Genomic DNA, 115,343 nt, shown 5'->3' with positions numbered 1-115,343 from the left:
GCTTTCTGTATTTTGCTTTTTTCTATTTTTCTGCCAGAAAGCTCTCTGCAACGAGCAGATCCTCCGGTGTTGTGATTTTTATATTTTCATAGCCGCCTTTTACCATCACTGATGCGATTCCCATCTCCTGCTCCACAACCATGGCATCGTCGGTGATTCCTTCTGTGGAATGCTGCATCAGTTTTTCGAATGCCGGAAACAGAAGCTCTGCTGCAAAGGCCTGCGGGGTCTGTGCCTGCCATACGAGATCTCTTCGCGGGCTTTCCCTGATTTTTCCGTTTTCATCGGTAAGCTTGATGGTATCCTTGACCGGCATGCCAAGGACACAGGCTTTTTCTTCTTTTACACATGCGCAGAGACGTTCCAGCATTTCCTGGTTTAAAAACGGGCGGGCGCCATCGTGAATCAGAACGTAATCGGTCTTCTGATCCTGTTCGCTTTCCAGGCTTTTCAGCGTCTGCAATGCTTTCCAGACAGATTCATACCGTTCCCTTCCGCCTGCGCATACGGAAACAGTTTTCTTAATTCCATATTTTTCGATAATCTCTTTCTGACAGTATTCTATTTTATCCGCACCTGTCACAAGAATGATCTGGTCAATCTCCGGCGAATGTTCAAAAACCTCCAGCGCGTAAACCACGACTGGTTTTCCTCCGATTTCCAGAAACTGTTTTGCTACGCTTCCGCCCATCCGGGTTCCCTTTCCGGCTGCCAGGACAACCGCAGTGTATTTTTCTTTCTTCTCGCTCATCTTTTCCTCCGTTTTCTACAAATGCAAAAACTCCGCAGCAGATCTCTCTTCTCCGTTCTGCTGCGGAAGTTTCTTTTTCTTATCGTTCTCCAAGCTTCAGGTTCGGTACGGCATTCAGGTCCCAGCCGTGGCGGGTTCCCTTCTGGTACTCGTAGTAAGCTGCCACACCGATCATGGCCGCATTGTCGGTACAGAAGATCGGGGACGGACGGTAAAAGCGGATGCCCTCTTTTTCACATGCTGCTTCCATCGCCGCGCGGAGTGCCCCGTTCGATGCAACGCCGCCGGCGATCGCCAGACGGTCCATATGGTAATCTTTGGCCGCACGGATGGCATTATCCACCAGAACGTCCACAACGGCCTGCTGGAAGGACGCAGCGATGTCTGCTTCGACAATTGGTTCGCCTGTCATCCGGCATTTGTTCAGATGGTTTAAAACGGCAGATTTTACGCCGCTGAAGCTGAAGTCATACGGCGCATCCTCCATGTGGGCACGCGGGAAGTCGATGGCGTGCGGGTTTCCTTCTTTTGCCAGCTTGTCGATCTTCGGTCCGCCCGGATAGCCGAGTCCGATGGCACGGGCTACCTTGTCGAAGGCTTCTCCGGCTGCGTCGTCTCTCGTTCTTCCGAGGATTTCGAAAGAACCGTAATCTTTTACAATGACAAGATGGGTATGGCCTCCGGAGATGATTTCACACAGGAACGGCGGCTCCAGATCCGGGTGTTCGATATAGTTCGCCGAGACGTGGCCTTCAATATGGTGAACGCCGACCAGCGGTTTCTTTTTTGCATAGGCGATCGCTTTTGCCTCTGCCACGCCGACGAGAAGTGCGCCGACAAGACCAGGGCCGTACGTAACACCGATCGCATCGATATCATCCAGAGTGACATCGGCTTCTTTTAAGGCCGCTTCTACAACCTGGTTGATTTTTTCGATATGTTTTCTGGATGCAATTTCCGGCACAACACCGCCATACAGGGTATGGATGGCGATCTGGGATGAAATAATGTTAGACAGCACACATCTTCCGTTTTTCACGACGGAGGCTGCGGTTTCATCGCAGGAGCTCTCAATTGCAAGAATCAGGGTATCTTTTTCACTCATTTTTCGTTTCCTCTTCAAATAACAGTTCTACTGATCTTCCGTCTTTTCCAAGCTCTGCGGCCGGGAAAATCTTCTGTACCTCATCCATGTACCGCTGCGGGCCGACGAGCGACGGGGAAAAGTGGGTCAGCCACATTTCGGCAGCCTCGGCATCTTTTGCCAGTTTTGCCGCCTCGTAGAAGGTCATATGCTTAAATTCTTTTGCTTTTGCCTGTTTTTCCGGCTCGCCGTACATTCCCTCGCAGATGAAAAGGTCGGAGCCTTTCGCATGTTCGGAGATCGACGGAATCGGGCGGGTATCGGTGCAGTAGGTCACCTTCAGTCCTTTTCTGGCAGGGCCGAGGACCATGTCCGGCGTATACGTCTTTCCATCCAGGGTGACAGTCTCGCCTTTCTGCAGCGGATTCCAGCATTTAATCGGAATTTCCTGTGCTTTAGCGCGCTCCACATCGAATTTTCCCTTGCGGGAGATCTCCAGCGAATAGCCGTAGCAGGTGATATTGTGCTGCACGCGGAAGGCTGTGATTTTGTAGCCGTTCATCTCGATCACTTCCTCCGGCGCTGTCACCTCGTGAAATACAATCGGGAACGGCAGCTCCGGGCAGATGACACGCAGTGAATTGACGACGCGCTCCAGGCCTTTTGGGCCGATCATGGTCAGCGGTTCTCTCCGGTCAGTGTTTCCCATCGTCAGGAGAAGTCCTGGAAGGCCGCTGATGTGGTCTGCGTGGTAATGGGTGAAGCAGATGGCATCAATCGGCTTAAAGGTCCAGCCTTTTTCCTTGATGGCAACCTGGGTTCCCTCGCCGCAGTCGATCAGAAGGCTGCTTCCGTTGTATCGGGTCATCAGGGCGGTCAGGCGTCTGCCTGGCAGAGGCATCATACCGCCTGTTCCCAGTAAACATACATCTAACACGTTTTTCCTCCATATTCTATCCGGCTTTTTCGAAAGCCGGTCAGGTATTTTACGTTGAAAAAGCGTGTCCAAAACGGTTTGTTTCAGACACGCTCTCATCTTAACACAGTTTTTTCAAACACGCAATGACGCGGGTTTTATTTATTTGCTGTCATGACAGCTTCCTTCATCATGCGGACATACGTATAGATGTGCTGCTCCGCATGAGTGCCGTACTTCGCAATCATTTTGACGATAGCGCTTCCGACGATGACACCGTCCGCAATTTTTGCAATGTTGGCCGCCTGATCGGTCGTGTTGATGCCGAAGCCTACGGCTACCGGAATATCGGTTACTTTGCGGATTGCGGCGATCATGGAATCGAGGTCTGTCTTGATCTCGCTTCTGACACCGGTAACGCCCAGAGACGATACGAGGTAGATAAAACCTTCGGCGTCTGCGGCAATTTTCTGGATGCGCTGCTCAGACGTCGGCGCAATCAGGGAAATGACATCTACCTGATGGCTGCGCGCAATATCGTTTAATTCGCCTTTTTCCTCATACGGCATATCCGGGATGATGATGCCATTGATGCCGACTTCCTCGCATTTTGTAAAGAACGGCTCGTATCCGTAATGGAACACCGGGTTTAAGTAGGTCATAAACACCAGCGGAATGTCTGTTTTTTTGCGCACGGAGGCTACCATATCGAAAATTTTATCGGTGGTAGTTCCGGCTTTTAAGGAACGGAGGTCTGCCTCCTGGATGACAACGCCCTCGGCAATCGGATCCGAGAACGGGATTCCGATCTCGATCAGGTCTGCGCCTGCTTTTTCGAGCTCCAGAATATAATTCTCTGTTTTTTCAATGTTCGGGTCTCCGGCTGTCAGAAACGGAATGAATGCTTTGCTGTTTGAAAATGCTTCTGTTACTTTACTCATGAAGATCCCTCCCTCTGTATCTTGCAATGGCTGCTACGTCTTTGTCTCCGCGTCCGGACAGGCAGATGATGATGGAGTCTTCCGGATCAAATTCTTTTGCGATCTTCATCGCATGGGCTACTGCATGGGCACTCTCGATCGCACAGATGATACCCTCGGTTCTTGCGAGGTATTCAAAAGCTTCTACTGCCTCATCGTCCGTTACCGGAACGTATTCGGCGCGGCCGATGTCATGCAGATATGCATGCTCCGGTCCAATGCCCGGGTAGTCAAGGCCTGCGGAAATCGAGTAAACCGGTGCGATCTGACCGTATTTATCCTGGCAGAAGTAGGATTTCATACCGTGGAAGACGCCGAGTGTTCCGGTTGCAATGGTTGCTGCAGTCTCTGCGGTGTTGACGCCGCGTCCTGCTGCCTCGCATCCAATCAGGCGGACATTTTTGTCATTGATGAAGTTATAGAACATACCCATCGCATTGCTTCCGCCGCCGACGCATGCCATGACGGCTTTCGGGAGTTTTCCTTCTTTTTCGAGGATCTGCTCTCTTGCCTCTTTGCTGATGACAGCCTGGAAATCGCGGACGATGGTCGGGAACGGATGCGGGCCCATAACGGAACCGAGAACGTAGTGGGTGTCATCGACACGTGATACCCACTCGCGCATCGCCTCATTGACGGCATCTTTTAAGGTCATAGTTCCGGTAGTAACGGCATTTACTTTTGCACCGAGAAGCTCCATCCGGTATACATTGAGGGCCTGACGGTCGGTGTCTTCTTTTCCCATGAAGATCTCACACTCAAGTCCCATCAGCGCTGCTGCCGTTGCGGTTGCCACACCGTGCTGGCCGGCTCCGGTCTCTGCGATGACACGGGTTTTTCCCATTCTTTTTGCGAGGAGGCACTGTCCGAGCACGTTGTTGATTTTGTGGGCTCCGGTGTGGTTCAGATCCTCTCGTTTGAGGTAAATTTTTGCTCCGCCGAGATCCTTTGTCATTTTCTCTGCGTAGTAGAGAAGGGACGGGCGGCCCGCGTAATTTTTCAGCAGGTCATCGAGCTCCTGGCAGAACTCCGGATCGTTTTTATAATAATTGTACTGTTTTTCCAAATTGATAATTTCATTCATCAGAGTTTCCGGTATGTACTGGCCTCCGTGAATACCAAATCTTCCGTCAGACATGTCTTATCCTCCTTATGCATTCTGTGATTTTTTCCGGGTCCTTTACGCCGTCTGTCTCGACACCGCTGCTGATGTCGACGGCGAAGGGATGTGTCTGTAAAATCGCCTGTTCCACATTTTCGGCGTTCAGGCCTCCCGCAAGGAAATACGGGCGGTCCATGTTTCTGATCAGTGACCAGTCGAACGATTCGCCGGTACCGCCTTTTCCGTGGTCGAGAAGGATGTAATCGGCGCTGCTTTTTTTCGCCTTTTCGACGTCCTCCCTGGTTTTGATGGAAAATGCCTTGATCAGTTCCCCGCCGGTGCGGAACCGGAGCGAATGGATATATTCTTCACTCTCATTTCCGTGGAGCTGTGCCAGATCGATGACGCCCTCTTCGAGGTATCCTGCGACAATCGCCGGAAGCTCGTTCACAAAGACGCCGACCGCCTGGATTTCGGGATCCAGATAGCACCGCAGCGTCACGGCATGTTCTTTTGTAATCTGTCTGCGGCTTTTTGCAAAGACAAAGCCGACATATTCGGGCTTCAGCTCATTCACCGCATCGATGTCTTCCAGCCGTGTGAGCCCGCAGATTTTGATTCTGGTCTGTTCTTCCATAACGTTTGACTCCCCGTGCGCTCTGTTTTGTTTCGCGCACTTACGTTACCACTTTAACACATTGAAGAGAGTTTTTCAAGCTCTGCTTTTTTGTTGCTGCTCCGCATCAGCGTTTCGCCGATCAGAACGGCATCGGTTTTATTCTGATACAGTCTTCCGACATCCTCCGGCGTTTTGATGCCGCTCTCGGATACGAAAACAATGTTTTCCGGGACAAGCTCCCGCAGCCGCTCACTGTTGTGGATATCGACCGTGAAATCTTTTAAGTTGCGGTTGTTGACGCCGATGATCCTTGCTCCGGCGCGCATGGCCTGTGCAACCTCCGCCTCATCGTGGGCTTCCACAAGAGCGGAAAGGCCGAGGGAATGCGCTGTTTCCAGATATTCTTTTAAGGTTTCCTCCGGCAGCAGCGCACAGATCAGAAGGACAGCGGTGGCTCCGAGCACCTTTGCCTCGTAGATCATATAGGGATCCACGGTAAAATCTTTCCGCAGAACCGGGATGGATACGGTTTCTGCAATTTTTTTTAAGTAACGCTTGTCGCCTTTGAAGTATTCCGGCTCAGTCAGGCAGGAAATGGCGGAGGCACCGGCCGCTTCATATTCCTTTGCGATCTCCAGATAGGGGAAATCTTCTGCGATGATGCCCTTCGACGGGGAGGCTTTTTTTACCTCGCAGATAAAGGACATGCCCGGCTTTTTCAGCGTCTGTTCAAACGGGAATCCGGTGTCCGGGTTCATCGCCGTTGCTTTTTCTTTCATTTCTGCAAGAGAACACTTCTCTTTTTCTGCAGCGACACGTTTTCTTGTGGCTTCTGCAATCGTTTCCAGTATCATATGTTTATTCCTCTTCTGCCAATTTATTGGCGAGTGACACAAACTCTTCGAGTTTTTTCTGTGCTTTTCCGCTGTCGATCAGCTCCTCTGCCAGTTTTACAGCGTCCTGCATCGGGATTTCTTTTGCTACATGAAGGGCTGCGGCGGCATTCAGGACAACAGCGTCTCTTGCCGGGCCTTTCTTTCCTGCAAGAATTTCTTTCGTAATTTCAGCATTCTCCTGCGGGGTTCCGCCGACCAGCTCTTCTTTGGTACAGCGGGTCATGCCGAACTCTTCCGGTGTGATGACGTATTCCTCAAACGTTCCGTCCTTGATCTCGCAGACGCTTGTCGGTGCGCTTAAGGAAATTTCATCGAGGCAGTCCTGGCCGTAGACAACCATGCCGCGTTTGACACCAAGATTGGAGAGAACTTCTGCCATCGGGCGGACAAGTGCTTCCTCGTAGACACCCATCACCTGCATCGTGGCTGCTGCCGGGTTGGTCAGCGGTCCGAGGATGTTGAAAATGGTCCGGATGCCGAGCATCTTGCGGACCGGTGCCACGTATTTCATGGACATGTGGTATTTCTGTGCGAACAGGAAACAGATTCCAAGTTTTTCCAGAACTTCTTTGTTTTTCTCCGGCTCCAGGTCGATTTTGACGCCGAGCGCTTCGAGACAGTCGGCTGCGCCGGATTTGCTCGATGCGGCGCGGTTTCCGTGTTTCGCAACTGCGACGCCGCCTGCAGAGATCACAAGGGATGCTGTTGTGGAGATGTTGAAGGAATTGGATTTATCTCCGCCGGTTCCGACGATTTCCAGAACATCCTTGTCATGTTCCATGTGAACACCGTGCTTTCTCATGCCGTTGGCACATGCGGTGATCTCTTCGATTGTCTCGCCTTTCATCGTCATGGCAGTTAAAAATGCGCTGATCTGGATCGGATCGGCTTTTCCTCCCATGATTTCATCCATGGCGCCCTCTGCCATCTCGTAGGTTAAGTTCTCTTTATTTACCAGTTTTACAATCGCTTCCCGAATCATATTCTGTTTCTCTCTTTCTTTGCTGTCCTGTGATCTATCTTGTAATTTTTAAGAAGTTTTCTACCATCTGTCTGCCCTGCGGGGTCAGAATGGATTCCGGATGAAACTGGACTCCGTAGATCTTTTTCTCACTGTCCTCGACTGCCATGACCTCGCCGTCTGCAGTTCTTGCCGTTACCTTTAAGGTTTCCGGCAGTGTCGCTTCATCAGCTGCGAGGGAATGGTATCTTGCAACCGGAACGGTTTCCGGCAGCCCCTGGAATAATTCCGAGGTAAGATCCAGCGTTGTCTCGGACTGTTTGCCGTGCATCAGCTGTTTCGCATAGGTGACGGTCGCGCCGTACGCGGCACAGATTGCCTGATGGCCGAGGCAGACACCGAGGATCGGGATCTCGCCGCCTAATTTTTCTACAATCTCCATGCATCGGCCTGCCTGCTCCGGACGGCCCGGTCCGGGAGATAAAATGATGGATGCCGGTGCCAGTGCGCAGATTTCGTCGATCGTCATCTCATCGTTCCGGATGACCTTCATGTCCGGATTGATCGAACCGGCGAGCTGATACAGGTTATAGGAAAAACTGTCATAATTATCTACCAGCAGTATCATAAGTTGCTTCCTCCTTCTGCCTCTGCAAGTGCGACCATCACGGCCTTTGCTTTGTTGATGCATTCCTGATGCTCTTTTTCCGGTACGCTGTCGGCTACAATGCCGGCACCGGAGCGGACGAACACTTTTCCGTTTTTCTTAAACGCAAGCCGGATTGCAATGCAGGTGTCCATATTTCCGGTGAAATCCAGATAGCCGATCGCACCGCCGTAAATGCCGCGCTTGTTGTTTTCCAGCTCGTTGATGATCTGGCAGGCACGGAGCTTTGGTGCACCGGAGAGGGTTCCGGCCGGGAGAACGGAATCGATGGCATCGACTGCGGTCTTGTCTTTCCGAAGCTGTCCTTTTACAGTGGAACCGATGTGCATGACGTGGGAGTAACGCTCGATTGACATGTATTTTTCTACTTCCACGGTTCCGAAATCACAGATCTTTCCGAGATCGTTTCTTCCCAGATCAACCAGCATGTTGTGCTCGGCACGCTCTTTTTCATCGGCGAGGAGTTCTTTTTCCAGCCGCTGGTCTTCTTCATAGCTCTTTCCTCTCGGCCGCGTTCCGGCAAGCGGGAAGGTCCGGACCTCTCCGTCCTCGACTTTTACGAGAGTTTCCGGGGATGCACCGGCGATCTCGACATCATCACTCGAGAAGTAGAACATGTACGGCGACGGATTCGTCGTGCGGAGAACGCGGTACGTATCGAGGAGGCTTCCCTCAAAATCAGCTTCGAGCCGGTTGGAGAGAACGAGCTGGAAGAGGTCTCCCTCGTGGATATAATGTTTGACCTGCTCGACTTTCTCACAGTACGCTTTCTCATCGAAGAGCGGGCGGAACTCGGATTTCAGGTGGCCGGCTTTCGTCTCGGCCGGTTTTCCAAAGCGGATCAGCTCTTCCATTTTTTCGAGTTCCTGTACGGCTTTTACGTAATTTTCTTCGAGATTTTCGGTTTCGATATTAATCATCAGTACGATTTTCTGACGGTAATTATCATAGGCGATGACCTTATCGAACAGCATCAGGTCGACATCTTTGAAACGTTCCTGATCTTCTGCGTCCAGCTTTAAGGTCGGCTCGCTGTACTTGATGTAATCGTAAGAGAAGTATCCGACGAGGCCGCCGGTGAAGGTCGGCAGTGTCGCGATCTTCGGACTTTTATTTTTCTCAATCAGGGTTTTGATGACGGCTCCCGGATGGGCTGTCTTTGCAGTCAGCCGGATCTGTCCGGTCGGAAGCTGTTCTTCGTGGCTTTCCGGAATATCTTCTACTTTTTTCATCTCTGCCGCATCGGCGGTGATTGTCAGGTTTCCGTTGACACAGGTGAGTTCCAGCGACGGATCGTAGCCGAGAAAAGTGTATCTTCCCCACTGTTTTTTATCCTCCACGCTTTCGAGCATGTAGCAGTGGCTGCTGACGCCCTGCAGGACTTTCAGTGTTTCTACTGGTGTACGGATATCCGAATAAATTTCTCTGCTTACCGGGATTTTCCGAAAAGCTCCCGATGCGGCTGCTTTTGAAATTTCTTCTAACGTCATCTGTTTCATCTTGTTATCTCCTCTCCTTGTGTCTGCAAAGGCTGTCATCAACACTGGTCCTCAGAACCAATTTCTGATATACAAAAAACCGCCCCCGGCAAAGAATCACTTTGTTCTTTGCCAAGGGCGGGTATATTTTTATACTCGTGGTGCCACCTTGTTTTGCGATTGCTCACACGCTCTGCAGAATACGATCATATTCCTGGCAACTAACGTATGCCTGCACGTTACAGAATACTCAGACGGTTTCCCGCTTTTCCCTGTACCCTCCGTGGTCCATTTGCTGATCCGCTTTCTGTCCGGCTTCCACCTGCCCGGGCTCTCTGTGAGTGCGCTTCCAACGTTATCTCCACTTCATCGGTTTCGAAGTATTTACTTTTTTCTTATGCGCTGTATTATAGTCCCATTCTTTTTTGCTGTCAAGTAATTTTTTTGTTCTTTTTGTTCAAAGTCCGGTATTTTTATGATATTCCCGTGTCCACGCCGTAAGAGCTTCGTCCAGATCGTGCGGGAGCTCGACCTGCATTGCCTCGGTGATCTGGCGGTCCATCTCCCGTTTCGTCTCGGCATCCACTTTCCGCTCGGTGCACATCTGCTCATAGGCGTCCTGTCCTTTGCTCATGTAGACCGCAAACAGCCAGCTCTTTAACGATGCTTTCGTGTGCAGCTCTTCATTTGCTTTCTGAAAGCACGTAAGTGCTTCATTCATCTGGAACAGACTTGCGTAGGCACAGCCCATGTTGTTGTAAATACTTCCGGTGAACTGGCTTCCCATGTTGGTTTCGTTTTCCTCGGTATCTTTCAGCGTTTCCTGGTAAACCTGGATCGCATTGATATATTTTTCGTGGTCGACAAGGTAGTCTCCCTTGATTTTTTTCCGCACAATCTCCGGCTGCTCCTCGAACCGTTTCAGGCGCTCATTCATCTCACGGAACTGATCGTGGGAAAGATAATTGATCTCCTTGAAGATCGGCAGGATAAACTCACCGATGTTCTTTTTCTCCTCCAGAAGGACGTAGAGACGCTGGTACAGTCTTCTTAAGTGGAGTTCTTCTTTCATCCACACCAGCAGCTGCTCGTTAATGATGGTCTCGTCCAGCAGATAGATGTTGTGGTACAGATAATAGCACAGTTCCTCGATGGAATATATATTTGTGCTGATGTTGGAAATATAATACGGATTTTTCGCCCGTTTGACCTGACATAAAATATAACCGCTCATCGTTTACACCTCCCCCATCGTCTCGTGCCAGATTTTGTGGCTTGCCGGGAACATATCGCCAAACCCTAAATCCTCTGCGGTGATCTGACACGTAACCGGAGAATCATACTCCAGACGCAGACGGATCCGTGTTGTCTTCGGCGGCCGTTTGGGCAGCCCGTCCAGCTTCATGGTATAGCGGTTTCGTTTTCCGCTTTCCATGGAGCTTACAACAAATTCCAGCTCCTCTGTTCCGTCGAGGATCAGCTCACATTCTTTTTCTGCTTCATACCAGTTCACACCGGCTGCAATCAGCGCATAGTATGTCGGAGAACCATTGATCATCATCTCCATGCCGATGTTGTAGCGCACGAGGTCATTTCCGAGGAAGAGATAGCCCTTTAAGCGGCGCTCCTCCACTTTTTCGCGCGCGGAAAAGCAGGCGCCCTGTGCAAACAGGTTCGTTCCGCCGAAGATTCTTCTCTGGTTTTTCTTTAACTGACGCAGAGAGTTGTCGGCCCAGGCAAGGTCGAACTCCTCGCTCACCAGAAATACGCTGGAATAAATTTCATTCCCCATCGCTTCTCCCATCAGATGGCAGAAATCGCGGTCGCGCTCCATCGGCTCGATCGAAAGTGCGGCTTTTGGCCCCCGTTTTACGGTCACAGTTGCCGGCTTCGTTTTACGGCTGATGGAAAGTTCAGAAAACGATGCTTCCTCATCTTTCAGGAAAAACAGACCGACTTTACGGCTCCAGAGCTCCGGCTTCTGGTTCAGCACATGGCAGTAAAAGCTCTCGTCATGCTCCTGCAGGTAGGCTCTGCCGCGCGGAAGTCCGATTATCTTGTATGCTTCACGCACATTTTCCACAAATGGACGGGTCAGATGGCCCGTGGTGATCATCATCGCCTGGATCTGCTGGTCCGGGCGCTCGATGCCGATCATCTTCAGTGCTTCGCGAAGGAACGTGCCAAGGACTTCTCCCGGCGTGTAATCCCGGTTTTCGATCTGGCAGATGCGGGATCCCATGCAGATCTCGTACAGATTGTCCAGCCAGATGCCGTTTTCCGCGTGAGCAGATTTTTCTGCATCCGGTCCTGTTTTCCACGTTTCCTCATTCCGTTTTTTGGCAATGGCGGTCGGAAATTCCACCGCCTCTTCTCCTTCTTTTACCGGGATGGAGACGGCCGTATGGGTTCCCCTGTCATAGCAGCAGAACTGGGAATATTTCTCTCCAAAATCAAATCCTAAAATTAAATTTTTCTGTTCCATGTCGTATCCTCCTGCTGCTTCTTTTCATCCACAAGTGCAAAACAGTTCCGAACCAGAGCCTCCTGCTGCAGATACTTTTGGAATGCTTCTTCTGCTTTTTCCGAATCTCCTGCCGCGCGCGCTGCTTTCATCTGATTCAGAAGCTGGTACCGCGTCTTTCCTGTTTTTGGTTCGCCGGTCATGGAGACGGTTTTCACCTCTGTTTTTCCCTCGCCCTGACGGTTCGTAAAGGTCAGGTAATACTCCATTTTCTCGCCGTAGAACAGCAGAAACTCTTTCACAAAAATGCCCTGATACATATTGCGCATCGGTTCGCTCTTCCATGTTTCTTCGGCGTTTGTCCGGTAATGAATCGTCACCTTTGCCTCCGCTCTCTGGCGCTCCTCGATGAACATGCGGTCGCCGATCTGGAAGCCTTCGGTCAGGTGCTCCGGCAGATCCTTGTAGAAGGCAAAGCGGAGTCCCTGTTTCGTAAACGCCAGAAGCAGGGTATGCGCCTCTTTTTCTTCCTCCTCAGAAAGCTGCGGCTTCGTGGAAAGATGTTTCAGCATCGCAAAACGGCAGATCTCGTCCAGCTCCCAGCCCTGTTTCCAGGCGCGGTCCAAGTAGTCAAACATCTGATCCGAAAGCGGTTTTCCGTCCATAAAATAGCCGATCGCAAGATACGTCAGGTATGCCAGAATGACATGCTCTTTTCCGCTCTGGCGGATGTAGCTCTCCAGCATTTCCTGCTCCCACTTCGGGTGGCTGCGCACAAAGACGGACCAGGTCAGAATGCGCTCCTCCAGCTTGTCGCTCTCCATCTGAAAGCCGCGGATTTTATCCCATAAACTGCACATATCCTCAATAGAACCGGTGAAATAATCTCTCAGATAGCACAATACAATTTCATCGTAAATGCCCTGTTTTACCACGTAGGATGCCAGATAGAGAAGCTCCTCGTCCTCTGTAAACTCTTTTTCCAGAATCATCGCATGCGCCAGACGGAAGAGACACGACACCGGGATCTTTTCGTAGCCGTACCGATCCGTCAGGGCAAAGGCGCGGCTGTAACAGCCGTAGCGTACCAGAAGCTCGATCGTAGAAATACGGTCCACCTTTGCGTAAGCGCTGTCCTCCAGCTCTGCAACAGCTGCCTCGGTCTCACGCTCATCCGGATGGGCAAGATAGTATTCCAGCAGTTTCTGACGCACTGTTTTCCGGTAAGCACTGGAAAATGCGCTCGTGCGCGCTGCCTGCTGATACCAGGCAAGATTTTCTGCGGTAAGCTGCATCTCCTCTTCCTGCTCCCCGCACAGGTGCAGCAGCAGACCCGGATTTTCAATGGCAAAACCGCCGCAGGCACGGGCAAGCTCTTCATCCGTAAACAATGGCTCTATGCGGCAGGTTTCTGTCACCGCATATCTTCTGCGCTGCTCATCTTCGAGAAGAATCCGCGCTTTTTTGCCATACAGACGGATATAAGCACCCCGTTCCGTCATCGGATAGGACGTTTCGCCCGCCATCGCCGGATGGCAGACGATCACACGCGTGATTTTCGGATTTTCACACGTTACATGATGGGTAAACAGCACATTTGCGATCGCTTTTGCGCTGTCGGGATCTTCCGGTTTTTTCAGAAAAGTCCGGTACAGTGCGGCGTATTCGCGGTTCATGCGGCCTTTCTGGATCTGTCTTGCCGTGAAAACCTCCATCGCCGGGCGGTAGCTCTGGAATGTATGGCGGTCTTTTTCGCGGTTTTTGATCACGTTGGCGTAGATCAGCGCTTTCTTCTGGCCTGCCAGTGTGTTGCTGTAGGAGAAATACATCCGGATGACCTGCGGAAGGACCTCGTCGAACGACGCATCCATCGTTTCGATATAGTACTCGTACAGGCGCGTGATGCGGATGTTCCGCTCCACGGCTTTTGCATACCACGGGAAATATTCCTTCCGCACCGGGCGGCCCTTCATCACCAGTTTGCAGATGGCTTCGAGCACTTCATCGGATGGAAAACGCTCATAGCCCGCAGTCAGAATCTGATAGACATTCTCATCGAACGTTTTCATCGTCTCTGTAAGATAAGCGGCCCGTTTTAACAGTTCCCCGCTTAAAATGCCTTCTTTCTGCGCAAATTTCAGCACCTGAACGGTGAACGGCGAAATCCGGCGGAGCTGTCCCTCCTGGCGGAGATAGAGCTGTGCCGCATCCAGATACAGAAGCGGGCTCTTGCACCCGCACTCATAGCAAAGTTCCATCGCGTAGAGCTGACGGGTCAGCGACTGCTGCCAGGAATCGTCGGCATCAATGGCAAGCTTTAACAGAAAATAGCTTGCACTCTCCTGCCGCATCAGTGTTCCAAGGCGTGATACCAGCTCGGTATGGCCCACTTCCATTTTCAGCTTCCATGCCAGATACAGATACGCTCCTTTTTTCTCCGCGGTGTCCAGCAGTTCCTGATGCTCTTTTACGTAAGAAAGCGTTTCTCTTGCTTTTCCGGTTTCCTCATGGCTCTCGTACAGCCATGCTTTTCCCAGCGTCACCCACGCCATGTCTCCGCCGGCTTTTTCGAACTGCTCGATGGCCTCCCAGGTGTCCTGATACCAGGTACGGTAGTCGCGTTTATGGACTGCCAGATCGAGATAGCCGCGCGCGATGGCAGTTATCTGACGGTCGCGCTCCGTATTTTTCCTGCTGGTCACATGTTTTTCGCTGTTTGTCACTTCCAGTTCAAAGCGAAGCTCCTGTTTTCCCTGACGCACCGTAATTCTGCCGTAATGGCGGCCGTTTCCGATTTTCTCCTGATGGATAATGTATTCCACACCGTAGACGCTTCCGATGAAATCTTCTGAAGTGACGACTTTCTTTTCCACTTCCAGAAAGTCTCCCTGCACCTCGATTTCCATGCGGACGTAGCCCCAGGTATTTTTATACAGATACAGTGTTTCCTTGCGCGGCTGGTCCACGGTAAGCACAGTTTTCTCCGGCTGTTCCGCCGAAAGCATCACCGGCTCTTTCTGACCGAGGGCAACCAGAAATTCCTCCAGGTGCTGAAATGTCACCGGCTTGTGGGACAGTCCCTGATAAAGTGCCATCTGCTCCGGTGCCTCTTTCTGAAGAAGACGTGCAAACTCTTTTTTTACAAAGAAGCGGTACGCTGCGCCGAAATCATGGCTTGCCAGATGCACAAAATCTGCCAGGGAATGAATCTCCTGTCCGGAAATGTTCATTGTCTTTCCTGCAATCGAGACGTGTACCCGCACGCAGCGTTCCTCCAGATTGCTGCTGACGGTGATGTTTCCACAGATTTCATCGCCTGCTTTTAATCCGCTGGTATCCACGCCGTACTCAATCGTACTCGCCGTTCCCTGGAACTGATTTTTCGCCAGAACGATTCTCTGATGATCTGTGGTCACAATTCCTTTTACTCTTCTCCCGTCTTCCGCTCCGATATTCAGCTCTCCGCGGAAATTCTGCCCCTCGTCCAGCGTCAGGGCCACCTCCGTCTCGGACAGCAGCAGATGGGGAACCTCATATTCAAATCTGCCGTTCAGCAGTTGTTCCAATCTTCTTCTCAATGTTTTTCACCTTATTTTATCTAAATCGTTTTCGTTCTTTTCCACAACGTCTGATTATACCCCAAGACGCACGGGATTGCAACGGAAAGGGGACGCTCCTTTTAATAGTCGAACAGCGAAAACTGGTTGCTTTCGGGCAGATCTCCGAAGACACCGAGGTCCGCCATAAAGTCGATAATCGTCTTGCTGACCTTGGTGCGGTCGCGGAAATCATCTTTCGAGAGGAATTTTCCGTTTCGTGCCGCAAGGACAACGGCGTCGGCCGCCTTGTCGCCCAGACCCTCGATCGAGTCGAGCGCCGGCATCAGATGTTTGTCATCGTAGACCTGGAAGCGGTGCGCCTGTGCCTTATAGAGGTCCACCGGCACGAAATCGAAGCCGCGGGCGTACATTTCCTGGACAATCTTCATATCCTTGACGGTTGCCTGCTCCTTCTGAGTCAGCGTGTCTTTCCGTTTTTCGTAATCTTTCATATAATATTCCAGCCGGTCGCGTCCCATGCACATGAGCTCGTAGGAAAATGCGGACGCACGAATGGAGAAGTACGCCGCATAGTACGCCAGCGGATAGAAAATTTTATAGTAAGCGATGCGGTACGCCATCATGACGTACGCCGCCGCGTGGGCTTTCGGGAACATGTACTTGATCTTTTTACATGACCAGATGTACCAGTCCGGCACGTCATGTGCCTTCATCTCCTCTTCCCACTCCGGTTTTAGCCCTTTCCTTTTCGCACACTCTCCATGATCGTAAAGGAAAGCTCACTTTCGAGTCCCTTGTCGATCAGGTAGATCATGATATCGTCCCGGGTACAGATGGCGGTGGAAATCGTCGCCTTGCCCTCCTCGATCAGGGTCTGCGCATTGCCGAGCCATACGTCGGTTCCGTGCGACAGACCTGAGATACGGATCAGGTCGGAGAACGACTGCGGCTTCGTGTCCAGAAGCATCTGGATAACGAAATCGGTACCGAACTCCGGCACGCCAAGACATCCAAGCGGACAGCCGCCGATGTCCTCCGGCTTGATGCCGAGCGCCTCGGTGCTCTTGAACAGCGACATGACCTCCGGGTTATCGAGCGGAATCGTCTGCGCATCAAGGTGCGTGATATCCTCGAGCATACGGATCATGGTCGGATCATCGTGTCCGAGAATATCGAGCTTTAAGAGGTTGGCATCAATGGAGTGGTAATCGAAATGAGTCGTAATAATGTCGGTTGTCATATCGTTCGCCGGATGCTGCACCGGGGTGAAGGAGTTGATATCCTCACCGAACGGCAGAACGATGATACCGCCCGGGTGCTGGCCGGTGGTACGGCGGATGCCGGTGCATCCTTCCACGATACGGTCGATCTCGCAGTTCCGTTTGTGCTGGCCGCGCTCTTCGTAATAGTTCTTCACGTAACCGAACGCTGTTTTATCCGCCAGCGTACCGATGGTTCCCGCACGGAACGTCTGACCGGCGCCGAAAATAACCTCTGTGTATTTGTGCGCCTTACTCTGGTAATCACCGGAGAAGTTCAGGTCGATATCCGGCTCTTTGTTTCCCTTGAATCCAAGGAACGTCTCGAACGGAATGTCAAATCCGGCTTTTTTCAGCGGCTTGCCGCAGTTCGGGCAGACGGCGTCCGGCATATCGCATCCGGCACGGCCGACGTACTCTTTGACGCGCGGCGAATCGAACTCGCTGTAATGGCACGACTCGCAGTAGTAATGCGGGCTCAACGGGTTTACCTCCGTGATTCCCGCCATCGTCGCAACGAACGAGGAACCGACGGAACCACGCGATCCTACGAGGTAGCCGTCCTCGTTCGACTTCCACACCAGTTTCTGTGCGATGATGTACATAACGGCATATCCGTTGGAAATAATGGAGTTCAGCTCCCGCTCGAGGCGCGCGGAAACGATCTCCGGAAGCTCCTCGCCGTAGATTTCATGCGCGCGGTCGTAACAGATTCTCCGCAGTGTCTTGTCGGAATCCTCGATGACCGGCGGGAATTTTCCGGCACGGATCGGGGAGATTTTCTCGACAAGGTCGGAGATTTTGCGCGGATTGGTGATGACGACCTCCTCCGCTTTCTCACTTCCGAGATACGAAAACTCTTCAAGCATCTCCTCGGTGGTGCGCAGGAACAGCGGTGCCTGCTCATCAGCGTCGTCAAAACCTTTTCCGGTCATGATGATGCGGCGGTAGATCTCGTCCTGCGGATCCATGAAGTGGACGTCGCACGTTGCCACAACAGGCTTATGGAACTGCTCGCCAAGTTTGACGATGCGCCTGTTGATCTCCTTTAAATCCTCCTCGCTCTCTACGGCAGAAACGTCCTCTTTTTTGATCATGAACGCGTTGTTGCCGATCGGCTGGATTTCCAGATAATCGTAGAAGTCCACGAGACGCGCAATCGCCGCATCCGGTTCACCGCGCAGGATTGCCTGGTAGAGTTCGCCCGCCTCGCAGGCAGATCCGATCATCAGACCGTCCTGGTATTTCAGGTAGACGCTCTTTGGCAGCTTCGGCCGGCGGTTGTAGTATTTCAGGTGGGATTCCGACACGAGGCGGTACAGATTGACACGTCCCGTCTCGTTCTTTGCCAGAATGATCGCATGGTACGATGGAAGCTTGCGCACAGCCTCCTCCGATACTTTTCCCTGCGCATTCAGGTCATCCAGAGTCAGAATATTGCGCTCCTCCAGCATTTTTACGAATTTCACGAAAATTTCCGCCGTACAGCCGGCATCGTCCACCGCACGGTGATGGTTTTCCAACGATACGCCGACCGCCTTCGCAACGGTATCCAGTTTGAAACGGTTCAGGCCCGGCAGCAGGAAACGCGCCATGGCGACGGTGTCCGCCGTTGTAAATTCCCGCTCGATCCCCTGCAGGACACAATTGTGCTCGATAAAGCTCATATCGAACGAAGCATTGTGGGCAACCATAACGGCTCCCTCACTGAACTCCAGGAATTTCGGCAGCACCGTTTCGATGTCCGGCGCGTCAAGAACCATGTTGTCGTTGATGCCGGTCAGGTTCTCAATCCGGAACGGGATCGGGACTTTCGGGTTAACGAAGGTGGAAAACTTATCGACAATCGCTCCGTTTTCCACACGGACGGCACCGATCTCAATGATTTTGTTGACAACCGGGGAAAATCCCGTCGTCTCGATATCGAAAACAACGTAGCTTCCGTGGATGTCCTGTCCTTTGCTGTTGACAACGATATCTTTCAAGTCGTCGACGAGATAAGCCTCCATGCCGTAGATGACCTTGAACGGAGCCGAAACTTTTTTCAGCTCATCTTTTGTCGCATCCGGGTGCTCTGCCTGGTATTTTTTCCGGTAAGCGCCGTCGATCGCCTCGATCGCATGGTTTGCCTCCGGGAAGGACTGCACCACGCCGTGATCGGTGATCGCGATCGCCGGATGGCCCCACTCATAGGCACGCTGTACCAGACGGGCAGCATCGGTGACACCGTCCATATCGCTCATCTTTGTATGGCAGTGCAGCTCCACACGCTTCACCGGACTCGTATCCTGACGGCCGGTACGGAAATCGGTGATCTTCTTGATGCCCCAGACAGACATAACCGTCAGATCGTGGTCAAATGCATCAACCGTCGTTTTTCCTTTTACTTTAATGAACGCGCCTTTTTTGATCGCATCCTTTAATTCCGGCACTTCCGCGTTCTGGACGAAAATCTTGACGCCGATGGTATCCGTAAAGTCGGTGATCGTGAACATGAAAATCGTACGCTCATTCCGGATCTCGCGCATATCCACACTCTGGACTCTTCCTCGGATGACAACATCACCGATCTCATCGCCGATTTTCAGAATCTCCACGCTCTCATCCTCGAAATCTCTTCCGTACAGCACATCCGGATTGGAGGATTTGCGCGGCTGATTGTCCGCATTCCGGCCGAAACTGCCCTTGCCTTTTTTGAAGGAACCGCGTCCGCCGCCGAAAAAACCTTTTCCCCTTCCGCCGTCTGCTGCTTTTTCTTTTTTCGCCTCGCCGTCCTTGGCTGCTGCGGATGCTTTTGGCTGTTCGCCTGCTGCTTCCGCCTGCTCTTCCATCCGGTTCTGCTCTTTTTCGCCGAGCATCTCACCGTAATGGGTATGCGCCAGAACGTGGCGCACTTCCTCCCGGATGCGGAGCTCGGAATTTCTCATGGCGCGGCTCTCGCCCTCCGGCTTTCTCATCTCGGTTTCCACGATCAGGTCGAAGCCGCACCGCTCACAGAAGATTTTCTCGAGAATGTGGACCAGCTCCTCCTCGCGCTCCTTTGCCACAACGGAATCCACGAGCACCAGGTGCATTTTGTTCGTCTCCGGGAAGGTAATCTCGGCAGTCGAAAACAGATGATTCAGAAAGACACTGTGGTTTTTCAGCTCGAGCAGGATACTCGGACGGTACACCTCCAGAAAGTTTTCCGGCGTATACTGGCGCGACAGATAGAACCGCTCAATAATCTTCACGCGCAGCGGCACGTTGGAAAAGAGCTGCTCCTCGATCTGGCGCTCCAGCTGATAAATATATTTTTTGTGAATCCACTGATGGCTGACCACATAGATCCGCAGCAGATCTTTTTTCTTATTGATCGATACCCGCGAAACCTCCACGGTATCGAGAAGCTCTGCCATGCCCCCTTCGATTCTCAAATCCGGAAATACTTCCTGAAACTGTTTTTCCATTCCTATTCCTGCTTTCTTTTCTACTTGCCCCAGTGATCCAGCTCGTCCTTTAAGACGGACAGCAGCTCGCTCTCCGGTACTTTTTTCACGATTTCACCTTTTTTAATTAAAATGCCGACGCCTTTTCCGCCTGCAACACCAAGATCCGCCTCTTTTGCCTCGCCCGGTCCGTTGACCACGCAGCCCATGACGGCAACCTTGATATCAAGATCGTAGCTCTGCACCAGTGTTTCCACCTGGTTTGCCAGTCCGATCAGGTCAATCTGGGTCCGTCCGCAGGTCGGACACGATACGACCTCAATGCCGCCTTTTCGAAGTCCCAGGGTCTTTAAGATCCGTTTTGCGGATTTGATTTCCTCGAGCGGATCGCCGGTCAGGGAAACGCGGATCGTATCTCCGATGCCCTGATATAAAATAATACCGAGCCCCACTGCCGATTTGATGTTGCCGGAATACAGCGTTCCTGCCTCCGTAATGCCGACATGAAGCGGATGATCCGTCTGGTTCGTGATCAGCTCATGCGCTTTTGCACACATCATCACATCAGACGATTTGATACTGATGACGAGATTGTCATAGCCCATCTCCTCGATGATCCGCACTTTGTCGAGCGCGCTCTCCACCAGGCCCTCTGCCGTTACGCCGTTGTATTTTTCCACCAGCTCTTTTTCGAGTGAACCGCTGTTGACGCCGACGCGGATCGGAATCTGGCGTTCTTTTGCTGCATCTACAACCGCCTGGATCCGGTCGCGGCTGCCGATGTTGCCCGGGTTGATGCGGATTTTATCGGCTCCGTTTTCGATCGCGGCGATCGCCAATCGATAGTCAAAATGAATATCTGCTACAAGCGGAATCGAGATCTGTTTTTTGATCTCGGACAGCGCCTTGGCTGCCTCCATGGTCGGGACGGCGCATCGGATAATGTCACATCCGGCTTCCGTGAGCGCCTGGATCTGCTTTACGGTTGCCTCCACATCTTCTGTTTTGGTATTCGTCATGGACTGGATCAGAATCGGATTTCCGCCTCCGATGACCCGGTCGCCGATTTTCACAACTCGTGTATTTGCTCTGCTCATTTTCTTTCCTCCATTTATTTTCTCCGTGATGGCATAAAAATCTTATTTTATTATAAGACAATTTTTTCTCCGGCACAACCGTCTTTTCTCTTGCAATTTTTTTCCAAATTTTCTATAATGCTAGGAGTGATTTTTTTTATTCAACTGGAAAGGAAGACATACAAACGATGAAAAAGATGATCCTCGTAACCTCGCCGCCGGCGTGCGGAAAGACATACATTTCAAAACAGCTCGCCAAGGAGCTGAAACACGTTGTTTATCTCGACAAGGATACGGTCATTCCGCTGTCGAACCGCGTTTTCAAAGCGGGCGGACAGGAAATCAACCGCAGTTCTGATTTCTTCGAGGAGAATATCCGCGATTATGAATATGAAGTAACGGTCAATTTCGGACTGGAAGCACTCGAGTATGACGATATTGTGCTGATCAACGCACCATTCACACGCGAAGTGCATGATGAGAAGTTCCTGAAAGACTTCTCCAAAAAGCTCGCTGACCATGGGGCAAAGCTTGTTGTGATCTGGGTTGTCACAAAACCGGAGATCTGCCACCAGCGCATGATCGACCGCAACTCCGTGCGCGATACGTGGAAGCTGGAGCACTGGGATGAATATGTGAAAACGATCGACTACTCCATCCCGGAAGCACTGAAGAAAATGAGCAACTGCCTCGATCTGATGCTGTTCTACAATTCTTCGGATGAAGAATATCAGAAATCCATGGAGATGGTTATCTCCCGTCTCGAAGACGAATAACGACTAAACGAAAAAAGAGAATTTTGCCGGACCTCATTTTTACAGTCTGCAAAATTCTCTTTTTATTTATAGAAACTATTTTCACATCCGATACAAAAGATAATCCGCCGCTGCCGCCCACAGCACCCAGGAAACGCAGAGAACTGCGAACACACTCTTATATCCGAGCACGGCAAAGTGGACGCGCCATTTTTCCTTCTGCGTGAATTTCTCCGGGTTTTTGCCTTTTACCATCAGCATTCCGGCGATCACGAACATGCCGAGGGCCGCGATCAGCAGCAGGCCGTCTTTCGCCGCCTCAAGGGCAGCGCGGAACGTGAATCCCCCAAAGAGGAATCCTCCCAGCAGCAGCACAGCTGCCGCAGCGCCGCCAGAGAGCAGGCCGATTGTAAATGCTTTGCCGAGATCACGGCAGATGTTCTTTATCTTTTCCATGTTTTATAATTCCTTATTTTCTTCTAATGCATCACAGAAATGACATGCCACAAAGTGATTGTTGCCCACGTCTTTTAATTCCGGCATCTGCTGTCGGCAGATGTCTTTTGCGTACTTGCATCTTCCCTGGAATTTGCAGCCCGGCTTCGTGTTGATCGGGCTCGGCACCTCGCCTTCGAGGCGGATTTTTTTGCGGTCGCGCTCTGCCTCTACTTTCGGGTCCGGAATCGGAATCGCGGAGAGCAGTGCCTGTGTGTACGGGTGGCGCGGGTTGGCGTACAGCTCCTCGGATGTCGTCAGCTCGACGAGCGTTCCCAGATACAGAACCGCCACACGGTCGGAAATATGTTTGACCATCGACAGATCATGCGCAACGAAAAGATAGGTCAGACCCATCTTCTTCTGTAAGTCCACAAGCAGGTTGACGATCTGCGCCTGAATCGAAACGTCGAGTGCGGAGATCGGCTCATCGAGAACGATGAACTCCGGCTGCACGGCAAGCGCACGCGCGATACCGATTCGCTGGCGCTGTCCGCCGGAAAACTCGTGCACGAAACGGTTCGCATGCTCGCGGTTCAGTCCGACCAGCTCCAGATATTTGTAGATCATCTCCTGGCGCTCTTTCTTATTCTTTGCCAGATGGTGAATGTCGATGCCCTCGCCGATGATGTCGGCAACGGTCATACGTGGGTCGAGCGATCCATACGGATCCTGGAAGACCATCTGCACCTGTTTTTTGAAGGCAAACCGCTCTTTTCCGTTTAATGCATGGACATCGGTTCCCTTGTAGAGCACCTGTCCGTCGGTCTTGTCATACAGGCCGATGCAGGTACGGCCGCACGTCGTCTTTCCACATCCGGACTCGCCAACCATTCCAAGTGTCTCACCTTTGTAGATATCGAAGGAGACATCATCCACGGCCTTTAAGGTCGCATGGTTTCCGACCTGAAAATATTTTTTCAGATGGGAAACGGAAAAAAGCACTTCTTTTTCGTTATTTTCCATTACAGTTCTCCTCCTTCCAGATTTGGCATTTCTACTTTTGGTGCCATCGGGTGATGGAGCCAGCAGGCAGCCTTATGCTCGCCGCCGAATTCCGTTACCTCCGGCATCTCTTCCTTACAGATCGGCATACAGTAGCTGCACCGCGTGCAGAACGGACATCCGACCGGCGGGTTTAAAAGATCCGGCGGAGTTCCCGGAATTGTCGCGAGTTCCTGCTTGTTTTTCAGATCCAGACGCGGTACGGAACGGATCAGCGCCCAGGTATACGGGTGACGCGGACGATAGAAAATGTCCTCACACGTTCCGCTCTCCACGATGATGCCGGAATACATGACAGCAATCTTCTGTGCGATATTTGCCACAACACCGAGATCATGTGTGATCATGATGACGGATGTCTGATTTTTCTTCTGCAGATTCTTGATAATATCGAGAATCTGTCCCTGAATTGTCACATCGAGCGCGGTCGTCGGCTCGTCACAGATCAGAATTTTCGGATCACAGGCAAATGCAATCGCGATCATAACACGCTGACGCATACCGCCGGAAAATTCGTGCGGATACTGTCTGACACGTTTTTCCGGCTCCGGGATGCCGACCATGCGCAGCATCTCGACAGCCTCCTTTGCCGCTTCCTGTTTTGTCATGTTTTTGTGGCCCATCAGATTTTCCATAATCTGTTTTCCGACACGCATCGTCGGATTTAAGGAAGCCAGCGCATCCTGGAAAATGATTGCACACTCGCCGCCTTTGTAATGCTGCCACTGTTTTTTGTTGTATTTCAGAATATTCTCTCCATGATAGAGAATTTCACTGTTCTCTTTAATCTCACCCTGCGGGGCCTTGATGAGGCCCATGATGGATTTCGCCGTTACAGATTTTCCGCAGCCGGATTCTCCCACAATTGCGAGCGCCTGACCTTTCTCGAGAGAAAACTGTACACCGCGGACTGCCTTTACTTCACCGGCATAGGTGTGATAAGAGACTCTTAAGTTTTTTACTTCCAGAATCGGATTGTTTTGTTCGTTCATATCGTTATCTCCCACTTATTACTGGCGAAGTCTCGGATCAAGGGCATCGCGAAGGCCGTCTCCCAGAAGGTTGAATGCCATAACGATGATACAGAGCACGAGACATGGGAACAGAAGCTGTGACGGATAGAAATCCATGTTCTGCTGTCCCATTGAAATCAGGACACCAAGGCTGATCGATGGTGCCTTGAGGCCGATGCCGAGGAAGCTAAGACCTGCCTCCGTAAAAATAAACATCGGGATTGCCGTCGCCGTATCCAGAATCAGGATACCCAGCATATTCGGTACATAGTGTTTTAAGATGATGCGGAGCGGTTTTGCACCGAGCACCTCCGCCGCGTAAACGTATTCCGTCTCACGGAGCTGTTTGATCATACCGCGCACCTGACGTGCCGTGTTACACCATGCGGTGACACTAAGCGCGACCAGAAGTGCAAACAGGTTATTTCCAAGAATCATCATGATCAGAATCGTAAGAAGCAGAGACGGAATCGAGTTGATAACCTCGATGATCCGCATCAGAACCTCATCGACCCAGCCGCCGAAATGTGCCATCAGCGCGCCATATACCGTTCCGATGATGAGTTTGATTGCCGTTGCAACGATCGCGATGATCAGTGATGCCCGCGCGCCGACCCAGACTCTTGAGAAGAGGTCACGTCCCAGGTTGTCGGTTCCAAACCAGTATTTTGACGATACGCCCTGGTTTTTCTCGGCGATATTCATGGATACATAATCATATCCTTTGATATGCGGTCCGATGATGACCATGACAAGCAGAATGCCGAGCACAACAAGAGATCCCATTGCGATCGGATTTTTGCGGAGCCGTCTCCAGGCGTCCTGCCAGTAGGAAATGGTCGGGCGGTCAATCCGGTTCGCATCTTCCTCGGTGTATCCTATTACTTTAAATTTTTCCGGTGTTAATGCTGCCATAATATCCTCCTTATCTGCTCTTTCCTGTCAGACTGATTCTCGGGTCAACGACCACGTACAGCAGGTCCGTGATAAAGAGAACACCGATGTAAAGTGCTGCGATAATAACCGTCTCTCCCATGATAATGGAAAGATCCTGGTTATTGACCGCCGTCACATAATACTGTCCGATTCCCGGGATGGAAAAGATGCTCTCGATGAAGAAGGAGCCTGTGATACACATGGCAACCGACATCGGAAGCTGTGTGATAACCGGGATAAACGAGTTCCGAAGGATATGGCGGCGGATAATCTGTCCGCGGCTTAAGCCCTTCGATTCAGCAGTCAGCACGTAATCCTGATTGATCACATCGAGCATCGAGGTTTTCAGCAGACGCGCATACGTTGCGATATAAGAAAAGCATCCTGTCAGGGTCGGAAGAATCGTGTATTCCCATCCTCCGAACCACAGATCCTTTCCCGCAGGCCAGCCGATCGTCGGCAGAACCTTCAGGTTGCCTGCGAAAATTTTCTGAAGCATCAGACCAAAGATCAGGTTCGGAATGGAAATCAAGAGGACCGACAGGGCGATCACCATATAGTCCCAGAAGCTTCCCCTCCTCATTGCCGCAAGAATTCCAAGCAGCAGACCGATCGTGATACCGACCAGCACCTGCTGGATACCAAGGCGGGCGGATACCGGAAGACGGTCATGAATCAGCTTCTGTACCGTCTGTCCCGCATAGACAACAGATTCTCCGAACTCTCCCTTGCAGATTCCCTTCATTGTGATCACATAGCGCTCCATCATCGGCTTGTCGAGGCCGTAGCGCTTATAGAGGTTTTCCTTTACGGTCGGCGAGAGCTTGCTCGCACGCTCCGTCAGCGGATCTCCCGGAACCGCTTCCAGAAGGAAAAACGTGGCCGTTGCAATCAGAAACAGTGTGATCAGCATTTCTGCAAAACGGCGCAGTAAATATTTTGGCATAAAAATCCTCTCCCTGTCCGGTCTTTTCCGACCGGAATTTTATTATGATAGCGAAAGAAGAGCCTATTGTTTCATAAGCCCTTCTTCCCTCATTTCTTCTGTTTTGCTGCTTTTTTTATTTCTCTACAGTTGCTCTGTAAAGCTCCTGGCTTGCGCCGAAGGAGGATGTGTAGAAATCTTTTACCCAGTTCTGATAATAGTAATGTTTATCAGAGTAGTACAGCGGTGCAACACCACAATCCTGTGCAACCAGCAGATCTTCCAGCTTCTGGTAAATCTCAAGGCGTTTTGCGTTGTCGTTCTCTCCGGTCAGAGAATCGATCAGGCTGTCGTACTCGCTGTTGCTATAGAGGCCGTAGGAATCATAAACGCCTGTCTTCATGACGTTCAGGAAATCCAGCGGATCGTTGTAATCGCTGAACCATCCGCCTACAAAGATATCGTAGTTCTTGTTATCGCGCTCGTTTGCAAACATCTGGTAATCGCCAACGGTGTTCAGCTCTACCTTTACGCCCAGATTCTGAGAAATGGACTGCTGCAGGTACTCTCTCTCGAGCTGATTCTCGGTAGCAGAACCCTGGGACAGCAATGTAATGGTGATGTCTTCCGGTTTGTCGGTGATACCAAGCTCATCAAGGCCTTTCTGGAACAGTGCTTTTAACTTGTCTGCATCTCCTGCATACTGCTCATATTCCTCTTTCATGGTCTCCGACGCCTGCTTGCGGTAGGAAGTTCCGTCGAGCGTGATCGCCGGGGAAACGAAGCCGTAAGCTGCGGTGTATCTTCCGTAAACAGCTGATACCATCTCCTCACGGTTGATGGAGTAGGAAATTGCCTTGCGGATGTTTACGTTTTTCATCAGACCGGATTTTCCGCCCTCAGACTGCTCGTAGCACAGAACCATAGTTCCCGGGTACTCGGTGGTCATGGTCTGCATATTGCCTGCTTCTACTTCTTTGTCATATTTTGCAATGTAATCGCCTGCTGCATCGAAAACGTCCAGCTGTCCGTTATCGAACATGGTTGCTGCTGTTGCGTTCTCTGCTACACAGTACCAGTTTACCTGATTCAGTTTTACGTTGTCCTTATCCCAGTACTGGTCATTTTTCACCCATGTCATGGAGTTATCTTCTACCAGGTTGGTCATGGCAAACGGTCCGTTGTAGACACATTTTGTCCAGTCTTTTCCCCACTGGTCTCCGGCTGCCTCTGCGACATCCTGACGGGTCGGGTAAAGCGGAGTTGCTACCAGCTTGGACTGGAAGGTCGGATCCGCTACCTTTAAGGTAACCTCGAAGGTGTAATCGTCCACTGCCTTGATTCCGATCTCATCGGCAGAGCCCTGTCCGTTATAATACTCCTCTGCTCCTACTACGTTGAACAGGTAGAAAGAATAGGAATAGCCGTATTCCGGATTTAACAGACGTTTCCAGCCGTACTCATAATCTGCTGCGGTAACCGGCTGTCCGTCGGACCATTTGGCATCCTTTCTCAGATGGAAAGTGTAAACCAGTCCGTCATCGGATACGTCCATGGATTCTGCACCGGCATACTCGAAACGGTCTCCGTTTCATCTGCTACGTCACGCATCAGTCCTTCGTAGCACTCTCCCATCATCCAGCGCCATCCCATATCCTGCACATCGAAATTGTTTCCAAAGGCTACTGCACGAAGATTGATCTGTCCGTCCACTTCGCCTGCAGTCTCCGGTGCTGCTGAATCTGCTGCTCCAGTACTGGTTGATGCCGCCGTGGCATTGTCAGCAGTTGCTACCTGTGTCCCTCCGCTGCTTCCGCATCCGGCCAGAAGACCGGCTGCCATGCATCCTGCCAGAAGCAGAGAAACGACTTTGTTTCTTTTTCTCATTGATGTTCCTCCTTTTTTCCGCAGACCTTCCCCGGCAGATCCGGCTGTGTCTGCACACGGGCTATTGTATTTCATATAATTATCCTGAATTTTTTCTCTTGTTCGGACAATAACACAAAATAATACCTTGTTTTTTCACTTTTTTCATGCGATTTTAGCCCAACTTTTATCAGAATATCGGGAAATATCTGTTTTGTCAATCCTTTTCCCGTAAATTTTGCGTTTTCTGTTTTTTGTGTCACGGTTACGCAAAAAAGAAAGAGACCGCCGTTACATACAGCAGTCTCTTTTCCTTTTTCCCTTGCTTTTCTCTTTTATTCCGCTTTTGCATCCATTTGCCGCAGGCTGTGGATCAGCTCCTCACAGATCTCCAGCTCGCTCTTTCCGTCCGTCTCGATGATAATGTCGGCTGCGGCCTCGTATTTTTCACGGCGCTTGCTCATCAGATCTGCGATAAACGGAACGGTTTTGTTGTTCTCAATCAGCGGTCTGTCGTGGCTGTCTTTGACACGGTCTAAAATCGTCTCCGGCTTTGCAGTCAGAAGAACAACGCGGCCGTTCTTTTTCATCTCTACAACGTTGCACTCACGCATCGGAGTTCCGCCGCCGCACGAAATGACAACGTTTGTTCTCGACTGCATTTCGATCAGAAGATTCGTCTCGCAGTCACGGAAATACTGTTCGCCGTAAGTCTCGAAAATATCGGAGATGCTCATACCGGCACGCTCTGCGATGATCTGATCCATCTCGATGATATCCATGGCAAACACGGTTTTGAGATAATCGGAAATGGTGCTCTTTCCGGCTCCCATGAAGCCAATCAGTACAATATTATAATTGAACAGCTTTCTTGCCTGAATCTTTTTACTGTTTCTTGTGATGCTCTCGAAAACATCCGCCACTTCGTTTTTATGGCGTTTTTCCTGCATCCGGCGTTCCAGCCATTCCTTCTGTTTTGCTTCCTGCTCCGGCTGGAGAATCGGCACGTTATTTGCTTCTTTATATACCATAATGTCCTCGACAATACGGTTTCTCATCAGCAGTGCATCCAGAATAATCTCATCGCACTGTCCAAGGCTCTCTCGTAATACTTCCAACTGATTCATGATATTTATCCTTTCCAGACTTGTGTGTACTTGTTCGCACAGCCCTCTTCCGGTATTTTTGTCGTATTTTTTGACATTTTCTGTTATTATAGCAGTTGTCCTCCGGAATCACAACAAAAATTTGCACAAAAGTGCGAAAAGCCCATGGAATCTTTTCAGAAATCCATGGGTTTTGGTATATTTTTATTTAAGATCGTCTTTCGAATCCGCATGATACCTGTTCTCCCAGGCATCTTCTGTGGATAATTTCTCATCAGAGTTCAGAAAATTCAGCTCTGCCCCCCCCGATTTCAGATTCTTTTTCAGCTTTTCAATCTGAATCGAAGTCTGTTTTTCTTCGGATATGGTGTTCAGCTCCTCGCAGATGGCATCTTTGATATCGAGCAGACACTCGAGCATCAGCGGGCTGAAGGTACCGCACTCGCCGTTCAGGATCATCTCGATGGCTTTCTCGTGCGTGTATGCCGGTTTGTAGACACGCTCGCTTGTCAGCGCATCGTAAACATCGGCAATCGATACAACCTGGGCTGCAATCGGGATCTCCTCACCTTTTAAGCCGTCCGGGTAACCCTTTCCGTCGTACCGCTCATGATGCCAGCGACAGATCTGGTACGCAATCTGTACCAGCTTCTCGTCCTGATACAGTTCCAGGCTCTTCAGCATGGACGCTCCGATCAGGGTATGTTTCTTCATCTCCTCGAACTCTTCTTTCGTCAGCCTTCCCGGCTTATTTAAAATGTTCTCGTCAATGCCCATCTTTCCGATATCGTGCAGCGCGGATGCCGTTGTGATCATCAGCTGATCGGACCAGCTTAAGTGGTAGCGGTCTGTCTTCTGTACCAGACGCTCGAGGAGCATACTGGTCAGAACGTTGATGTGGTGGACATGAAGTCCGCTCTCGCCATTCCGGAATTCCATGATATGGCTCAGGATACTGATCATCATCTGATTGTTTTTCTCTTTTTCGTAAATCTGCTCGGTGACGAGCGTCACGAGACGGCGCTGTTTTGCATATAATTTGATCGTGTTGAAGACACGCTGGTAAACAACTTTTGCATCAAACGGACGACTGATATAATCGGATACGCCCTGCTCATACGCACGGCGCACAAATGCGGTGGAATCCTCGCTCGATATCATGATGACCGGAACCTCTTCGATCCAGTGGTTGCGGTTCATGTAGTCAAGCACTCCGAAACCGTCCATGCCCGGCATGACGATATCCAGAAGGATCAGCGCAAGGCCTGTTCCGTATTCTTCCAGCAGACGCAGGCACTCTTCGCCGGTGGAAGCCTCGATGATATCGTATTCATCCTGCAGAATCTCCGAGAGGATGATACGGTTCATCTCGGAATCATCCACGATCAGGATGCGCTGTTTTTCTCTGCGGTTTTCCTGACGGACAACATCGTCCTGACAACCCAGGATCTGGTCTTTCTCGGTGACAACCATGTTTTTCCGTTGTTTCGCAAGATACATCAGCTGGTCGGCACGCATCGCAGCTTCGCCGATCGTCTCATCTCTTGTCAGAACACCTCCTACGCTGACGGAAAGACGCATCTTCGAGTAGCCCGGCACCTGTGCCTCATGGATCTGTGACTGAATCTGTTTTAATTTCTGTACAAAGTTTTCCTCATCCATCTCCGGCAGAACCAGCAGAAATTCGTCTCCTCCTAAGCGGATCAGACGGTCGGTACGTCGGGTGCAGCGGTTGACGGTCTTTACAATGGTGTCAAGCGCCATATCTCCGGCATTGTGGCCGTATGTATCGTTGTATAATTTGAAATCATCGAGATCGATCATGGCTACGCCGCAGCAAAAGCTGGCGTCCCGGATCTGGTCTTCGAAGTAGCGGCGGTTGAATACTCCGGTCAGCGCGTCACGATACAGCTCTTCGCTGTAGCTGTTCAGCTTGCTTACCAGATTCTGGCGTCCTTCGGAGTCCATCAGTGTTTCATCGTCGAGACGGTTGATCATCTCGATCACGCATGGTTCTCCTTCGATCTCCACGTATCTTGCAATGACCTGATACACATTCGACGCAATGCATTCCAGTTTTGATTTCTGCGATTTCTCCCGCAGGGCTTTTTCGGAAATACAGTTAAGGCACGGCATCGCTTTGTTCCATACTGTGTAGCATTCACACAGCTTGCCATTCTCTTCATCGATAATAAAATCTCCGATCTCATCCGGACGGAGAACCCGCACATACATGAAAACATTCTTCAGATGTTCCACCAGACGGTCTGCCTGTTCCTGTGTCATCTGAACATCCTTAGAAGGCTCTTTCTTATTTATTTTTTCACATTCCGGCAATTCGGTCTGATTCATCTGTTTCCCTCTCTTCTCCCCGGTACACACAAAACTTCATTACCCCTTTGTGTGCTTCCGCGTTTTGCTACATTTTCCCATTTTAATTACAGTTATACATAATAGTGTAACGATTGTTTCCCGTTTCGTCAAGAAAAAAGTGTACAAAAACCGTCCTGTAATGGAAATTTATTCAAAAAAACCGACCGGTTTTACGCGGTCGGTTTTTTCTTCTTATCATAGAAGACACGGCTGTATAACTGCGGATAGATGTTGCTGCAGGAGAGCGCCGGTCCTTCAATATAGCGGTAATGATCGAAATCGTAAACACCGTAATCCGGCTCGGAGTTATCCAGCCAGAAAGCATTGATGCCGTAATCGTAGTAGTTCTTCTTGCATACGTCCCAGACATATTTTCTTGTCTCCGGATTGAACACGTCGATCTCAACGCAGTCACCCTGGAAATCGTATGTCTGCTTTTTCGCGCAGACTGTCCCTGTATGTTTTTCATTTTATTAGATTTTTTTGTCTGTTTCTTGAAGTTTTTATCCGATTTCTAACACTATTTTGATCTTTTTACCAAATTTGCGGAATGGGCTTTATTTTTAACTGCACAAATTCCATTTCTTATGATAGAATATTTACGAAAAAATAAAGTATCTGATTCACTATACTTTGATTCACAATAAAATGAGGGAGTAATCCATGATTCAAACGAAAGATTCGAACTTAACCTTCCGCCCGCTGACCATCGACGACGCAGAGCAGTACAATGCACTTCTGCGCTACGCCTTTCAGGTTACAGAGCAGGAGCTTTCCGAAAGCGGATGGAAAGACGATGAAATCAAGCAGTCCAAATTCCCGGTTCTCGTCCGTGCCGATGTGCTCGGCTGTTTCTGCGAGGAGGATCTGGTATCACAGTTCGCGGTTTATCCGCTGGACATGAATATCTACGGTGTCCGCTATCCCGTCGGTTTTGTCACCAGCGTCTGCACCTACCCGGAATACACCGGCCAGGGCATCATGAAAAAGCTGATGATCCGGAGTCTCACGCGCATGCGGGAAAACCACCGTTCCTTTGCGCTTCTCTATCCCTACTCTATTCCGCTCTACCGGAATCTCGGATGGGAAATCATTTCCAATAAGATGACGTACACCATCAAGGACACGCAGGTGCCGCGGAAACTCAAAGCCCCTGGCTATGTGCGCCGCGTGGCATGGGATGACAAGGATTTCAAGGAACTACATACCAAATTTGCTTCGAAGACGCACGGCTGCCTCTACCGCAACAATCTGGCGTGGGAAGAATATTTCCGCTGGGATGAGGATGATACCGTCGTTGCGATCTACTATTCCGCTGATGATGTGCCGTACGGCTACATGGTCTATCTGATCAGCTCCGATATCATGCATATCAAAGAGATGATCTATCTGAACCGCGAAGCGCAGCTGGGACTCTGGGAGTATATTCATGCGCACGATTCCATGATCGATGAGGTCAAAGGAAATAACTACTACAGTGAACCCATCGCGTTCGAGCTTGAGGACAGCGATATCAAAGAAACGATTCGCCCGTACTCGATGGGGCGTATCATCGATGTCGTGCAGTTTATGGAACATTACGCCTGCGACCCGGACGAGCCGGATGTGTGTATCCGTTTTGAGATCGAGGATGAGCTGCTTCCGTGGAACAATGACAGCTTCACATTCTTCTTTGAAAAAGGACACTGTGTGCCGACCGACCGCGAGCCGGACCATGTGATGAAAATGACGATCGCATCGCTCACGACACTGCTGCTCGGCTACAAGACGGCTTCCAAGCTGTATGAGATGGCGCGCATCGAAACGACGCCGCAGACTGTGGAATGCCTGGATGACCTGCTCTTCCACCATATTCCATATGTTTCGGACTATATTTAATTTATTTTACGCATTGCAAAAGAGGGACTCCCGTGAAAGGAATCCCTCTTTTTCTATGTAACATTTTTTAGTTTTCTTCCAGTTTGATTTTCTCCTGCAGCACAACGCAGCCTGCCATATCGCCGATGACGTTGACGCATGTGGCACCCATGTCACACAGTGTGTTGATGCTGATGTAAACGCCCATGACGCCGGCCGGAAGACCTGCCATCGTGGCGAGTGCTGCGAATGATGCGATCGCGCCGCCCGGGATACCCGGTGTTCCGACAGAAAGCAGGACGTTGGCAAGCAGAATGATCACCATCATCGAAATGCTGACGTTGATGCCGCAGGCATTTGCGAAGAACATGATCATAAACGACATCAGGATCGATACCGCATCCATATTGACGGTGGCACCGAGCGGGATTGCGATACTGCTGATCTGGTTCGAAACGCCGAGTTCTTTCTCGACACAGCGCTTGCTGATTGGGATCGTCGCGGAACTGGAACATGTTCCGAATGCATTCAGGGCTGCCGGCATGATCGCCTTAAAGAACTTGACCGGACTCGTCTTTCCGATGAGTTTTACAGCGCCGCCGTAGACGACGATCGCAAATCCATAGAATGCCACATACAGAATGATGAGCTGGGTTGCCAAGGAAACGATGGTTTTGGTTCCGTTTGCCTCGACAACCGGCACGATCGTACAGAAGACACCGATCGGGGTGAAGTACATAACGGTGCTGATGACTTTTAAACAGACCTCATTCAGGGAGTCGATCACGTTTAAGAGCGGCTGTCCCTTCTCTCCGACCGCAATCAGCGTAAAGCCGACAACGACAGCGAACACGAGTACCTGGAGCATGTTGCCCTCCGCAAACGCCTTCACCGGGTTGGACGGGATCAGGTTTTTGATCGTGTCGAGGATGCTGGTCATCTCGGTCGCCTGGATATCGGAAGTTGCCATCTCAAAATGGACTCCCTTTCCGAGGCGGATCAGTCTTGGAATGATAATGCCGACTGCACTTGCAATCGCGGTGGTGCACAGGAAGAAAATCATCGAGTAGCCGGTGATCTTACCTGTCGTTTTTGCATTTCCGATGCTGCAGATACCCATGACAATTGAGCAGAATACCATCGGGAAAATCATCATATTCAAGGCGTTCATGTAGATGCCGCCGATGACGCCGGTTACGGTCAGAATCGGCGTAAAGCGGTCCGCCAGAAGAAGTCCGGTTAAGATACCGAGAATCAGTCCGGTAAAGATCGCACCTGTAATATGCTTCTGATACCATGCATAAAACTTTTTCATATGTTCTCTCTTCTCTCCTTTTTCACAGAGTAAGAGGCAGGTGTCCCTGTATCTTCTACCTGCCTCTTCGCATACAGCCATCTTATCACACAACCGCGGATAATTCCACTTAAAAATGGATTTATCCGCGGTTTTTCTGGCTTTTGGTCTTTTTTTTCTTTTTTATACGGCTGCTGCCCGGCTGTGGACTTTCTTCCGCACAATCAGATAGCAGATCACCTGCATGATAATCGTGATGATCCACGATCCCGGATACGAAATGAACAGCACATACAGCGAGCGGTGCTGCGGGAAAATGCCGAAGATCCACACGATTCGCGTTCCGACCGTTCCGATGACGGACAGAATCATCGGCACCGCCGAGCATCCCATACCGCGCAGGGCTCCCGGGAAGAGGTCCATGATGCCGCAGAGGAAATACGGAACCGTCGTGATCGACAGAATTTCCATACCGCAGCGGATAACCTCCGGGTCCCCGGTGTAAATCTGCAGGATTTCCGTACCGAACAGATACGCGCCGCCACCCATCACCAGTGCCATGCCGCTGGAGAGAATCAGGCAGTCGATCAGCACCTTATCCATTCGTTTGTATTTTCCGACACCGTAGTTCTGGCTTGTGAAGCTCATGCACGCCTGGGTGACGGAGTTGACTGAGGTGTATAAAAATCCCAGCACATTGTTGGCCGCCGTGTAGCCTGCCATTGCAATCGAACCGAAGGAATTGACGGATGACTGCAGCAGCACGTTCGAGAAGTTGATGACGGTACTCTGAATACCCGCCGGGATGCCGACCTGGAAAATCGGGATGATGTAATCCTTTTTCAGGCACAGCTTCGAAAACCGGAGCTGATAACTTCCCTCGCTCTTATAGAGGCACCGCAGAACCAGCACGCAGGAGATCGCCTGCGAAACCACCGTTGCAATCGCCACACCTGCCACGTCGAGACTGAACACGATCACGAGGAACATATTCAGACCAGCGTTGATCACACCCGATACAATCAGGAAATACAGCGGCCGCTTCGTGTCGCCGACGGCACGCAGAATCGCCGCACCGTAGTTGTACAGCATGAAAAACGGCATTCCCATAAAGTAAATTCTCATATACAATGCCGACTGATCAATGACATCCGCCGGTGTATCCATCAGCTCCAGCGCGCCTTTTGCAAAAAATACGCCCACAAACGCCATCACAACGCCGCTGATCAGCGCCAGCATGATCGATGTATGTACCGTTTCCGACATCTCCCGGTCGCGCCCCGCTGCATAATACCGCGCCGCAAGCACATTCGCACCGAGCGAGATTCCCATAAACAGGTTGATGAACACGTTGATGAGTGCCGTTGTCGATCCGACAGCCGCAAGCGCCTGGCTTCCGCTGAACCGTCCGACGACGATGATATCCACCGCGTTGAACATCAGCTGCAGAATGCCGGACACCATCAGCGGCAGCGAAAAGGAAATCAGCTTGTCCATAATCGTGCCGTTGCACATGTCGATTTCATATTTGTTCTTTTTCAAAAATACTCCTCCTTCTTTTGTAGCAGATATGCAGTCTTACACCGCAGACATATACAGAAATGATACCACTTTTTTCCGGTTCTGCACAGAGACTTTCCATAATTTATTGACTTCTGTAAAGTCCACAGGTAAAATAAATACAATTACAGTTTTTCTGTATATAAATCAAGGACAGGAGAGAACCTATGAAAAAAATATGGATTACAGGTGCCGAAGGCCACATCGGTACTGCCCTTCTGGAACTGCTGGAGGGTGTGGAATATCAGCTTCTTCCAACGGATATTCACGAGGTTGATATTACCAAAATCGATGAAGTCACACAGTTCGTTTATGTCAACCGTCCCGACGTTATCATCAACTGCGCCGGTATGACCGACGTTGCCGAGTGTGAAAAAAACATCGACGAAGCCTATCGTGTCAATGCCATCGGTGTGCGCAACGTAGCGCTTGCCGCCAATGATATCGACGCAAAGGTTATTCAGATCTCAACGGATGACGTCTTCGACAAGGAATCCCGCATCCCGTACAACGAGTTTGATACCGTACATCCGCGTACGATCTACGGAAAATCAAAAGAGGCCGGAGAGAAAATCCTGACACAGCTTTTGAACCGCTTTGTCATCATCCGAAGCTCCTGGATTTACGGGATCGGCCGCGATTTTGTGGACGAAGTACTCCGTAATGCGGCAAAGGGCGGCACGATGGAGGTTCCAAACAACCAGTATGCGGCTCCGACCAGTGCTTTTGAGCTTGCGCGCGTGATCTGCCACTTTATCGACAACGAGGAGTATGGTCTGTACCACGTTGTCTGCCCCGGAAGCTGCAGCCGCTATGAGTTTGCAAGAACCATCCTCGAGTATACCGGAAAAACCGGTGACCTTGATCTCTACCCGGTTGTCGCACGCGATGATGTCCGCCCGACCTATTCTGTTCTGGACAACATGATGCTCCGCCTGACCGGTATTCCTGAGCCGCCCGACTGGAAAACGGCACTGAAAGAATATCTCGAAGAAACCGGAGGAATCGAATAATGGTCCGAAACAGAAAAGAAACAACGGAAAAGTCAAAAAAGAAGCCCGGGCTTTCCACCCAGATTTTTATTGCCCTGCTGGCCGGTGCGCTGCTCGGCGTGGTGATTCACTATTGGATCCCGTCCAGCTATATCAAGGACACCGTCATCGTAGAAGGTGTGCTGTATGTCATCGGACAGGGCTTTATCCGCCTGATGCAGATGCTTGTCGTACCGCTTGTCTTCTGCTCCCTCGTCTGCGGAAGTATGTCCATCGGAGACAGCAAAACCCTCGGAAAGGTCGGCGTAAAAACGATCGGCTTTTACCTTGTTACCACAGCACTTGCCGTCTGCATCGCACTTGGAACCGCCTTGCTCATTCACCCGGGGCTCGGACTTAACATGAGTGCGGTTCAGAAAGCCGACCTGTCCTCGACAGCAGCAGATTCCAGCGTCAGCCTGGTGGATACACTGCTCAACATCATCCCGAAGAACCCGATTGGTTCCATGGCAAACGGCGATATGCTTCCCATCATCGTATTCGCCCTGTTTGTCGGCGTAATGCTGGCAAAGCTCGGAAACCGCGCTTCGGTCGTTTCCAACTTTATCAGCCAGTTTAACGATGTCATGATGGAAATGACCATGACGGTCATGAAGGTGGCTCCGGTCGGCGTTTTCTGTCTGATTGCACGTACCTTTGCAACGGTCGGCTTTTCTGCGTTCGCACCGATGCTGAAATACATGGGAAATGTAACACTGGCGCTGGCACTGCAGTGCTTCGTCATTTATCAGGTTCTTCTGTTCGTATTCACACGGCTGAATCCGATTAAATTCGTGAAAAAATTCCTTCCGGTTATGGGATTTGCATTTTCCACCGCAACCTCCAACGCGACAATCCCGATGTCGATTGATACACTGAACAAAAAGATGGGTGTCTCGAAGCAGATTTCTTCGTTCACCATTCCGCTCGGCGCAACCATCAACATGGATGGTACCTCCATTATGCAGGGTGTCGCTGTCATCTTCATCGCAGAGGCGTACGGTATTCATCTGACCCCGGCAAACCTCGCAACGGTTGTTGTTACCGCAACACTGGCTTCCATCGGTACCGCCGGTATCCCAAGTGTCGGCCTTGTTACCCTGGCTATGGTACTGAATTCCGTCGGACTGCCAACGGAGGGTATCGCTCTTATCATGGGTATCGACCGTATTCTCGATATGCTGCGTACCGCCGTCAACATCACAGGCGATGCTGTCTGCACAACGATTGTCAGCCATCAGGAAAAGGCGCTCAACCGCGAAGTATTCAATCGCGATTAACTGCAATAAACTGCTTGCGAAAAGCCTTTTTCAGACACGCTCTAAGGCTAAGAAAACGCGTTCCCGTTTTCGGAAACCCCTGTGGTTTCCGGCGGGAACGCGTTTTTCTTATCTTATTTTTCTGTTACAGTTCAAATGCCTGGCGGATGCTGTCGTAATGCAGGAATTTACCTTCTGCGGCGTACCCTTTGATTTCGTCCAATGTAGCAAAACGGTAGCCGTCTGTTTCTTCCTCCTGAAGATGAAGATCTTCGTCTTTGATATCCATCACGAAGCGATAAACATCGACAAAGTAATTGTCTCCCTCATCCGGGTTGATGCGCCGGTAGGTAAAGAGATAACCGCCGTCAGCCTTGCTCACATCGAGTCCGGTTTCCTCTCTGACCTCACGGCGCACGGCCTCCCAGGAGCTCTCTCCTGCCTGTGCCGCGCCGCCGGAAACCTCCCACCAGCCCGGTGCCCAGGCTTTCGTCATGACACGTTTTGTGATAAGAAAGGTCCCATCCGGTCTTGCGATTACGCCGAGTACGGTCAGGTGAAACTCGCCCGGCTTCATATGCCAGTCATTCCGTCTCATCGTACGGCCGGTCGGCTGTTTATTTTCATCATAGATATCCCAGAGTTCCATATCGTGTTTTCTCCTGTCGAACTTCTTCCGAGCCCCATCGCGATTTTTCTTCCCTGTCGCATGGTTCTGAATCATTACAGATACTGTTTAATCTCTTCCATTACATTTTCCAGCGGAATTTGTGTTTTCAGAGTCTTATCGCGGGATGCAACCTCGACAACGCCCTGTTTCATGTTTTTCGGGCTTACGATGATGCGCAGCGGAATGCCGAGCAGGTCGGCATCGGCAAACATTACGCCGGCTCTGACGCTTCTGTCGTCGTAGATCACTTCGATGCCTGCGTTCTGCAGATCCTCGTACAACTTGTCCGCATATGCTCTGACTTCCTCGTCATCGACGCGGACTGCACAGAGGTGTACCTGCCACGGAGCGATAGCTTTCGGCCAGATCGGGCCGTACTCATCGTGATGTGCCTCGCAGACCGATGCTGCCAGACGGCCGACACCGATACCGTAGCATCCCATGATCGGGGTCTTGCTCTCGCCATTTGCATCGACATAGGTCATATTCATGGATTTTGTATATTTGGTTCCAAGCTGGAAGATATTTCCGACCTCGATACCTCTGGAGATCTTCACGGTCTTTTTGCCGCATTTCGGGCAGATGCCGCCCTCCTGGATTTTTGCAAAATCGTGATACTCGGCATTCGGAACGTCGCGCTCCATGTCGAGTCCTTTGTAATGATGCTCTGCCTCGTTGGCTCCGCAGGAAAGGTTGTTTCTTCCCTCGAGGGATTTATCATAGAGAACAACGGCATCTCCGTTCACCTTCAGGTTCACCGGTCCGATATAGCCTGCGTTCAGTCCGCATTCTTCGGTGATCACGGCTGCGTGAACCTGCTCGCCGAGGAAGTTGACCAGCTTCGTCTCGTTGACTTCGAGATCGCCGCGGATGAAAAGGACAACGTATTTATCATCGACATTCTGCTGATAAACAACGGCTTTGCAGGAGTTCTTTGTCTCGTCTCCGAAGAAATTGCAGACGTCTTCAATGGTGTGGACGTTCGGTGTATAAACCTTTTCGAGTGCAGCGGATTCTGCGTCTCTTGCGATGTCGGAAATATTCTCAGCTGCCTCCATGTTGGCTCTGTAATCGCAGGAATCACACAGAACGATGGAATCCTCTCCGACCGGAGTCAGAAGCATGAACTCATGGGAGATGTTGCCGCCCATCATACCGGAATCGGATTTGACAGATACCACCTCCGGCACGCCGACACGCTCGAAGATGCGCTCGTATGCTGCGTGGCATTTCTCGTAATACTGCTCCAGATCTTCCTGGCTGGTATGGAAGGAGTAAGCATCCTTCATCGTAAACTCACGCACACGGATCAGTCCGGCTCTCGGACGGGCCTCATCACGGAATTTTGTCTGGATCTGATAGATCATAAACGGATATTTGGTGTAGCTCTGTGCATACTCGCGTACAAGGTGTACGGCTGCCTCCTCGTGGGTCATGCCGAGTACCATTTTGGCATTGTTGCGGTCGGTGAAGCGCAGCAGCTCATCGCCGATGCTATCGTAACGGCCGGACTCATCCCACAGAGAAGCAGGCATGACAACCGGAAACTGCACCTCCTGGCCGTCGATTTTGTCCATCTCCTCGCGCAGGATCTGCTCGATTTTGCGCACAATGCGGCGCAGCGGCAGATAGGAAGAATAGATTCCGTTTGCCATATATTTGATGTATCCGCCTTTTACCATAATAGCATGGCTGTCGATGACACAGTCAGCAGGTCTTTCTTTGAAGCGCTCTCCTACTAATTTTTCAAGTTTCATTTTCTGATTTCCTCCTTATTCTTTGGGTTTTCAACATCTGAAATCTTCCAGACGCGAGAACATTCCAGCCTGTCCGATTTTAAGCTTTTATACAACATTTTACGCATCTAACTCATCACTGAAGTAACGAGTTAGATGCTTCGTTTTCAAACAGAAAAAAGCCCTAAACCGCAAGCTGCAGTTTAGGGCGAATTTTTTTATCCGCGGTACCACCTAAATTCAGGAAAACTCCTGCACTCTGACACAAAGCATTTGTACCCCACGATTTTTGTATTTTGTAATACGCGTGATCTCTGCTCTCTGTACCTTCTCTGTAACGGGAGATCCCGGTGCAGCCTACGAAATAAATTTTTCCTGATGGATTTTCTTCTCTTCGGTGCACAGCTCCAAGACCGGTTCACGATAGATTCTGCAAAAAGCTTTCACCTGCCGCTTTCTCTCTGAATGCGCTCTGTCGCTACTGTTTCTTTTCGTCGCTTTTTCACTGCACTGATTGTAGCAGAAACCGGAAAAGAATGCAAGCCCGTTCCTTCTGCTTTTTCTGCATAAACGCCCGCCCAGGTTACAGGCCTTCCCGATACATTCTGCTGATTGCCGCCTGGGCTTCCTCAGACTGTTTTTTCTCAATCCATGCTTTGCGGTCACTCAGGATAGCCAGCATCTCATCGACAACGTCCTCGGCGCGCGGGCTTGTGACGCGGTAGAGATAGCCGAGCATCCGCGTGGCGGTAAAATCGGTGTTCATCTGGCGGTATGCAATTTCCCGGCAGAAGTCGTCCGGGTAACCGTTGTGTTTTAACGCACGGTACAATTCGTCATTTCTCGTTTCTGGCATTGCCTGTCTCCCTTTTTCCTTTAAACATTTACGTTTCCGCTGTTCAGACCTTCCGTCTTTTCCTCAAGTGGCAGCCAGTCCAGTGCCTTTTTGATCCACTCATCCCAGAAATCCCATTCATGGCCACCCTTGCTCTCATAGTAGACAATGTCCATGCCGCTCTCTTCCATCCGTTTATGGTAGAGACGGTTTACTTCCAGAAGTCCGTCCTCTGTTCCGCACGCCTGGAATACGGTCGGCACATTGACAGACGGATCTTTTTTCCGTGCTTCCTTTAACTGCTCGATAAGAACAGCCGGGTTTTTGTCACTCTTTGCTGCTTCGACCAGATTTCCGAAATAACCTTCTTCATGTGCAAAGCTGTCCGCTCTGCTCTCTTCCGGATTTTCCAGCACATGAAGTGCACCGGACAGGCAGATCACAGCCCCGAAGGTATCGTGATATTTCAGGCCATTTCTGAGTGCGCCAAAACCACCCATGGAAAGGCCTCCGATAAAGGTGTCTTCTCTTTTTCTGGACAGCGGAAACATTTTTCTTGTAATCTCAACCAGTTCTTCTCCGATAAACTGTCCGTGCATGGCACCGATGGACGGCTGATCCACATAAAACGCATTCTCGCCGGCCGGCATGACAACGGCAAGGTTTTTCTCCTCTGCCCATCTTTGGATTCTGGTTCCATGAACCCAGTCTGTCTCATTCCCAAAAATGCCATGCAGCAAATACAGCGTTTTAAACGGTTTTTCCTCGCGCTCCGGCTGCCCAAAGGTAAATTTGTCGACCGGCAGAATAACCTGCAGCGGTACGGTGCGCATTAAAGTTTTTGACATGAAGCTTACCTGAATAAATGCCATAATAAAAATCCCCCTGTGGATATATATTTTTCTTTATTTTACGCCTTATTTCCGCATTTCGTCAACGTGGAGTTTTGCGTTCCTCCGGTTCCGGCTTGCACCCCGAAGCAATTCACGATATAATCATGTTTATAGCAATCCCAGAAAATAATGCAAAAAATTCAGCACTGCAGAACGTGAATTACTGCGTCACGGATTTTCGTCGTACCCCGGTACGCCTTCAAATCCGTTCCTTGTAATTCGCGCCCTGCAGCACTGTCTTTTTTGCGTTATTTTCTGGTCTTGCTATAGTTTGAATTTTTTCTGTGACAAGATAAGGAGATTTTCTATTATGATAAAGTTGATTGCAACCGATGTCGATGGAACGCTCGTCAAAGACGGCACACTTCTGATCGACCCGGAATATATGACTGTTGTTTCCAGGCTTGTCGACCAGGGCATCCATTTTGTTGTCTGTTCCGGCCGCCAGTTTTCCAGTGAACAGAAGCTTTTCGCTCCGATCAAGGACCGCCTGCTCTACATCTCCGATGGCGGAACTGTCGTGCGCACACCGGAAAAGATTCTGAAAACATATCCGATGGAAACGGCACTCTGGAAATCCATGTGCCGCATGGTACACGACGAACTTCCGTCCTGCGACTGCTTTGCCGCCACCCCGGACTACTGCCTCGCCGAAGATGCCGGAAGCCGCATGTTTCACTGGCTCCGCGACTCCTACGGCTTCGATGTCCGCGAAGTACCGGATCTATCGAAGGTAGAAAACGAGGACATTATCAAATTCACAATCTACCATCCAACCTCCTGTGAAGAGCTTTGCTCCCCAAATTTCATCCCGGCGTGGAATCATCAGGCAAAACTCGCTGTCGCCGGTAAGGAATGGTTGGACTGCAACGCCCGCAGCGTCAGCAAATGGACCGGTCTCTCATTTCTGATGAACTACTTTGGCCTTACCCCAGACGAAGTCTGCTGCTTCGGCGACAACCTGAACGACATCGAGATGCTTCAGAACGCTGGCGAAAGCTACGCCGTCTCCAACGCCCGAGCGGAAGTCATCGCCTCAGCAAAACACACCTGCCCGCCGTACTGGGAGAACGGGGTGCTGCAGGTTTTGAAAACGTTTTTGAAGGAAACGACAAACCCGTTTTGAATCAAAAAATCCAGGCATCCTATACGGATGCCTGGATTTTTAATTCTCTGTTTCTTTACAGTACCCCATGCGGCGCAATGCCGATCGCAAATTCGACTGCAATCGCTACCAGGACTACCAGCAGCGAAATGATGAATCCGTGCAGCATCGGCTTTGCGCCGGAGCGGCAGAGGGATTTGAAATCGGTATTCAGGCCGATGGCCGCAAGGGCGGCCACCATCAGAAATTTGCTGATGGTTTTTAATGCGGCTGCTGTGCCTGCCGGGATAAGACCTAAGGAGGTCAGTGCTGACATGGCGAGAAAACCTAAGATAAACCATGGAAAAATGGATTTGATGCTTACCTTTACGGCGGTTCCTTCTGCTGCCTGCGCCTTCCGTTTCAGATGTACGTTGATGGCGGCGAATGCCAGAACAGCCGGAATGATTGCGAGGGTCCGTGTCAGTTTTACCATGGTTGCGAAATCACCGGCGGCCTCGCTGAATGCGTAACCGGTGGCAACGACGCTTGATGTATCGTTGACCGCAGTTCCGGCCCAGAGGCCAAACGCGGCATCTGAAAGGCCCATCCAGTGACCGAGAATCGGGAATACGACAATCATGACCGTATCAAATAAAAACGTTGCGGAGAGGCCATAGGCAATGTCCATATCGGTCGCCTCGATGACCGGCGCGATTGCCGCGATCGCGGAACCGCCGCAGATACCCGTGCCGGCGTTGATGAGGCTGCTCGTCTTCCAGTTCAGTCCAAGTGCTTTTCCGATCAGTGCGCCGAGGCCAAAGCACGTTGCCAGGGTAAATACCATAACCGTCAGGGAAAATCTTCCGACCGTCAGCACCGTGCGGATATTCAGGCTCGCCCCGAGCAGAATAATCGCAAATTTCAGGATCTTCTTCGATGTAAATTTAATTCCAGGCGCTGTCACGCTGTTCGGCTTGTAAAAGGCATTCACAATCATACCGATAAACATGGCGATGACCGACGCCCCGATAAAGTGCAGTCCGGCGCTCTCCTCCAGGCTTTCCAGGAATTTCGCCGCAGCGGCAATTACCAGTGCAATCGCCGCTCCGGGAATCATTTTTTTTACGTTTTTCACAATACGTTTCCTCCAGCTTTCTTTTTCCTTTTTTCTCTCTTTGCCCGTTTATTTTAATATGCTTCCATGATAAAATAAACGCATAACCAAGAATGCATTCATTCCATTTTGTTATGAATAATTTTACAAAGGAGTTTTTATGGATCAGAAACTGGAAACTTTTTTGACGCTCTGCAAGACGATGCACTACGGCCGCGCCGCCGAACTGCTCCATCTCTCGCAGCCTGCCGTCAGCAAGCACATTCAGGCGCTCGAGGCGCAGTACGGTGTCCGCCTCTTTACGTACCAGGCTCGGCGGCTGCAGAAGACGCGGGAAGGCGACCTTCTCGAGCAGTATGCTTTTTCTCTGCGCTACAACGAAGAAATGCTTCTCGCGCGTCTTCACGAAAAATCAAAGACTCTGCTCCGCATCGGCGCGACAAAATCCATCGGCGATATATTCTGCTGCCGGAAATCCGCCGCTTTCTTGCAAAACCGGACCAGCAGCTTCACTTTCTTGTCGACAACACGGCCCATCTTCTCGCAAAACTGGAAGACGGCGAACTCGATTTTGTTGTCCTGGAAGGGCTTTTTGACAAGCAGCGCTATGACTTTTTCCTGCTCCGCGAGGAACCGTATCTCGGCATCTGCGCCGCAGACCACCCCTTCGCCGGAAAGCAGATCCCCATCCCGGATCTCTTCTCCGAGCGCCTGATCCTCCGCGAAGAAGGCTCCGGCACCCGGAAAATTCTCGAACGCGAACTCACCCAGTCCGGCTACCACGTCAGCGCCTTCTCCGACTGTGCCTGCATCAGTTCCTTTAAGCTGTTAAAAGAACTCGTCCGCGAAAACTGCGGCATCAGCTTCGTCTACGAGGCCGTCGTCAAAGACGACCCCCGCTTCGGCCGCTTCTTCTGCCCCCCGCTCACCGGGGCGCACGAACTGAATGTCGTCTACCTCAAAAATACGGACGCTGGGCATTGGGCGCATCAGTTTCTGGAAAGGTGACAGAAAAAAACGGAGAACCGGCATCATCGCTTTATGGTTCTCCGTTTACTGTTTGCCCTCTTCCTTATTTTCTCTCTGTAAATTGAATTCCATAATCTTCCAGAACAGGAACAATATCTTCACTTTTCATAAACAATCCGTCAGCCCAATAATAACCATCTTCCAACGTTATTATAACAATCGTAAACGGATGAAAATAATCCATGTTATGCTCGTCTATACCTGGATATAAAGAAAAACAAATTTCATGCCATGTATCTTTTTTAAACTGAACGATTCGTTTTACTTCAAATTCCTCCCACGAAATTGTTTTTGAATATTTTCCAAAATGAAGAACACACTTTTCCCGATAAAAATATACTCTTCGAAGATTATAGAATATCACGGTTAATCCGAGACATATCACCCCATAGAGAAAACATAGGTAAATGACTGCTTCATGCTTTTCAGGTTTTAGTTCAACAAACAAATATACTAATGTCACATAAAGCCCAAAGCATTCCATACATGCAATTATTTTGGATGGCAGAAAACTTTTTATTTTCATTGCTCGTTATTCACCTTCTCTTACTTTACTTTTTTTAACTCAATCTGGTATTTTTCAATTACTTCTGAAAGTTCATCCCTTCGTATGGCAAGTTCTCTCCTTGTCAATCCATTTACAAAAACCAACGGAGAACCGGCATCATCATCTCTTTACCGGTTCTCCGTTCACTGTCTGTACCAGGACTTTGTCAAATCTTGCGTATTTTTTTACTTCTTTCATCAACGCATCGAGGTCTTTCACGATCTGTTCCCGCTTTCCTGTCGGTCCTATGAAATATTCCCTGCCTCCCATTTCCAGCGGATTTCCTGTCGTTCTTGTCCGTACACCGAATGTAAGTCTTCTGCTACCCCTCCGGTAATAAATCGTATAGGTACGCGGTACATAATTAAACAGAGAGCTTTCTATTTCAGAAACCTTATAAAATTCGCCGCTTTCTTTCGCCGCCGCGTACCGCCGGTCCTTCAGGCAGTCCATTTCAGCTACGGAAATAAAGCAGACCAGATAGTCCAGAAACGAAAACACAACCAGAATCAGTGCTTCCACGATTCGTCCCGTCTTTGTTTTATCCAGAATGTGAACATACGTATCCCCGTAAAATACCGCAAAGAAAAGAATAATACTCAAAATAATCTTGATCCACGGCCAGAGACGGGACTTAATTTTCCGGTTTACTTTAAAAACATTAATCCAGTCAAGCAACTGTTTTTCCTCCAAAGCTGTAATTATACATGTATTTATACTACTCTCTTTTCCCCGTAAAAACACCAGAACTCAGAACACTTCCACTCTTTTTGTATGTTATTTACTTTCTGTATACTTGACACCGTATGAAGTGAGGAGTTCACCAAATTCGTCAGCACTGAGCGGTATAATTCCCCAGCCCGGTCCGCGGAACTTGTCGAATATCATGATACTGGTAAATGGGTGATAGGTACACCAGAACAAACTGTCATCTTTCTGTTTCGATATGTTGAAGAAAAAATGATCATTGTATCTTTGTATCACAGTAAAATCTTCCCATTCTATCTTTTTTTCATAGCCCCAAAAAGATAACATTATTCCCCATTCATAAATATAAATTCGTTTTAGTAGAAATGTCACAGTTCCATAAGCTGCTATGCTTAAAAAGAACATTATTCCTAGAAACACTATGATACTTGTTTTTAATGAATAGGCGTGGAACGCATCTTTTTCATTTACCCACAGGCTCACCCACCAATAACTACTAATAGCACACACAATCAGGTCTACGCCGGTACCAAATTTTCCCCATACTACTTTCATACAATCTTCTCCTCGTTATTTCTTACGCTTTGCCTTTGTACAAAACTATTTTTCTTCGCGCAAAGGCATCTTAAAACTTTTCTATCTAAGCGCTGGAAGTCCTATATTTTGCATTTTTCTGGAAATTGCAGGCTTATTACTCTGCCAGTTCTTCTTTTTCCCCCCAACTTTTTTTGTACTAAAGTTGATGTTGCTGTTTTTCTTAAGTGTTGATCCATTTTTATTTGCCTGTTTCTTGGGTTTTCCAAACACTCCATCCAAAACACCGCTTTTGGGATAGCTCAGTAATGGAGACTGAAAAAAGTCTGTAAAAGCACCCAATGCATTCTCAATAGTTTCATTTTTTACATATGCGTTATACGTTTTAGGTTCTAACAAGGTCATTATAGCATCGTAAAATCCTGCCCCCATTGCTCTTGCCATATCTCCTGATTCCTGATACTCTAAATATCCTCCTTTCAAACCACTTACTACTACTGAAAAGATAATTCCTTGGCTATCTCCCAAAACACTACTGATTGCACTTTCTATGGCCACCTCTGCAATTCCTTCTAAGGTTACTTTCTCATTCGCCATTCCGCACTGTACCGCATATACAAATACATCTTTTAAGATATTCCATGCTACTTTTCTGGGATCGATTCCTGGGAATGCCAGCATTAAAATTCCAAAATCACCATCATCATCTACCGCATTCACCGGATTGTTGCAACAGTACACATAAAGGTTCTTTCCATTCATGCTAAACATTTTCGCTTTTGCAGCATCAAAGTTGTCCGCACAAAGGAATCTGCACAATTCCGGATCATAATAACGGCTGGCGGTGACATAGAGTTTGGTATCGTCATCGTAGCAGTAAGCACGATAACGGAATGGGTTTAGTTTTCCGATATTTTCTCCGCTGATATCGGTCAGACCAGTCTGTTTTCCCCATGCATCGTAAGAATAGTTTACTACCTGTTTTCCATCGCTGTCAATCAGTCCTATGACATCATTCTGGCTGTTGTACAAGTAATAATACTCTTTTTCTCCCTTTTTCAGCATCAGCGGGGATTTATCCGCACCGTAAACAAACTGAACCAGTACATCTCCATACTTCGTTCCCATCAGTTTGTTTCCGCACCAGTAGTTCTTATGGCTGATTCCGTTCAGGTCTTTCCACTGGACTCTGTGTCCTTCGCTGTCGTAATGGTAAACTGCTTTCTTTCCGTTTAAAGTCAGACTCTGCAGCAGACTTCCTCTGTACCAGGTCAGCGTTTTTCCCTGATAAGCTGTAATGTTGCCGACCGCATCATAGGAAATGCTGCTGCCATTATAGGAAATAAGCTGATCTTTCCATCCTGAAGCACGGTAGGTAAACAGATCTGTCTTTACCGCATTGCCCAGTGTTCCCGTTGTATAGGAATACTCTTTTCTGGACGTCATATTCATTCCGGCATCGTAGGTATACGTAATACTCTTATTTTCCCATGCAGAATCCACACGGGTCAGTTCACTCAAAGCATTATACGTATATTTTACTTTCTGAACACCATTCTCGGAAATCGTAACAATATTTCCCACAGCATCATAAACAAAGGACAGTTTCTTTCCGTTATTGTTGATTTCTTTGAGAAGCAAGGTTGTAATTCCCGCTTTTCTTCCCGGCACAAAAGTGTACCTGTTCTTTCTGCAATGCAGATCGGCATGGAACTCGCAAAAAGACAGCCTGCTGCCTGATGGATTAACTCCATTCTTAAGGCAGTAGGCTGTCTTTTCCGCTATACCCGCTCCACTAATAACTGCTGCATCGGTGTGAGTGTTTCGGTTTTCAGTTCATTTAATTCCCTGATCTTATCCGTTGTCGTATAAAATTTCTTTGCGATATCCCACAGGGTATCCCCCGGCTTGACGAAGTAGCAGGTGATGCCCGGGAGGCTCTGCAGTTCTTCCGGATCTCGGTCTTTTTCTTCGACGTACTGCATTACCATCTCTTTTCTGCGGCGGAAGACGAGGGCGTTCAGGTTCAGTACGACTTTGGCTTCGATGTCGCTGCTGTCCGGCATGGTTGTGGAGAGCTGGTCAATGGAGGACTGGAGTTCGTAGCGGCAGTCCGGTCCGATTCCCGGGACTTCGATGGTGTGGCGGAAAGGGAGGGCGGTTTCGGCGGCGTAGAACGGCATTTCGTCGTCACTGACCACGTAGAGCGCCCTGAGTTCCACCACACCGGTTACTTCGATGCCGTTTTCTACGATTCTTTCCTCGTCGATCTTGATTTTGCCGTCGCTGTGGCAGATCTGCAGAATTTTATTTTTCGGCACGCGCATCTGCAGTTTGTCGGTCAGGCGGCATTTGGAGGAATTGCGGATCAGAAGGCTCTCCAAAGTCTCCTCCTGCACTTTTGGAATGCATTCTCGGTGCGGATGGTAAACGTCCTGCAGAAGTGATACGGTTTCTTCCTGATACAGACAGATGTCAAGTTCGAGTACGGCCTCCGCCTGCAGGACCCGCTCCTCGCCGTCGGAATCGGGCTGGATTTCGAGTGTGGTCTGGCCGAGTGTGCTTTCGATCCGCGGGATCATCTCGGAGATGCAGCCCTGGCATTCCACTTCTGCCTGGAACGGGAGCGCCTGCTCCACCCACTGCAGCGGGTGATCCTCCTCGCCGTCGCTGTACAGACAGAAGACAAAGAGTTCTCCCTGCGCACTGACCCGCCCCTCTTCAGAGCGGAGATCGAGACCGCGCACTTCCAGATCCTGCCAGAGAATCTCGTGCAATTCCGGCTTGCCGGACGGAATCGTAAGCTCCTTTTTGACACGCAGCACATCTTTTTTCTGCACTGCAAGCTCAACCACGCGGTATTCTTTCCGCTTCACCGCGACGTCGCTCTCCCCGCGGATTTCCATCGGCACGGCAAGGTCGCACAGTTCCTCGATCCACGCGTGCAGCGTGACGATCGCGCGCACGCCCAGCTTCCGCGAGTTGATGAGATGCAGGTTCAGATCTTCCACTTCCCAGGTGATGCAGACCTTGTCGCCCCCTGTCAGACCATCGAGATGGATCGTCTCGTCGATCGGAAGCTCGCCGGAGAGCTGGCAGATCCGGCGCCGTTCGCCGTCGGAGACGTACAGCAGATGAAAGGTGAGGCCGCCGAATACACGCGCTTTTCCTTCCGAAATCTGCACATCCCCGATCGTCACCTCGCCTTTTTTCTGAATCATCCGCCCCACATCGGGCCGTGCGTCCGGCACATTGTAGTCCTCATCAAACGTAATCTGTGACACCGCTTCGCTTTTTCTGCTGATCTGATGCAGAATCTTTTTTACAAAATCCATAAGGCTCCTCCCACTCTAATCCTCAAATACGACTGAGATTCCCGCCGCCGCTTTCGTTTTCAGCACGACGTAAGGGCAGGAGGCGGCGCCTTTCTGCTCCTCCTTTGCGGCAGGTCCGACGAGTTTTGTCCGCACGAAAACGGCGTTTTCCGATTTCGATACTTCTTCGATCTGTATGGAAAAGCCTCCGCTTTTCTGCTTTCCGTAGCCGCGCAGTATGTAGAGATCGTCCCCGCTCTCGTACGCCATCTGGAACGCGGATTCTTTTTTCCTGCGCAAAATCTGATCGATTTCCGGCGGAAAATCGCCCGGCTTTACAATCGCATACGACAGTTCTTTCCGCTCGCCCTCGCTTACATCTGTGATCCGGCACGATGCCAGGAGCATCAGGATCACCGCCGCCAGAAGAACTCTTCCCCGTCTCTTTTTCTTCATCATTTCAAACGCCGCTTCCTGCTCTTTCTATCCATTGTATGACGGGCCACAGTCTTCTATGACGCAAAATCTTTTTCCGAAAAAGACGAAAGTTATTGCAACCCGCCCCATATATGACGTATACTGAAAAGTACGCAATAACTGAATATCACTATTTTTACCAAGAGGAGAAAAAGATTCATGATTCGTTTTATTCTGGTCATTCTGACCGCTTTTCTGTATCTGATTCTGTCGATCCCGGTGCTTCTTGTTCTGCTTCTGATCCGGAAGAAAAAGCCGGAGGTCTGTGATAAGGTAAGCCGTGCGCTGATCCGCTGGATTTTCCGCGTGATTCTGTTTTTCGCCGGCACGAAGGTCACAGTGGAAGGGCAGGAAAATGTTCCGAAGGATCGTGCCGTTCTCTACATCGGCAATCACCGCAGCTATTTTGATATTCTCGTAACCTACACAACGGTTCCGGGTTCCTGCGGATTCGTAGCGAAAAAGGAGCTGGCGCGCATTCCGCTCTTAAAGAACTGGATGGATCTCATCCACTGCCTGTTTCTCGACCGCTCCGACATCAAACAGGGTCTGCAGATGATCCTTGCCGGATGTGAGGAGATCAAGAGCGGCACTTCCATCTGTATCTTCCCGGAGCACCCGCGGCAAGACGGAGAGCGAGCTGGAGCTCGGCGAGTTCCACAACGGTTCATTCAAGATGGCAACGAAAACCGGCTGTCCGATCATTCCGCTTTCCATCTCCGGTTCCAGCGAGATTCTGGAAGCACACTTTCCGAAGATCCGCGGTACCCACGTTACCGTAACGTACGGCAAGCCGATCATTCCGGGCGAGCTTACGAAGGAAGAGAAAAAAGAGATTGGAAATTATACGAAAAACATTCTGCTGGAACAGCTGAAAGAAAATCCGGCAAGATAAAATCAATGACTGGCCTGAGCGTGTCTGAAAAACCATTTCCGCAAGCTGCAAGCCCCACTTTGCGGTATATTTTGCCCTCATTCGGTTGCCGTAGCCCGCTACGCCGCCCTCATTCGAACAAAATCTCCCACAAAGTGGGACTCGCAGCTTGCGAAAAGCCTTTTTCAGACACGCTCTAGAAAAAGAGCCGAACCCTTCTGTTTTTTTTCCAGAAGTGTCCGGCTCTTTTTCTGTCTTATACTCTTATTTCTCTACGGAGAGCATCTCCACAATCTTTCCATACTCCATAAAGTGCGATGCCTTTACCAGAATCTGATCCCCGTCCTGTAAGAGTTTCGGCAGTTCTGCCATCAGGCTCTCGCGGTCTGCGAAATGGCGGATTTCCAGTTTCGGGTCTGCCTCTTTTGCCGCTTTTGCAAGATGCTCGCAGAGCGGTCCCGCACAGTAGAGGGCGTCAATGCCGCAGGTTCCGGCGTGTGTGCCGACTTCGGCGTGGAGTGCTGCCTCATCGGTTCCAAGCTCTCCCATATCGCCGAGCACGGCCACTTTTCTTCCCTTCGCCTCTTTCAGAACATCGAGAGATGCCTTCATCGAAACCGGGTTTGCGTTGTAGCAGTCATCAACAACGGTGTATTTTCCTGTCTCGATGATGTGGAATCTTCCGCTCACCGACTGCAGTGTCTCGATTCCCTGTTTGATCTGCTCCAGCGTCAGCCCGTACATGCATCCGACTGCGGTTCCGGCCAGCGCATTGTAAACCATATGGCGTCCCGGAATCGGAATCAGTGCAGAAAAGCTCCCCTGCGGGGTATGAATCCGGCAGGAAATGCCGCGGAAGCCTGGCTCTCGATCTCATCGGCATAATATTCGTTCTTTTCATCCAATCCGAAATGAACCGGCTTGATGCCGTGAACCGTTCCAACAGTAGACAGCTTATCATCGTCCCCATTGATGATAATGTGCCCGTTCTCACGCAGATGATCAAAGATCTCGGTTTTTGCCTGTAAAATACCATCTCGCGTCTTCAGATTTTCCAGATGGCACCAGCCGATATTCGTGATGACTGCAGTCTCCGGGCGCGCGATCTTCGCCAGACGGTGCATCTGGCCGAAATCGTCGATTCCCATCTCGAGAACCGCCATCTCATCCTCCTCGCGCAGGCGGAAAACAGTAAGTGACAGTCCCAGCTCATTGTTAAAGTTCGCATCCGTTTTCAGCACACGGTATTTCTGCGCCAGCACCGACGCGATCGTCTCCTTTGTACTGGTCTTTCCAACACTTCCCGTAATGCCGACAACCGGAATATTGAGCTGCTGCATATAGTATTCTGCCATTGCTTTAATGGCCTCCATGGAATCCTTCACGAGGATATACGGGCATGGCGGTGTTTCAAGTTTCTGCTCGGAAATGACAGCAAGTGCGCCCTGGGAAGCCACGTTCGGGATAAATTTATGGCCGTCCACACGCTCACCCGGAATTGCAACGAAGAGGCTTCCCTCTCCCGCTTTCCGGCTGTCCGTCACGATATCCGTGACTTCCGCTGTTTTCTTTTCTTCCGGTCCGAAGTAGATTCCGCCGCACACCTCTGTGATGTGCGCAAGTGTCATATTTTTCATGCGTTGTTACCTCTTTTTCTGAGAGAAAGCTGGATCAGCAGCTCGCAGAGTTCCGGATAGGAAATGCCGAGTACCTGTGCCTCCTGCGGCAGAAGGCTGGTCGGGGTCATGCCCGGAAGGGTGTTTGCCTCGAGGCAGTACATTCTTCCGTCCTTGCGCATCATAAAGTCGAGACGGCAGTAGTTTTCGATACCGAGAGCGGCAGCGCCGTCCTCTGCGTGCTTCTGCATTTCTTTCGTCTGCTCCTCCGTCAGTACGGCCGGGCAGGTATCAACAGTAGCTCCGGCTTTGTATTTGTTCGTGTAATCATAGAAGCCTTCGATCGGTGCAATCTCGATGATCGGGTAAGCCTTTCCGTCTACCACGCCAACGGAGAACTCTCTTCCCTCGATATACTCCTCAACGACAACCTCCGGTTCGTAGGAGAAAGCATCCTTCATAGCCTGCCAGTATTCTTCGTTCGTGTGTGCAATATAGACACCGACACTGGAACCGCCGCAGCACGGTTTTACGACAACCGGAAGCTCCAGGCCAAAGCCGGACAAAGGCTCGCTCTCCTGGCCTTTTTTCAGGGTCACGCCGTTCGGGGTCGGCACATGGTGTGCACGGAAGAACTGTTTTGTGATGGATTTGTCCATTGCGAGGGCGCTGCTTAAATAGCCCGTTCCGGTATACGGAATGCCGAGCAGATCGAACGTAGCCTGTACCTTTCCGTCCTCTCCGTTTGCGCCATGCAGGGCAAGGAAAACAACATCCGCTGCCTCGCAGAGTTCCAGTACGTTCGGTCCGAAAAATCTGCGGCGGGATTCGATCATTTCGTTTAATCCTGCATCAAAGCTGTGCATATATTCTGCTGCTTTGTCTATATCGTACGCCTCCTCTGCAAATACATCTTCCAGGTTCCCCTTCACATCGATACCGCAGAAAACGTCTACCAGAACTGCCTGATGGTTTTTCTCGCGGAGTGCCTTGCAGACCATAGTTCCCGATGTAATGGATACCGAACGTTCCGTGCTGGTTCCTCCAGCTAATACTACTATTTTCATCTATCAAAATCTCCTTTATTTGATGTGCTTCTGCTGTGATGCTTAAGCGTTTTTCCTACAGGCTGTTTTTCTGTGTAGGCTGCGGCCCGGTTACATCATCCAGGCTATAGTATACGATAACCGGGTCACCAATTTCAATAGCATTGAACACTTTTTCTGCTTCTGTGTATGGGGTATTCACACATCCGTGGGATCCGTTCGTCAGATAGATGTCCCCGCCGTACTCGGTACGCCAGCTCGCATCGTGGATTCCGACGTCGCCGTTAAACGGAAGCCAGAACATGACATGGCTCGGATAGAGCTTGAAATCACAGTCACTTTTTTTCGCATCCACCGCCCAGACACTGCCTGCCGGAGTGTCATAGCCCGTCGCATGATTGCCCGTTGTGACCGGTGTTTCCGTCACCAGAACGCCATCCTTGTAGCACCACATTTTCTGCTGGGAAATGCACACCTCGACGTATGTATTTCCGATATCATTTGCCGAGCGGTCATTGGCCGTATAGAGGTAAACCGGGTCGAGATTTCCCTGTGTTTCGTCCTCGATCGCCTGCAGAAGTGCCTGCATTGTCTCCTCCTTGTCGATGCACCAGCCGTAATCGCCGCCCGCATTCAGGTTAATGGTCGCGCCAAGACTCGTTTTGAAGGTATGCGCCAGCCCGAAGGTGTCCGTCTCATACGCCATATGGCGCACAAAAGCTGCCGCTTCGTCCTGCGAAATCGTGTAGGTTCCATCCTCCCCCTGTACGAGCCAGCTCTGTAAGGTCGCCCGGTCTATGGCATAGCTGTTTTCACCGATTGCATACGTGATCCGCGCCGCTGTCAGGTGGTTCAGTTCCGCCATTTCCCCATTCAGTGCTTCATCATCCTGCGTAATGCCCGGTTTCCGGTAAACATCTTTTTCTTCCAGATCCACGCTCGCCGCTCCGGCATCCAGCGCCTCGATGACAGCCTGCTCCGCCTTCTCATAGTCCACCTGCTCGCCCTCTGTTTCCGGCACAATGACGTACGAGGTTCCGTCATCCGTCAGATACGCATCCGTCGGCGCTTCCTGCTGTTCTTCCTGAAACCCTTCCATCGTCTGCAGTTTTTCCTGCACCATTTCTTTGTCATAGACAGAGTCCGCCGCCACCTGGTTTTCTTTCTCTTTCCAATAGAATGCAGGCCATGCAAGAGTATTCTGGGACTCCAGCAGTTTTTCCACCGCGTGGTCGTCCACATACGTGAGGCCGATCTCCGTGCCGCTTAATGTCTCTGTTTTTCCACCGCGCTCGGTAATGCTGAGTGTATAATCCACAATGTGCTTCTGAATTTCCTCTTTGACCTGCTCTGCGGTCAGCCCTGCGCAGTTCAGTCCGTTGATCGCGGTTTTCGGGAAAAAGTGGGATGCATAGTAATGCCCCACGCCCGCGTAACCGCCTGCGGCCGCAAGGAGTATGAGTCCTGCGGCAATTCCTATTACTTTCTTTTTCATGTTTTTCCTTTCTGTCCCATAGAAAATTTCTTTTTAACTTTCTGATAGAAAAAAGCCGGAACTCCCACACCAGAGTTCACAAAAACTGTGTCCCCCGGGAGAATCCGGCTTTTGTATTTTTACTTATCTGTTATTTGCTTTCCAGAATCTTATCCACGCTGACCAGTTTGACACTCAGCACGAATACCTGACCTGCGATTTCCAGCTCTTCCGGTGTCGGGAAGGACGGTGCAATACGGATGTTGGAATCCTGCGGATCGTTGTGATATGGATACGTTGCGCCCGCGCCTGTCATGGTAAGACCGGCCTCTTTTGCTTTTGCAACGATCTTCTTTGCACATCCCTCCATCGCATCGAAGGAGATGAAGTATCCACCGTTCGGTTTTGTCCAGGAAGCGATGTCAAGGCCGCTCAGCTCCTGATCCATTACCTGCAGAATTGCCTCGAATTTCGGTCTTAAGATCTCAGCATGCTTTTTCATCTGATTCATCACGCCGTCCAGGTTCTGGAAGAATTTTACATGGCGCAGCTGATTCAGTTTATCATGACCGATGATCTGGAAGTTCATGTACTCCTGTGCCTCTTTGAGGTTTGCCTCAGAAGAAATGAGAGCTGCAATTCCGGCTCCCGGATAGCTTACTTTCGAGGTGGATACGAACTCATAGACCATATCCGGATTTCCGGCTTTCTCGCACTCCTCGATGATGTTCAGCAGGTGATCCTGTCTGTCATCATACAGGTGATGGATGATATATGCATTATCCCAGAAAATACGGAAGTCTTTGGCTGCCGGTTTCAGGTTTGCAAATCTTCTGACGGTCTCATCGGAGTAGGTGTAGCCCTGCGGGTTGGAGTATTTCGGTACACACCAGATTCCCTTGATGGCGTCATCTTCTGCAACGAGTTTTTCTACCATGTCCATGTCCGGTCCTTCTGGTGTCATCGGAACATTGATCATCTCAACGCCGAAGTACTCGGTTACACCGAAGTGACGGTCATAGCCCGGTACCGGACAGAGGAATTTTACTTTGTCCAGCTTGTTCCACGGAGTGCAGCCTGCAACGCCTTTCAGGAACGAACGTGCTACGGTATCAAACATAATGGTAAGGCTGGCGTTTCCGTAAACGATGACGTTTTCCGCCGGAACCTCACAGATATCTCCGATCAGTTTTCTTGCTTCCGGAATACCGGTCAGCACGCCGTAGTTCCGGCAGTCGGTTCCATCTTCTGCGAAGGTGTCTTCATTTTTCGAGAGAACGGTAAGCATTCCTTCCGTGAGATCTAACTGGGCTGCTGCAGGTTTTCCTCTGGAAATATTCAGATTGAGGCCTTTTGCTTTTACCTCTGCAAATTCCTGCTCCAGTCTGGCTTTCTCGGCAACTAATTCTTCTTTGGTCCATTCGATATACGGTTTCATGAAACGTCCTCCCTTGTACTTTCCTTACCCGTTTTTCAGGTTTCTTGCTCAACTAAAGACCATTTTACCAGATCATGAGTTTCTGTCAAGGAGAACTTGCATGTTTTATGCACTTTTCGGCATTTTATCCCACTTTTTGCAGTTTTATACTTCATTTCCTGCAATTCAGCCAAATGTTTTTCGTATGACGGACATACGTCCGCTGCCAAAAGATGTTTTAAACGTTGTCAGACTGCCATCTTCCCGATGCACCGCACGGCAGAACAAGGCCGGTCGACTTGACCGGAAGGCCGATTTCCTGTGCTTCTACGTGGCCTTTGTACTGTTTTAATTCCAGGGAAATCATGTACGTCAGGACAGCCGGTGCAAGTCCTGTCGTGTAAGAATTCACAAGGAAGAACAGCGGGTCATCGCTTAAGAGCTGCGTGCAGAGCTTGATGAACGGATGAATCGACTCCTCGATTTTCCAGATCTCGCCCTTTGGTCCTCTTCCGTAGGACGGCGGGTCCATGATGATCGCGTCGTAGTGGTTGCCTCTGCGGATCTCGCGCTCGACAAATTTGGTGCAGTCATCCACAAGCCAGCGGATCGGCTTGTCCGAAAGGCCGGACACGGCAGCGTTCTCTTTTGCCCAGTTGACCATGCCTTTGGATGCATCGACATGTGTGACGCTTGCGCCTGCTGCGGCCGCTGCGAGGGTTGCGCCTCCCGTGTAGGCGAACAGGTTCAGCACTTTAATCGGGCGGTTGGCACGGCGGATCAGATCGCCGAACCAGTCCCAGTTCGTTGCCTGCTCCGGGAAAAGGCCGGTGTGTTTGAAGCTGAACGGTTTCAGGCGGAAGGTCAGGTCTTTATAGTTGATCTCCCACTGCTCCGGCAGATGGAAAAACTCCCATTCTCCGCCGCCCTTGCTGCTTCTGTGATAATGGCCGTTTTTCTTTTTCCAGCCCGGATTTTCTTTTTTCGTGTTCCAGATGACCTGCGGGTCTGGTCTTACCAGAAGGTAATCTCCCCACCGCTCCAGTTTTTCTCCACCGGACGTATCCAGCACTTCATAATCTTTCCATCCATCTGCTATCCACATTTTATTGGTTTCCTTTCTCTTTTATCTCAAAATTTATCGTGTTCTGAATTGTACGTTCCTATGATACCATAAAAGTATTGTTTTTCCAAAACATTTCTTATATCATAGTTCTGGGCATCCGCGCATTTGATCCGGAAATCTGCCCGTGGAAAGGATTTTTCTCATGGAAACCGTACTCTTATATCAGATCAAAGGAACGAAAACAGCTGCGCTTTTAAAGCCGGTTCTCTTAAAGCTCGGTATCCGCGTGCGCATTGTGGAACCGGAACAGTATCTCCAGTCGATCGGATTTCTTGCCGGAAATAAAGCATTTGCAGAATCCCCCGAAGCCTATGACGGCGCCGGATTTGATGAACCAATGATGGTCATGGCCGGCTTTTCCGAGCGGAAACTCGATCTTTTTCTCACCGAAATGCGCCGGAAAAAAGTGCCGCCGATCGCCCTCAAAGCCATCGTCACAACGCAGAACCAGGCGTGGAATTCGCTGCAGCTCTACAGAGAATTAAAAGAAGAACACGAAAAAATGAAATCGTACCGGAAATAACTGGTCTGGTCAAAAAATCCAGAATTGGAACTTTTTCTTCATGCCACCACTCCCTATAATAGGGTGCAATCAAGGAACGAAAGTTCCAGATACCAAAGGAGTGCGTTGTTATGAAAAATGAAAAAGTCTGGAAAATCGCAATGACAGGTGTCTTTGCAGCCCTTTCCTACGTTGTCTTCACCTTCCTGCAGTTCAAAATCTGGCTGCCAGGCGGAGATGCCACCTCGATCCATTTCGGAAACGCTGTCTGTGTGCTCGGTGCACTGATTCTCGGCGGTGTTTACGGCGGAATCGGCGGTGCGATCGGCATGACCATCGGAGATCTTCTCGATCCGGTCTATGTGGTATACGCACCAAAGACCTTCATCTTAAAATTCTGCATCGGCCTCATCGCAGGACTGATCGCACACAAAATCGGTAAAATCAACGAGCAGACCGATCAGAAACAGATCTTCAAATGGGCACTGCTTGCAGCCATCGGCGGACTTCTGTTCAATGTGATCTTCGATCCGCTCATCGGTTACTTCTACAAACTGGTTCTTCTTGGAAAACCGGCAGCAGAGGTTACCTTAAGCTGGAACGTAGCGGCAACTTCCATCAACGCCGTACTTTCCACCATCGCTTCCGTTGTCATCTACATGGCACTGCGTCCGGCTCTTCAGAAATCCGGACTGTTTAGCCAGGTAAAGGCAGCAGCGAAATAAAAAAACAAATTTCATTTACGCGATATCCCAAAAAGTCACCATGTTCTATTTCGAACCGGTGACTTTTTTCATGCATTTCTTTTTATTTTTCAGCGGTGGCTGCTGCCTCTTCTTCCTCGTGCTTCGGGGTCAGCTTCTCGCTGATGAATCCATTTTCTTTCATCTTCTCTTACTCCTCATCTTTTGTTTTTTCTCCGGCGAACCACGCTTTTTCAATCATTTCCAGTTCCCGTATATCAATACAGTTGGGAATGCTTCCTTCTCTTACCGCCTTCTGGCACTCTTTGAGATCCATCCAGCGGACTGCTTCTACTTCCGACTCCTGTAGATGCAGTTTTTCCGCCTCGACCGGCTTCGTGTAAAGATACACGGCGCTGACCTCATGATCGTGGAACGGTTTTCCGTAAAAAACACCGTGTGATACTTTTTCCAGCAGGCCAAGATCCCTCAGCTCCTCTGCCTCTGCGTGGATGCCGAGCTCCTCGCCGATTTCCCGCAGAGCCCCTTCCAAATATGTATCGCCCGCCGAAAGATGGCCGGCGCTTGAAATATCGTAGCAGCCCGGATTCGAATCTTTCCAGGCACTCCTTTTCTGCAGCAGTACCTCACAGCCGCTCTTCTCATTCGCCCGTGCAATCCAGATATGTGCCGTTCCGTGACACCGTCCCTCACTGTGCGCCACGCCGCGTTCTACGATGGTTCCGGTCGGCGTGCCGTCGCCTGAGCGCTCCTCAAAAAGTTCCATCTGTTTTCCGTTCAGCACCGCTTCTGCGAGCGTGTCGCCCACATACCGCAGCTTCAGGGAGAAAAACGGCTCGTCTTCATTCAGAAGGCGGAAAAAGATTTTGTCTCCCTCCCACAGATTCAGGTGCAGGACGTCCTCTTTTTTCACCCAGGCGAGTTCGCCCTCATCACATGCAGTCGGTTCTCCCGTGAATCCGTCTGCCGTGTAGAGACACATATACTCCATGTACTCCACCGTTTTGCTGTTTTCTGCCTCTGTCACAAAGGTAACAAGACCGCGGAAACGCCAGCTCGTCAGCGTGTAGCCGGTTTCCTCTTTTACTTCACGCAGCAGGCATTCCTCCGGGCTTTCGCCAAGTTCCGCATGGCCGCCGACGCCGATCCACTTGTCCTTGTTGACATCGTTCTTTTTCACCGTGCGGTGCATCATCAGATAGCTGTCATCCTTTTCGATGTAGCACAGCGTTGTCATGCAGCCTCTGCCTCTTTCTTCTGTTTTTTCCTCCATCTTTGACTCCCTCCGTCGTGTGCCGGACTTCTTTCCGCTTCTTTTGTTTTTCAGGAAAAATGTATTTCTGCACACACCTTTTTCTCGTTTTCTATTCTACCATACTTTTTCAGAATTCCAGCAACAAATTTCTATCTTTTTGCAGATCTTTCACGAAAAATGTAACGACCATTCCGCATCTTCTTGACTCTCACACAGTACTGTGTTAAAGTGTCTGTAATTGATGTTTTGTCACCCGTAAACAACGTTTCTTATCATTTCTTACATTTGAGGTTTTCATGATGGAAAAACAGACGATAGTTGTGAAAGTCGGCACCAGCTCCCTGACACTCTCAGACGGAACCATGGATGCTGAAAAAATACGGAACATTACGACCCAGCTTGCCGCGCTGCAGACGGCAGGCCACCATGTGATTCTCGTTTCCTCCGGTGCGATCGCCGCAGGCTTTTCCCGTCTCGGCTTTAAAAAACGGCCGACGAAAATTGCCGATAAACAGGCTGCCGCTGCTGTCGGCCAGGGCCTTCTGATGGAGGAATACACGAAAAATCTGATGGCGTACCAGATTCCGTGCGCGCAGATTCTTTTGAACCGCAGTGACTTTGAGGACCGCCGCCGCTATAAAAACATCTTCGGCTCCCTCTCCGTCCTGCTCGGGCGCGGTGCGATTCCGATCATCAATGAGAACGATACGATCGCGATTGAGGAGCTGAAGGTCGGCGACAACGACACGCTCTCCGCCCAGGTGGCTGCGATGCTGCATGCATCGCTTCTGATTCTGCTGACCGATATCGACGGGCTCTACACTGCCAATCCAAAGAGTGACCCGAATGCGCGCCATATCGACGTGGTAAATGAGATCACGCCGGAGCTCACTGCTGCGGCAGGCGGCGCGGGATCGGGCAACGGAACGGGAGGCATGACAACGAAGCTCTCCGCCGCTTCGCTTGCCACAAGAGCCGGTGTGCCGGTTCTGATCTGCTCCTCGGCGGAGGAAAACAACATTGTGCGTGCGGTGAAAGGAACCGCAAAAGGAACGTACTTTACCGCCAGCGGCCACAACATGAAAACGCGTCTGCAGTGGATGGCATTCTATGCGCCGAGTGCGGGCAATCTCTACGTCGATGAGGGTGCCGCAGAAGCACTTGCTGTTCAGGCAAAGAGCCTGCTTCCCAAAGGCATCGTGGCAGTCGAAGGCGATTTTAAGAAAGGCGATGTCGTCAGCGTCTTCCGGCGCGGCAGCCATGAATATCTCGGAAAGGGCATTGTCAACTATGACCGGCCGGATCTGCAGAAAATCATGAACGAAAGCACCAGCCACACGGAAGCAATCAACCGCGATAACTGGATCGGCGCGGAATAAATGGTGCCGAATAAAGCATTCTTTTGTTTACGAAAATTCCCCTCCGTGTTATAATATTTGTATTCAGCCGGCTGCAGGTTTTTCTTTCAGCGAGGAAAGGAAGCTGCATCCGGTTTTCCATGTGCTTTTGGTTTTACTTCGAGAGCACAGCAAACACAAAGGAGGGTTTTTACCAATGAAATACGATTTTACATCTCTGATGAACCGCAGCGGCCACGATTCGATCGCTGTCGATCAGATCCCGATTCCGGGTGCGGAAGTCAAAGAGGGCTTCTCCCGCATCCCGATGTGGGTGGCCGACATGAACTTCCCGTCTCTTCCGACCATTCAGGAAGCAATTCACGCGAGAGTCAACGAACCGCATTTTGGCTACTTTAATCTGCCGGATGCATATTTTGACAACATCATCCGCTGGCAGAAAGAGCGCAACGGTGTGGAAGATCTGCCGCGTGAGGCGATCGGCTATGAGAACGGCGTGCTCGGCTGTGTTGCTTCGGCTGCTGCCGCTTTTACATCCCCGGGCGAATCCATTCTTCTGCATTCCCCGACATACATCGGTTTTATCGGTGTTCTTGAGAACTGCGGACGCAATATCGTTCTCTCCGATCTTGTTCAGGATGAGAACGGCGTATGGCGTATGGACTACGCCGATATGGACCGCAAGTTAAAAGAACACAACATTCATTTCGCGATTTTCTGCTCTCCGCACAACCCGACAGGCCGTGTCTGGGAGCGCGAGGAAATTGAAAAGGCGATGGAAATTTACAAAGCAAATGAATGCGTTGTCATCTCCGATGAGATCTGGTCTGACCTGACACTGCCGGGCTTCAAACATATCCCAACGCAGTCCGTTTCGAAGGATGCACGCGAGCGCACCATCGCACTTTATGCACCGTCCAAGACCTTTAACCTGGCTGGCCTTGTAGGCTCCTACCACATCATCTACAACCGCATGCTGCGCGACCGTGTGGAGAAGGCTTCGTCCCTTTCTCACTACAATTCTCCGAACGTACTCTCTGTTCATGCGCTGATCGGCGCTTACCGTCCGGAGGGATACCAGTGGGTGGATGAACTGCGCGAAGTGCTGAAATCGAATGCGGATTATGCGTACAACTACATTCTCGAGCATTTCAAGGGCGTGAAGCTTTCCAAACCAGAAGGAACGTACATGCTGTACCTCGACTGCGAGGAGTGGTGCAAGGAACATGATACCGATATGGATACACTGCTGAAAGCCGGTGTTGCTGTCGGCGTGATCTGGCAGGACGGACGGCCGTTCCACAGACCGTATGCGATCCGCCTGAATCTGGCACTGCCGCATGTGCTTGTGAAAGAGGCATTTGACCGTATGGATAAGTATGTATTCAATGCGAAATAATTGTATTTTCTAATTTTATAAGCCAAACATAATGAAAGACCGAAACGGACATTTTCCTCTGCCGTTCCGGTCTTTCGCTGTTTTGTGCATCCTGTTTTTTCAGTTTTGCTCCAGCTCCCGCTGTGCCAGCATCTCTTCCACGTTGATGCCGTACTTCTTTAAATTGACGCGGCCGTTTTCCAGCACAATGCCGTCTGCCTCCAGCATATCCGCCTGTTTCCCGGCGCCGCCGAAGACAAATTCCGCGGCCAGTTCGCCTTTGGAGTTTACCACACGGTAGCATGGAATGTGCTCCGGATCTGTGTTTTTATGTAAGGCGTTTCCCACGGCACGCGCCATCTTCGGCTCGCCTGCAAGCGCTGCTATCTGGCCGTATGTCGCCACTTTTCCGCGCGGAATCTGCTTTACCGCCTCATAGATTCTTTTGGTCGGGCTGTCCGTGATGATGTCGTAGCTCTCGGCGATCATGGTACGCACAGCGTCATCGGGTACGGTTCCGTCGAGGAGAATCGTGTTCCAATGTTCTTTGTTCTGATGATATCCCGGGATAACTGACGCGAATGCATCGCGCCAGTAGTCCCGCCATTCCGGGTTTGCTTTTACATTCAGCTGAATGATTCCGTCCTTTTCATAGACCCACAGAAATGCCTTTTTGCTTCCTTTCACGCGGATGAGCTGCCAGTTGTCATCGTGGAACGGCGCTTCCTGATATGTGTCCGGGAAGGAAAGGCCGTAGGATAGCGCTTCTTCTCTTGTCTTCATTGCAGACTTCCTTTCTTCCTGTCGCGGGTGTTTTGATGTTTTTTCCGCAAAACACCCGCTTTTTCTGTATTCGTCCTGCCGCTGCGATTCTGCTTTTTTCTGCGGCATTTTTCTTTATTATATCAGTCCGCCTGCTTCTGCGCAATTTTTCACCTGTTATTTTTTCATCTTCGGCTGGAAAATCCAGCTTGCAAGATACGCGAAAATCAACGCCGCTGATGTTCCGACAGCCCCCGCCTTTAATCCGCCCTGGAACAATCCTAAAAATCCGCTTTCTTTTACGGCATCTTTTACTCCCTGAAACAAAAGATGCCCGAACCCGAGCAGCGGCACCGACGCGCCTGCCCCGGCGTATTCTGCAAATGGATCGTAGAGTCCCAGAAAGCTCAACACCGCGCCCGTGCACACAAGCGTTACCATAATTCTTCCCGGCAGCATTTTCGTGCGGTCGAGCAGAATCTGGCACAGGGCACAAATGAGGCCGCCGACCCAGAAGGCATTGAAATATTCCATAAACGTTCCCATTTTACACATCCTCCTCCCGCTCGATTACAACCGCCTGTGCAATACCAGGCACGCTGCTGCCCTCCTGAAAGCTGACCTTCGACATCAGCGCACCAGTCGGTACAAACAGAATCCTCTTCCACTCTCCGTTTTCCAGCTTCGGCAGCAGATACTCCGCCAGCACCGATGCCGCACAGCCGCAGCCGCTTCCGCCCGCGCCGGTGTCCTGTTTTGCCGGATCGAAGATCAGCATGCCGCAGTCACTGTGCTGTTCCGAGATATCGTATCCTTTTTTCTTCAGCAGCTCCAGCAGAATTTCCCGCCCCACAACGCCGAGATCTCCCGTCACAATGCGGTCGTAATCGGCCGGTTCCCGGTTGAAATCGACGAGGTTCTGTGCAATCGTATCGCACGCAGCGGGGGCCATGCAGGCGCCCATGTTCTGGTTGTCTTTCAGCCCGTAATCAATGATTTTTCCCGTCGTAGCGCCCGTGATTTTCACTCTGCTCATCGTTTTTCCAAGCACACACGCGCCGCTTCCCGTCACCGTCCAGCTTGCGGACGGCGGGCGCTGGTTTCCGTAGGCGAGCGGAAAACGGAACTCCTTCTCCGCCGTTCCAAAGTGGCTCGATGTCACCGCCAGCACCCGGTCACCGTATCCTCCCGCGACTGCCATCGCGCCAAGCGAAAGCGCCTCTCCCATCGTCGAGCAGGCACCGAACAGGCCGTAGAGCGGGCAGTTCAGATCCACCAGGCCGAACGATGATGCGATTGACTGTGCCAGAAGATCGCCCGCAAAAATCATGCGGATCTGCTCCGGCCTCACATTGGCTTTCTGCATTGCCAGCTTCGCGGTGGCAAGCTGCAGTTCACTCTCGCCCTCCTCCCAGCTCTCCTGCCCGCACATCGGGTCCGAAAGCGTGTGCGAAAAGTATTCGCCCAGCGGTCCATCCTTTTCCTTTTCTCCTACAATCGCCGCGCTGCCCTCGATATAGACGGCTTTGGCAAACGAGATGCTCTGCTTTCCTGTCATCTGTCTCATCGGCAAATTCCTCCATTTTCTTATTTTGCGTCTTACCATTTCTGACCTTCAGTATTTCCGTTTTTTCCATTCTTACGCATGATTTTCCTGTTTTAGGGAACTCTGTACGCTGTAGCACAAAAATCCTGTTTCAGAAACTTTTAGAGGAATCTTTTTCATGAGTGAAATGCTGTATCTTCAGACGGAGCGGAATATCAAAATCACCAGTCCCGTCGTGACGCTCGGCGATGTGGCGCAGCTTTCCTGTTCAGACGGCGCTGTCCTCGCCCGCAATCAGGTCCGCCGCGTGGCGCATCTTCCCGATGACGGATACGGGCGCTACGTCTGCTCCGCCTCCACCCTCGTCCGCCTCGTCACGGAGGCCGAGGAGCACGTCGATGTCACCCACATCGGCGAGCCGAATTTTATTTTAACGTACGAGGATCCGCGTCAGAAAAACACCTGGATCAGCTGGTGCAAAACGATTCTGGTCGGCATCCTTACGTTTATCGGAACTGCGTTTTCCATTATGACCTTCCACACCGACATCGGCGTCCGCGAGCTGTTTTTGGATGTTTACACCCGTTTTCTCCCGCAGATGACGCCCGGATTTTCGGTGCTGGAAATTTCATATTCCATCGGCATCGGCCTTGGCGTCGTGCTCTATTTCAACCATTTCGGACGGCGGAAATTCACGCAGGACCCGACGCCGCTCGAGGTGGAAATGCGGGTCTACGAGGATGATATCGATACGACCATTATCGAACAGAACGACCGCTCCGGTAAAGGAAAGGAGGCTTTTCATGCGAATCCTGCCAGAGATCCTGCTGGCCATGGCCGGTCTTAGCCTTGGCTTTTTCATCGCGAGCGGCCTTGTCGCGCTTGTGATCGGCCTTGGCATCGTGACACGGTACGCCGGCATCACAAAGACAGCAGAGAGCCTGCGTTTTTACGAATGCTGCTGTATGGCCGGGGCGCTGTTCGGCGATCTTTTCTCGCTTGGCACCTTCTCGTTTTCCCTGCCCTCCTGGACGGCCGGTGTGTTCTGGCTTTTTGCGGGCATTTATCTGGGAAGCTGGATCATCGCGCTCGGCGAAGTCGTCAACCTGTTTTCGATCCTCTGCCGCCGGATCGGACTGACGCGCGGACTGCCGTTTGTAATTCTCTGCATGGCGGCAGGGAAAATCGCGGGCTCTCTCTATTATTTTGCAAGTGGATTTCAATAAGAACTGGAGGTAAGATGTGATGCAGAGTTTAAAAAGTGAACGGGCAAAAAAAGAATACGAACAGTTTGTCAAAGAGGTGACGCCAAAGCAGAATCTCTTCTGCAATATGGCAAAAGCCTTTATCGTCGGCGGTCTGATCTGTGTCGTGGGGCAGATTCTGCTCCATATCGGCAAAACGCAGTTCTCGCTCAGCAAAGATGACGCCGGCTCCTGGTGCTCGCTGATTCTGATCCTTAGCAGTGTGATTTTAACCGGCCTCAACATCTATCAGAAAATCGTCACCTTTGCCGGCTGCGGTGCGCTCGTCCCGATCACCGGCTTTGCCAACTCGGTTGCAGCTCCTGCGATTGAATATAAAAAAGAAGGACAGGTCTTCGGCATCGGTGCGAAAATTTTCACCATCGCCGGACCTGTCATTCTGTACGGTGTCTTTGCAAGCTGGCTGCTCGGCTTTCTCTATTGGCTGTGGACCGCTGCCGGGAACTGGTTTTAAATCAGTTCCGCAGCGCTTCCGCCTCTTCTTTTGTGCAGCCCTCGCAGCTGTAACGGGCTTTTTCATAGCCGTCGTGCAGCCGTCTCATGCCGTCGCCGGAAAGCTCGTTTCTCTCTTCCAGCTCCGCCGGGGTTTCGGCTCCGGTCGGCTGGTATTTTCCGGCTTTTTTGATCGTTTTTTTATACTGCCGGCGGATACGCATATTCGGGGAGAGATAGCCCTCTTTCTTTTCCCGCCGCCACGGCAGATTTTCCCGTTCGTCGTTTCCCTGATGCAGGAAGAGAACTTCGTCCTCCTCATCCTCTGAGAAGGCTTTTCCCGCATTTTTTACGCTCTGGTAAATCGCCCGCAGAACCGCGGTTCCGACGGCAACCATCACAAGATACATGACCGCCGTAAAAAGATTCTGGATCCACTGCGGCATCGGTTTGTACTCTTTGTCCCCCAGCATATCGGACAGATCGGCCTGCTCCATGCCCTGCGGCGCCTCGGCCTCCGGTGTTTCGATCGTAAGATCGCTTTCCAGCTCTTTCGGCTCATATCCTGCGATCGCTCCGCAATCGGATCCTTTCCGTAGAGCGCCGATGGGAGCACGAACAGTACCAGAAGGAGTACTGCAATTTTCAGGATCAGTTTTCCCGTCCGCTGCATCGTCTCCACCGGGAGATTGGCGATTTTCTGATGGTCACGGATGAACCCGTGCATGCCGTCGAGGTACTGGCAGAAGAAGCACAGGAATACATCTGCAAAGAAAAACCAGTAGATCAGATGCCAGTAGAACGGCATTTTCATCAGCACACCGATCACATACTGTATCATAAACCAGAGAAAATGAAGGGGCTTTGGCTCATCGAGGAGCGTCGGGATCTCCCACGCTTCCATATCCGCCAGCGGCATTGAGCCGGCCGGCAGTTCCTGCGCTGCTTTCTTTAACTGGCCTTTGCGGATTCTGACATAGCCGCGGATCAGGAAAATCACAGCGGCCATAAGACCCGTCATCACGCCGGAAAGGCTCTCCAGAAATGCAGGAGAAATACCGTTATCAAACTTGTTTTTTCCATCGTTTGCCGCCGCAGCCGCTTCAATTACCGCTGCCGCCTGCACACTGAACAGGGAACAGAAAAATTTCGCTGCCAGATACGTCACCGCGCAGACCGCAATTCCGCCAAGCAGAAACTGCCAGAGTGCTTTCGTTTTCCGGATCAGAATCCAGCTTGCGGCGGCCGGAATCAGCAGCAATAAGGATATGGCGCAGAAATACAGCGCCTCCCTTCCCGTCAGCTCCAGAAAACCGGCGGCAAAGCCATAGATGCCGGCGAATAAAAGCCAGACATGAAGCCAGGTCAGCGGGATCTGTACCGGTGTCTTTTTTATTTCCATGGTTTCACCTCCCAGCCGATTGCGGTGTACGCACGGTTCTGCTCCGACGGAACTTCTTCGCCCGGCAGATACGGAATCACCCACAGCACCTGGTTCTGCGCACCGGAGAGCAGATGAAGCGCCTCACGGACCTCATCGGTTCTGTTTTTGGATACGACAACGTAGGTATGGCCGGTGAGCTCTTTTTCCGCCTCTTTGTGCAGAAACTCCGCGCTGCCTGTGAGATTGCCCCCAAGCTGCACGCACGCCAGTTTCCGGTTCAGCTCCGCTGTTTTTCCGGCGCCCGCTGCCAGATGGACACGCAGCTCCTCGCCGGTCTCCTCATCTTTCGCATTGCTCTTCACCCACAGATTCATCTTGTTTTTCACCATCCGCGCCGCAAGCGAAGACGTGATGCGGATGCTCTCCTCGACCTGCGCTTCCTCGCGCAGAATGTTGGCGTCCTCGATATCGAGAAGCACCGTAACTTCCACGCTCGTCGTCGCGTCAAACTGGTTGACCATCAGATCTCCCATCCGTGCCGACGATTTCCAGTTGATGCGGTTCATCGGGTCTTCTTTCCGGTAATCGCGGATACCGGAAAATTCAAACGGGTCCTCGTACAGGCGATTCCGTGACAGAACCATGCCCGACACGGCACGGCAGATCATCTGAATCCGTGCAGTATCGACCTGGCGCGGGTAAACGTACATCTGTGTCTGCTGCGGGTAATCGCTGTAAAGACCCTCCCGGAAAAAAAGATCGTACGCTACGGCATGCGCACCGGTGATCTCGTAGAATCCTCGTTTTTTCGCCTGAAACGGCAGTGTTCTCGTGACCTGCTGATGAAACAGGAACGAAAAGACATCGCGTTTGTAGCTCTGGTCGGTGATGCTCGCGTTTGCTTTTGCCTCGCGGTCGAATTCCAGATTGCGGCTCATCGAAATGCCAAGCTCGAGTGCCGGAATCGGCAGCAGTTTGTCGTTTACGACGACCTCTTTTAACGTACTCTCCTCGCCCTCATAGATCGCGGAATCCTGGAAGCTGACCTGGATTCTCAGATTTTTCTGCCAGTTTTTCTGGTACAGCTTTTTCTGCAGAAACCAGGCGAGCGCCATTCCAAATAGTAATAAAAGAAGCATAGTCCGTTACCTTCCTGACCAGTTTTCGGTCGGCAGATCGATGCGGTTTAAAATTTCCTCGATCACCGATTCTGCGGCTCTTCCGTCGTCTGCGCCGATCTGCATGGTGAGACGGTGTGCGAGTACCGGAACAGCCACGGTCTTGAAGTCCTCCGGCACAACGTAGTTTCGTCCCTGCACCAGCGCGTGGCCCTGTACGGCACGTAAAAATGCGAGTGTTCCACGCGGGCTCACACCGCTTGCAATTTTGCTGTTGACTCTCGTCTCCTGTACGACGCGGACGAGATACTGTACCAGTTCCGGATGCAGGTAGACTTCTTTACACGCCTCCTGCAGGGTACGGATTTCTTCTTTTTGGCAGACAGACGACAGCTCGGCGAGCGGCTCCTCGGTCAGGAAACGGGCGATCATCTGTGTCTCTTCCGCCGGGCTTAATGCTTCCATCGAAAGTTTCATTAAAAAACGGTCCATCTGCGCCTCCGGCAGCGGGAAGGTTCCGAGCGTCTCGAGCGGGTTCTGCGTGGCGATGACGAGGAACGGCTCCTCGAGCGGCCGTGTCACACCGTCCACGGTGATCTGGCGCTCAGCCATGCACTCGAGAAGGCTGCTCTGCGTCTTCGGCGTTGCACGGTTGATCTCATCGGCAAGCAGAATGTTGCAGAAGGCAGGGCCTTTCGAAAAGACGAACTCTCCGCTTTTGGCATCAAAATAATTGAGACCGGTGACATCGGACGGCAGTAAGTCCGGTGTGAACTGGATGCGGCCGAACTCTGCCTCGACGGATTTCGCAAGGGATTTCGCCATGACCGTTTTTCCTGTTCCCGGGACATCCTCGAGCAGGATATGACCTTTGGCAACAAGGCAGGTCAGGACAAGCTCGATCGTGCGCTCGTTTCCGATCATGACCTTTGCGATATTTTCTTTTAATTGCTGCAATACATTATTTTCCATGTTTTGCTTCCTCCAATAGTAAGATTTAATAAAAAAATCCACCCCTCGCTGCTCTGTTTTGTAAGAACAGCACGATAAATTTATTTTACAGCACATATTTTCGGAAGACAAGCAGAAAAAGGACGATGCTGTACATACTTTTCACAGCATCGCCCTTTACGGTTTCTTCTATATCTATATTAGATTTCTCTCCTACAGTGCTTTCCGGTACAGCGCCTCGATGTCCTGCTGACGGGACGCTCTCGGGTTGACGGCGATGTTTCCGCTCTTCATCGCATCTACCGCCATCGGCACGATTTTGCTCTCGATCTCCTCTGCTGTCACTTCTTTTCCCTTTGCCGCCTGGCGGATCGCATCGGTCAGGCTGGCCGGGATTCCGATGGCTGCGGTCAGCTCGCGGATCGCGCCGACCAGCATCATTGGCTCAAATTCATCGGCGTATGCCGGGATTTCGCTGATGTAGTTGTAGATCTTCAGATATCTTCCATGGTCTGCCAGTGCATTGTACTCTGCGATGACCGGAAGCAGAACGGCATTTGCCACGCCGTGCGGCACATCGAAGAAGGCGCTCACAGGATGACTCATTGCATGGACATTTCCAAGTCTTGCGTAGGAAAATGCAATACCCGCAAACAGCGAACCGGTCTGCATCGCCTCTGCGGCTTCGAGATCGGTTCTGCGCGCCACGAAACGGCGGATATTTTTACCGATCAATTCCATCGCTTTTTCTGCCATGGCATCGGAGAACGGAGATGCGGCTGTGGAAATATAAGCCTCCTCCGCATGGATAAAAGCATCAATACCGCACGCTGCCGCAACGGATGCCGGAGCGGAAGTTAAAAGTTCCGGATCGAGAATGGCATACTCCGGCAGAAGTTCATAGCTGAATACGGTCAGCTTGTAATCTCTGCTGTGGTCGGTGATCACGGAAAATGCGGTCACCTCGGAGCCGGTTCCCGCAGTCGTCGGAATGGCAATCAGCGGGACAATTTTTCCCGGCACTTTGTGTGCGCCTTCGTATTCCGTAATGCTTCCGCCGTATTTTGCCGTCACACCGACGGCCTTTGCTACATCCATCGGAGAACCGCCGCCGAGTGCTACGAGAAAGTCTGCGCCGGAAGCAAGATAGCTCTCGGTTGCTTTTTCTACTGTCGTCACAGACGGATTCGCCTCAATATCTGTGAAAATATCGGCTGCGATGCCTGCCGCTTTCAGGCTGTCCGCTGCTTTGTCCACAACGCCCATTTTTTTCAGGGTAGGACCGGAAAGAATCATCGCATGGGTTCCGCCCATCTTCTTGGCACACTCCGGCAGTTTGGCAAGCGTTCCTGCTCCGACAATAATATTCTGTGGAATCGAAAATTCGAATGGATTCATCTTATTTTTCCCCTTTCTTTCAGAAAGCGTGCCGAAAATTTTTCTTTCCGACACGCTTTGTTTTATCCTATCTCAGCTTCAGCCAGCCATTTTGGCAAGGACACGGTCGATCGCTGCATCGATAACAACGTCGAGTTCCGCATCGTCTGCCTCCGGCATCAGGGACGCTGCGTCCTCGTCGGAGATCAGCTCGATCAGACTGCCGAACTTCTCTTTATATTTGAACTTGCAGACTGCAAAGAATACAACACCGAGGAGGCTCCAGCCGCCTACCATCAGCCACTCCTGCCATACCAGCGTTCCGCCGGAACCAGGAATGCAGTAAACAAGCACCATGCATCCGGACATCAGAACTGCCATCGTTCCAACAAATTTGTACGCCGGAACACGGTACGGACGCGGCATATCCGGCTCTTTCTTCCGCAGGATCAGGAAGGAAAGAGATACCATACAGTAGGCAAGACAGCATCCAAAGTTACCTGCATCACAGATCCACACCATCATGCCTCGTCCTGCAAACGGAGCCAGCATAGTCAGCGCGCCGATCAGGAACAGGGCGTTGATCGGAGTTTTGTGCTGCGGATGAAGCTTTGCGAACATCGGCGGAATCATGTAGGATTCAGCCATAGAGTACAGGGCACGGGAACCGCCGATCATAAAGGAGTTCCAGGATGTGATGATACCGCACATACCGCCGACGATGATGACTTTTGCCATAACCGCTGTACCGAACGCTTTCGCCATCGCATCTGCTGTGACAAGTCCGGTTCCTGCTTCCGAGCTCAGGATTTCGGACGGGTTCAGCACATAGCCGACAGCCAGGATAACACAGGAATAGAAAACAACAGCGAGTACAACGGAGAGAATCATCATTTTACCGATTTTCTTTAACGGAACGTTGATTTCCTCTGCTGCCTGCGGGATAACGTCAAAGCCGATGAAGAAGAACGGGGTAACAACAGCAACTTTGATGATGTTCTGGAACATCGTTCCGGTGCTCTCGCCGACGAACATCTGTCCCTGCAGATTGCTGGAATCTCCGTTGATCACGGATGCCACAATCAGAAGGATACCAGCGCCGCCGATGATACAGGTAAGGACCGTCTGCAGAACGGCTGCTGTTTTTGCGCCCAGCACATTGATCAGTGTGATGAGGAACGCTACAATAACGGCTACGGCTACCCAGGAAGCATAGATATCAAATCCTGCCACGCTGTACATATAGCCTTTCAGGAATCCCGGCCACAGATACGTGATGATGGTTGGGAAGGCGCACGCCTCGAAACACGTAACACTGACATATCCTAAAATAATCGCCCAGGTACAGATGAACGAACCGTTCGGGCCCATCGCCTTGTAGCTGAAGACGTGCTCGCCGCCGCACTGCGGCATCGCTGCAGTCAGTTCTGCGTAAGTCAGTCCGATGAAGAAGATCATGACACCGCCGATCGCGAACGCAATTGAAGCTCCGACAACGCCGCCCTTCTGAATCCAGCTTCCTGAGGATACGACCCAGCCCCAGCCGATCATGGCTCCGAAAGCGATGACGAGAATATCCCATGCACCTAATACTTTGTCAAATTCTGATTTTTTCTGTTCCATGGCTTATTCCTCCCCGCTTCCGTATTTCTTCTGAATCAGTTCCTCGAGATATTCCGCTGTGCCCTCCACACCAAGGAATGCACTGTTGATCAGAATGTCTCGGTTGTGCCGGTCTCCGCGGTTGCTGCCGGTCAGCGCCAGATGACGCTTGTGATACCGTTTGTCCTTCTCGAGCAGCAGAATTTTTGCATCGCTCTCGGAAAGGCTGTGGCTCTTCATGATATTCTGAATGCGGATCTCATCCGGTGCATAGATAAAAGCCCGGAGGAGCTTGATATCTTTGCTGTCCTTTAAGATGTAATCCGCGGATCGTCCGATGATGACGCAGGCCTCTTTTTCTGCCAGTTTCCGGATGATCTGCTTCTGTACATGAATCGCACGCTCGGTCAGGTCCGCATATTTTGAGAAGGATCCACGGACATCGCCCTCGGCTCCTTTTCCGGCAATCGTACCGCCCTCTTCTACACGGTTCATGATGTCTTTCGGAATTCCGACTTCTTCAATAATCTGATCCACCAGATCGCGATCGTAGAACTTAATTCCGAGATCCTCCGCAATTTTCCTGCCGATGGCATTTCCTTTGGCTCCGTACTCGCAGCCGATTGTGATAACCAGATGTCCCATACCGTTTTCCTCTCACATTTAATTTCTCTGTTTTACCTGTTGTTTCCGATTCACAGAATGAAAAGAAAAACAGGACAGGGGCGAAGCATGGTTCTTTGCTTTTTGACGTCCTTGTCCTGTTCTTTTCACGCTATGAGATTTTCTTTGTTTCTATAAGAATTCTTTATTTTTCCAGAGCTTTTACGGTTTCTTCGATGATAGCAACTGCCTTGTCGCAGTCCTCCTCGGTTACGATAAGCGGAGGGATCAGACGAATGATGTGCGCTCCGATGGCGGTGATCAGCAGATGGCGGTCAAGGCAGCCATGTTTGACTTCTACGCCGCTGATGGTATCATCAAACTCTACGCCGACCAGCAGTCCCTGATGTCTGACTTCTTTGACATGCGGCAGTTTTGCTAATTTTTCTGCGAAGTAATCACCGACTTTCTTTGCATTTCCGGCAAGGTCGCGGTCGATCAGTTCGTTGACTTCTGCCAGTGCTGCTGCACAGCTGACTGGATGGCCGCCGAAGGTAGTTCCGTGAGATCCCGGGGTAAAGGCTTTTGCTACTTCAGCTGTTGCGCAGATTGCGCCAATCGGCATTCCGCCGCCAAGACCTTTTGCCATGGATACGATATCCGGTTTGATGCCGTAGTTCATGTAAGACATTACCGCACCGGTTCTGCACCAGCCGGTCTGTACTTCATCAATCAGAAGCAGCATGTCGTTCTCATCACAGAACTTCCGGAGTCCCTGCATGAACTCTTTCGTTGCCGGATGAACACCACCTTCGCCCTGTACCGGCTCAACCATGATGGCGATGGTGTTTTCGGTACATGCATCTTTGAAGGCCTGCAGATCATTGTACGGTGCGTAGGAGAATCCGTAGGTCATCGGTCCGAATCCAACCTGGCATCCGTTGCCCGGCTGACCGGTTGCAGACATGGCACCGAAGGTTCTTCCATGGAAGCCCATCTTTGCGGTTACGATGTGGTAACGGTTCGGGCCGTATTTCTCGATGCCGTACTTTCTTGCCATTTTGATCATGGCCTCGTTCGCCTCGGTACCGGAGTTCTGATAGAAGATCTTGTCCATGCCGATGGTCTCGCAGACTTTCTCAGCAAGCAGTGCCTGCGGGATGGTGTATGGATAGTTGAAGGTATGCATGATATCGTCGAGCTGCTCTTTTGCTGCAGCAACAACTTTCGGGTTTCTGTTTCCGGCGTTGTTTACGGCGATGCCTGCGTAAAAGTCAAGATACGGCGTTCCGTTTTCGTCGTACATGTACATCCCCTCTGCGGTTTCTGCAAGGAAATCGAAACGCTCGTAGGTCTCGATCATGTACTTGTTTACTTTGTCTTTGATGTCCTGAACCGTTAATCCTGTGTCTTTTAATCTCATAGTGTTATCCTCCCATAGCGTTGAAAAGATTTTTTAAATAAAAAACAAAAAAGCAAAGACTACTCGTTGGTAAGCGTCTTTGCTTTGTTTTTCGTTTATTATTTTGTACAACCATACAATAGCACCACTCCCTATATTTGTCAATTACTTTTTTTAAAAAAGTTTTTTATTTTTGCTTTTTCTTTAACACCCGCTTTTTCTATTCTTTTTTGATGTTTTTTCGTCTTCCACCGTATTTTTTTTCATATCCGTTGTTTTTTATTCTGATGTTCCAGTGGACTTCTGTCCATTATATTGAACAGTTCATTCAAAAAAAGAAAGCCTGTTATTCTGCGGCTTTTAGTGATAGTCGAGAAAGAAACACATGCAGCTCGTCTTCTCCGTCCCTCTGTTGCGGTAGATGTGGGTCTGGTCTGTCTCGAAACGGAATGCCTGCTTCAAGTGGATCTCATGCTCTTTTCCATTGCACTCCACGGTCATCACGCCGTCTGTCACCACCAGGTACTCTCTTGTTTTCTCTCCGTGGCCGCCGCTCACATACGTTCCGCCCGGTTCGATGTCGATGCGGTAGATTTCCACAAGCCGCGTGTCCTCATACGGAAAGAACGTCCACACAGTGTACTGCCCCTCCAGCTCTTTCGTCGGAACCAGATTCTCCGGTGTCACAAGATAACTATCCACCAGCGGCGTTGCAATCAGCTCCTGAAATTCAATCCGCAGGCCGCTCGTAATCTTCCCGAGCACGCCAAGCGACGGGTTCGCCGTTCCCTTTTCGATCTGCGAGAGCATACTCTTGCTGACCCCGGTCTGCTCTGAGACCTGGTCGAGACTCATCCCTTTCGACTGCCGGATCCGTTTCAGATTGACCGCCACATTTTCTGTCAGATAATCCATGTTCTTCCACCTGCCTTTCTTCGTATTTCGCTCATTGTAGCACACCTTCCTCCGATATTCCAGTGAATATTTTTAAACTTTCTGCCGCCTTTCCCCGCTTCGCCTTTCTTTTCTTCCTTTATCCGCCCGGGTTTCAGGCACTTTTCTCTGCCTTTCCCAGGAAAAGCGCCCTTCCGCCGGATTTGTATTTTTGTCAGACCTTTTCCATCCGCATCTGCCGCAGAATCTTCTTTTCCATCCGCGACACCTGCACCTGCGAAATCCCCAGTTTTCCGGCGATCTGCGCCTGCGTCATGTCCTGAAAATAGCGCATGTAGATGAGCTGCCGCTCCTTCGCGGGCAGTCGTCCCAACAGCTCTTCCAAGAAAATCCGGTTCAGCAGCTTTTCCTGCCCGTTCTCTTTTTCCGGAATGCGGTCCATCAGAGAAATATCGTGGTTTTCCCCCTGATAGATGGTCTTCTGCAGCGATTCCACCTCCGCGCCGGACTCCATCGCCTCCACGATTTCTTCCACGGTAACATCAAGCTCCCCCGCTATCTCCGCCAGCGTCGGATCGCGCCCGTTCTCCCGCTCCAGCCGCTCACGCACCGCATACGCTTTCCACGCCAGTTCCCGGATCGGGCGGCTCACCTTCACCATCCCCTCCGACCGCAGAAACCGCCGGATCTCCCCCGCAATCATCGGAACCGCATACGTCGAAAAACAGACTTCAAACGAAGGATCAAATTTATCAATCGCCTTCAACAGCCCAATGCTCCCGATCTGGCACAGATCCTCCATCTCCACCCCGCGGTTTGCAAACCGCCTCACCATGCTCCAGACCAGTCCCATATTTTCCTCTGCCAGTGTATCCCTTGCCGCTTTATCCCCTTCGTGTGCCTTTTCGATCAGGGCAAGCGTATGTTCCATGCATTCTGACTCCTATGACTTCCGATCCGGCCCTTACATTTCCGGATGCACACCGATTTTCCGTTTCATCACCACTTCCGTCCCCCATCCCGGATGCGACCTTACTTCCAGCTCATCCATAAACGCCTCCATAAACGAAAACCCCATCCCCGACCGCTCCAGCTCCGGGCAGGTCGTAAACATCGGCTCCATCGCCTTCTCCACATTTTCGATCCCGACGCCGGTATCTTTTACCGTCACCTGAAACACCTTCTCCTCCAGATCCAGCACACACTTCATCTGAATTTTCCCTTTTTCCTGCCGGTATCCGTGAATCATCGCATTCGTAACCGCCTCCGAAATCGCCGTCTTGACATCCGCCACTTCCTCCACCGTCGGATTCAGCTGCGCCAGAAACGCCGCCGCAGACACCCGCGCAAAACTCTCATTGCAGGGACGGCTCTCAAATTCCAGCGTCATCGTATTCCACCGCATCTTCTCTTCTGTTTTCATCCTTTCTCGCATCATCCCATTCCCCTTTCTGCCCACTCCCCGTCCAAAACCTACTTCCACGTCTTCTCCTCTTCCACCTCAATCACCCGCGTCACCCCCGACATCACCAGAATCCTCCGCATCCGCTCTCCCACATGCACCGCTCTCACCTTCCCGCCAATCAGCTCCATCTCCCGAAACCTCCCCATCACCAGTCCAATCCCCGAACTGTCCATAAACACCGTCTTCCGAAAATCAAACACCACCTCCCTCACATTCCTCTCCACCAAAATCTCCCCCGCCTCCTCCCGAAGCCGGTCAGCCACAAAATGATCCACCTCTTCCGGAAGCCGAATCGTCATCACCGCATCCTTCACCCAAACACGATTATCCATTTCCCATCCTCCCTTTTTCCTGTCATAAAATAAAAAACACAAAAGATTTTTCGCCGTAAAGCGAATTTCATCTTTTGTGTTTTATCTTCTCACTTTTATACTTTTTTGCCCTTCGTCCCACGCACCCTCCGCGTAGTCAGTGGTATCAGCCCGACGAAACAGCGCCGCATCTCCTGCGGCATTCTGCCCCGTGGGCATCCGTCCTCACTATTCCTCCGTCTTCACAGTCCCCCCCAGCGCCTCAATCTGCTGCTCGGCCTTAGTAGCCTTCTGGGTTCCCGGGAACTTATCGATGATCTCCTGGAACACCGAAATCGCATTATCGGTATCCCCACTCAGCCGATACGCATGCGCCAGATAGTTAAGCACCGTATAGTCACTGTCGTTGATATTCTTAGCCTTCGAAAGCTTATCAATCGCCTCCGTGTAATTCGAATCATCAAACGCACTGACGCCAGAATCTGAGAGTTCCTGGAACATCGTCGACTGCATGCTCTTGTAGATCGTATCGTAAACGGCTCTTGCATCTACAGAGAGGGCCTCCGGGTTGACCTCCGTCAGTGCATTGGTTGCATTGCTTGTATTGCCCTGCTGCTGCGCTTCCACTGCTTTCAAAAGGTTTTCATACGAAGCCACCGTGTCCTGTGCCGTCTGGATCTGCTGCTGGGCAGATGCCGTCGTTTCGTTCAGGGAATCCACCTGGCTCTGAAGCTGATTCAGCTGCGCCTCCTGGCTCGCCATTTTTCCGCTGTATTCCACAACCTTTTCATCCGCCTGGCGGTTAATTCTCTGCGTATTCGCCGGCCCGACGAGAAACCACACAACCAGTGCGCCGAGCACCAGTCCAATGCCGATATTCAGCATGGTAGCCGCCGTCGATGTCTCGCGGAACGTCGGCGGAATAATCACCGTATCGCCGCTTACTACCCGCTCTCTTTCGTCCTCCCGCTGCTCTTCCGTCCGCTCCCTGCGTCCGAACCGCCTCGGCTCCAGCGATGTCTGCGTACCCGTCTGGAAGTCAACCTCCTTCAGGAAACGCAGCGTCGTCGAATTTGTCTTGTCAATTTTCGCCGCCTTTTTCAGAATCTTCCGCGCTTTCTCATACTCACCCTTGTGAATATAAATCAGCGCCAGCAGATGATATCCCTTGATCAGCTTCGGATTCTGGTTCAGAATCTTGCGCAGCTGGATTGCAGCCACATCCTCATTGTTCTCGCGGCAGCATTTCAGCGCACTGTTGTATTTCTTGATCGTCTGATTGATCATATCCAGCTTCGCCTGCTCCGCCTGCAGCGTCGCAATATACTCCGTCGCCACATTATTCTCCGGCATAATATTCTTGCTGATGATCCACTCACTTAACGCCGCAACCGCTTCACCCGTCTCAAAATAGACAAGGCCTAACAAGTTCCGCGCATGGATATTGTATTTGTTAAACTTCAGGCTCCGCCGCAGCATATCAATCGCTCCGGAAAGATCCCGGATCTCTGCCTTGTCGAGGCCCAGATTGTAGTACATATTCGAAAGAGAAAAACATTTTCTCTGTACTCTCAGGTTAAAACCACAGTTGGGACAGATCTCCATTCCGACGTCCACAACCGATTTACAATTCATACAGTTCATTCCGGCACCTTACTCTTCCTTTTCCGCTTCTGTCTCGTTTTCCTGTTCCGGCTTGTCGTTTTTCATCATTTCTTTCAAAATGTCGATCACATCCGTCAGATCACGGCTGTAAATCGCATCCTCCACCTCGTCCACATCGAGACACGGTTTAAACTTCTTCAGTTCTTCTTCGTAATTTAACATAAACAAAAAATTCCTTCCTGTATTCGCTAACCATTCCGCTTTGCAAGATATGCTTTCAGTTCGCCCGCCAGATACAGAGAACCCACGCAGAACAGCATGCCGCTGCCCTTCTTTTCCAGTGCCTTCTCATACGCTGCCCCGATCTCCGATTCCGCGCAGACATCCGTGCATCCTGCTTTTCTGAAGTCCTCTGCAAGCACTTCCGCCGGTACGACGCGGCTTCCGTCGATCTGCGTTGCAACAACATGGGACGGATGGATGCCCTCGCAGATTTCACCGATCATCTCATGATAGTGCTTGTCTGCAACTGCCGTGAACAGAATCGTGATCTCGTTTTCTTTCGCAAAATAGCCTGCCGTGCTGACAAACTGTGCAATGCCGTCCTCGTTGTGCGCGCCGTCGATGATGACGCCCGGCGCAGCCATTTCCATACGGCACGGCCATTTGATCTTCGAAAGACCTTCCGCAAGCACGTTCTTAGGAATGTCGTGCACGTCCTGCAGAATATGCATCGTGTAAAACGCAAGGCTTGCATTCATCATCTGATATTTTGCCACGTACGGAATCGCAAGCTCTGCTTTTTCGCCGCCCAGGTATGCAAAGGTAAAGGTGATGCCCTCGCGGCTCTGTGTTTTCATCTCATAGAACGACGGCTCCATCGGCCATGCCGGGCTTCCCATCTCTTTCGCCTTTGCGGCAATGACAGACGCCGGACCTGGCTGGCTGGCGTCGTAAATCACCGGGACACCGGCTTTGATGATGCCGGCTTTCTCTCCCGCAATCGCCTCGAGGGTGTCGCCGAGATACTCGGTGTGGTCGCGGCTGATGGACGTGATGATGCATGCCAGCGGCTTTTCGACCACATTTGTCGCATCCAGCCGTCCGCCAAGGCCGGTCTCCATGACCAGGTATTCCACGCCGGCTTCTTTGAAAATCAGCATTCCCATCAGGAACAGCGTCTCAAAATAGCTCGGATGGCCTTCGCCCTCCGCCTCGTATTCTTTGGCTGCTTTTTCCACTTTGAGAAATGCGTCGAGAAACTGCTCATCCGACACATCTTCCCCGTTGATCTGGAACCGCTCGTTGATGCGTACAAGGTGCGGGGAGGTAAAAAGTCCTGTCTTTTTGCCGCCTGCAAGCAGCATCGCATTCAAGTACGCGCAGACGCTTCCCTTTCCGTTCGTGCCCGCCACATGGATAATTTTGATCCCTTCCTGCGGATTCCCAAGGCGCGAAAGAAGCTCCCTCGTATGTTCCGGCGGATGCTTCACCGTAAATTTCGGTATTGTTTCGATATAATCAACTGCTTCTGTATAATTCACTTTATTTCACCATTCTTCAGTATTTTAGGGCTGCTTTCAGACCCTAGTATCATTATAATCGAGTGACCGGATATGTCCATAGCAATTTTCAAAATTTTGTCCCGACTTTTCGACTTTCCCCGTAAAAAGATACAGTGGGACGTCAAAATCCGCCCCACTGTATGATCTTTCGGACACTCTTTTTAATTCTGCAGACCGCCGTCTTCGGCCGGTTTATCGCTGTTTTCTGTTTTTGACGGCTCAATCTTGTCGCCTTCGCCCTCCGGCGCACCGGACGGCGCTGCCGTCAGTTCATCCTGCGGCGCAGTGCTCGTATTGGCATTTTCCTGTGTCACGTCCGTTTTCGTGCTGTCCGGGTTCGGCGTCGGCGTCGGTGTAGATACCGTTTTTGGCTCTTCATACATCATCGGCTCTGTCCTTGTCAGCACCTTCTTCGTCGAGCTGTTGCTCTGCTGCGCGATTGTAATCTGATCACCGTCTTCCAGGGTCAGACTATGCACCATCAGAATCGACGGGCTGACATAAACGGTATCCTGTATCTCCTCGTTGACTTCCACACGGCTCGATGCCGTAAAGTTTTCTCCGTAAAAATACCAGGTATCTTCTCCGGATTTTTCGATTCGTTCCAGTGTTACCGGCAGAGCACCCATCTGCAGCTTCACACGCTCATACGGTGTCTCTCCGTCTTCTCCGTAAACGTACCGTTTTCCATACAGCATATCATACTGCAGCACCTCGAGATCCACCTGATAATTCTTCGTATTCCGTCTCGTCTGATGATACCGGAAAATGGTTCCGTCATGAATTCCCACACGGTTCATAACCTCTGCTGCAATCTGGTAGGAAGCAATGTTTTCCTGTTTCCTTTTCAGTCCCATATTATCCCAGATTACGTATTCGGTCTGATACAGATAGCGGTTCTCCAGATCTTCTACTTTCAGTCCCATCGTTGGCAGATGGTCCCCGTACATCACAAGTACCACCGGCTCCGGATAATCCGCAAGCTTTGTCGTCAGCTCTTTGACAAATTTGTCCATCTCATGAATCTGATTTACATAATATTCCCAGGAGTAATTATTTTTTTCCCGGTCTTCCGCGCCTGTCACTGTAATCTCCGGATCGTCAAGCACCGGCTCTGTCGGATAATCACCGTGGCCCTGTACCGAAATCGTATAGATATAATCCGGTTCGTCTGTCGCATCGAGCGTTTTTATGATCTCTTTTGTCAGAATATGGTCTTTTACCCATCCTGTCGCCGTCACATCCGAGATATCCGGCATATATTCCTCCGAGGTAAAGGTATCAAAACCAAGACGTGAGAATACACTTCTTCTGGAATAGAAGTTTGCTTCATTGTTGTGGATCGCATGGGTCGCATAGCCAAGATTCTTTAAAACATACGGCGCACTCTCACACGTCTCCTCTGAAAGCACCGATTTGTACGGATACTCACCCGCTCCGAAATACCGGAGGCTCATGCCGGAAATAGTTTCAAACTCTGTGTTTGCTGTTCCGGCTCCCACCACCGGCACGCGGAGATAACCGGAAGAATAATCCTTCATCAGCTGCCGGTAATACGGGATCGGATCCTCGGAAATGTTGAGGAAATTAACCAGCTCCGGATCGAAAAAGGACTCCAGCTGCAAAAAGATAATATTCGGTTTTACCGTATCATCCTCTTTTTGTTCGCCTTCACTCGTCTCAATCTGTTTCACGAGCTGTTCGGAATAGCCGTTCGGCTCTGAAATTCCCGTATCAAACAGGGTGACTGCCAGACAGTACGGATAGCCGTAATCCTGGTAGGCAAATGCGATGTTGACGAAATAGCTGGAAAGCACACGCTTTGCAAGCGCCAGATTTGTTGCTCCCGTAAAGAGTACAATTACCAGAGCAATCAACGGCACATTCAGATACCAGCGGATTTTCCCCTGAAATTTCGGTCCTTTGATCCAGACCCATACAAAAAATGCCAATAATGCCACAAGGGCTGCTACGACGAGGATCATGGTACCTTTCGACAGATACTTCGTCACGACCTTTGCGCCGTCACTTAAATTCCGCAAGTCCGGTCCGGTAAACGGCGTGACGCGGTTTGCCAGAATCACACCGTTAATGATGCCGAGCAGCAGCCAGAAACAGCTCATCACCAGCCGTACCAGCACACGTCTGCGGAACAGATAAACTACCATAAAAGTAGTGAAGATCAAAAATGCATTGTACAAAAAGACCCATGGGCTTTCCACCATGTAGCTCCATGCAGATGCCAGCGAATGGCGGGAAAATGCTTCAATCACCAGATACAGAATACAGCATCCCAGGGCCTGCAGCGGCAAAGAGAGCCAGTTGCAGACTTTCACTACGGTTTCCTTGTTTCCATGCAGTTTTTTTCCTTTTTTCATTTATTTTTTCAGCTGCTCCAATCTTGTCTGAACCTGCTCCATCATCTGCTGATAGTTCGCCAGTTTTTCTTTCTCTGCCTGAACTTTTGCTTCCGGAGCTTTGTTGATAAAGTTCGGGTTGCCAAGCATGCCGTTGGAACGTGCGATCTCTTTTGTCAGACGCTCTTCCTCTTTCGTAAGGCGGGCGATCTCTTTTTCCAGGTCAACCAGCTCGGCAAACGGAATGTAGATCGTTGCCTGCGGGATCACTGCGGATACCGCATCGTCTGCGATGCCGGCTTTGTCTGCCTGTACGTGAACTTCGCTTGCTCCTGCCAGAGTTCCGAAGAATACAGCACCGTTTTTGAAGGTTTCCTGTACAGCAGCATCTTCCGTTACAACGAATACGCTTGCTTTCTTTGACGGCGGTACGTTCATACTGGTGCGGACACCACGGATGCTTCTTACCGCCTCTTTCATCATCTCAACGGCTGCCTCATCCTCTGCGTATGCAAAGTCTTCGGTCTCTTTCGGCCATGCGGCGATCATGATGGAATCCTCGTCCGGATTCAGTGTGCAGTAGATTTCCTCTGTGATGAACGGCATAAACGGATGCAGCAGCTTTAATGCATTGCCAAGAACGGTTTTTAAGGTCCACAGTGCAGCGCCCTTCGTCTCGTCGGTCTCGCTGTACAGACGCGGTTTTACCATCTCGATGTACCAGTCGCAGAACTCCTCCCAGATAAAGTCGTAAACCTTCTGTACGGCGATACCGAGCTCGTAGCGGTCCATGTTGTCCGTTACTTCCGTTGCCAGCGTGTTTACCTTAGAAAGAATCCATTTATCTGCCAGTGTCAGTTTGTCTTTTGGCATTTCAGACGGAACTTCTGCTTTTTCCAGGTTCATCATGATGAACCTGGAAGCGTTCCATACTTTGTTTGCGAAGTTACGGCTGGCTTCTACACGCTCCCAGTAGAAACGCATATCGTTTCCAGGTGCATTACCGGTCATCAAAGTCAGACGGAGAGCATCTGCACCGTATTTGTCAATGACTTCGAGCGGATCGATACCGTTTCCGAGGGATTTACTCATCTTGCGTCCCTGGGAATCACGAACGAGTCCGTGGATCAGTACGTGGTGGAACGGAACCTGTTTGGTCTGCTCCAGTGCGGAGAATACCATACGGATAACCCAGAAGAAGATGATGTCGTATCCGGTTACGAGTACGTCGGTCGGATAGAAGTAATCAAATTCCGGTGTTTTCTCCGGCCATCCTAACGTGGAGAACGGCCACAGAGCAGAACTGAACCAGGTGTCCAGGGTATCCGGGTCCTGGGTGAGATGGGTGCTGCCGCATTTCGGGCATTTTTCCGGCATTCCGCCTCTTACAACGGTGATCTCGCCGCAGTCATCACAGGTGTAAGCCGGGATGCGGTGGCCCCACCAGAGCTGACGGGAAATACACCAGTCATGGATGTTATTCAGCCAGTTCTGATAAATTTTGCTGAAGCGGTCCGGGATGAAGTTTACTTCGCCGTTCTTCTCCGCTTCGCTGGCAGCGGCAGCCATATCCGCCATTTTTACAAACCACTGCGGTTTGATCATCGGCTCTACGGTTGTCTTACATCTGTCGTGGGTTCCTACGTTGTGAACGTGATCCACTACTTTTACAAGAAGGCCAAGCTTCTCGAGATCCTCTACCATGGCTTTTCTTGCCTCGTAGCGGTCCATGCCGGCGTATTTGCCGCACTTGTTGTTCATGGTTCCGTCATCGTTTAAGATGTTGATCTCTTCGAGGTTGTGGCGTTTTCCTACCTCAAAATCGTTCGGGTCGTGTGCCGGTGTAATTTTAACGCATCCGGTTCCGAACTCTTTGTCTACGTAAGCATCTGCGATAACCGGGATTTCACGGTCGGTCAGCGGCAGTTTCAGCATTTTTCCTACAATATCGGTGTATCTTTCATCCTCCGGATTGACAGCTACGGCAGTATCGCCGAGCAGAGTCTCCGGACGGGTCGTTGCGATTTCTACGAAGCGGCCTTCTTCTCCAACTACCGGGTAGTTGATGTGCCAGAAGTGGCCTGCCTGCTCCTGATATTCAACCTCTGCATCGGAGATGGAAGTCTGGCATACCGGGCACCAGTTGATGATGCGGCTTCCTTTGTAGATCCATCCTTTTTCATACAGACGGCAGAATACTTCTTCTACGGCTTTGGAGCATCCCTCGTCCATGGTGAAGCGTTCTCTCTCCCAGTCTGCGGAGGAGCCGATCTTTCTTAACTGGCTGTTGATGCGTCCGCCGTACTCTTTCTTCCACTCCCAGCAGTGCTCCAGGAATTTTTCGCGTCCGATTTCATCTTTGTCGATGCCCTGCTCTTTGAGCATATTGGTAACTTTTACCTCGGTTGCAATCGCCGCATGGTCGGTTCCCGGCTGCCAGAGGACTTCATATCCCTCCATCCGTTTGAAACGGCAGAGAATATCCTGCATGGTGTTGTCGAGTGCATGGCCCATGTGAAGCTGTCCGGTTACGTTCGGAGGCGGCATCATAATGGTAAACGGTTTTTTGTTCGGGTTTACAGTGGCGTGGAAATATCCTTTATCCAGCCATTTCTGATACAGTCTGTCCTCGAGTCCTTTCGGATCGTAGGTCTTTGCGAGTTCTTTGCTCATGAGATCCTCCTTTTATGTTTGGTGTATTGTGGTATTTATTCCCGCAGAGGCTTGTCTTAAATCAAAAACGCCCTTCACATACACATAACATGCATGCAAAGGGCGAAAATTCCGCGGTACCACCTTAATTTGTATCTCGTTTCGGAGTCTGTAACGTGACTCATGCGTGAGAACCTAATCATCACATCTTCTGTGCTTTTCAGCTCTCCGGTTCAGAAGCTACCTTCCATGACCACCTTCCCGGACAGCCTTTCAGCCGGTGAACCGTCCTCTCTTTTGGGGCCTGCCATGTACTCCTCTTCCTCATAACCTTTTCTTTTTCTGTTGGAATAGAAACTGCATTTATCATAATCGCGTTTTTTTATTTTGTCAAGCCGCCGCGGGCAAAAACCTTTCTTCTTATGGAAGTTTTAAGATTTCACGCGCTTATTTTCGGTGAATCCGCGATGCACAGTACTGCATTTCTGCGCGGCCGTACGACGCGTAGCGGACCTGTTCTTTCGAAAACGGCTTCGCATTGCTTGGCCGTCCCAGGTTTTCGCCGTGGATCACCTGATCCACAAGGTCGATGAGATCTGCGAGAACGCCGAGGCTGAGCGGATTGTAAACCGGATGCGCCGTCGATTCAAACACCTGCGTGTGATGACCGCCGAAGAATTTCATGCGGCCGCCCTTTTTCACCAGCCACGCCATCAGACCAACCAGACCATCGTAATACTCTTCCAGGCTCGTTCCGCCCGGCACCTGCATCCAGACACCGCAGCCGCTTCCGATCGCATCTCCGGTGAACAGGTAATTCTGTTTCGTCTCCAGCACAACAACGCTGCCCGGCGTATGGCCCGGTGTCTGACAGACGGCCAGCTCTGTGCCGCCGAGCGGAATCACGGAATCGGTACGGATGTCATGAATCTCCTCCCACGGTTTTAATTTTCCCGCTGTCAGCATCACAAGCGTCTCTGGATCCATCTTCTTTTCATCGTGGCACATGTACACCTCATCAAACTCATCCATGTGATACATGTGATCCGGATGCGCATGCGTGATGACCAGCAGAAGCGGCTTGTCCGTCAGCTCACGGATCACCGGCAGAATCTTTGTGCCTGCCGTAATGCCGGTATCAATGACAGCCGCTTTTTCTTCACCTTCTACTACATAGAACGATGAATTTCCTGCGTCCAAAATACAGTAAATTTTTTCCCCGATTTCTGTTACCTGAAAACCCTCCATGATGTAAAACCTCCTTAAAATAATAATGTACCCTCGGAGTCTTTCTGTGCTTGCTTTTTTCCTTTCGGCAATTCAGTGCCCCGCATTCTCTTCCCCGATGATGATCGAAAGCAGCGTATGATCCAGCATGATCGTGCGGTTCCACGGATTGAAAATCACACCGCTGATCTCCTTTGTTTCGGATGCCATGTGGATCAGCTGTTCCAGACTCACGAGAAACGTAGATTTCACGCTGCTGCTCCCCTTTAATTCCTCATCAAAGCTCGTAAACGCGGCCCACCAGACTTTTCCGTCTGCGCTCTTTACCGTTCCGATCCGGATCTGATCGTCGCCGGATGGCGGTTCCACGGAAAGAATCGCCTGTCCGCCCTCTTTCATTCTGCGGCGGATTACCGTCAGCACATGTGCCAGCAGTTCCGGCGTCGGCTCCTTTTGCAGTCCCAGAATTGCTTCCTCTATCGTTTCATTCCCCTGCAGCCCTTCGTCCTTTGGAGTTTCCATTTCTTTTGCCATTGCTCTTGTCCTTTCTTTTTCGCTTTTCCCACACAGAATCTGTGTACCATCATCCCCGGCAGCTTCGGCACTTCCGATGACATTTACTCTGCGCCTACCCAGATGCCGTCTTCCCCGCAGAATCTGCGCTCTTTTGATAAATCCAAAACGTTTTCCATCCGCTTTAAGATCTGATCGTACTTCCCTTCCCGCATCAATGCAATCGTCACCTGATCCGTTCCGATCTGCAGATGGCGGAAGCCGCGTTTTCCTTCCTCCGTCCACGGCAGAGTCAGCTCCAGTTCAAAGCCGCCGCTGCTTCCGTACAGCTCACCCGGCTGTTCGTCCGCAAACAGCTCGAAAAGCGGCTGATAATATGCTTTGAAATAATTCTCCTCTGGAAACCAAAGTGTCCCGTCCCCGGTCCGCTCCGGCTCTTTTACAACGGCATTCAGATAGCCTCTCTCGTAATACGTCATGCACGCCGCGCTCTTCGCCAGCGGATTTTCATTGATCTTCTCGATCTCCGACGCCGCCCGGCATCCGTTTCCAAAGGCCGCCTGGCTGTTCTCGCTCCTGCCGACCGGCTCCCAGACGCTCCATGCGTTCTGCTTTCCGTATCCGATCAGATCCTGGCGGTATGCACCGTTGTATTTTACAAATTTTTTCTCCCCCGGCTGCTCGATCAGGTTCAGCGGTACCATACAGTCAATTCCGTACAGCTTCTGCGCAATCAGCCGCGTGTAGATGATGCCGAGATAATGACAGATTGCACTGCGCTCCGCCGTGTCGAGATACATAATCTGCTCCGCTTTTACCAGCTGGTCGCCGCGTGTTTCGAGCACACTCTCCACCATCGCAATCCGTGACTGCAGCTCCGCCTTCCGTTTTCCGCGGTAGCGCGCCGACAGACGGCCGTACGGCATCGTGCTTGCAAGAACCGCGTGCAGCAGCTCCAGATTCGTGTATTTGATCATAATATCTTTCTTATTTAAACCGAGCTCTGCGTCGGTATCGACTTCCGTCACATTGATGATATATGTTTTTTCTTCGGTCAGTATCATTTGTTTTGCCTCTCTTTTTCAGTACTCTCTTCCATGCTCCTTCAGCCAGCTCTGCCACACTTTGTAATCGGGCATCTGCTGTGCCACCACCGCGTAAAACCGCGCGGAATGGTTCATCTCTTTCCGGTGCGCCAGCTCGTGGATAACGACGTAATCCATCACGCGCCCCGGCATCAGCACCAGTTTCCAGTTGTAGTTCAGGTTTCCGGCGCTGCTGCAGCTGCCCCAGCGGGTTTTCTGCTCACGAATTGTGATTCTGCCATACGTTACGCCCATCTCTTTTGCAAAATGTGCCGTCTTTTCCGCCAGCATCTGCGCCGCACGTTTAACCGCCGCTTTTCGTTCTGCTTCCGTCAGACGGTTCGCTGCTTTCTGCTCTGCGGCCGCCAACGCTTTTTCCCGGTGTGTGTAAATCCAATCCTGTTTTTCTTTTAAGAATGCTTCGATTTTGTATTTTGCCATCCGTTTCGGTGCGCGCACCACCACGCTTCCATCCGCTTTGACCTGGACGGCGAGCGTTTTACGGGCGGAATACACGATCTCATAGGGAATCTGTTTTAAAATCCGTTCTGCGCTGTCTTTCTGTTCCATTTATTTTTCCTCAAAAGCTGTCTGTTTTACCATTTTTTTGCCTGTTTTTCATTATACCTTTTTCCCGGCGGAAACGCAATCGGATTGCTCACAGAAAAAAACGCGAGCAGAATCACCGTTTTTCTTCCGGCAATTCTGCTCACATTTTTCCTTCTCTTATTTCAGCTCAATTTTTTTCTGCTTTCTTCGGATGCACAGCCTCACAAATAAAATCGCCGCCTGCACACAGAGAATCATCACCAAAATTCCAATCATAGACAGCGCTGTTGCCCCCAGTCTGATCAGTTTTCCCATTCTTTTTTCCTCACTTTTCTTTCTATCGTGCCAGAACCGGATCGGCTGCCGCATCCCACAGCAGGCTGTCCGTCTCACTTTGTTCCAGGTATCCATATTTTACCATTGCCGCCAGCACCTGCTTTTCCCGCTGCAGCGCCAGATCCGCGTGGCGCGACGGTGCGTAGGCGGACGGTGCATTCGGGATTCCGGCGAGGAGAACGGCTTCGCTGTCGGTCAGATCCTGCGGCTCTTTTCCGAAATAACCACGCGATGCTTCTTTGAGTCCGTAATAGCCATCCCCGAAATAAATAGTGTTGATGTACAGCTCCAGAATTTCTTCCTTGGAGAGCTGTCGTTCCACATAGAGTGCTGTCCACGCCTCTGCCGCTTTTCTGGCAAGTGTCTTATTCTGATCGTAATACATGTTTTTTACCAGCTGCTGTGTGATAGTACTGCCTCCCTGCTCCGGTTTCATCACGCGGATGTCATGTACAACCGCGCGCGCCATGCTGATCCAGTCTATCCCGTGATGTGTGTAATACCGGTGATCCTCGACAGCAAGCACCGCTTTTTTGTACAGCTCCGGCACCTGTTTCAGGGGAACCCACTGTGCTTCGCTTCTGATTTCCTCTACCGCCTGCGCGAGCGGCTTTTCCTTCACTGCCTTCTGATAGGAAACATATCCCTGGATTGCCCAGAACATTCCGGCCGTCAGCAGGATCAGGCAGAAAAATGCCAGAAAACCTCCAACCATTTTTCCCGCTGTTCCCCGGTGTTTTCGTGTTCTTTTTCTCATGGTTTCAAACCCCTTTGTTGTTCTTTCCTGCTTTCTATCCTACCATATCTCCCTTAACGCCTTCTTGCCTCTTTCTTAGGAATTCATTAAAATTTTGAAACTGTATGAAATGCATTTTGCACGTTTTCAAATAACCGCTGCTGCTGCGGAATACTTTAACCGAATCAGGCAAGTAGCGAAGCGGATTGCGAATATCCGCTTGACAAAACAGAAAAAGACAGACACCTGGCAGATTGTCAGGATGCCTGTCTCTTGTTTTTATCTTTTGGTTTTTCAGAAACGCTCTGTGATTATGCTGCGGTTCCGTAGTTCATTACATGAGCTGCTGACAGTGCTTTTCGAACGGCTACACCGAGAATTTCAGCTACTACAACGGAAATCACATCTTTTACGATGTACGGAACGGAAACTGCCAGGAACGAAGCCGGGATCGTGTTTCCTGTTACAATGGAAAACTGTACCACACCGAATGCGTGACATACCGCAAGACCTGCGATTCCAAGAACGAATGGTTTGCCCGGGAAGCCTTTTTTAATTCCGGCACCGCAGAGCATTGCCATCGGAATAAATCCGAAAATAAAGCCGCCGGCCGGTCCGAGAAGAGCGCCGAAGCCACCGCTCATGCCGGCATAAACCGGAACGCCGATCGCGCCGAGGATCAGATAAAGAGCGGACGATGCACCTCCCAATTTCCAGCCAAGCACGTAGCCGCAAAATGCCATTGCAAAGGTCTGCAGCGTCACCGGAACGCCGGTCGGAAGCGGAATCGTCACAATGGACAGTACCGCAAGCACTGCCGTCATCATGCCGGTCAGTACAATCTGTTTTGTTGTAAGTTTTGATTTTTTCATGAATGTAAATCCTCCTCGCAGGTTCTTGTATCCAATTCTTTCTGCTTTTGAATTGTTAACCTTGTTTCAATATAGGTTAATATTTCATTTTTGTCAATCCCTTTTTTAAAAATGCAGAGAGTTCTGCTACGATTCTGTTACACTTTCTGAAAACAGCGGTCACCCTCTTGTTTTCTGTTTTCTTTCTATGGTATACTATATAGTCTCGGAGTTTTTCCGGGAATGTTCACCCGATACAAACGATGAATTTTTATTCCATTTGAAAGGAGATACCCTCTATGAAACCTTCCGAAAATCCTCTCGGCTCGGAACCGGTCAGCTCTCTTTTGCGGCGTTTTGCGATTCCGAGCGTCATCGCGATGCTCGTCAGCGCCCTCTATAACATGGTAGACCAGCTCTTTATCGGTCACAGCATCGGCGTGCTCGGAAACGCAGCGACCAACGTAGCGTTCCCACTCAGCATGGTCTGCACATCCATCGGTCTGCTCTGCGGCATCGGCGGTGCTGCAAACTTCAATCTCTGCATGGGCAGAAAGGATCCGGAGCACGCGAAATCCTATGTTGGAAATGCCATCTCCATGCTGGCAATCCTCGGTGTGATCCTCTGCGTTACCGTTCAGCTTTTTCTGCGTCCGATGATGCTTCTCTTTGGTGCGACGCCGGATGTCATTGATTACGCCTGTACTTACACCAGAATTACCTCCATCGGCTTCCCGTTTCTGATTGTCACGATCGGCGGCTCCAACCTGATCCGCGCGGACGGCAGCCCGAAATTTTCCATGCTGTGCAACCTGGTCGGCGCGATCGTCAACACGATTCTCGATCCGCTGTTCATCTTCGTTTTCCACATGGGCATGGCAGGTGCAGCGCTCGCCACAATCACCGGACAGATTTTATCGTTCGCGCTTGTTGTCCTCTATCTGCGCGGTTTTAAAACGCTACCGCTTTCTCTTTCCGATCTGAAGCCGAACATGGCCTGCTGGGCACGGATCGCTGCGCTTGGTGCAACTCCGGCATTCAATCAGGTGGCAATGATGGTTGTTCAGATCGTTATGAACAACACACTGACCCACTACGGCTCCAATTCCGTCTATGGAAGCGACATTCCGCTTGCATGCGCCGGTATTATTTCAAAGGTTAATATGCTGTTCTTTTCCTTTGTCATCGGCATTTCGCAGGGACTTCAGCCGATTGTCAGCTTCAACTTCGGTGCACAGAAATATGACCGCGTGAAGGACGCCTATAAAAAAGCAGTTTTTGCGGCGACTGCCATTTCCATCGTCGCCTTCCTCTGCTTCCAGCTCTTTCCGCGCCAGATTATCGGCATTTTTGGTTCCGGTTCAGAAAAGTACCTGCATTTTGCAGAGCGGTACTTCCGCATTTTCCTGTTTTTCACATTCCTGAACGGTATCCAGCCGGTCAGCTCGAACTTCTTTACCTCCATCGGAGCACCGAAGAAGGGTATTTTTCTTTCGCTGACGAGACAGATTATTTTCCTGCTTCCGCTGCTGCTGATTTTTCCGTATCTCTTCGGCATTGACGGCGTGATGTACACTGCACCGATTGCAGACCTTGCAGCCGCATCAGTCAGCATCGTTATGGTCGTGCGGGAATTTAAGATTATGGCAGAGCTACAGAAGGCTACTGCCTGAAAACAGTTTTTTTCCTGTAGTTTCCGCTCGTTTTTACTGCGCTGCGGTCGCCAGAGTCTTGCTACAGATCATTGCCATGTAAACAGGAAAGAATCCTGTCCGGAAAGTAAAAAATCGTATGCTGTTGCTTTTTCCACAACAGCATACGATTTTTTTATGTGTTATCCACACTTTTCTTTATTTATTCACATGCATCCACATCAGTCCATGCGAAGAATCATGGTCAGGATTCGTTTTGCACAAAGAGCGATTTCGTCGCGGGTGATGTATCCCTTCTCAAATGCCTCCTGTACGCGCTCCTCGTATCCGTTTGCCATCTTGATATCATTTCCGGCTTTTGTCTCGCGGTAATGCTCGCCGTGTGTCCACCAGTCGGTCGTTACCATTCCCTTAAAGTCCCACTCACCGCGCAGAATACCGGTCAAAAGATCCTTGTTCTCAGATGCCTGAACGCCGTTGATCAGGTTGTAGGACGACATGATTGTGTATGGATCTGCCTCTTTTACGATGATCTCGAAGGCTTTCAGGTAAATCTCACGCAGCGCACGCTCGGAAACGCGGGAATCGCTGTCTTTTCGGTTTGTTTCTTTGTTGTTGCAGCAGAAGTGTTTCACACTTGCCCCGATATGCTCGGACTGCATACCGCGTACCATTGCCGCACCGGATTTTCCGGCTACAAGCGGATCCTCGGAATAATACTCAAAGTTTCTTCCGCAGAGCGGGCTTCTGTGAATGTTGACAGCCGGGGTCAGCCAGATGCCGATGTTGTTTTCTTTGACTTCCTCTCCGCCGGCTTTACCGATCTCTTCGATCAGCTCTGGATCCCAGGTGCAGGCAAGCAATGTTGCGCACGGCCATGCGGTCGTGTTGACGCCACACTGCGGCTGAATGCGAAGGCCTGCCGGTCCGTCTGCGGTCATGATATTCGGGATGCCGTACTCAGGCAGATTTCCCATGCCAAACGTATTGGCAACTCCTGTGTTCGGCTGACCGCCGAGCAGATGAATAAGTGCTTCTGTCGGAAGCTTATCTACAAACTCGTCGAGCGTTTCTTTTCCTTCGACCACATTCATCAGGTTCGGATTCGTCTTTGCTGCCTCCATAATCTCGCCAAAGCTCTTTCTCTCCTGTGCTTTGACTGCCGGGAGGAAACCTTCCAGAGTCAGCTTATCCTGACGCTCCAGTCCTTCTTCCTCGACAGGGCCGTTATCGGTCGGAAGCGCTTCGTAGGTTCCATCCGCAAGGAGACGTTTTTCCAGCTTATGCGGAGCGGCAAGGCTGGTGTACTGTGCAGTCACTTTTGCCTCTGCCAGATCGTAGGTGAAGTCCAGTTTCTTCGCATCTCTTACATTGTTTCCAACGTAGAAGACATAGCTTCCTGCCTCAAGAACATAGGCAGATTTTGCAACCTTTCCAAGGTCATCAAAAGATGCCATATCTTCCACTGTAAAGGAAAGAACGACTCTCTGTGTCTCACCTGGCTGCAGCAGTCTTGTTTTCCGGTAAGCGCCAAGCTCTTTGGCCGGTTTGCCAAGCTTGCCCTGCGGTGCGCCATAGTAGAGCTGTACAACTTCTTTTCCGGCACGTTTTCCGGTGTTGGTAACAGCTGCTTTTACAACAATCTTTCCATCCTTCTCTTCTGCCCCCAGAACTTCTGTCTCAAAGCTGGTGTAGGAAAGACCGAAGCCGAACGGATAATTGACCTTCTCCGCTGCGCCCGCAATCGTCTCGAAATAACGGTAACCAACGTAGATATCCTCGTTGTAATCCACGTAATAAACGGATTTATGGAAGTTCTCGGTGGATGGATAATCCTCGAGGGTTGCTGCGTAGGTATCAACCAGTTTACCGGATGGGTTGACGCCGCCTGTTACAACGTCCGCTGCCGCGAGGCCGCCTTCCATGCCGCCCTGCCATGCCATCAGCACCGCCGGAATCTCTTTGCAGTCTTTGAACCAGCTGGTATCAACCATACCGCCGACGTTCATGACAACGATGACATTTTTAAAGTTTGCTTTTACTTTTTCTACCATGGCTGCTTCGCCGTTTGTCAGGCAGAAGTCGCCGTTTTCGAAGATGCTGGCGCTCAGCTCGATCTGTTTTTTCTCATCCTCAAACAGCTCATAGCCTTCATCGTTGATCTGGCATTTGCGGTCCCATCCCTCGCCGGAGAAACGGCAGATGGTGATGATTGCGGTATCGGTATATGCTCTTGCTTTTTCTACCAGCTCATCCGGTACTTCCGGCTCTCTTGTCATGCCCGGTACAGCACCTGCAGCATACTGCTCTTTTACATTTTTCTCATAGAATTCCGGCAGCTCATGGAACAGAGAAACCTCCCCCTCGGCTTCTTTGATCTTCATGCCTTCGTAGAAGTTGCGGATATACGCAACGGTAACGTCACCGCTTCCGCCGCCGCCTTTTACGTAATCAATCGTTCCCTTTCCGAATAAGGCTACTTTTGTGCCTTTTGCAAGCGGCAGTGTCTCGTTCTCGTTTTTCACCAGAACCATGCCTTCGCCTGCTGCTCTTCTGGAAAGTGCGATATGTTCCGTGCTTCCTGTTACTCTTTTTCCGTCTTTTCCCAGCGGCAGAACCGGCTGGTAAAGACTTCTCTGCCATTTACCCATTTTAAGCTTACCTCCTGTATTTTCCGGTGCGCAGATCGCTTTCCGAACGCGCCCCATTCTGTTTTTATGATACGAAGTTTTGGAGTGGATGTCAATTGATTTTTCAGCATTTTATCCTGTTTTTCGTTTCTTTTTCTTTTGATTTTATTCTATTTTGCCAATTTTTCAGGCATCCGTCGTTTCTTTCCTTTCTCTCAATATCTTGATCCGTAGGTGGATGCTCCGTCTGCGTCTCCCCGGTGTTTCTGCTGTCTGTCGCTTTTCTGTTATATCAGACACTTTTCTCATTTTGTGGATTGTCCGAAAAATAACAGCGTTCTATACTAAAGCGTGTCTGAAAACAAATCATCGGCATCCCCTTTTTCAGGTTCTCTTCGGGATACAACAAAAGAATGGAGTTTTCTTATGAAGGTACTGATTTTATCCTGCAATACTGGCGGTGGCCACAATGCTGCGGCCTCTGCATTAAAAGAAAGTCTGAATTTTTATCACCACGAAGCCGAGGTTCTGGATCTGATGAGCCTCGGGCGAAAGCATACCTCCGCACTGGTCGGCGGAGCTTATGTGAAGCTCGTCTCCGTTTTTCCGGCCGGCTTCGGCGCACTCTATCAGCTTGGTGAGCTGGTACGGAAATTTCCCTGGAAATCCCCCGTTTACTATGCAAATGCGCGGCTTGGAAATGCGCTTGCAGATTATATTGATCAAAACCATTTTAATGCCGTTGTCACCACACATCTTTATCCGGCGGAAACACTGACCTGGATGAAGCAGAAAGGACGGCTGACGATTCCCTGCGTTGCCATTGCCACCGATTACGCGTGCATTCCGTTCTGGGAAGAGACGAACTGCGATTACTATGTGGTTCCGCACAAGGATCTGATCCCGGAGTTTGCATCCTGCGGCATCCCGGAAGAAAAACTGCTTCCTCTCGGTATTCCGGTGCGGCCCGCATTTGCGCGCCCTGCATCCAAAGAGGATGTGCGCCGCCATCTCGGTCTTCCCGAGGATGCTCCGCTGTTTCTCGTCATGAGCGGCAGTATGGGATTCGGCAAAGTGCATCTGCTCGCACATGAACTCGTTTCCCGGCTGGAAAACGGCGAACAGGCTGTGATCATCTGCGGAAATAATAAAAAGCGGATGCGTTCGCTCCGGCTGCAGTTCCATAAGAACCCAAATGTACATATCATCGGTTTTACACGCCACGTTGCGGAATATATGGCCGCTGCCGATGTGCTGTTTACAAAGCCCGGGGGCTTAAGCAGTACCGAGGCCGCTGTGCGGCGCGTTCCGCTCGTCCACACTGATCCGATTCCGGGTTGCGAAACAAAAAACCGTACTTTTTTTGTCTCCCGCGGAATGTCCGTGACCGGCACACATCAGAAAGAGCTGGCAGAGGCCGGTATTTCGCTCGCCCGCGATGATGCACGTCAGATTGCGATGCTCGATGCCCAGCATCAAAACAGCCATCCGCAGGCGGGAACGGCAATTACACACCTTTTGGAAAAATTAGTTTCGGAGTAACTGCTTATGATGCTTACTGCTTATCTGTTTTATAGTTTTTTCGGGTATCTCTCGGGCAGCGTACTGTATTCGTACCTGATTCCAAAATACTTCTGCCACGTGGATGTCCGAACTGTGAATGAAGATCAGAATCCCGGTGCCTTCAACGCCTTTTCAGTGGCCGGACCGCGGATTGGACTGCTCTGCGTCCTGTGCGATATCGGGAAGGGATTTCTGCCGGTGTTTCTGGCGGCGCACAGTTCCGCTGTTTCGATGGGTTCCTGGATTTTCGCCCTGATTCTGCTCGCCCCGGTGGCCGGACACGCATGGCCGTTTCTGCAGCCTGCGAAAGGCGGAAAGGCGATCTCTGTCTCGTTCGGCGTGCTGCTCGGCCTCCTGCCGGATCTGCGGCCGGCGCTTCTTCTGGCGGCGTTTTATCTGACGTTTTCGTTGATTCTCATTATCCAGCCACACAGTCTGCGCTCGATCGTTTCGTTCTCCGGGTTTGCCGTTGCCGCACAAATTTCCCGCTTTCTTCCGTCCGTGCGGCTCGGCAGTCTGCTGATATCACTCGTGGTGTGCTTCCGCCATCTTTTCAGCCTGCGGGAGCATGAGACCGAAAATGCTGCATTTACAATTCAGTCTTTGTCTGCTAAAATAAGGAAAAAGCAGAAAAAAGAATAATATTTACAGTTCATTTAAAACAGCGGCAAACAATTTACTTCAGGAGGATTGACACATGATTTCAGAAAAAATGGTAACTCTCGGCACAAAAAAATCGGTAATCCGCGAGATTTTCGAATACAGTAAAAAACGCGCTGCCGAGATCGGATCAGAAAATGTCTTTGATTTCAGTATCGGAAATCCAAACGTCCCGGCTCCGGTCTCCGTTCATGAGACCATCAAGGAGCTGCTTGATTCCAAAGACGATTACTATCTCTTCGGCTACACCTCCGCGCAGGGCGATGCCGATACCCGCGCCGCCGTTGCAGCCGACCTGAACAAACGCTTTGGTACCGCGTTCCATGCCGACAACTTCTATATGACCTGCGGTGCAGCCGCTTCGCTCCGCATCGTCCTTGGCGCTTTAACCGTTCCGGGCGACGAGTATATCGTATTTACCCCGTACTTTCCGGAATACCGTGTTTTCATCGAATCTGCAGGCGCAGCCATGATCGAAACGCCGGCTGATTCTTCCACGTTCCAGATCGACTTTGACCGCCTCTCGGCCGCTGTCACAGCGCACACCAAAGGCGTTTTCGTCAATTCTCCGAACAATCCGTCCGGCGTTGTCTACACAGAAGAAAGCATTCAGAAGCTCGCTGCTTTTCTGGAAGCAAAATCTGCCGAATACGGCCATCCGATTTATCTGATCGTTGATGAACCGTACCGCGAGCTTGTCTACGGAGACGTGGAAGTTCCGTATCTGACAAAATATTACAAAAACACGCTGGTCTGCTACTCCTACAGCAAATCCCTCTCCCTGCCGGGCGAGCGTATCGGCTACGTTCTCGTTCCGGATGAGGTCGATGATGCAAGAACCATCTACGCAGCCGTCTGCGGTGCCGGACGCGCCCTCGGCTTCGTCTGCGCACCAAGCCTGATCCAACACGTCATCGCCAAATGCGCAGGACAGGTTTCGGATCTTTCGGTCTACAAGAAAAACCGCGATCTGCTGTATGATTCATTAACCGCCTACGGCTTCACCTGCGTTCACCCGGACGGCGCTTTCTATCTCTTCATGAAAACTCCGGAACCGGACGCGTATGCATTCTGTGAGAAAGCGAAAAAACACGAACTTCTTCTTGTACCCGGCGATGACTTCGGTGCACCGGGATTCGTGCGGATTGCTTATTGCGTTACCACCGCACAGATTGCGCGGGCACTGCCGGCATTTAAGGAACTGGCAGGAGAGTATTTTGGATAATTTTTCAACGGTCAACTTTTCTTAAATAGATGTTGGGGGCAAAGGGCTTTTTGACCTTTTGACCCCGGTATCTTACATATAGTAAAAAACGGACACTGCTTCATCTTTGAAACGCAGCGTCCGTTTTTCTTTTATTCTCCTACATCCTGTTTTCCAATCACAACTTTACATCTTTTCTTCCACATCCCCTGTTCTGACACACGCATACCGCTCGCTTTCGATGATCTGTTCCATCGCTGCCGCTCCTTTCTTTTGAGCTATCTCAATCGCATAAGGCGGGCAGGACTTGAACCTGCATTCTGTGCCTTATCCTCTACGAAAAATTTGCTGTACGTTCCACAAACATGAAACATTTTTCTGCACAGGTTTTGCCCGTTAAACTACCGCCTTATTTTCAGCCACATTTTTTGTGGATACTGATGTGTATCAAATGCTGTTCCACTCTGACTTGCTTTATATCATCGGTGGAGATGCTATTTTCCTGCCTCAGCCTTCTCTCTAAAGCTCAGGATTTCCTTCAGAGACCTTGGTTCATAATTCATCCATGGCTTCATACATCCCACATTGTATGCCTGCGGTCTGCACTCATAAATGTGTCTGCTGCATTCCTGCTTTCTGCACGTCTCTGTTCTTTTTGTGAATGTCCGTGCTTTGTTCTGTATATACTATATTACATATTTTCGATTTTTGCATTTAACTTCTGGTTTAATTTTTCATGTGATATGTTTTCTGGTTTTTCCCAGCTCCACACAGTACTGTCCAGACCTGATTTCCCTTTGGACAGTGCCTTTAGCTCTTCCACGCAGAATTCCGTCGCGCGTACGATGTACTCGTTGGCCATTTGTCTGGTAAGGATGGACAATTTCTCTTCTTTTCTCTGGACGAATTCCCCGCGGACTTCTTTTATAAGACCTTTCACATCGAATTCAGCAAGCTGTGCCAATGGCTCTTCTGTAAGATCCAGCTCCTGGATCATTTCCTGGAAAAGGCCATATTTTTTCGAAACATATTCATTTAATATCTCGTAGTCACGATGCAGTTTTTCTACATTTCCAGGAACGCTCGAATTCCAGCCATGCTCCCCATACATAAATCTCCGATATAGCATATCCTGGATCAGATGAAGATAATAGCCGAGATATAAATCATCCTTCTCCATGTATTTCCCGTATCTGTCGCGGAAACATTCGAGATCGTATGTGTATCTGGTATTTTCGCAGATTTTCTTCTTTAAATGGCTATTTCCCGCCACCGCCCCATCCGGCAGAATCACCCCAAGGAACAGGCGGTTGATATCTCGAAACGAGACTTTCTTTCTCATCTCCTGTACAATTGCCAAGTGAATCATGCTTGATGCCATAGTGTCCTCTTTTCCTTTATTCTTCTACATTCTATTTTCCAATATCAGCTTTACATCTTTTGAAAGCTTTCTATCCATACTGCTAACTTTAACATTTTCATGCCGCATTTCCAGTTCTGACGCATGCGTACCGCTCGCTCTCAATCACTTTTTCCATCGATTTGACCGGTGTGCTGTCAATATTGTTCAGGAGATTCTGGAATGTCGTAACCGACTGGCCGCTGTATAGCTGGACACCTTTTCTCCGACTGTCGGCATGGAAAATATCGTTTCGGCTGTCTACATTCCAGAAAATAATATTCGGCAATTGGTAGCCGCAATACTCGTACTTTTCTTTCATATGATCATAAAACATCCAATTGCGGTCTCCGCATCTGTCGATCTCCATGTCAGATACAACGATCAGCGCTTTCGGCATTTCTTCCGGCGGTACATCGTGATCCATCGCTGTTTCCAGAACCCGCTCAAATGCAGCCTGAAGATTAGTATTCATCCCCCATTCCGTACGCTCGACGTATTTGATTTTCTGCAACAGGGTTTCCCCTCTCAGAGAAACAAATTCCGGCTTCTGGCTGAACGTCATGAAAAGATTGTGGTAAGCGCCCCGGTTCCGCTCTGCAAAGTAAATAGCAAGACCAATGGATGTCGCCAAGGGTCTTCCACTCATGGAACCGGAAACATCTGCAATGACAATTGCATTCGTTTCCTGCGCCACATAATCCGGCAGCTGCCTCCACTGCGCCTCCAATACCTGATTCCATTGACGTCCATACAGAACTTTTTCCACGAGATCATACGGGTACAGCGTCTCCGCATGAATCTTTTCTTTTCCATCCAGTGCCTTCGCCAGATACTGGTTAAAACGCTTTTCATCATGTTTTCGAAATGCGTTCCTGTAAATCATCATGGCTCTTCCGGAGACCTCCGGGTAAACGATCTCCTCCCACTTTCTTTCTGACATTTTCACTTCCAGCACACCGATATATTTCCGCAGAGAACGGACGATTCTTTTGAAGTTGTAAACAGGATAGCCGAGTTTCTGCGCCGTCAGAATGCCGAGTTTTCTCGTCTCCGTATTTTTAGAGTCTGCCGTTTTGATCCATTTAGCAAGCAGGGAAACGCTTTTTCCCTCCTGAAAGTTTTTCAGATCTGCTTCCAGCTGCTGCTTCATGGCACTCCACATCTCGTCCTCAACGCCAGTTCCGATCAGGCAGTACCAGTCGTCAAAACGGCCGAAAACACCAATCAGATCAAGGTTGGCAATAACTGCCTGCGGATGGTACTCGGCAAGATACTGTAGTAGAATCCGAAAGACACGTCTCTCGCCGAGACCTTCCCGGATATCACGCGCATAAAACAGGATTTTCAATGCGAACAGCGGGTCTGCCTGATATGCTTCCGCAAACAGAAGCTCAATTCTTTCCGGATCCGCTCTGCGCAGGGATCCAATTGTCGCAAACAGATCCAGCCGCGCATCGCCGGTTGTGTTCCGTGCTGTTGCTCCATTTTCTGTATAAGTTTTTGTCGCCTGCTCCCGTATCCATTCTGCAAAATCCATCGCTGCCGCTCCTTTCCTTCGTTCCACTGTTTTCTCCAGACATCCTTTTCTGGATCTATGGACTCCATTCTTTCTCGTTTGCTCTTCTGTTTTTTTCTGAGTGAGGGCCGGATTTGAACCGGCATCTTCGCCATTACCACTGGAAAAAAGTTTGCCGTTACGGTCACGCACATGACCGTTTTTTCGCGCTCTTTCTTTTAAGCTACCTCACTCGCGTAAGGCGGGCAGGACTTGAACCTGCATTCTGTGCCTCCCTATTCTCCTCAAAAAGTTGCTGTGTGTTCCACAAACATGAAACCTTTTTTTCTGCACAGGTTTTGCCCGTTAAACTACCGCCTTATTCTGTTATTTTAGTGTTTCTGTCTTCTGTCCCCAGCTCAGGATTTCCTTTCGGGATCTTGATTCATAATTCATCCATGGTTTCATGCATCTTTTCCAGATCATTTTCTGTAATAGCATTTTCCCCAGTGATTTTTTTCTTCCCGATTCGGATTTTAGGGTCTCTCACCGTAAAATTTCCAGTCGCAGATATCCCATGTCTCAGAAATTTTTCGAAATGCTTTTGATTTTCCCCACAGTGTTTTCGCCCGTCGAACCCTCTTATTTGCCGCGCGCTTTGCCCAACGGGAATTTTTGCATCGGCCTTTGCTGACGGGCGTTTTTTTACAGCTTCGGCTCATCAGCCTACTCCCCATCCAGAATTTTCTGATAGAGAAGTCTGCCTTCCTCACCGGCAAGCCGTCCGCAGATTTCTGCCCGTTCGGCGATAACAGGGATCTGGATATGTGCTTTGGCATCTGCCGTCTGTAGCAGCATCAGGTTTTGAAACATCGCAAAGCTGGCCATTTTTGTGTGGCGTCTGACGTGCTTTAATTTCACACTGACATGATCATCGTGGTATTTCACGTAATAAAGAAGTTCCTGTACATCGAAACACGGAATCACATACCCCTGCCGGTCCAGCTCCGGGATCACGATATCGCGCACGATTTCCATGCTTTTTTCGGGATGACCGTAGTAATGCATGTCCGGATCACACTCGTGTTTTCCCCTGCACTGTGCTTCAGGCTTTCCGATATCGTGCAGCAGCGCCGCCAGATAGACCATATCATTTTCCATCCTCCGCGGAAGATTGCAGACCACATGGAGGGAATGCATCCATAAGTCATACTGATGTGCACTGTTCTTCTGATCATAGCCGAACATGGTTTGTACGGCCGGAATCAGTGCTGCGATTTCTTCTCTCCCCGCATCCATCTCTTCCGCAGTTTCTGCTGTTTTCAACACATTCAACAGCTCGCTTAACTTCATGTGCTCATTCCCCCTTTCTGGTCTTTTTGTGAATATCCGTGTTTTGTTATGTATAGATGTTGGGGTCAAAAGGTTTTTTGACCCCTTTGATACCAGATTGCTACGTGCTTTGCACTCCCGCAATCTTCATGTATATACTGTATCACATGTTTTCGTTTTCTGCACTTAACCGCTGGTTTAATTTTTATGCTGTTCGCCCGGCGCAGAACCCGATCTGCCGGCTCTGTGGTTTCTTTTTCAGTCCGATCATCTCGAAATCGTCCGCTGTCAGAAGACATGCCTCCTCTTTTCCCAGCGTACCATTCTGATGTTCCCGAATCAGGCGGTCTGCCTGGCGCATGATAGCGTGGTCCAGCAGGTTTCTGACAAACCGTCCATTGCCGTAATTTTCTTCCCGACAGGCATCGGCGCAGATGGAAAAGCATTTTTCCCTTGTTCTTTCGTCCATCCGGTATTCCGATTTTTCCAGCATCAGATCCAGAATCTGCGTCAGTTCTACCGGTGAGTAATCCGGGAAATTCAGGTGAAAGGCAATGCGGCTTGCAAGACCTTCATTCTGCTCCAGAAACTCCTTCATCTTCTCCGGATATCCTGCAAAAATGACAATGACCTCATCCCGGTAATTCTCCATCTCCTGCACAATGGTATTGATCGCCTCGGCGCCATACGTGCGGTTGTCTTCTACAAGAGAATACGCCTCATCGATAAACAGAATGCCGCCACGCGCCGCCTGAAATTTACTCTCAACAATCTGTGCCGTCCAGCCGACATATTTTCCGACCAGATCCTGTCTGCCGCACTCTACAATGTGGCCATATTTCAGCACTTCCTCTTCCTTCAAGACCTGGGATAGCAGACGCGCCACGGTTGTCTTTGCTGTCCCTGGATTTCCGGAAAACAGCATATGCATGGATGACTGAACCCCCGGAAGACCCATCTGTTTCCGCATTTTCTGCATTTTGGCCGCCGCCAGAATCTCATCTGTCACTTTCTTTACATCCGACAGGCCTACCATTTTCTGCAGCTCCACATACGGCTTGTCTGTCTTCTTTTTCAGTTGAATTTTGACGAGGTCTTTTTGTTTGTAGGCCTTGTAAATATGCGTTTTTAATCCGCTTCCGTACCATCTGTTGTAGGCAGAAAAGATATCCGATACAGAATACAATTTCTTTTCTTTCGGAAGATACCGCGTCAGCTCTTCTATCGTGTAGTCGTGATACTCTGTCTTATCCGCCAGACGTTTCAAATAGCCCGTCGCCCGTTCCAGATCTCCCTGGCCTTCCTGAATCTGAATCAGATCCGCGTTGGAAAGAATTTCCGCTATCGTCTCATCCGATACGCTGCGGCTTCCGGAAATGTCCACAAAGATAAACAATGTAGAATTTCCATACTCATTCAGTTTCTTCCCAAGTGTTTTCGCCAGATCATAATTGCCGGTGGCATACATTCCTGTACTCTTTTCACCTTCCAGATTCAGAATCACTGTTCCGCCTCTAGCACTGGAGAAAATATTGTCAAAATTATCTTCCCGCTCTGCCTTGTATGTCATCTTCTGCACATCGTAAACTCTGCCGCTCAGCAATCGTTGATTCTCCAGCAGTGCCGGAATCAGAAGATCTATCATATCATCCGCAGCCGCTTTGTCACCGGCTGTGATCAGATAATGAACCGGATGCCCAACAAAACGTTTTTCATTTTCCGGGGCGTAAATCCGCTCCATTTCGTCATAGAAGCTTTCCGATGCCATAATTTCCTGCATCTGCTCCGCCTGCTTTTGTCTGGTCATATTTTGAGCGGTATAAATCCGTTCACTTACCTGATACGCAACAGGTTCAAAAAAACTGTGATGTTCTGGTTCTATCGCAAGTTTTAATTTTTCCTTCAGCGACCCGCTGTAACACTCCGTCCAGTTATTCCGTTCTGCCCGAACCAGTTCTTTGCAAAACGCATCATTTGTGATCTCCTCATACGCAAGCAACTCAATTTCCGGCAGTATCTTCTGAATACAATCCACACATACCCGGGGAACCACTTCCATCTCAAGTGCAGCCACAATCGTCATCTGACCATTCAGAATATCACTGATCATAATGAAAAACTTCTTTTCTGTACGGTAGGCAGTGTAAAACTTGCTGTTCCATTCCGCAGCATCACTCCGTCTGGAATAGAGACGCTCATATCCTTCCTTCGTTGAATCCTCCTGTTCCAGATTCAGTTTTGAACAGTCTGCTGTGTATTTGTAAAGAATCATTCGCTGCTACCTCCCTTGGAGCTTTTACTGGTAATCCTTCTGTTGTCTCTTTCTACCTGCTATCTTACCACCTGCCGTATCCCATATGTGGACAGGTTCTTGTCTATACGAAAACCAGACAATTTTCTGGTTTTTCTATTTCTCCATAACAGGTACTTACTTCTTTTTTCTTCTGCATTTCTGTACAGTATTTCGACACTGGAATAACGGCTACAATCACAACATGTTCTTTTTTCTCGCAGTTTCCCAGCAAGCCAATCATATACCGCAGCTCTTCTTTTCTGTCGGCAAAATTTTTTCTGCTTGTCATCATCGGCACTTCATCAATCACAAAAACAGAAATTGCTCCATTCTCTGCTTTCTGCGCTATGATTTCTGCCATTCTCTCCACCATCATCGCTGGTGTATCATCAATTTCTATCTTGGAAAGCTCCTCCTGCCCGTACATGCTCTGCAGAATCTTCCACATCTCCTTCTTTTCATGCTGCAGTGAAAAAAGGAGAACTCCATCCTCGCTGGTTTTTCGCTCTTTCCAGCCATATGCAACCGCTTTTTTCGTTTTTCCGCTCGCCGCAGATCCCGCCAGGAAAATCATCCTTCTGCCCCTCCCTCATCTTTCAGAAAAATTTCAAGCATACGTCCAATTACCATATTGTCTCGTTCTACCAGATCTCTGGCTGTTCCAAACATGAATCGAAATCTCAAATCGAAAATCATTCTGGCCTGCTGTTCATCCAGTCCATACTGCTTTTCCAGTGCCAACGCTGCAATCCCCTCATTTGGGTAGTCCGCTTTCATGATCTGGCAAAGTTCATCTTCATGGCATTGTGCCCAGCTTTGTGCTTCCAGCGTGTGTTTTCTTTCCAGAAGCATGTTCTTTCTTCTTACCAGATACTCTGCAAAATACTCCAGCTCTTCCTGGCTGTATCCGATCCACTGACCCGAAATATCCCAAAGTGGTTCTATTTGTTTCATTTCCCGAAGAAGATGCTCTTTTTCCTCCAGAAAAGCTTTCCATCTCCCCTGTTTTTCCCGTTCAAGCGGCTCTTTTTCTTTCTCAGGAGCTTTTTCCCACTTCTGCAGTATTTCATTATAGTCCTCCGCTTTTTCCACCATGGTAAGAAATACCTGTTTTGCTTCAGAATTTTTTCTCATAACAGAATACAGAATAGCCAAAAGTGCATCCAGTACATATATTTTATTTTGCCCGCACTTTTTCTCCAAATATTCCTGTTTCGAAACAAACAGCCTAATCACGCCATCTCTGTTGTTTGTGCGAGACGGAACGATGATATAGGCCTTATCCTTTTCTTCAGGAAAATCTTCTGCCCTTCCTTCAAACACGACTTCCGTGGCATCTTCAACGCAGATTTCCGTCAGTGGATCAAAACATTCCAGAAATTCTAAAATACCCATATTGCACCTCTCCTTTATTTCCCGATCTGATCTGCGGTTCTTTTCGTTTTCCCGGGTTTCCGCTTTTTGGCCTTTCGGATATAATTTTCACTGAACTGCTTTTCCCGTTCAATCCAGTCCTGCGTTCTCTTCTCAATCACAAATGGAAGTTCTCTCCAGATCATTCTGAGCTGTTCTTCTGTGATTTCCGGTACTTTCTTTAAAATAGCCTCTCGGAGATACACACCGCCTCCGCTGCAGGAATCCGGGAAACAGTTTTCTTCGCTGATGGCATCCAGAATTTTTTTATAATATTTTCGATACATCTGATATGCTTCGTAATGTGCAATACGGTTCACATGATCTTCGATTCGGGATTCCTCTTCTTGTTTCAGAATTGTTTCCTTGTTGATTCCGCCGCTGTTCACATTCGCATAATACATCGCATATGCTTTAGCTTCTTCCAGACTTTGGAATGTACGGAGAAATCTGCCGAAGTTATGAATATCACCATCTGAAAACGTAATCCAGTCATAATATGCCAATTCCGGCGGAAAATGATTTTCTTTTCCGTAAAGCTCTGCACATTCCTGTCTGCTGACAGAATGATAATCCCACGGACCGATGATATCATCGTAATCCGCGTAGAAAAGAATATAGGCTTCCACCTTTGCATCACTGTATATCAGCATCGGGCTGTGCTCCTCGTACTGATACAGAATCGAGTATTTTACACCCTTGATTTTTCCGTCATTCCTTCTCATCAGCAGTGCATAAACGCCCATCTCAGAATTGTCCGGAATATTGTTCACATGCATCGGCTTCCAGTTAAATTCGTTCTCCGTCAGTTTCTCCTTCTCGCGTTTTTTCCGGCGTTCCGCCATTTCCCGCTCCATTCTTTCCCTGTACAGAACGCTTCCGATGTAATCATATCGTTCCAGATGCTCCACGCCAATCGCCCGGCCGGCCAGATCGATGGCATAAAAATGCCAGAAATTTTCCTTTTCCCGTTTCGCCTCCGCAGCCGCTTTGCTGTAAGCATCCAGAATATCTTCCCGGATCAGTGCATTTTCTTTCTACAGATATTTCCAGCCGTGATCTTCTGCTTTATATTTATGACGATAACCAATTCTTTCATCGGTCGTCTCAAAGATCGGGAAAAGCTCGGGACTTTTGTAAAATGGTGTCTCTTCAAATCCGAAAATATACTCTTTTCCCTCTTTGCTGAGCAGACATACACATCCCGGGCCGCCCATTCCAGAAGGGGGATCCTCCTGTGCAAACACAACGGTTTTCCAGAAGTCTTCTGTTAAATCTGGTAAATCAAACGTGTGATCTCTATCCATATCTCTGGCTCTCTTCCTTTCCTTTTTCCGTTGCATAAAAAGTTCTCTTTTATTCTGTTCTCAGATCTTCTCTCTGCTGATTGGAAAGCACAATCACCATCTGCTTTCTGCGAACCGTTTCATACTGAACATCCATCCACATTTTCTCAACATGTGGACACTCTTCCATTCCGATGCCGTACACATACATATCATCGTATTTCTCCGGTATCTCATTCCGATATTCATAGTATTCAGATGACCAGTCATTTCGATTTACGATAGAAAAATGTCTGCCGATCTGCAGATACGGTTTTAGGTCACGGAACAAAAGCTTCTGTTCCACACTCCGTTTGATATCCCGCGGTTCTTCCGAAATCATAAGTTCCATCGCAGGTTTCATTGTATCATCTTTCCTGCACCAGCATTCTCCTTCCGGTTCCGGCAGGGCCGCATAAACATCTCTGGAAAATTCCACATCTACCATTCCGACACCATAGGTGAAAAAGCCGGCATATTTCTGTTCCGGAATATCTGACATCATCAGATAATCGTGGTAATAGCCATCCTCGAAACAGATAGATAGACGGACGTTGCGTGCAATATATTTTCTCAATTCTTCAAATTTAATTGCCATAAGAAAAATCCTCCTTGGTCAGTACCAGTTTTACTACCGGATTTGCGAAAAAATTATCTTCTTTTTCGAAAATGTTACCCAACACAACCATGACCGGGCCGTCCTCTACTTCTCTGAACCCCAGCTTCCGCAGCAGGCTGATCGTTGATTCATTTTCTGTCTGGGTTGTCACATACAGCTTATCGACGAAAAGATTCTTTCCGTTTGCAGAAACCCCATCACCAAAGAGCTGATTAATCAGCTCTCGGCTGGCTTCTTCACAGTAGCCGTTTCTTCGGTATTCTCTGGCGATATAAAATTCAATTTCGTATTCGTCTTCCATTTCTCTATGTACGCCTACGTAGCCAATAAACTTGTCTTTCTGCTGTTTGGGAAAAATGGAATAGGTGCAAAGCTCATGATCGGTTCTCTCAAAGTAGTTGGCAAACTCCATCACATGTTTTTCGGATGGGCTGACTCCGCAGAATATGTAGAAGTCGCCATCATCCCGCAGCATTTGTAAAAATGCCTCGGAGTCTCTGTCCGTCCGGCTTGGGAGAAGGAATAATCTTTCAGTTTCGATTGCAGATCCTGTGTTCATTTGTGATCTCGTCTCCATTCTTTTGTACGTTGACTGTGAGTTTTCATGTTTCAGGAGTGAGGGCTGGAATCGAACCAGCGACAATAGATCTTTTGCTGTACCGACCACACCCATGATCGGCTTGGTTTCTCTGCTCTACCATGGCTGAGCTACCTCACTCATATTTCTCTTTTAACTTTTGTATTCCTTATGTGATTCCACCCCGTCAGGAACCAGCCTGCTCCGCCGGAATATCTCCACCGGTTCTTCTGCGATCTCACTCTAGCCGGCTTTCAGTAATAATTCTCCTGTTACGTCTGCTTCCTGAATTGCGAAAAGTTCGTTCAACGTCATATCGAGTTGTTCCTCCTGATCTGTCCTGTATTCTGATGCATCCGCCGGAGCTCTTATGTACTCCTATTATTCCACGTCTCTCCGTCGTTTGCATTGAACTTGTGGTTTACTTTCCGGGTATGCCTTATCTTATCATGGAACCGTTCCTGCATGTGGACACTCTTTTGGCCACTTTTCTGTTTCACAGGATTTTACTTTCACTGTTCCCGAATCTTCAGATACTGCTCTGCCATGCAGCTAAGACTCTCTTCATCGATAATTTCAAGGAACGCATTTTGATTCCCGTACAGCGCTTTTCCAATCCGTTTAATCGCCTGAATTCCGACCACAAGCTTCTCATCTGGATATTCACAATAATTGAGTAATCTGCGAAGCGTCTTAAGACTTGGAATCTCTTCTTCCTCCACATACTCTGATAATTCGATGTCTCTCATCATGCTTGAAACTGTAAAGTTGTATTCTTCCGCTGTCCGCAGAAATCTCTCCGCATTGAACCAGTAATTTTTCCCATCCTCGCGGAGAATATTGGTGAATTTCTGAAGCAGATGCTTTTCCTGCAGGGTCACAGCACTTTCTCTCTTCACATCAGCTGGGATACGATAGACGGTTTCTTTTGTAATTTGATTTTTCATTTTGCTCCTCCTTCAGTATCTGGCGCAGAAAAACTTTTTTGTCATTTTACAATATATTCCTATCATTCTGCTGATTCTCTTTCTCATTTGAGTGCTCCTGTTTCAAAACAGCTTCAGATAATCCCTAAACACGATTGCCTCCACCGCCGGGGTTTCCGATGCAAATTGTGCGTTTTCGATTCCATTGGTGAGCAGCAGATGTTCCCAGAGTTTTCGGTCCTTTTGAAAGTCAAATCTGCAGTCATCCAGAACTACATACTCTTCAATCTCCGGATGTGCTTTCAGGTATTTCAAAATCCCTTCTCCCCTTTTGTACATCTGATCCTGTGTCTGCCCATCGATCGACAGCCCGCACAAAGCAAGTTTAGAAATGAGATACACATAATCATCATCTGTCGGTTTCATTTCTTTCCAGTCGGAAGACAAAACAAGATCTGCTCCACCAATTTTTTCAATTGTCTTTGCCAGGACTTCCACTCGTGCATCATCAATCCCCGTATATCCATCCGGGGTTTTCTGGACTGTGGTTGTGGTATTCAGCACTCCGTCAACATCCAGAAATATCACAAAACGTTTATGTCTTTTACACATGTATCTTTCCTCCCTGACCTTGGATCTGAAACAGCTTTTTGTTATGTGCCTATTCTATCCGCAATAGGCGTTGTTTGTATAACTCTTCTTGCGGAACAAAAAAATAATTCATACTACAATTCCATTTTTCATTTCTGCAGATTTTCTTTTGACTGGAGATGGTATCGCCATCTCCCCGTCGTTTCCTCAAAGCTGTGAATCTGGATTTCTTCACGCATGGCAAGCTGCATAGCCCGTTCGCCAAAGGTTTCCAGATCTCTCGCCTTTTCTCTTTCCAGCGCAGCATGTTCTCTCTCATATGTAGCAATTGCATTTTCCCAAGTGGAATAAATTCCAAGCCACTCATCCTCATCATGAAATTCCTCATAGCCACGCACCAGAAGATAATGAACCTTACCTTGTTCTGTTATCATAGAAAACGCCTCCTTACGCGCCCTGCAAAAGTTTTTATATTTCCCTGTTTTTACACATTCTCCAGAATTTTTCATTGAACTTCTGGTTTACTCATTGGTCTGATAAAGCCCTTCCAGTTCTTTCATTTTATTCCGAATCAGCTCCTGTACCGCCGGTGTCTCCACGATGACATCCCGTGAATTCATCATTGCCCAGTTTGCAATGAAATACGCGGTTCGATATACCAGCACCCGATCATATTCCTCAGTTCCGCCTTTCAGGAAATAGAATTCGTCATCAAACGTGTGGTACATGACGGTATAAGCATTTGGCGTTTTCCGCACCCGTAAAATAATGGGTTCCACACTGCCATAGCTGCCGCCCTGGTGTTCCGCTACATAACGATACTTATCCAGCTTCCTGTTCTCGTCTTCCAGTTCAGACATCGGACGGTATCTTCCCTCACCCGGCTCGAGCACCTGAATCTCGTCCATGCGTTCAATCGGATAATTGGACAGACCCTGATATGGCTCATGGTTTCCGACCAGCCACAGCTTCCCATTTGAACTGCTGATGAAATAAGGTGAAATGACATAGACCTTTCCACCATCGACATAAGCACGCTCCCCTGATTTCGTATACTGTATGAGTTTAAATGAGATTTTTCGAAAAAACTGTCCTGTCTGATTGCTCAGTGCTTCAAAGATTCTGCTCATATTCTCATGCAGATTTGTATAGTGGCACGGTTCTGCCCGGCGGACGACCTCTTCGCCTTCCATCTGCGGTATTTTCGGATATTTCCGTTCTTTTGAAACCTTCGCTTTTCCCACATCATCTAATAAATATTCCGGGGAAAACCTTTCCAGATAGCAATGATATTTCTTAATATTTCCTACTCCGGCACAGGTGATCAGATCTCGAATAATTTCCTGTTTTTCCTCCATCGTTGCTGTCATGGTAAAAGTATGTTCAATCAGAAATGGCAGTTTTTTCTGACTCAATGGATGATTGTAATAGATAATATTCTTTTTATTATCTATCTTTCCATCCTCATCCATCTCGGTGATCGTAACGATGCCTTCCGCTTCCAGTTCAAAGACATCCTTTTTTACAGTTCTGATCTGGTTATCGCGTTTGTTCTTTTTCTTCTCTTTGTCTCCCTCTACGGAAATTTCCCCATAAACAGCATCGCGCAGTTTCCAAATGGATATTGGTCTTTCTATATTTGTCTCTTGCATTAGCTCCTGTAAAATTTTAAATTTTATATCGTTCTTTAAGCCCATTGTTTGTATTCCTCCACTTAATCTGGGTATCCAGTTGCTGGATTTTTCCTTGATCCTATTTCATTTTCGGTCTTTTTTTCTTTGTTGAGGCCATTCTAGCATTCGCAAGCGTTGTTTGTGTAACGCCTTATGAATTTTAAAAAATCATGCTGCCCATTCTCCGGGCAGCATGCATAACATCATCAAATTGCTTTTCTTTTTTCTATTGTCCTTCTTTCGGGAGTTTCTGTCCATTACCAGATTCTTGTTTTTTCAATCGCAGCAAGAAATGCGAGCATAGAAATTCTGCTATTGATCAGCGTGCCTGATTCCGACAGAAAATCGTAAATCACGGTGCATTCCTTTCTTTTCATGACAGCTTCTGCCAAAGTATACAAAGATTTCACAAATTCCTGTTCGGCGCGGTCATATTCTCCTAATGCTTCTTTATCCTCACGTCCGTTAACCGGATCAAAACATGCCCTCACATACGCTGCCCTGGCTGCTTTTCGCTGCATCTCAAGATATTCTGCCTGTACCTGATCCGCAATTCCATCCAGTTCCTTTTGCAGCGTGTTATAAATTTCATTCAGCTCTGTGCGTTCGTACTTCTCTTTCGTGTCGTAAGACGGTACCTTGGGTTTCCATTGGGATGCCAGTTTGAAACTTTTGTTTTTCAAATCGACAACATACGCATAGCGTAGACGCATGGTTCCGCTCCATAAACCTGTCCGCAAAAACGGATGATTGGAATAGAAAAACTCGTAGGAACAGGATGAAAAATCTGCTCCGGATTGATCATATTTTTCCTGGTTGTATTTATGTTCGAACATGATAAGGACTTTATCTTGTTTGACTAACTCATCTGCATTCATTTTAAATCCTTTTTATGATTTAATGCAGATAGATACTTAACAATTTCTTCATAAAATTCTTTGTTAGTTTATATCCCTATTTATTAATTTTGTTTCTACTTTTCCCATGGTA

The 115,343-nt window shown here is 49.8% G+C and carries 103 protein-coding genes, 3 tRNA genes, 5 pseudogenes and 2 other annotated features; of the genes and pseudogenes, 20 read left to right on the top strand and 91 right to left on the bottom strand.

Annotated features, from left to right (window positions below; translation table 11 throughout):
• Positions 1 to 22 precede the first annotated feature (22 nt).
• The 15 genes and pseudogenes from ispD to ispG all read right to left on the bottom strand — a co-directional run bounded on the left by ispD (position 23) and on the right by ispG (position 21,262).
• Positions 23 to 751: a 2-C-methyl-D-erythritol 4-phosphate cytidylyltransferase gene (gene ispD / locus DXA55_RS10980; RefSeq protein ID WP_055219901.1), complete on the bottom strand. Its 729-nt coding sequence runs from the start codon at positions 749 to 751 to the stop codon at positions 23 to 25.
• A 79-nt stretch (positions 752 to 830) separates the two neighbouring features.
• A complete protein-coding gene (gene tsaD, locus DXA55_RS10975) occupies positions 831 to 1,856 on the bottom strand; it encodes a tRNA (adenosine(37)-N6)-threonylcarbamoyltransferase complex transferase subunit TsaD (protein WP_022462650.1) in 1,026 nt (341 codons plus the stop codon).
• Complete coding sequence (locus DXA55_RS10970; protein ID WP_022462651.1) at positions 1,849 to 2,772, bottom strand: ribonuclease Z; 924 nt, start codon at positions 2,770 to 2,772, stop codon at positions 1,849 to 1,851. Before DXA55_RS10970 ends, tsaD begins: the two co-directional genes overlap by 8 nt.
• A gap of 137 nt (positions 2,773 to 2,909) precedes the next feature.
• Positions 2,910 to 3,692: a tryptophan synthase subunit alpha gene (trpA, locus tag DXA55_RS10965; protein WP_055219903.1), complete on the bottom strand. Its 783-nt coding sequence runs from the start codon at positions 3,690 to 3,692 to the stop codon at positions 2,910 to 2,912.
• On the bottom strand, positions 3,685 to 4,869 hold the full coding sequence (gene trpB, locus DXA55_RS10960; protein WP_022462653.1) for a tryptophan synthase subunit beta: 1,185 nt from the start codon (positions 4,867 to 4,869) through the stop codon (positions 3,685 to 3,687). The genes trpA and trpB overlap by 8 nt, the downstream gene beginning before the upstream one ends.
• Positions 4,862 to 5,470, bottom strand: a complete 609-nt coding sequence (locus DXA55_RS10955) for a phosphoribosylanthranilate isomerase (RefSeq protein WP_117814153.1) — start codon at positions 5,468 to 5,470, stop codon at positions 4,862 to 4,864. Before DXA55_RS10955 ends, trpB begins: the two co-directional genes overlap by 8 nt.
• Positions 5,471 to 5,523: 53 nt before the next feature.
• Positions 5,524 to 6,306, bottom strand: a complete 783-nt coding sequence (gene trpC, locus DXA55_RS10950) for an indole-3-glycerol phosphate synthase TrpC (protein ID WP_055219907.1) — start codon at positions 6,304 to 6,306, stop codon at positions 5,524 to 5,526.
• Positions 6,307 to 6,310: 4 nt separating this feature from the next.
• On the bottom strand, positions 6,311 to 7,330 hold the full coding sequence (gene trpD, locus DXA55_RS10945; protein ID WP_117814151.1) for an anthranilate phosphoribosyltransferase: 1,020 nt from the start codon (positions 7,328 to 7,330) through the stop codon (positions 6,311 to 6,313).
• Positions 7,331 to 7,364: 34 nt separating this feature from the next.
• On the bottom strand, positions 7,365 to 7,937 hold the full coding sequence (locus DXA55_RS10940; protein ID WP_022462657.1) for an anthranilate synthase component II: 573 nt from the start codon (positions 7,935 to 7,937) through the stop codon (positions 7,365 to 7,367).
• Complete coding sequence (gene trpE / locus DXA55_RS10935; RefSeq protein WP_117814149.1) at positions 7,934 to 9,475, bottom strand: anthranilate synthase component I; 1,542 nt, start codon at positions 9,473 to 9,475, stop codon at positions 7,934 to 7,936. The genes DXA55_RS10940 and trpE overlap by 4 nt, the downstream gene beginning before the upstream one ends.
• A gap of 436 nt (positions 9,476 to 9,911) precedes the next feature.
• The gene (locus DXA55_RS10930; protein ID WP_055267938.1) at positions 9,912 to 10,688 is read right to left on the bottom strand and encodes a hypothetical protein; all 777 of its coding nucleotides are present in this window, start codon (positions 10,686 to 10,688) and stop codon (positions 9,912 to 9,914) included.
• A gap of 3 nt (positions 10,689 to 10,691) precedes the next feature.
• Positions 10,692 to 11,939, bottom strand: coding sequence for a DUF5716 family protein (locus tag DXA55_RS10925; protein ID WP_117814147.1), 1,248 nt, complete (start codon positions 11,937 to 11,939; stop codon positions 10,692 to 10,694).
• Complete coding sequence (locus tag DXA55_RS10920; RefSeq protein WP_147342014.1) at positions 11,921 to 15,496, bottom strand: DUF5717 family protein; 3,576 nt, start codon at positions 15,494 to 15,496, stop codon at positions 11,921 to 11,923. The genes DXA55_RS10925 and DXA55_RS10920 overlap by 19 nt, the downstream gene beginning before the upstream one ends.
• Before the next feature lie 101 nt (positions 15,497 to 15,597).
• Positions 15,598 to 20,186: pseudogene (locus DXA55_RS10915) on the bottom strand (PolC-type DNA polymerase III).
• 20 nt (positions 20,187 to 20,206) lie between these two features.
• The gene (gene ispG, locus DXA55_RS10910; RefSeq protein WP_055219919.1) at positions 20,207 to 21,262 is read right to left on the bottom strand and encodes a flavodoxin-dependent (E)-4-hydroxy-3-methylbut-2-enyl-diphosphate synthase; all 1,056 of its coding nucleotides are present in this window, start codon (positions 21,260 to 21,262) and stop codon (positions 20,207 to 20,209) included.
• Between the two features lie 167 nt (positions 21,263 to 21,429).
• Between ispG and DXA55_RS10905 the strand changes: the two genes are divergently transcribed.
• On the top strand, positions 21,430 to 22,017 hold the full coding sequence (locus DXA55_RS10905) for an AAA family ATPase (protein WP_055219921.1): 588 nt from the start codon (positions 21,430 to 21,432) through the stop codon (positions 22,015 to 22,017).
• A gap of 81 nt (positions 22,018 to 22,098) precedes the next feature.
• Here DXA55_RS10905 and DXA55_RS10900 read toward each other — a convergent pair whose 3' ends face one another.
• The 10 genes and pseudogenes from DXA55_RS10900 to DXA55_RS10855 all read right to left on the bottom strand — a co-directional run.
• The gene (locus DXA55_RS10900; protein WP_055219923.1) at positions 22,099 to 22,452 is read right to left on the bottom strand and encodes a hypothetical protein; all 354 of its coding nucleotides are present in this window, start codon (positions 22,450 to 22,452) and stop codon (positions 22,099 to 22,101) included.
• Positions 22,453 to 22,455: 3 nt separating this feature from the next.
• The gene (locus DXA55_RS10895; protein ID WP_055219925.1) at positions 22,456 to 23,457 is read right to left on the bottom strand and encodes an ABC transporter ATP-binding protein; all 1,002 of its coding nucleotides are present in this window, start codon (positions 23,455 to 23,457) and stop codon (positions 22,456 to 22,458) included.
• Positions 23,457 to 24,488, bottom strand: coding sequence for an ABC transporter ATP-binding protein (locus DXA55_RS10890; protein ID WP_055219928.1), 1,032 nt, complete (start codon positions 24,486 to 24,488; stop codon positions 23,457 to 23,459). Before DXA55_RS10890 ends, DXA55_RS10895 begins: the two co-directional genes overlap by 1 nt.
• Before the next feature lie 18 nt (positions 24,489 to 24,506).
• The gene (locus DXA55_RS10885; protein ID WP_022462668.1) at positions 24,507 to 25,424 is read right to left on the bottom strand and encodes an ABC transporter permease; all 918 of its coding nucleotides are present in this window, start codon (positions 25,422 to 25,424) and stop codon (positions 24,507 to 24,509) included.
• A gap of 10 nt (positions 25,425 to 25,434) precedes the next feature.
• Positions 25,435 to 26,391: an ABC transporter permease gene (locus tag DXA55_RS10880; RefSeq protein ID WP_022462669.1), complete on the bottom strand. Its 957-nt coding sequence runs from the start codon at positions 26,389 to 26,391 to the stop codon at positions 25,435 to 25,437.
• Between the two features lie 115 nt (positions 26,392 to 26,506).
• Positions 26,507 to 27,925, bottom strand: coding sequence for a peptide ABC transporter substrate-binding protein (locus DXA55_RS10875; RefSeq protein ID WP_117814146.1), 1,419 nt, complete (start codon positions 27,923 to 27,925; stop codon positions 26,507 to 26,509).
• On the bottom strand, positions 27,883 to 28,257 hold the full coding sequence (locus DXA55_RS10870; RefSeq protein ID WP_147342013.1) for a hypothetical protein: 375 nt from the start codon (positions 28,255 to 28,257) through the stop codon (positions 27,883 to 27,885). Before DXA55_RS10870 ends, DXA55_RS10875 begins: the two co-directional genes overlap by 43 nt.
• A 314-nt stretch (positions 28,258 to 28,571) precedes the next feature.
• Complete coding sequence (locus DXA55_RS10865; protein WP_022462671.1) at positions 28,572 to 29,363, bottom strand: shikimate kinase; 792 nt, start codon at positions 29,361 to 29,363, stop codon at positions 28,572 to 28,574.
• Between the two features lie 183 nt (positions 29,364 to 29,546).
• Positions 29,547 to 31,694 (bottom strand): diguanylate cyclase, encoded by a 2,148-nt coding sequence (locus tag DXA55_RS10860; protein ID WP_330415234.1) that lies wholly within the window; start codon positions 31,692 to 31,694, stop codon positions 29,547 to 29,549.
• Positions 31,695 to 31,885: 191 nt separating this feature from the next.
• Positions 31,886 to 32,137: pseudogene (locus DXA55_RS10855) on the bottom strand (TIM-barrel domain-containing protein); the annotation flags it as partial.
• Positions 32,138 to 32,378: 241 nt separating this feature from the next.
• Here DXA55_RS10855 and DXA55_RS10850 point away from each other — a divergent pair.
• On the top strand, positions 32,379 to 33,593 hold the full coding sequence (locus DXA55_RS10850) for a GNAT family N-acetyltransferase (RefSeq protein ID WP_022462381.1): 1,215 nt from the start codon (positions 32,379 to 32,381) through the stop codon (positions 33,591 to 33,593).
• Positions 33,594 to 33,660: 67 nt separating this feature from the next.
• Here the strand turns inward: DXA55_RS10850 and DXA55_RS10845 are convergent, their stop codons facing one another.
• Positions 33,661 to 34,887: a dicarboxylate/amino acid:cation symporter gene (locus tag DXA55_RS10845; RefSeq protein WP_055219933.1), complete on the bottom strand. Its 1,227-nt coding sequence runs from the start codon at positions 34,885 to 34,887 to the stop codon at positions 33,661 to 33,663.
• Positions 34,888 to 35,049: 162 nt separating this feature from the next.
• Positions 35,050 to 36,381, bottom strand: a complete 1,332-nt coding sequence (locus DXA55_RS10840) for an MATE family efflux transporter (RefSeq protein WP_082424625.1) — start codon at positions 36,379 to 36,381, stop codon at positions 35,050 to 35,052.
• Between the two features lie 212 nt (positions 36,382 to 36,593).
• Between DXA55_RS10840 and rfbD the strand changes: the two genes are divergently transcribed.
• A complete protein-coding gene (rfbD, locus tag DXA55_RS10835) occupies positions 36,594 to 37,439 on the top strand; it encodes a dTDP-4-dehydrorhamnose reductase (protein ID WP_022462384.1) in 846 nt (281 codons plus the stop codon).
• On the top strand, positions 37,439 to 38,737 hold the full coding sequence (locus DXA55_RS10830) for a dicarboxylate/amino acid:cation symporter (protein WP_022462385.1): 1,299 nt from the start codon (positions 37,439 to 37,441) through the stop codon (positions 38,735 to 38,737). Before rfbD ends, DXA55_RS10830 begins: the two co-directional genes overlap by 1 nt.
• Positions 38,738 to 38,861: 124 nt before the next feature.
• Here the strand turns inward: DXA55_RS10830 and DXA55_RS10825 are convergent, their stop codons facing one another.
• The 4 genes from DXA55_RS10825 to DXA55_RS10810 all read right to left on the bottom strand — a co-directional run bounded on the left by DXA55_RS10825 (position 38,862) and on the right by DXA55_RS10810 (position 42,829).
• Positions 38,862 to 39,365 carry an NUDIX hydrolase gene (locus tag DXA55_RS10825; protein ID WP_022462386.1) on the bottom strand — a complete coding sequence of 168 codons (504 nt, stop codon included), beginning with the start codon at positions 39,363 to 39,365 and terminating at the stop codon, positions 38,862 to 38,864.
• Positions 39,366 to 39,439: 74 nt separating this feature from the next.
• Positions 39,440 to 41,143, bottom strand: coding sequence for a proline--tRNA ligase (locus DXA55_RS10820; RefSeq protein ID WP_022462387.1), 1,704 nt, complete (start codon positions 41,141 to 41,143; stop codon positions 39,440 to 39,442).
• A 180-nt stretch (positions 41,144 to 41,323) separates the two neighbouring features.
• Positions 41,324 to 41,626: a binding site (T-box leader), on the bottom strand.
• A 79-nt stretch (positions 41,627 to 41,705) separates the two neighbouring features.
• Positions 41,706 to 41,978, bottom strand: a complete 273-nt coding sequence (locus tag DXA55_RS10815) for a hypothetical protein (RefSeq protein ID WP_022461797.1) — start codon at positions 41,976 to 41,978, stop codon at positions 41,706 to 41,708.
• A gap of 20 nt (positions 41,979 to 41,998) precedes the next feature.
• Positions 41,999 to 42,829 (bottom strand): alpha/beta hydrolase, encoded by an 831-nt coding sequence (locus DXA55_RS10810; RefSeq protein ID WP_055219937.1) that lies wholly within the window; start codon positions 42,827 to 42,829, stop codon positions 41,999 to 42,001.
• A 331-nt stretch (positions 42,830 to 43,160) separates the two neighbouring features.
• Here DXA55_RS10810 and DXA55_RS10805 point away from each other — a divergent pair, with 331 nt between their 5' ends.
• Positions 43,161 to 43,976, top strand: a complete 816-nt coding sequence (locus DXA55_RS10805) for a Cof-type HAD-IIB family hydrolase (protein ID WP_117814142.1) — start codon at positions 43,161 to 43,163, stop codon at positions 43,974 to 43,976.
• Positions 43,977 to 44,031: 55 nt separating this feature from the next.
• On the opposite strand, the gene DXA55_RS10800 is transcribed toward DXA55_RS10805, so the two are convergent.
• On the bottom strand, positions 44,032 to 45,072 hold the full coding sequence (locus DXA55_RS10800) for a YeiH family protein (RefSeq protein WP_022461794.1): 1,041 nt from the start codon (positions 45,070 to 45,072) through the stop codon (positions 44,032 to 44,034).
• A gap of 139 nt (positions 45,073 to 45,211) precedes the next feature.
• On the opposite strand from DXA55_RS10800, the pseudogene DXA55_RS19575 reads away from it, so the two are divergent.
• Together DXA55_RS19575 and DXA55_RS19570 are read left to right on the top strand one after the other, a co-directional pair.
• Positions 45,212 to 45,379, top strand: a pseudogene (locus DXA55_RS19575) (LysR family transcriptional regulator); the annotation flags it as partial.
• Between the two features lie 83 nt (positions 45,380 to 45,462).
• Positions 45,463 to 46,059, top strand: a complete 597-nt coding sequence (locus DXA55_RS19570; protein ID WP_117814161.1) for a LysR substrate-binding domain-containing protein — start codon at positions 45,463 to 45,465, stop codon at positions 46,057 to 46,059.
• Between the two features lie 64 nt (positions 46,060 to 46,123).
• On the opposite strand, the gene DXA55_RS10785 is transcribed toward DXA55_RS19570, so the two are convergent.
• The 6 genes from DXA55_RS10785 to DXA55_RS10760 form a co-directional block, all read right to left on the bottom strand.
• On the bottom strand, positions 46,124 to 46,606 hold the full coding sequence (locus DXA55_RS10785) for a hypothetical protein (protein ID WP_117814138.1): 483 nt from the start codon (positions 46,604 to 46,606) through the stop codon (positions 46,124 to 46,126).
• Between the two features lie 141 nt (positions 46,607 to 46,747).
• Positions 46,748 to 47,305, bottom strand: coding sequence for a hypothetical protein (locus DXA55_RS10780; RefSeq protein ID WP_117814136.1), 558 nt, complete (start codon positions 47,303 to 47,305; stop codon positions 46,748 to 46,750).
• A gap of 99 nt (positions 47,306 to 47,404) precedes the next feature.
• Positions 47,405 to 47,890 carry a hypothetical protein gene (locus tag DXA55_RS10775; RefSeq protein WP_117814133.1) on the bottom strand — a complete coding sequence of 162 codons (486 nt, stop codon included), beginning with the start codon at positions 47,888 to 47,890 and terminating at the stop codon, positions 47,405 to 47,407.
• A gap of 81 nt (positions 47,891 to 47,971) precedes the next feature.
• Positions 47,972 to 49,540 carry an RHS repeat domain-containing protein gene (locus DXA55_RS10770; protein WP_117814131.1) on the bottom strand — a complete coding sequence of 523 codons (1,569 nt, stop codon included), beginning with the start codon at positions 49,538 to 49,540 and terminating at the stop codon, positions 47,972 to 47,974.
• Between the two features lie 110 nt (positions 49,541 to 49,650).
• Entirely contained in the window at positions 49,651 to 51,204 is a 1,554-nt protein-coding gene (locus DXA55_RS10765; RefSeq protein ID WP_117814129.1) for a DUF3794 and LysM peptidoglycan-binding domain-containing protein, read from the bottom strand.
• A 15-nt stretch (positions 51,205 to 51,219) separates the two neighbouring features.
• Positions 51,220 to 51,642 (bottom strand): protease complex subunit PrcB family protein, encoded by a 423-nt coding sequence (locus DXA55_RS10760; protein WP_022461788.1) that lies wholly within the window; start codon positions 51,640 to 51,642, stop codon positions 51,220 to 51,222.
• Between the two features lie 177 nt (positions 51,643 to 51,819).
• Between DXA55_RS10760 and DXA55_RS19320 the strand changes: the two are divergent.
• Positions 51,820 to 52,224 (top strand): annotated as a pseudogene (locus tag DXA55_RS19320) (lysophospholipid acyltransferase family protein); the annotation flags it as partial.
• A 103-nt stretch (positions 52,225 to 52,327) separates the two neighbouring features.
• Here DXA55_RS19320 and DXA55_RS19315 read toward each other — a convergent pair.
• Positions 52,328 to 52,702, bottom strand: coding sequence for a DUF6783 domain-containing protein (locus DXA55_RS19315; protein ID WP_334294856.1), 375 nt, complete (start codon positions 52,700 to 52,702; stop codon positions 52,328 to 52,330).
• Between DXA55_RS19315 and DXA55_RS19310 the strand changes: the two genes are divergently transcribed.
• Positions 52,601 to 52,885, top strand: coding sequence for a DUF6783 domain-containing protein (locus DXA55_RS19310; protein ID WP_334294855.1), 285 nt, complete (start codon positions 52,601 to 52,603; stop codon positions 52,883 to 52,885). The two genes, DXA55_RS19315 and DXA55_RS19310, sit on opposite strands and share 102 nt — an antisense overlap.
• Here the strand turns inward: DXA55_RS19310 and DXA55_RS19305 are convergent.
• The 5 genes and pseudogenes from DXA55_RS19305 to DXA55_RS10730 form a co-directional block, all read right to left on the bottom strand.
• A pseudogene (locus DXA55_RS19305) lies at positions 52,799 to 54,171 on the bottom strand (UDP-N-acetylmuramoyl-tripeptide--D-alanyl-D-alanine ligase). The gene DXA55_RS19310 and the pseudogene DXA55_RS19305 overlap by 87 nt on opposite strands.
• Entirely contained in the window at positions 54,168 to 55,217 is a 1,050-nt protein-coding gene (locus tag DXA55_RS10745) for a D-alanine--D-alanine ligase family protein (protein WP_055228033.1), read from the bottom strand. The pseudogene DXA55_RS19305 and the gene DXA55_RS10745 overlap by 4 nt, the downstream one beginning before the upstream one ends.
• A gap of 55 nt (positions 55,218 to 55,272) precedes the next feature.
• Positions 55,273 to 56,691, bottom strand: coding sequence for a L,D-transpeptidase family protein (locus DXA55_RS10740; RefSeq protein ID WP_117814127.1), 1,419 nt, complete (start codon positions 56,689 to 56,691; stop codon positions 55,273 to 55,275).
• Between the two features lie 130 nt (positions 56,692 to 56,821).
• Positions 56,822 to 58,108 (bottom strand): aminotransferase, encoded by a 1,287-nt coding sequence (locus DXA55_RS10735; protein ID WP_117814125.1) that lies wholly within the window; start codon positions 58,106 to 58,108, stop codon positions 56,822 to 56,824.
• Positions 58,109 to 58,325: 217 nt separating this feature from the next.
• Complete coding sequence (locus DXA55_RS10730) at positions 58,326 to 59,192, bottom strand: class I SAM-dependent methyltransferase (RefSeq protein ID WP_022461781.1); 867 nt, start codon at positions 59,190 to 59,192, stop codon at positions 58,326 to 58,328.
• A gap of 163 nt (positions 59,193 to 59,355) precedes the next feature.
• Here DXA55_RS10730 and DXA55_RS10725 point away from each other — a divergent pair, with 163 nt between their 5' ends.
• Complete coding sequence (locus tag DXA55_RS10725; RefSeq protein WP_117814123.1) at positions 59,356 to 59,736, top strand: DUF3783 domain-containing protein; 381 nt, start codon at positions 59,356 to 59,358, stop codon at positions 59,734 to 59,736.
• A 110-nt stretch (positions 59,737 to 59,846) separates the two neighbouring features.
• Positions 59,847 to 60,440 carry an ECF transporter S component gene (locus tag DXA55_RS10720; RefSeq protein ID WP_022461779.1) on the top strand — a complete coding sequence of 198 codons (594 nt, stop codon included), beginning with the start codon at positions 59,847 to 59,849 and terminating at the stop codon, positions 60,438 to 60,440.
• Positions 60,441 to 60,609: 169 nt separating this feature from the next.
• On the opposite strand, the gene DXA55_RS10715 is transcribed toward DXA55_RS10720, so the two are convergent.
• Positions 60,610 to 61,692 carry an NUDIX domain-containing protein gene (locus DXA55_RS10715; protein ID WP_117802358.1) on the bottom strand — a complete coding sequence of 361 codons (1,083 nt, stop codon included), beginning with the start codon at positions 61,690 to 61,692 and terminating at the stop codon, positions 60,610 to 60,612.
• Positions 61,693 to 61,970: 278 nt separating this feature from the next.
• Here DXA55_RS10715 and proB point away from each other — a divergent pair, with 278 nt between their 5' ends.
• Together proB and DXA55_RS10705 are read left to right on the top strand one after the other, a co-directional pair.
• A complete protein-coding gene (proB, locus tag DXA55_RS10710; protein ID WP_226906324.1) occupies positions 61,971 to 63,053 on the top strand; it encodes a glutamate 5-kinase in 1,083 nt (360 codons plus the stop codon).
• 175 nt (positions 63,054 to 63,228) lie between these two features.
• A complete protein-coding gene (locus DXA55_RS10705; protein WP_117814122.1) occupies positions 63,229 to 64,431 on the top strand; it encodes a MalY/PatB family protein in 1,203 nt (400 codons plus the stop codon).
• A gap of 99 nt (positions 64,432 to 64,530) precedes the next feature.
• Here DXA55_RS10705 and DXA55_RS10700 read toward each other — a convergent pair whose 3' ends face one another.
• The 3 genes from DXA55_RS10700 to spoVAD form a co-directional block, all read right to left on the bottom strand.
• Positions 64,531 to 65,193 carry a methylated-DNA--[protein]-cysteine S-methyltransferase gene (locus DXA55_RS10700; protein ID WP_055220159.1) on the bottom strand — a complete coding sequence of 221 codons (663 nt, stop codon included), beginning with the start codon at positions 65,191 to 65,193 and terminating at the stop codon, positions 64,531 to 64,533.
• A gap of 156 nt (positions 65,194 to 65,349) precedes the next feature.
• The gene (locus tag DXA55_RS10695; RefSeq protein ID WP_055220161.1) at positions 65,350 to 65,706 is read right to left on the bottom strand and encodes a SpoVA/SpoVAEb family sporulation membrane protein; all 357 of its coding nucleotides are present in this window, start codon (positions 65,704 to 65,706) and stop codon (positions 65,350 to 65,352) included.
• 13 nt (positions 65,707 to 65,719) lie between these two features.
• Entirely contained in the window at positions 65,720 to 66,739 is a 1,020-nt protein-coding gene (gene spoVAD / locus DXA55_RS10690) for a stage V sporulation protein AD (protein WP_117814121.1), read from the bottom strand.
• A gap of 157 nt (positions 66,740 to 66,896) precedes the next feature.
• On the opposite strand from spoVAD, the gene DXA55_RS10685 reads away from it, so the two are divergent.
• From DXA55_RS10685 to spoVAC, 3 genes are read left to right on the top strand one after another with little or no spacing between them, the layout of a single operon-like run.
• A complete protein-coding gene (locus DXA55_RS10685; RefSeq protein WP_022461772.1) occupies positions 66,897 to 67,565 on the top strand; it encodes a stage V sporulation protein AA in 669 nt (222 codons plus the stop codon).
• A complete protein-coding gene (locus DXA55_RS10680) occupies positions 67,522 to 67,944 on the top strand; it encodes a stage V sporulation protein AB (RefSeq protein WP_242998492.1) in 423 nt (140 codons plus the stop codon). The genes DXA55_RS10685 and DXA55_RS10680 overlap by 44 nt, the downstream gene beginning before the upstream one ends.
• A gap of 19 nt (positions 67,945 to 67,963) precedes the next feature.
• The gene (gene spoVAC, locus DXA55_RS10675; RefSeq protein WP_022461770.1) at positions 67,964 to 68,437 is read left to right on the top strand and encodes a stage V sporulation protein AC; all 474 of its coding nucleotides are present in this window, start codon (positions 67,964 to 67,966) and stop codon (positions 68,435 to 68,437) included.
• Position 68,438: 1 nt separating this feature from the next.
• On the opposite strand, the gene DXA55_RS10670 is transcribed toward spoVAC, so the two are convergent.
• The 24 genes from DXA55_RS10670 to DXA55_RS10565 all read right to left on the bottom strand — a co-directional run bounded on the left by DXA55_RS10670 (position 68,439) and on the right by DXA55_RS10565 (position 93,019).
• Positions 68,439 to 68,861 carry a hypothetical protein gene (locus tag DXA55_RS10670; protein WP_117814120.1) on the bottom strand — a complete coding sequence of 141 codons (423 nt, stop codon included), beginning with the start codon at positions 68,859 to 68,861 and terminating at the stop codon, positions 68,439 to 68,441.
• Positions 68,813 to 69,817, bottom strand: a complete 1,005-nt coding sequence (locus DXA55_RS10665) for a hypothetical protein (protein ID WP_117814118.1) — start codon at positions 69,815 to 69,817, stop codon at positions 68,813 to 68,815. The genes DXA55_RS10670 and DXA55_RS10665 overlap by 49 nt, the downstream gene beginning before the upstream one ends.
• Positions 69,808 to 70,938, bottom strand: coding sequence for a DUF58 domain-containing protein (locus DXA55_RS10660; protein WP_117814117.1), 1,131 nt, complete (start codon positions 70,936 to 70,938; stop codon positions 69,808 to 69,810). The genes DXA55_RS10665 and DXA55_RS10660 overlap by 10 nt, the downstream gene beginning before the upstream one ends.
• Before the next feature lie 6 nt (positions 70,939 to 70,944).
• Positions 70,945 to 71,889: an AAA family ATPase gene (locus tag DXA55_RS10655; RefSeq protein ID WP_117814116.1), complete on the bottom strand. Its 945-nt coding sequence runs from the start codon at positions 71,887 to 71,889 to the stop codon at positions 70,945 to 70,947.
• 192 nt (positions 71,890 to 72,081) lie between these two features.
• Entirely contained in the window at positions 72,082 to 73,266 is a 1,185-nt protein-coding gene (locus DXA55_RS10650) for an iron-containing alcohol dehydrogenase family protein (RefSeq protein ID WP_117509895.1), read from the bottom strand.
• Between the two features lie 78 nt (positions 73,267 to 73,344).
• Positions 73,345 to 74,868 carry an APC family permease gene (locus tag DXA55_RS10645; protein ID WP_055219995.1) on the bottom strand — a complete coding sequence of 508 codons (1,524 nt, stop codon included), beginning with the start codon at positions 74,866 to 74,868 and terminating at the stop codon, positions 73,345 to 73,347.
• A gap of 3 nt (positions 74,869 to 74,871) precedes the next feature.
• Entirely contained in the window at positions 74,872 to 75,492 is a 621-nt protein-coding gene (locus DXA55_RS10640; protein WP_117509835.1) for a cytidylate kinase-like family protein, read from the bottom strand.
• A 163-nt stretch (positions 75,493 to 75,655) separates the two neighbouring features.
• On the bottom strand, positions 75,656 to 76,873 hold the full coding sequence (locus tag DXA55_RS10635) for an aspartate aminotransferase family protein (RefSeq protein ID WP_117509834.1): 1,218 nt from the start codon (positions 76,871 to 76,873) through the stop codon (positions 75,656 to 75,658).
• A 339-nt stretch (positions 76,874 to 77,212) separates the two neighbouring features.
• A complete protein-coding gene (locus DXA55_RS10630) occupies positions 77,213 to 77,767 on the bottom strand; it encodes a helix-turn-helix domain-containing protein (RefSeq protein ID WP_117814115.1) in 555 nt (184 codons plus the stop codon).
• A gap of 193 nt (positions 77,768 to 77,960) precedes the next feature.
• The gene (locus DXA55_RS10625) at positions 77,961 to 78,677 is read right to left on the bottom strand and encodes a SigB/SigF/SigG family RNA polymerase sigma factor (RefSeq protein WP_055220004.1); all 717 of its coding nucleotides are present in this window, start codon (positions 78,675 to 78,677) and stop codon (positions 77,961 to 77,963) included.
• Between the two features lie 33 nt (positions 78,678 to 78,710).
• The gene (gene spoIIAB, locus DXA55_RS10620; protein WP_270423031.1) at positions 78,711 to 79,181 is read right to left on the bottom strand and encodes an anti-sigma F factor; all 471 of its coding nucleotides are present in this window, start codon (positions 79,179 to 79,181) and stop codon (positions 78,711 to 78,713) included.
• Between the two features lie 38 nt (positions 79,182 to 79,219).
• Positions 79,220 to 79,543: an anti-sigma factor antagonist gene (locus DXA55_RS10615; RefSeq protein ID WP_022461763.1), complete on the bottom strand. Its 324-nt coding sequence runs from the start codon at positions 79,541 to 79,543 to the stop codon at positions 79,220 to 79,222.
• A 207-nt stretch (positions 79,544 to 79,750) separates the two neighbouring features.
• Entirely contained in the window at positions 79,751 to 81,166 is a 1,416-nt protein-coding gene (locus DXA55_RS10610) for a tetratricopeptide repeat protein (RefSeq protein ID WP_117814113.1), read from the bottom strand.
• Between the two features lie 9 nt (positions 81,167 to 81,175).
• The gene (locus DXA55_RS17315; protein WP_022461761.1) at positions 81,176 to 81,349 is read right to left on the bottom strand and encodes a hypothetical protein; all 174 of its coding nucleotides are present in this window, start codon (positions 81,347 to 81,349) and stop codon (positions 81,176 to 81,178) included.
• A gap of 26 nt (positions 81,350 to 81,375) precedes the next feature.
• Entirely contained in the window at positions 81,376 to 82,671 is a 1,296-nt protein-coding gene (locus DXA55_RS10605) for a bifunctional folylpolyglutamate synthase/dihydrofolate synthase (RefSeq protein WP_117509831.1), read from the bottom strand.
• Between the two features lie 182 nt (positions 82,672 to 82,853).
• Entirely contained in the window at positions 82,854 to 85,070 is a 2,217-nt protein-coding gene (locus DXA55_RS10600) for an LTA synthase family protein (protein WP_070100823.1), read from the bottom strand.
• Positions 85,071 to 87,722 (bottom strand): valine--tRNA ligase, encoded by a 2,652-nt coding sequence (locus tag DXA55_RS10595; RefSeq protein WP_055220009.1) that lies wholly within the window; start codon positions 87,720 to 87,722, stop codon positions 85,071 to 85,073. It abuts the gene before it with no gap.
• Between the two features lie 95 nt (positions 87,723 to 87,817).
• Positions 87,818 to 88,038, bottom strand: a binding site (T-box leader).
• Between the two features lie 110 nt (positions 88,039 to 88,148).
• Positions 88,149 to 88,949, bottom strand: coding sequence for an MBL fold metallo-hydrolase (locus DXA55_RS10590; protein ID WP_055266294.1), 801 nt, complete (start codon positions 88,947 to 88,949; stop codon positions 88,149 to 88,151).
• A gap of 72 nt (positions 88,950 to 89,021) precedes the next feature.
• Positions 89,022 to 89,462, bottom strand: a complete 441-nt coding sequence (locus DXA55_RS10585) for an SseB family protein (RefSeq protein WP_242991156.1) — start codon at positions 89,460 to 89,462, stop codon at positions 89,022 to 89,024.
• Between the two features lie 83 nt (positions 89,463 to 89,545).
• On the bottom strand, positions 89,546 to 90,505 hold the full coding sequence (locus DXA55_RS10580) for a hypothetical protein (RefSeq protein WP_117814112.1): 960 nt from the start codon (positions 90,503 to 90,505) through the stop codon (positions 89,546 to 89,548).
• Positions 90,506 to 90,523: 18 nt separating this feature from the next.
• A complete protein-coding gene (locus DXA55_RS10575) occupies positions 90,524 to 91,096 on the bottom strand; it encodes a M48 family metallopeptidase (protein WP_117814111.1) in 573 nt (190 codons plus the stop codon).
• Between the two features lie 156 nt (positions 91,097 to 91,252).
• A complete protein-coding gene (locus DXA55_RS17130; RefSeq protein WP_156327580.1) occupies positions 91,253 to 91,390 on the bottom strand; it encodes a hypothetical protein in 138 nt (45 codons plus the stop codon).
• Positions 91,391 to 91,412: 22 nt separating this feature from the next.
• Entirely contained in the window at positions 91,413 to 92,168 is a 756-nt protein-coding gene (locus tag DXA55_RS10570) for a transglycosylase domain-containing protein (protein WP_330415228.1), read from the bottom strand.
• Between the two features lie 290 nt (positions 92,169 to 92,458).
• Positions 92,459 to 93,019: a biotin transporter BioY gene (locus DXA55_RS10565; RefSeq protein WP_022461328.1), complete on the bottom strand. Its 561-nt coding sequence runs from the start codon at positions 93,017 to 93,019 to the stop codon at positions 92,459 to 92,461.
• 278 nt (positions 93,020 to 93,297) lie between these two features.
• On the opposite strand from DXA55_RS10565, the gene DXA55_RS10560 reads away from it, so the two are divergent.
• A complete protein-coding gene (locus DXA55_RS10560; protein ID WP_117814108.1) occupies positions 93,298 to 94,671 on the top strand; it encodes an MATE family efflux transporter in 1,374 nt (457 codons plus the stop codon).
• Between the two features lie 200 nt (positions 94,672 to 94,871).
• On the opposite strand, the gene DXA55_RS10555 is transcribed toward DXA55_RS10560, so the two are convergent.
• The gene (locus DXA55_RS10555) at positions 94,872 to 97,301 is read right to left on the bottom strand and encodes a glycoside hydrolase family 3 protein (protein WP_117814106.1); all 2,430 of its coding nucleotides are present in this window, start codon (positions 97,299 to 97,301) and stop codon (positions 94,872 to 94,874) included.
• Positions 97,302 to 97,706: 405 nt separating this feature from the next.
• On the opposite strand from DXA55_RS10555, the gene DXA55_RS10550 reads away from it, so the two are divergent.
• Genes DXA55_RS10550 through DXA55_RS10540 form a run of 3 tightly spaced genes read left to right on the top strand, consistent with a single transcriptional unit; the run spans position 97,707 to position 100,728 of the window.
• The gene (locus DXA55_RS10550) at positions 97,707 to 98,822 is read left to right on the top strand and encodes an MGDG synthase family glycosyltransferase (protein ID WP_117814104.1); all 1,116 of its coding nucleotides are present in this window, start codon (positions 97,707 to 97,709) and stop codon (positions 98,820 to 98,822) included.
• Positions 98,823 to 98,828: 6 nt separating this feature from the next.
• A complete protein-coding gene (locus DXA55_RS10545) occupies positions 98,829 to 99,485 on the top strand; it encodes a glycerol-3-phosphate acyltransferase (RefSeq protein WP_242856430.1) in 657 nt (218 codons plus the stop codon).
• A gap of 55 nt (positions 99,486 to 99,540) precedes the next feature.
• Positions 99,541 to 100,728, top strand: a complete 1,188-nt coding sequence (locus DXA55_RS10540) for a pyridoxal phosphate-dependent aminotransferase (protein ID WP_117814103.1) — start codon at positions 99,541 to 99,543, stop codon at positions 100,726 to 100,728.
• Between the two features lie 271 nt (positions 100,729 to 100,999).
• Here the strand turns inward: DXA55_RS10540 and DXA55_RS17125 are convergent.
• From DXA55_RS17125 to DXA55_RS10465, 18 genes are all read right to left on the bottom strand, one after another.
• Positions 101,000 to 101,118: transfer RNA gene (locus DXA55_RS17125), tRNA-Phe, on the bottom strand.
• A gap of 280 nt (positions 101,119 to 101,398) precedes the next feature.
• Positions 101,399 to 102,088: a hypothetical protein gene (locus DXA55_RS10535; RefSeq protein WP_117814101.1), complete on the bottom strand. Its 690-nt coding sequence runs from the start codon at positions 102,086 to 102,088 to the stop codon at positions 101,399 to 101,401.
• 97 nt (positions 102,089 to 102,185) lie between these two features.
• Positions 102,186 to 103,673, bottom strand: coding sequence for a DUF2828 family protein (locus tag DXA55_RS10530; RefSeq protein ID WP_242998490.1), 1,488 nt, complete (start codon positions 103,671 to 103,673; stop codon positions 102,186 to 102,188).
• Positions 103,674 to 103,862: 189 nt separating this feature from the next.
• Positions 103,863 to 103,985, bottom strand: a tRNA-Phe gene (locus DXA55_RS17120).
• Positions 103,986 to 104,330: 345 nt separating this feature from the next.
• Entirely contained in the window at positions 104,331 to 104,957 is a 627-nt protein-coding gene (locus DXA55_RS10525; protein ID WP_117814099.1) for an HD domain-containing protein, read from the bottom strand.
• Between the two features lie 184 nt (positions 104,958 to 105,141).
• Positions 105,142 to 107,208, bottom strand: a complete 2,067-nt coding sequence (locus DXA55_RS10520; protein ID WP_117814097.1) for an AAA family ATPase — start codon at positions 107,206 to 107,208, stop codon at positions 105,142 to 105,144.
• A gap of 103 nt (positions 107,209 to 107,311) precedes the next feature.
• On the bottom strand, positions 107,312 to 107,803 hold the full coding sequence (locus DXA55_RS10515; protein ID WP_055228060.1) for a DnaB-like helicase C-terminal domain-containing protein: 492 nt from the start codon (positions 107,801 to 107,803) through the stop codon (positions 107,312 to 107,314).
• A complete protein-coding gene (locus DXA55_RS10510; RefSeq protein WP_055228061.1) occupies positions 107,800 to 108,624 on the bottom strand; it encodes a hypothetical protein in 825 nt (274 codons plus the stop codon). The genes DXA55_RS10515 and DXA55_RS10510 overlap by 4 nt, the downstream gene beginning before the upstream one ends.
• A gap of 14 nt (positions 108,625 to 108,638) precedes the next feature.
• Positions 108,639 to 109,553 carry a hypothetical protein gene (locus DXA55_RS10505; RefSeq protein WP_117814095.1) on the bottom strand — a complete coding sequence of 305 codons (915 nt, stop codon included), beginning with the start codon at positions 109,551 to 109,553 and terminating at the stop codon, positions 108,639 to 108,641.
• A 126-nt stretch (positions 109,554 to 109,679) separates the two neighbouring features.
• The gene (locus DXA55_RS10500) at positions 109,680 to 109,949 is read right to left on the bottom strand and encodes a hypothetical protein (RefSeq protein ID WP_117814093.1); all 270 of its coding nucleotides are present in this window, start codon (positions 109,947 to 109,949) and stop codon (positions 109,680 to 109,682) included.
• A gap of 49 nt (positions 109,950 to 109,998) precedes the next feature.
• Entirely contained in the window at positions 109,999 to 110,565 is a 567-nt protein-coding gene (locus DXA55_RS10495) for a hypothetical protein (protein ID WP_117814091.1), read from the bottom strand.
• On the bottom strand, positions 110,555 to 111,145 hold the full coding sequence (locus DXA55_RS10490) for a GNAT family N-acetyltransferase (protein WP_158565076.1): 591 nt from the start codon (positions 111,143 to 111,145) through the stop codon (positions 110,555 to 110,557). The genes DXA55_RS10495 and DXA55_RS10490 overlap by 11 nt, the downstream gene beginning before the upstream one ends.
• 54 nt (positions 111,146 to 111,199) lie before the next feature.
• Positions 111,200 to 111,304, bottom strand: a tRNA-OTHER gene (locus DXA55_RS17115).
• A gap of 371 nt (positions 111,305 to 111,675) precedes the next feature.
• Positions 111,676 to 112,110 carry a hypothetical protein gene (locus tag DXA55_RS10485; RefSeq protein WP_117814087.1) on the bottom strand — a complete coding sequence of 145 codons (435 nt, stop codon included), beginning with the start codon at positions 112,108 to 112,110 and terminating at the stop codon, positions 111,676 to 111,678.
• 102 nt (positions 112,111 to 112,212) lie between these two features.
• Positions 112,213 to 112,701, bottom strand: coding sequence for an HAD domain-containing protein (locus DXA55_RS10480; RefSeq protein WP_117509815.1), 489 nt, complete (start codon positions 112,699 to 112,701; stop codon positions 112,213 to 112,215).
• Between the two features lie 128 nt (positions 112,702 to 112,829).
• Positions 112,830 to 113,114, bottom strand: a complete 285-nt coding sequence (locus tag DXA55_RS10475) for a hypothetical protein (protein ID WP_117814085.1) — start codon at positions 113,112 to 113,114, stop codon at positions 112,830 to 112,832.
• A gap of 87 nt (positions 113,115 to 113,201) precedes the next feature.
• Positions 113,202 to 114,332, bottom strand: a complete 1,131-nt coding sequence (locus DXA55_RS10470) for a WYL domain-containing protein (protein WP_158554996.1) — start codon at positions 114,330 to 114,332, stop codon at positions 113,202 to 113,204.
• Between the two features lie 278 nt (positions 114,333 to 114,610).
• Positions 114,611 to 115,231: a hypothetical protein gene (locus tag DXA55_RS10465; protein WP_117814083.1), complete on the bottom strand. Its 621-nt coding sequence runs from the start codon at positions 115,229 to 115,231 to the stop codon at positions 114,611 to 114,613.
• Positions 115,232 to 115,343 lie beyond the last annotated feature (112 nt).

The sequence above is a fragment of the Blautia sp. OF03-13 genome (assembly GCF_003460685.1).
GTDB classification, from domain to species: Bacteria; Bacillota; Clostridia; order Lachnospirales; family Lachnospiraceae; genus Fusicatenibacter; species Fusicatenibacter saccharivorans.
This window is presented reverse-complemented; position numbering and strand designations above follow the sequence as displayed.

Excerpts from the sequence above, each read along its gene's own strand:
- ispD (WP_055219901.1), bottom strand. The coding sequence starts at position 751 with ATGAGCGAGAAGAAAGAAAAATACACTGCGGTTGTCCTGGCAGCCGGA.
- tsaD (WP_022462650.1), bottom strand. The coding sequence starts at position 1,856 with ATGAGTGAAAAAGATACCCTGATTCTTGCAATTGAGAGCTCCTGCGAT.
- trpA (WP_055219903.1), bottom strand. The coding sequence starts at position 3,692 with ATGAGTAAAGTAACAGAAGCATTTTCAAACAGCAAAGCATTCATTCCG.
- trpB (WP_022462653.1), bottom strand. The coding sequence starts at position 4,869 with ATGTCTGACGGAAGATTTGGTATTCACGGAGGCCAGTACATACCGGAA.
- DXA55_RS10955 (WP_117814153.1), bottom strand. The coding sequence starts at position 5,470 with ATGGAAGAACAGACCAGAATCAAAATCTGCGGGCTCACACGGCTGGAA.
- trpC (WP_055219907.1), bottom strand. The coding sequence starts at position 6,306 with ATGATACTGGAAACGATTGCAGAAGCCACAAGAAAACGTGTCGCTGCA.
- trpD (WP_117814151.1), bottom strand. The coding sequence starts at position 7,330 with ATGATTCGGGAAGCGATTGTAAAACTGGTAAATAAAGAGAACTTAACC.
- DXA55_RS10940 (WP_022462657.1), bottom strand. The coding sequence starts at position 7,937 with ATGATACTGCTGGTAGATAATTATGACAGTTTTTCCTATAACCTGTAT.
- trpE (WP_117814149.1), bottom strand. The coding sequence starts at position 9,475 with ATGAAACAGATGACGTTAGAAGAAATTTCAAAAGCAGCCGCATCGGGA.
- DXA55_RS10930 (WP_055267938.1), bottom strand. The coding sequence starts at position 10,688 with ATGAGCGGTTATATTTTATGTCAGGTCAAACGGGCGAAAAATCCGTAT.
- DXA55_RS10925 (WP_117814147.1), bottom strand. The coding sequence starts at position 11,939 with ATGGAACAGAAAAATTTAATTTTAGGATTTGATTTTGGAGAGAAATAT.
- ispG (WP_055219919.1), bottom strand. The coding sequence starts at position 21,262 with ATGAGCAGAGCAAATACACGAGTTGTGAAAATCGGCGACCGGGTCATC.
- DXA55_RS10905 (WP_055219921.1), top strand. The coding sequence starts at position 21,430 with ATGAAAAAGATGATCCTCGTAACCTCGCCGCCGGCGTGCGGAAAGACA.
- DXA55_RS10900 (WP_055219923.1), bottom strand. The coding sequence starts at position 22,452 with ATGGAAAAGATAAAGAACATCTGCCGTGATCTCGGCAAAGCATTTACA.
- DXA55_RS10895 (WP_055219925.1), bottom strand. The coding sequence starts at position 23,457 with ATGGAAAATAACGAAAAAGAAGTGCTTTTTTCCGTTTCCCATCTGAAA.
- DXA55_RS10890 (WP_055219928.1), bottom strand. The coding sequence starts at position 24,488 with ATGAACGAACAAAACAATCCGATTCTGGAAGTAAAAAACTTAAGAGTC.
- DXA55_RS10885 (WP_022462668.1), bottom strand. The coding sequence starts at position 25,424 with ATGGCAGCATTAACACCGGAAAAATTTAAAGTAATAGGATACACCGAG.
- DXA55_RS10880 (WP_022462669.1), bottom strand. The coding sequence starts at position 26,391 with ATGCCAAAATATTTACTGCGCCGTTTTGCAGAAATGCTGATCACACTG.
- DXA55_RS10875 (WP_117814146.1), bottom strand. The coding sequence starts at position 27,925 with ATGGACGTATCCGATGACGGACTGGTTTACACTTTCCATCTGAGAAAG.
- DXA55_RS10870 (WP_147342013.1), bottom strand. The coding sequence starts at position 28,257 with ATGAGAAAAAGAAACAAAGTCGTTTCTCTGCTTCTGGCAGGATGCATG.
- DXA55_RS10865 (WP_022462671.1), bottom strand. The coding sequence starts at position 29,363 with ATGAATCAGTTGGAAGTATTACGAGAGAGCCTTGGACAGTGCGATGAG.
- DXA55_RS10860 (WP_330415234.1), bottom strand. The coding sequence starts at position 31,694 with ATGAATCAGACCGAATTGCCGGAATGTGAAAAAATAAATAAGAAAGAG.
- DXA55_RS10850 (WP_022462381.1), top strand. The coding sequence starts at position 32,379 with ATGATTCAAACGAAAGATTCGAACTTAACCTTCCGCCCGCTGACCATC.
- DXA55_RS10845 (WP_055219933.1), bottom strand. The coding sequence starts at position 34,887 with ATGAAAAAGTTTTATGCATGGTATCAGAAGCATATTACAGGTGCGATC.
- DXA55_RS10840 (WP_082424625.1), bottom strand. The coding sequence starts at position 36,381 with ATGTGCAACGGCACGATTATGGACAAGCTGATTTCCTTTTCGCTGCCG.
- rfbD (WP_022462384.1), top strand. The coding sequence starts at position 36,594 with ATGAAAAAAATATGGATTACAGGTGCCGAAGGCCACATCGGTACTGCC.
- DXA55_RS10830 (WP_022462385.1), top strand. The coding sequence starts at position 37,439 with ATGGTCCGAAACAGAAAAGAAACAACGGAAAAGTCAAAAAAGAAGCCC.
- DXA55_RS10825 (WP_022462386.1), bottom strand. The coding sequence starts at position 39,365 with ATGGAACTCTGGGATATCTATGATGAAAATAAACAGCCGACCGGCCGT.
- DXA55_RS10820 (WP_022462387.1), bottom strand. The coding sequence starts at position 41,143 with ATGAAACTTGAAAAATTAGTAGGAGAGCGCTTCAAAGAAAGACCTGCT.
- DXA55_RS10815 (WP_022461797.1), bottom strand. The coding sequence starts at position 41,978 with ATGCCAGAAACGAGAAATGACGAATTGTACCGTGCGTTAAAACACAAC.
- DXA55_RS10810 (WP_055219937.1), bottom strand. The coding sequence starts at position 42,829 with ATGGCATTTATTCAGGTAAGCTTCATGTCAAAAACTTTAATGCGCACC.
- DXA55_RS10805 (WP_117814142.1), top strand. The coding sequence starts at position 43,161 with ATGATAAAGTTGATTGCAACCGATGTCGATGGAACGCTCGTCAAAGAC.
- DXA55_RS10785 (WP_117814138.1), bottom strand. The coding sequence starts at position 46,606 with ATGAAAATAAAAAGTTTTCTGCCATCCAAAATAATTGCATGTATGGAA.
- DXA55_RS10775 (WP_117814133.1), bottom strand. The coding sequence starts at position 47,890 with ATGAAAGTAGTATGGGGAAAATTTGGTACCGGCGTAGACCTGATTGTG.
- DXA55_RS10765 (WP_117814129.1), bottom strand. The coding sequence starts at position 51,204 with ATGGATTTTGTAAAAAAGATTCTGCATCAGATCAGCAGAAAAAGCGAA.
- DXA55_RS10760 (WP_022461788.1), bottom strand. The coding sequence starts at position 51,642 with ATGATGAAGAAAAAGAGACGGGGAAGAGTTCTTCTGGCGGCGGTGATC.
- DXA55_RS10745 (WP_055228033.1), bottom strand. The coding sequence starts at position 55,217 with ATGAAAATAGTAGTATTAGCTGGAGGAACCAGCACGGAACGTTCGGTA.
- DXA55_RS10740 (WP_117814127.1), bottom strand. The coding sequence starts at position 56,691 with ATGAAAAAGAAAGTAATAGGAATTGCCGCAGGACTCATACTCCTTGCG.
- DXA55_RS10735 (WP_117814125.1), bottom strand. The coding sequence starts at position 58,108 with ATGAAACCGTATATCGAATGGACCAAAGAAGAATTAGTTGCCGAGAAA.
- DXA55_RS10730 (WP_022461781.1), bottom strand. The coding sequence starts at position 59,192 with ATGTGGATAGCAGATGGATGGAAAGATTATGAAGTGCTGGATACGTCC.
- DXA55_RS10725 (WP_117814123.1), top strand. The coding sequence starts at position 59,356 with ATGGAAACCGTACTCTTATATCAGATCAAAGGAACGAAAACAGCTGCG.
- DXA55_RS10720 (WP_022461779.1), top strand. The coding sequence starts at position 59,847 with ATGAAAAATGAAAAAGTCTGGAAAATCGCAATGACAGGTGTCTTTGCA.
- DXA55_RS10715 (WP_117802358.1), bottom strand. The coding sequence starts at position 61,692 with ATGGAGGAAAAAACAGAAGAAAGAGGCAGAGGCTGCATGACAACGCTG.
- proB (WP_226906324.1), top strand. The coding sequence starts at position 61,971 with ATGATGGAAAAACAGACGATAGTTGTGAAAGTCGGCACCAGCTCCCTG.
- DXA55_RS10705 (WP_117814122.1), top strand. The coding sequence starts at position 63,229 with ATGAAATACGATTTTACATCTCTGATGAACCGCAGCGGCCACGATTCG.
- DXA55_RS10700 (WP_055220159.1), bottom strand. The coding sequence starts at position 65,193 with ATGAAGACAAGAGAAGAAGCGCTATCCTACGGCCTTTCCTTCCCGGAC.
- DXA55_RS10695 (WP_055220161.1), bottom strand. The coding sequence starts at position 65,706 with ATGGAATATTTCAATGCCTTCTGGGTCGGCGGCCTCATTTGTGCCCTG.
- spoVAD (WP_117814121.1), bottom strand. The coding sequence starts at position 66,739 with ATGAGACAGATGACAGGAAAGCAGAGCATCTCGTTTGCCAAAGCCGTC.
- DXA55_RS10685 (WP_022461772.1), top strand. The coding sequence starts at position 66,897 with ATGAGTGAAATGCTGTATCTTCAGACGGAGCGGAATATCAAAATCACC.
- DXA55_RS10680 (WP_242998492.1), top strand. The coding sequence starts at position 67,522 with ATGCGAATCCTGCCAGAGATCCTGCTGGCCATGGCCGGTCTTAGCCTT.
- spoVAC (WP_022461770.1), top strand. The coding sequence starts at position 67,964 with ATGCAGAGTTTAAAAAGTGAACGGGCAAAAAAAGAATACGAACAGTTT.
- DXA55_RS10670 (WP_117814120.1), bottom strand. The coding sequence starts at position 68,861 with ATGCCGCAGTGGATCCAGAATCTTTTTACGGCGGTCATGTATCTTGTG.
- DXA55_RS10665 (WP_117814118.1), bottom strand. The coding sequence starts at position 69,817 with ATGGAAATAAAAAAGACACCGGTACAGATCCCGCTGACCTGGCTTCAT.
- DXA55_RS10660 (WP_117814117.1), bottom strand. The coding sequence starts at position 70,938 with ATGCTTCTTTTATTACTATTTGGAATGGCGCTCGCCTGGTTTCTGCAG.
- DXA55_RS10655 (WP_117814116.1), bottom strand. The coding sequence starts at position 71,889 with ATGGAAAATAATGTATTGCAGCAATTAAAAGAAAATATCGCAAAGGTC.
- DXA55_RS10650 (WP_117509895.1), bottom strand. The coding sequence starts at position 73,266 with ATGAATCCATTCGAATTTTCGATTCCACAGAATATTATTGTCGGAGCA.
- DXA55_RS10645 (WP_055219995.1), bottom strand. The coding sequence starts at position 74,868 with ATGGAACAGAAAAAATCAGAATTTGACAAAGTATTAGGTGCATGGGAT.
- DXA55_RS10640 (WP_117509835.1), bottom strand. The coding sequence starts at position 75,492 with ATGGGACATCTGGTTATCACAATCGGCTGCGAGTACGGAGCCAAAGGA.
- DXA55_RS10635 (WP_117509834.1), bottom strand. The coding sequence starts at position 76,873 with ATGAGATTAAAAGACACAGGATTAACGGTTCAGGACATCAAAGACAAA.
- DXA55_RS10630 (WP_117814115.1), bottom strand. The coding sequence starts at position 77,767 with ATGGATTATCTGACAGAAAATGTGGCGGTCAATCTGAAACGGATCCGG.
- DXA55_RS10625 (WP_055220004.1), bottom strand. The coding sequence starts at position 78,677 with ATGGAACATACGCTTGCCCTGATCGAAAAGGCACACGAAGGGGATAAA.
- spoIIAB (WP_270423031.1), bottom strand. The coding sequence starts at position 79,181 with ATGCGAGAAAGGATGAAAACAGAAGAGAAGATGCGGTGGAATACGATG.
- DXA55_RS10615 (WP_022461763.1), bottom strand. The coding sequence starts at position 79,543 with ATGGATAATCGTGTTTGGGTGAAGGATGCGGTGATGACGATTCGGCTT.
- DXA55_RS10610 (WP_117814113.1), bottom strand. The coding sequence starts at position 81,166 with ATGAACTGTATGAATTGTAAATCGGTTGTGGACGTCGGAATGGAGATC.
- DXA55_RS17315 (WP_022461761.1), bottom strand. The coding sequence starts at position 81,349 with ATGTTAAATTACGAAGAAGAACTGAAGAAGTTTAAACCGTGTCTCGAT.
- DXA55_RS10600 (WP_070100823.1), bottom strand. The coding sequence starts at position 85,070 with ATGAAAAAAGGAAAAAAACTGCATGGAAACAAGGAAACCGTAGTGAAA.
- DXA55_RS10595 (WP_055220009.1), bottom strand. The coding sequence starts at position 87,722 with ATGAGCAAAGAACTCGCAAAGACCTACGATCCGAAAGGACTCGAGGAC.
- DXA55_RS10590 (WP_055266294.1), bottom strand. The coding sequence starts at position 88,949 with ATGGAGGGTTTTCAGGTAACAGAAATCGGGGAAAAAATTTACTGTATT.
- DXA55_RS10585 (WP_242991156.1), bottom strand. The coding sequence starts at position 89,462 with ATGGCAAAAGAAATGGAAACTCCAAAGGACGAAGGGCTGCAGGGGAAT.
- DXA55_RS10580 (WP_117814112.1), bottom strand. The coding sequence starts at position 90,505 with ATGATACTGACCGAAGAAAAAACATATATCATCAATGTGACGGAAGTC.
- DXA55_RS10575 (WP_117814111.1), bottom strand. The coding sequence starts at position 91,096 with ATGGAACAGAAAGACAGCGCAGAACGGATTTTAAAACAGATTCCCTAT.
- DXA55_RS17130 (WP_156327580.1), bottom strand. The coding sequence starts at position 91,390 with ATGGGAAAACTGATCAGACTGGGGGCAACAGCGCTGTCTATGATTGGA.
- DXA55_RS10570 (WP_330415228.1), bottom strand. The coding sequence starts at position 92,168 with ATGAGAAAAAGAACACGAAAACACCGGGGAACAGCGGGAAAAATGGTT.
- DXA55_RS10565 (WP_022461328.1), bottom strand. The coding sequence starts at position 93,019 with ATGAAAAAATCAAAACTTACAACAAAACAGATTGTACTGACCGGCATG.
- DXA55_RS10560 (WP_117814108.1), top strand. The coding sequence starts at position 93,298 with ATGAAACCTTCCGAAAATCCTCTCGGCTCGGAACCGGTCAGCTCTCTT.
- DXA55_RS10555 (WP_117814106.1), bottom strand. The coding sequence starts at position 97,301 with ATGGGTAAATGGCAGAGAAGTCTTTACCAGCCGGTTCTGCCGCTGGGA.
- DXA55_RS10550 (WP_117814104.1), top strand. The coding sequence starts at position 97,707 with ATGAAGGTACTGATTTTATCCTGCAATACTGGCGGTGGCCACAATGCT.
- DXA55_RS10545 (WP_242856430.1), top strand. The coding sequence starts at position 98,829 with ATGATGCTTACTGCTTATCTGTTTTATAGTTTTTTCGGGTATCTCTCG.
- DXA55_RS10540 (WP_117814103.1), top strand. The coding sequence starts at position 99,541 with ATGATTTCAGAAAAAATGGTAACTCTCGGCACAAAAAAATCGGTAATC.
- DXA55_RS10535 (WP_117814101.1), bottom strand. The coding sequence starts at position 102,088 with ATGGCATCAAGCATGATTCACTTGGCAATTGTACAGGAGATGAGAAAG.
- DXA55_RS10525 (WP_117814099.1), bottom strand. The coding sequence starts at position 104,957 with ATGAAGTTAAGCGAGCTGTTGAATGTGTTGAAAACAGCAGAAACTGCG.
- DXA55_RS10520 (WP_117814097.1), bottom strand. The coding sequence starts at position 107,208 with ATGATTCTTTACAAATACACAGCAGACTGTTCAAAACTGAATCTGGAA.
- DXA55_RS10515 (WP_055228060.1), bottom strand. The coding sequence starts at position 107,803 with ATGATTTTCCTGGCGGGATCTGCGGCGAGCGGAAAAACGAAAAAAGCG.
- DXA55_RS10510 (WP_055228061.1), bottom strand. The coding sequence starts at position 108,624 with ATGGGTATTTTAGAATTTCTGGAATGTTTTGATCCACTGACGGAAATC.
- DXA55_RS10500 (WP_117814093.1), bottom strand. The coding sequence starts at position 109,949 with ATGGATAGAGATCACACGTTTGATTTACCAGATTTAACAGAAGACTTC.
- DXA55_RS10495 (WP_117814091.1), bottom strand. The coding sequence starts at position 110,565 with ATGGCAATTAAATTTGAAGAATTGAGAAAATATATTGCACGCAACGTC.
- DXA55_RS10490 (WP_158565076.1), bottom strand. The coding sequence starts at position 111,145 with ATGAACACAGGATCTGCAATCGAAACTGAAAGATTATTCCTTCTCCCA.
- DXA55_RS10485 (WP_117814087.1), bottom strand. The coding sequence starts at position 112,110 with ATGAAAAATCAAATTACAAAAGAAACCGTCTATCGTATCCCAGCTGAT.
- DXA55_RS10480 (WP_117509815.1), bottom strand. The coding sequence starts at position 112,701 with ATGTGTAAAAGACATAAACGTTTTGTGATATTTCTGGATGTTGACGGA.
- DXA55_RS10475 (WP_117814085.1), bottom strand. The coding sequence starts at position 113,114 with ATGATAACAGAACAAGGTAAGGTTCATTATCTTCTGGTGCGTGGCTAT.
- DXA55_RS10470 (WP_158554996.1), bottom strand. The coding sequence starts at position 114,332 with ATGCAAGAGACAAATATAGAAAGACCAATATCCATTTGGAAACTGCGC.
- DXA55_RS10465 (WP_117814083.1), bottom strand. The coding sequence starts at position 115,231 with ATGAATGCAGATGAGTTAGTCAAACAAGATAAAGTCCTTATCATGTTC.